General features: G+C 41.4%; 99 protein-coding genes (1 of these 99 running past the window's edge). 52 read left to right on the top strand and 47 right to left on the bottom strand.

What is annotated here, in order from left to right; genetic code table 11:
- Positions 1 to 364 carry the final stretch of a shikimate dehydrogenase gene (gene aroE / locus FLL46_RS06535; protein WP_142892690.1) on the top strand. 491 nt of this gene lie to the left of the window's left edge, so the window shows 364 of its 855 coding nt (coding positions 492-855); the start codon falls outside the window, past its left edge; the stop codon is at positions 362 to 364.
- An 86-nt stretch (positions 365 to 450) separates the two neighbouring features.
- A complete protein-coding gene (locus tag FLL46_RS06530) occupies positions 451 to 717 on the top strand; it encodes a nicotinamide mononucleotide transporter (protein ID WP_142892689.1) in 267 nt (88 codons plus the stop codon).
- 73 nt (positions 718 to 790) lie between these two features.
- Here the strand turns inward: FLL46_RS06530 and FLL46_RS06525 are convergent, their stop codons facing one another.
- The 4 genes from FLL46_RS06525 to gorA all read right to left on the bottom strand — a co-directional run bounded on the left by FLL46_RS06525 (position 791) and on the right by gorA (position 5704).
- Positions 791 to 1960: a methyl-accepting chemotaxis protein gene (locus FLL46_RS06525; protein ID WP_142892688.1), complete on the bottom strand. Its 1170-nt coding sequence runs from the start codon at positions 1958 to 1960 to the stop codon at positions 791 to 793.
- 250 nt (positions 1961 to 2210) lie between these two features.
- Positions 2211 to 3443, bottom strand: coding sequence for a LamG-like jellyroll fold domain-containing protein (locus FLL46_RS06520; protein WP_142892687.1), 1233 nt, complete (start codon positions 3441 to 3443; stop codon positions 2211 to 2213).
- 190 nt (positions 3444 to 3633) lie between these two features.
- Positions 3634 to 4164 (bottom strand): gamma carbonic anhydrase family protein, encoded by a 531-nt coding sequence (locus FLL46_RS06515; protein WP_142892686.1) that lies wholly within the window; start codon positions 4162 to 4164, stop codon positions 3634 to 3636.
- A gap of 190 nt (positions 4165 to 4354) precedes the next feature.
- Positions 4355 to 5704, bottom strand: coding sequence for a glutathione-disulfide reductase (gorA, locus tag FLL46_RS06510; RefSeq protein WP_142892685.1), 1350 nt, complete (start codon positions 5702 to 5704; stop codon positions 4355 to 4357).
- Between the two features lie 208 nt (positions 5705 to 5912).
- On the opposite strand from gorA, the gene FLL46_RS06505 reads away from it, so the two are divergent.
- The 3 genes from FLL46_RS06505 to FLL46_RS06495 are packed head-to-tail and all read left to right on the top strand — an operon-like array spanning position 5913 to position 9139.
- Positions 5913 to 7958: a M3 family metallopeptidase gene (locus FLL46_RS06505; RefSeq protein WP_142892684.1), complete on the top strand. Its 2046-nt coding sequence runs from the start codon at positions 5913 to 5915 to the stop codon at positions 7956 to 7958.
- Positions 7959 to 8732 (top strand): class I SAM-dependent methyltransferase, encoded by a 774-nt coding sequence (locus FLL46_RS06500; protein WP_142892683.1) that lies wholly within the window; start codon positions 7959 to 7961, stop codon positions 8730 to 8732.
- A gap of 35 nt (positions 8733 to 8767) precedes the next feature.
- The gene (locus tag FLL46_RS06495; RefSeq protein WP_142892682.1) at positions 8768 to 9139 is read left to right on the top strand and encodes a VOC family protein; all 372 of its coding nucleotides are present in this window, start codon (positions 8768 to 8770) and stop codon (positions 9137 to 9139) included.
- Between the two features lie 114 nt (positions 9140 to 9253).
- Here FLL46_RS06495 and FLL46_RS06490 read toward each other — a convergent pair whose 3' ends face one another.
- The 3 genes from FLL46_RS06490 to FLL46_RS06480 form a co-directional block, all read right to left on the bottom strand.
- Positions 9254 to 10927: a trypsin-like serine protease gene (locus tag FLL46_RS06490; RefSeq protein WP_142892681.1), complete on the bottom strand. Its 1674-nt coding sequence runs from the start codon at positions 10925 to 10927 to the stop codon at positions 9254 to 9256.
- Between the two features lie 677 nt (positions 10928 to 11604).
- Positions 11605 to 13563, bottom strand: coding sequence for a 2Fe-2S iron-sulfur cluster-binding protein (locus FLL46_RS06485; protein WP_142892680.1), 1959 nt, complete (start codon positions 13561 to 13563; stop codon positions 11605 to 11607).
- A 176-nt stretch (positions 13564 to 13739) separates the two neighbouring features.
- A complete protein-coding gene (locus tag FLL46_RS06480; RefSeq protein ID WP_142892679.1) occupies positions 13740 to 14114 on the bottom strand; it encodes a DsrE family protein in 375 nt (124 codons plus the stop codon).
- 146 nt (positions 14115 to 14260) lie between these two features.
- Here FLL46_RS06480 and FLL46_RS06475 point away from each other — a divergent pair, with 146 nt between their 5' ends.
- The 7 genes from FLL46_RS06475 (at position 14261) to FLL46_RS06445 (ending at position 18442) form a co-directional block, all read left to right on the top strand.
- Positions 14261 to 15169 carry a LysR family transcriptional regulator gene (locus FLL46_RS06475; RefSeq protein WP_142892678.1) on the top strand — a complete coding sequence of 303 codons (909 nt, stop codon included), beginning with the start codon at positions 14261 to 14263 and terminating at the stop codon, positions 15167 to 15169.
- A gap of 46 nt (positions 15170 to 15215) precedes the next feature.
- A complete protein-coding gene (locus FLL46_RS06470; RefSeq protein WP_142892677.1) occupies positions 15216 to 15653 on the top strand; it encodes a hypothetical protein in 438 nt (145 codons plus the stop codon).
- Between the two features lie 118 nt (positions 15654 to 15771).
- The gene (locus FLL46_RS06465; RefSeq protein ID WP_142892676.1) at positions 15772 to 16233 is read left to right on the top strand and encodes a PaaI family thioesterase; all 462 of its coding nucleotides are present in this window, start codon (positions 15772 to 15774) and stop codon (positions 16231 to 16233) included.
- Between the two features lie 182 nt (positions 16234 to 16415).
- A complete protein-coding gene (locus FLL46_RS06460) occupies positions 16416 to 16871 on the top strand; it encodes a YaiI/YqxD family protein (protein ID WP_142892675.1) in 456 nt (151 codons plus the stop codon).
- A gap of 72 nt (positions 16872 to 16943) precedes the next feature.
- Positions 16944 to 17303, top strand: a complete 360-nt coding sequence (locus tag FLL46_RS06455) for a VOC family protein (RefSeq protein WP_142892674.1) — start codon at positions 16944 to 16946, stop codon at positions 17301 to 17303.
- A gap of 119 nt (positions 17304 to 17422) precedes the next feature.
- A complete protein-coding gene (locus tag FLL46_RS06450; RefSeq protein ID WP_142892673.1) occupies positions 17423 to 17899 on the top strand; it encodes an OsmC family protein in 477 nt (158 codons plus the stop codon).
- Between the two features lie 81 nt (positions 17900 to 17980).
- Positions 17981 to 18442 (top strand): GNAT family N-acetyltransferase, encoded by a 462-nt coding sequence (locus FLL46_RS06445; protein ID WP_142892672.1) that lies wholly within the window; start codon positions 17981 to 17983, stop codon positions 18440 to 18442.
- 7 nt (positions 18443 to 18449) lie between these two features.
- Here FLL46_RS06445 and FLL46_RS06440 read toward each other — a convergent pair whose 3' ends face one another.
- Positions 18450 to 19478 (bottom strand): DMT family transporter, encoded by a 1029-nt coding sequence (locus FLL46_RS06440; protein ID WP_142892671.1) that lies wholly within the window; start codon positions 19476 to 19478, stop codon positions 18450 to 18452.
- 97 nt (positions 19479 to 19575) lie between these two features.
- Between FLL46_RS06440 and FLL46_RS06435 the strand changes: the two genes are divergently transcribed.
- Positions 19576 to 20493 (top strand): LysR substrate-binding domain-containing protein, encoded by a 918-nt coding sequence (locus FLL46_RS06435; RefSeq protein WP_142892670.1) that lies wholly within the window; start codon positions 19576 to 19578, stop codon positions 20491 to 20493.
- A 38-nt stretch (positions 20494 to 20531) separates the two neighbouring features.
- Here FLL46_RS06435 and FLL46_RS06430 read toward each other — a convergent pair whose 3' ends face one another.
- Positions 20532 to 21776 carry an MDR family MFS transporter gene (locus tag FLL46_RS06430; protein WP_142892669.1) on the bottom strand — a complete coding sequence of 415 codons (1245 nt, stop codon included), beginning with the start codon at positions 21774 to 21776 and terminating at the stop codon, positions 20532 to 20534.
- A 286-nt stretch (positions 21777 to 22062) separates the two neighbouring features.
- Here FLL46_RS06430 and FLL46_RS06425 point away from each other — a divergent pair, with 286 nt between their 5' ends.
- The 3 genes from FLL46_RS06425 to FLL46_RS06415 are packed head-to-tail and all read left to right on the top strand — an operon-like array spanning position 22063 to position 24120.
- Complete coding sequence (locus FLL46_RS06425; protein ID WP_142892668.1) at positions 22063 to 22842, top strand: glutathione S-transferase family protein; 780 nt, start codon at positions 22063 to 22065, stop codon at positions 22840 to 22842.
- A 34-nt stretch (positions 22843 to 22876) separates the two neighbouring features.
- Positions 22877 to 23290 carry an LIC_13387 family protein gene (locus FLL46_RS27315; RefSeq protein WP_210418612.1) on the top strand — a complete coding sequence of 138 codons (414 nt, stop codon included), beginning with the start codon at positions 22877 to 22879 and terminating at the stop codon, positions 23288 to 23290.
- Positions 23287 to 24120 carry an alpha/beta fold hydrolase gene (locus tag FLL46_RS06415; protein WP_168204074.1) on the top strand — a complete coding sequence of 278 codons (834 nt, stop codon included), beginning with the start codon at positions 23287 to 23289 and terminating at the stop codon, positions 24118 to 24120. The genes FLL46_RS27315 and FLL46_RS06415 overlap by 4 nt, the downstream gene beginning before the upstream one ends.
- A 25-nt stretch (positions 24121 to 24145) precedes the next feature.
- Here FLL46_RS06415 and FLL46_RS06410 read toward each other — a convergent pair whose 3' ends face one another.
- On the bottom strand, positions 24146 to 25360 hold the full coding sequence (locus FLL46_RS06410; RefSeq protein ID WP_142892666.1) for an RNA polymerase sigma factor: 1215 nt from the start codon (positions 25358 to 25360) through the stop codon (positions 24146 to 24148).
- A gap of 229 nt (positions 25361 to 25589) precedes the next feature.
- Positions 25590 to 25946: a YciI family protein gene (locus FLL46_RS06405; protein WP_142892665.1), complete on the bottom strand. Its 357-nt coding sequence runs from the start codon at positions 25944 to 25946 to the stop codon at positions 25590 to 25592.
- 298 nt (positions 25947 to 26244) lie between these two features.
- On the opposite strand from FLL46_RS06405, the gene FLL46_RS06400 reads away from it, so the two are divergent.
- Positions 26245 to 26775, top strand: a complete 531-nt coding sequence (locus FLL46_RS06400; protein WP_142892664.1) for a hypothetical protein — start codon at positions 26245 to 26247, stop codon at positions 26773 to 26775.
- Positions 26776 to 26834: 59 nt separating this feature from the next.
- Here FLL46_RS06400 and rsmD read toward each other — a convergent pair whose 3' ends face one another.
- Complete coding sequence (rsmD, locus tag FLL46_RS06395; RefSeq protein ID WP_142892663.1) at positions 26835 to 27434, bottom strand: 16S rRNA (guanine(966)-N(2))-methyltransferase RsmD; 600 nt, start codon at positions 27432 to 27434, stop codon at positions 26835 to 26837.
- Positions 27435 to 27637: 203 nt separating this feature from the next.
- On the opposite strand from rsmD, the gene ggt reads away from it, so the two are divergent.
- On the top strand, positions 27638 to 29290 hold the full coding sequence (gene ggt, locus FLL46_RS06390) for a gamma-glutamyltransferase (protein WP_142892662.1): 1653 nt from the start codon (positions 27638 to 27640) through the stop codon (positions 29288 to 29290).
- A gap of 126 nt (positions 29291 to 29416) precedes the next feature.
- Positions 29417 to 35635, top strand: a complete 6219-nt coding sequence (locus tag FLL46_RS06385; RefSeq protein WP_142892661.1) for a GAF domain-containing protein — start codon at positions 29417 to 29419, stop codon at positions 35633 to 35635.
- Between the two features lie 46 nt (positions 35636 to 35681).
- Here FLL46_RS06385 and FLL46_RS06380 read toward each other — a convergent pair whose 3' ends face one another.
- Positions 35682 to 36593 carry a hypothetical protein gene (locus tag FLL46_RS06380; RefSeq protein WP_142892660.1) on the bottom strand — a complete coding sequence of 304 codons (912 nt, stop codon included), beginning with the start codon at positions 36591 to 36593 and terminating at the stop codon, positions 35682 to 35684.
- 158 nt (positions 36594 to 36751) lie between these two features.
- On the opposite strand from FLL46_RS06380, the gene FLL46_RS27810 reads away from it, so the two are divergent.
- Positions 36752 to 36919 (top strand): DNA-3-methyladenine glycosylase I, encoded by a 168-nt coding sequence (locus FLL46_RS27810; RefSeq protein ID WP_142892659.1) that lies wholly within the window; start codon positions 36752 to 36754, stop codon positions 36917 to 36919.
- Here the strand turns inward: FLL46_RS27810 and FLL46_RS06370 are convergent.
- Positions 36899 to 37444 carry a thioredoxin family protein gene (locus tag FLL46_RS06370; protein WP_142892658.1) on the bottom strand — a complete coding sequence of 182 codons (546 nt, stop codon included), beginning with the start codon at positions 37442 to 37444 and terminating at the stop codon, positions 36899 to 36901. The two genes, FLL46_RS27810 and FLL46_RS06370, sit on opposite strands and share 21 nt — an antisense overlap.
- A 152-nt stretch (positions 37445 to 37596) precedes the next feature.
- Positions 37597 to 38970 carry an SPFH domain-containing protein gene (locus FLL46_RS06365; RefSeq protein ID WP_142892657.1) on the bottom strand — a complete coding sequence of 458 codons (1374 nt, stop codon included), beginning with the start codon at positions 38968 to 38970 and terminating at the stop codon, positions 37597 to 37599.
- 471 nt (positions 38971 to 39441) lie between these two features.
- Between FLL46_RS06365 and fdhD the strand changes: the two genes are divergently transcribed.
- The 7 genes from fdhD (at position 39442) to FLL46_RS06330 (ending at position 47826) form a co-directional block, all read left to right on the top strand.
- Positions 39442 to 40296, top strand: a complete 855-nt coding sequence (gene fdhD, locus FLL46_RS06360; protein WP_142892656.1) for a formate dehydrogenase accessory sulfurtransferase FdhD — start codon at positions 39442 to 39444, stop codon at positions 40294 to 40296.
- Positions 40297 to 40442: 146 nt separating this feature from the next.
- A complete protein-coding gene (locus FLL46_RS06355) occupies positions 40443 to 42104 on the top strand; it encodes an NADH-ubiquinone oxidoreductase-F iron-sulfur binding region domain-containing protein (protein ID WP_142892655.1) in 1662 nt (553 codons plus the stop codon).
- 2 nt (positions 42105 to 42106) lie between these two features.
- Positions 42107 to 44818 (top strand): formate dehydrogenase subunit alpha, encoded by a 2712-nt coding sequence (gene fdhF, locus FLL46_RS06350; protein ID WP_142892654.1) that lies wholly within the window; start codon positions 42107 to 42109, stop codon positions 44816 to 44818.
- Between the two features lie 108 nt (positions 44819 to 44926).
- Positions 44927 to 45349 (top strand): YybH family protein, encoded by a 423-nt coding sequence (locus FLL46_RS06345; protein WP_142892653.1) that lies wholly within the window; start codon positions 44927 to 44929, stop codon positions 45347 to 45349.
- 32 nt (positions 45350 to 45381) lie between these two features.
- Positions 45382 to 46551 carry an AAA family ATPase gene (locus tag FLL46_RS06340; protein ID WP_142892652.1) on the top strand — a complete coding sequence of 390 codons (1170 nt, stop codon included), beginning with the start codon at positions 45382 to 45384 and terminating at the stop codon, positions 46549 to 46551.
- A gap of 253 nt (positions 46552 to 46804) precedes the next feature.
- Positions 46805 to 47371, top strand: a complete 567-nt coding sequence (locus FLL46_RS06335; protein WP_142892651.1) for a heme-binding beta-barrel domain-containing protein — start codon at positions 46805 to 46807, stop codon at positions 47369 to 47371.
- A gap of 14 nt (positions 47372 to 47385) precedes the next feature.
- On the top strand, positions 47386 to 47826 hold the full coding sequence (locus FLL46_RS06330) for an FAD-binding oxidoreductase (protein ID WP_246119278.1): 441 nt from the start codon (positions 47386 to 47388) through the stop codon (positions 47824 to 47826).
- Between the two features lie 488 nt (positions 47827 to 48314).
- Here FLL46_RS06330 and FLL46_RS06325 read toward each other — a convergent pair whose 3' ends face one another.
- Together FLL46_RS06325 and FLL46_RS06320 are read right to left on the bottom strand one after the other, a co-directional pair.
- Complete coding sequence (locus FLL46_RS06325; protein ID WP_142892649.1) at positions 48315 to 49091, bottom strand: ferredoxin--NADP reductase; 777 nt, start codon at positions 49089 to 49091, stop codon at positions 48315 to 48317.
- A 120-nt stretch (positions 49092 to 49211) separates the two neighbouring features.
- Complete coding sequence (locus FLL46_RS06320; RefSeq protein WP_142892648.1) at positions 49212 to 50558, bottom strand: sensor domain-containing diguanylate cyclase; 1347 nt, start codon at positions 50556 to 50558, stop codon at positions 49212 to 49214.
- A 475-nt stretch (positions 50559 to 51033) separates the two neighbouring features.
- On the opposite strand from FLL46_RS06320, the gene FLL46_RS06315 reads away from it, so the two are divergent.
- From FLL46_RS06315 to FLL46_RS06290, 6 genes are all read left to right on the top strand, one after another.
- On the top strand, positions 51034 to 51744 hold the full coding sequence (locus FLL46_RS06315; protein ID WP_142892647.1) for an ABC transporter ATP-binding protein: 711 nt from the start codon (positions 51034 to 51036) through the stop codon (positions 51742 to 51744).
- Positions 51745 to 51756: 12 nt separating this feature from the next.
- Positions 51757 to 54189 (top strand): ADOP family duplicated permease, encoded by a 2433-nt coding sequence (locus FLL46_RS06310; protein ID WP_142892646.1) that lies wholly within the window; start codon positions 51757 to 51759, stop codon positions 54187 to 54189.
- Positions 54190 to 54319: 130 nt separating this feature from the next.
- On the top strand, positions 54320 to 55741 hold the full coding sequence (locus tag FLL46_RS06305; RefSeq protein WP_142892645.1) for a sigma-54-dependent transcriptional regulator: 1422 nt from the start codon (positions 54320 to 54322) through the stop codon (positions 55739 to 55741).
- Between the two features lie 142 nt (positions 55742 to 55883).
- Complete coding sequence (locus FLL46_RS06300; RefSeq protein WP_142892644.1) at positions 55884 to 57212, top strand: sensor histidine kinase; 1329 nt, start codon at positions 55884 to 55886, stop codon at positions 57210 to 57212.
- A gap of 270 nt (positions 57213 to 57482) precedes the next feature.
- Positions 57483 to 60233 (top strand): bifunctional diguanylate cyclase/phosphodiesterase, encoded by a 2751-nt coding sequence (locus FLL46_RS06295; protein WP_142892643.1) that lies wholly within the window; start codon positions 57483 to 57485, stop codon positions 60231 to 60233.
- A 187-nt stretch (positions 60234 to 60420) separates the two neighbouring features.
- Positions 60421 to 61209, top strand: a complete 789-nt coding sequence (locus FLL46_RS06290; RefSeq protein WP_168204073.1) for an ROK family protein — start codon at positions 60421 to 60423, stop codon at positions 61207 to 61209.
- Positions 61210 to 61282: 73 nt separating this feature from the next.
- Here FLL46_RS06290 and FLL46_RS06285 read toward each other — a convergent pair whose 3' ends face one another.
- The 11 genes from FLL46_RS06285 to FLL46_RS06235 all read right to left on the bottom strand — a co-directional run bounded on the left by FLL46_RS06285 (position 61283) and on the right by FLL46_RS06235 (position 73104).
- Positions 61283 to 62017 (bottom strand): helix-turn-helix domain-containing protein, encoded by a 735-nt coding sequence (locus tag FLL46_RS06285; protein ID WP_142892641.1) that lies wholly within the window; start codon positions 62015 to 62017, stop codon positions 61283 to 61285.
- An 85-nt stretch (positions 62018 to 62102) separates the two neighbouring features.
- Positions 62103 to 62951 (bottom strand): MTAP family purine nucleoside phosphorylase, encoded by an 849-nt coding sequence (locus FLL46_RS06280; RefSeq protein WP_142892640.1) that lies wholly within the window; start codon positions 62949 to 62951, stop codon positions 62103 to 62105.
- Between the two features lie 16 nt (positions 62952 to 62967).
- On the bottom strand, positions 62968 to 63390 hold the full coding sequence (locus tag FLL46_RS06275) for an arsenate reductase ArsC (protein ID WP_142892639.1): 423 nt from the start codon (positions 63388 to 63390) through the stop codon (positions 62968 to 62970).
- A 53-nt stretch (positions 63391 to 63443) separates the two neighbouring features.
- Positions 63444 to 64358 (bottom strand): radical SAM protein, encoded by a 915-nt coding sequence (locus tag FLL46_RS06270; protein WP_142892638.1) that lies wholly within the window; start codon positions 64356 to 64358, stop codon positions 63444 to 63446.
- Positions 64358 to 65431 (bottom strand): methyltransferase domain-containing protein, encoded by a 1074-nt coding sequence (locus FLL46_RS06265; RefSeq protein WP_142892637.1) that lies wholly within the window; start codon positions 65429 to 65431, stop codon positions 64358 to 64360. Before FLL46_RS06265 ends, FLL46_RS06270 begins: the two co-directional genes overlap by 1 nt.
- Positions 65421 to 66131, bottom strand: a complete 711-nt coding sequence (locus tag FLL46_RS06260) for a DUF2064 domain-containing protein (RefSeq protein WP_142892636.1) — start codon at positions 66129 to 66131, stop codon at positions 65421 to 65423. Before FLL46_RS06260 ends, FLL46_RS06265 begins: the two co-directional genes overlap by 11 nt.
- A gap of 1 nt (position 66132) precedes the next feature.
- Positions 66133 to 66879, bottom strand: a complete 747-nt coding sequence (locus tag FLL46_RS06255; RefSeq protein ID WP_142892635.1) for a glycosyltransferase family 2 protein — start codon at positions 66877 to 66879, stop codon at positions 66133 to 66135.
- Between the two features lie 43 nt (positions 66880 to 66922).
- Positions 66923 to 69265: an NAD(P)-binding domain-containing protein gene (locus tag FLL46_RS06250; protein ID WP_142892634.1), complete on the bottom strand. Its 2343-nt coding sequence runs from the start codon at positions 69263 to 69265 to the stop codon at positions 66923 to 66925.
- A complete protein-coding gene (locus FLL46_RS06245; RefSeq protein WP_142892633.1) occupies positions 69265 to 70683 on the bottom strand; it encodes an MptA/MptB family glycosyltransferase in 1419 nt (472 codons plus the stop codon). The genes FLL46_RS06250 and FLL46_RS06245 overlap by 1 nt, the downstream gene beginning before the upstream one ends.
- Position 70684: 1 nt before the next feature.
- Positions 70685 to 72205, bottom strand: a complete 1521-nt coding sequence (locus FLL46_RS06240; protein WP_142892632.1) for a glycosyltransferase — start codon at positions 72203 to 72205, stop codon at positions 70685 to 70687.
- A 17-nt stretch (positions 72206 to 72222) separates the two neighbouring features.
- Positions 72223 to 73104 (bottom strand): hypothetical protein, encoded by an 882-nt coding sequence (locus tag FLL46_RS06235; protein ID WP_142892631.1) that lies wholly within the window; start codon positions 73102 to 73104, stop codon positions 72223 to 72225.
- Positions 73105 to 73612: 508 nt separating this feature from the next.
- Between FLL46_RS06235 and FLL46_RS06230 the strand changes: the two genes are divergently transcribed.
- From FLL46_RS06230 to FLL46_RS06215, 4 genes are all read left to right on the top strand, one after another.
- Positions 73613 to 74509 (top strand): diacylglycerol/lipid kinase family protein, encoded by an 897-nt coding sequence (locus tag FLL46_RS06230; protein WP_142892630.1) that lies wholly within the window; start codon positions 73613 to 73615, stop codon positions 74507 to 74509.
- A gap of 379 nt (positions 74510 to 74888) precedes the next feature.
- Complete coding sequence (locus FLL46_RS06225) at positions 74889 to 76433, top strand: Re/Si-specific NAD(P)(+) transhydrogenase subunit alpha (RefSeq protein WP_142892629.1); 1545 nt, start codon at positions 74889 to 74891, stop codon at positions 76431 to 76433.
- Positions 76434 to 77810 (top strand): Re/Si-specific NAD(P)(+) transhydrogenase subunit beta, encoded by a 1377-nt coding sequence (pntB, locus tag FLL46_RS06220; RefSeq protein ID WP_425456717.1) that lies wholly within the window; start codon positions 76434 to 76436, stop codon positions 77808 to 77810. It begins immediately after the preceding gene.
- Positions 77811 to 77956: 146 nt separating this feature from the next.
- Positions 77957 to 78694 carry a hypothetical protein gene (locus FLL46_RS06215; RefSeq protein ID WP_142892627.1) on the top strand — a complete coding sequence of 246 codons (738 nt, stop codon included), beginning with the start codon at positions 77957 to 77959 and terminating at the stop codon, positions 78692 to 78694.
- Positions 78695 to 78766: 72 nt separating this feature from the next.
- Here FLL46_RS06215 and FLL46_RS06210 read toward each other — a convergent pair whose 3' ends face one another.
- Positions 78767 to 79336, bottom strand: a complete 570-nt coding sequence (locus FLL46_RS06210) for a MarR family winged helix-turn-helix transcriptional regulator (RefSeq protein ID WP_142892626.1) — start codon at positions 79334 to 79336, stop codon at positions 78767 to 78769.
- Between the two features lie 106 nt (positions 79337 to 79442).
- Between FLL46_RS06210 and FLL46_RS06205 the strand changes: the two genes are divergently transcribed.
- The 5 genes from FLL46_RS06205 (at position 79443) to FLL46_RS06185 (ending at position 83953) form a co-directional block, all read left to right on the top strand.
- Complete coding sequence (locus tag FLL46_RS06205) at positions 79443 to 79679, top strand: thioredoxin family protein (RefSeq protein WP_142892625.1); 237 nt, start codon at positions 79443 to 79445, stop codon at positions 79677 to 79679.
- A gap of 5 nt (positions 79680 to 79684) precedes the next feature.
- A complete protein-coding gene (locus FLL46_RS06200; RefSeq protein WP_142892624.1) occupies positions 79685 to 80428 on the top strand; it encodes a hypothetical protein in 744 nt (247 codons plus the stop codon).
- 257 nt (positions 80429 to 80685) lie between these two features.
- The gene (locus tag FLL46_RS06195) at positions 80686 to 82431 is read left to right on the top strand and encodes an OPT family oligopeptide transporter (RefSeq protein WP_142892623.1); all 1746 of its coding nucleotides are present in this window, start codon (positions 80686 to 80688) and stop codon (positions 82429 to 82431) included.
- A 10-nt stretch (positions 82432 to 82441) separates the two neighbouring features.
- Positions 82442 to 82978, top strand: a complete 537-nt coding sequence (locus tag FLL46_RS06190) for a hypothetical protein (RefSeq protein WP_142892622.1) — start codon at positions 82442 to 82444, stop codon at positions 82976 to 82978.
- A gap of 114 nt (positions 82979 to 83092) precedes the next feature.
- A complete protein-coding gene (locus FLL46_RS06185; protein WP_142892621.1) occupies positions 83093 to 83953 on the top strand; it encodes an alpha/beta hydrolase in 861 nt (286 codons plus the stop codon).
- A 68-nt stretch (positions 83954 to 84021) separates the two neighbouring features.
- Here FLL46_RS06185 and FLL46_RS06180 read toward each other — a convergent pair whose 3' ends face one another.
- Both FLL46_RS06180 and FLL46_RS06175 read right to left on the bottom strand, forming a co-directional pair.
- Positions 84022 to 84765, bottom strand: a complete 744-nt coding sequence (locus FLL46_RS06180) for an SDR family NAD(P)-dependent oxidoreductase (RefSeq protein WP_210418611.1) — start codon at positions 84763 to 84765, stop codon at positions 84022 to 84024.
- Complete coding sequence (locus FLL46_RS06175) at positions 84740 to 85465, bottom strand: helix-turn-helix transcriptional regulator (RefSeq protein ID WP_142892620.1); 726 nt, start codon at positions 85463 to 85465, stop codon at positions 84740 to 84742. Before FLL46_RS06175 ends, FLL46_RS06180 begins: the two co-directional genes overlap by 26 nt.
- Positions 85466 to 85729: 264 nt before the next feature.
- On the opposite strand from FLL46_RS06175, the gene FLL46_RS06170 reads away from it, so the two are divergent.
- Positions 85730 to 86344, top strand: a complete 615-nt coding sequence (locus tag FLL46_RS06170; protein ID WP_142892619.1) for a fused MFS/spermidine synthase — start codon at positions 85730 to 85732, stop codon at positions 86342 to 86344.
- Positions 86341 to 87222, top strand: a complete 882-nt coding sequence (locus tag FLL46_RS06165) for a spermidine synthase (RefSeq protein WP_142892618.1) — start codon at positions 86341 to 86343, stop codon at positions 87220 to 87222. Before FLL46_RS06170 ends, FLL46_RS06165 begins: the two co-directional genes overlap by 4 nt.
- 30 nt (positions 87223 to 87252) lie before the next feature.
- Here the strand turns inward: FLL46_RS06165 and FLL46_RS06160 are convergent, their stop codons facing one another.
- From FLL46_RS06160 to FLL46_RS06145, 4 genes are all read right to left on the bottom strand, one after another.
- Positions 87253 to 87867 (bottom strand): arylesterase, encoded by a 615-nt coding sequence (locus FLL46_RS06160; protein WP_142892617.1) that lies wholly within the window; start codon positions 87865 to 87867, stop codon positions 87253 to 87255.
- Between the two features lie 158 nt (positions 87868 to 88025).
- Positions 88026 to 88451 carry a GFA family protein gene (locus tag FLL46_RS06155; protein ID WP_142892616.1) on the bottom strand — a complete coding sequence of 142 codons (426 nt, stop codon included), beginning with the start codon at positions 88449 to 88451 and terminating at the stop codon, positions 88026 to 88028.
- A 54-nt stretch (positions 88452 to 88505) separates the two neighbouring features.
- A complete protein-coding gene (locus tag FLL46_RS06150; protein ID WP_142892615.1) occupies positions 88506 to 88871 on the bottom strand; it encodes an antibiotic biosynthesis monooxygenase family protein in 366 nt (121 codons plus the stop codon).
- A 92-nt stretch (positions 88872 to 88963) separates the two neighbouring features.
- Positions 88964 to 89335, bottom strand: coding sequence for a VOC family protein (locus tag FLL46_RS06145; RefSeq protein WP_142892614.1), 372 nt, complete (start codon positions 89333 to 89335; stop codon positions 88964 to 88966).
- Between the two features lie 403 nt (positions 89336 to 89738).
- Here FLL46_RS06145 and FLL46_RS06140 point away from each other — a divergent pair, with 403 nt between their 5' ends.
- The gene (locus FLL46_RS06140; protein ID WP_142892613.1) at positions 89739 to 90338 is read left to right on the top strand and encodes a hypothetical protein; all 600 of its coding nucleotides are present in this window, start codon (positions 89739 to 89741) and stop codon (positions 90336 to 90338) included.
- Between the two features lie 189 nt (positions 90339 to 90527).
- Here FLL46_RS06140 and FLL46_RS06135 read toward each other — a convergent pair whose 3' ends face one another.
- Positions 90528 to 90758, bottom strand: coding sequence for a hypothetical protein (locus tag FLL46_RS06135; RefSeq protein WP_142892612.1), 231 nt, complete (start codon positions 90756 to 90758; stop codon positions 90528 to 90530).
- Between the two features lie 192 nt (positions 90759 to 90950).
- On the opposite strand from FLL46_RS06135, the gene FLL46_RS06130 reads away from it, so the two are divergent.
- Both FLL46_RS06130 and FLL46_RS06125 read left to right on the top strand, forming a co-directional pair.
- Positions 90951 to 91190: a TIGR02647 family protein gene (locus FLL46_RS06130; protein WP_142892611.1), complete on the top strand. Its 240-nt coding sequence runs from the start codon at positions 90951 to 90953 to the stop codon at positions 91188 to 91190.
- 171 nt (positions 91191 to 91361) lie between these two features.
- The gene (locus FLL46_RS06125; protein ID WP_142892610.1) at positions 91362 to 92117 is read left to right on the top strand and encodes a DUF4197 domain-containing protein; all 756 of its coding nucleotides are present in this window, start codon (positions 91362 to 91364) and stop codon (positions 92115 to 92117) included.
- A gap of 52 nt (positions 92118 to 92169) precedes the next feature.
- Here FLL46_RS06125 and tesB read toward each other — a convergent pair whose 3' ends face one another.
- From tesB to FLL46_RS06095, 6 genes are all read right to left on the bottom strand, one after another.
- Complete coding sequence (tesB, locus tag FLL46_RS06120; protein WP_142892609.1) at positions 92170 to 93030, bottom strand: acyl-CoA thioesterase II; 861 nt, start codon at positions 93028 to 93030, stop codon at positions 92170 to 92172.
- Between the two features lie 196 nt (positions 93031 to 93226).
- The gene (locus FLL46_RS06115; RefSeq protein ID WP_142892608.1) at positions 93227 to 94207 is read right to left on the bottom strand and encodes an endonuclease/exonuclease/phosphatase family protein; all 981 of its coding nucleotides are present in this window, start codon (positions 94205 to 94207) and stop codon (positions 93227 to 93229) included.
- A gap of 147 nt (positions 94208 to 94354) precedes the next feature.
- Positions 94355 to 98512 (bottom strand): EAL domain-containing protein, encoded by a 4158-nt coding sequence (locus tag FLL46_RS06110; protein ID WP_142892607.1) that lies wholly within the window; start codon positions 98510 to 98512, stop codon positions 94355 to 94357.
- 192 nt (positions 98513 to 98704) lie between these two features.
- Positions 98705 to 100012: an MATE family efflux transporter gene (locus FLL46_RS06105; RefSeq protein ID WP_142892606.1), complete on the bottom strand. Its 1308-nt coding sequence runs from the start codon at positions 100010 to 100012 to the stop codon at positions 98705 to 98707.
- Positions 100013 to 100074: 62 nt separating this feature from the next.
- The gene (locus tag FLL46_RS27805; RefSeq protein ID WP_281281945.1) at positions 100075 to 100698 is read right to left on the bottom strand and encodes an acyltransferase; all 624 of its coding nucleotides are present in this window, start codon (positions 100696 to 100698) and stop codon (positions 100075 to 100077) included.
- Complete coding sequence (locus tag FLL46_RS06095) at positions 100685 to 101584, bottom strand: glycosyltransferase (RefSeq protein WP_210418610.1); 900 nt, start codon at positions 101582 to 101584, stop codon at positions 100685 to 100687. Before FLL46_RS06095 ends, FLL46_RS27805 begins: the two co-directional genes overlap by 14 nt.
- A 798-nt stretch (positions 101585 to 102382) precedes the next feature.
- On the opposite strand from FLL46_RS06095, the gene FLL46_RS06090 reads away from it, so the two are divergent.
- The 5 genes from FLL46_RS06090 to FLL46_RS06070 all read left to right on the top strand — a co-directional run bounded on the left by FLL46_RS06090 (position 102383) and on the right by FLL46_RS06070 (position 108830).
- Positions 102383 to 105520: a choice-of-anchor I family protein gene (locus FLL46_RS06090; protein ID WP_168204072.1), complete on the top strand. Its 3138-nt coding sequence runs from the start codon at positions 102383 to 102385 to the stop codon at positions 105518 to 105520.
- A gap of 177 nt (positions 105521 to 105697) precedes the next feature.
- Positions 105698 to 106639, top strand: coding sequence for an aldo/keto reductase (locus FLL46_RS06085; RefSeq protein WP_142892604.1), 942 nt, complete (start codon positions 105698 to 105700; stop codon positions 106637 to 106639).
- 600 nt (positions 106640 to 107239) lie between these two features.
- Positions 107240 to 107857: a GNAT family N-acetyltransferase gene (locus FLL46_RS06080; protein WP_142892603.1), complete on the top strand. Its 618-nt coding sequence runs from the start codon at positions 107240 to 107242 to the stop codon at positions 107855 to 107857.
- Between the two features lie 65 nt (positions 107858 to 107922).
- A complete protein-coding gene (locus FLL46_RS06075) occupies positions 107923 to 108372 on the top strand; it encodes a nuclear transport factor 2 family protein (RefSeq protein WP_142892602.1) in 450 nt (149 codons plus the stop codon).
- Between the two features lie 41 nt (positions 108373 to 108413).
- Positions 108414 to 108830 carry a DUF1801 domain-containing protein gene (locus FLL46_RS06070; RefSeq protein WP_142892601.1) on the top strand — a complete coding sequence of 139 codons (417 nt, stop codon included), beginning with the start codon at positions 108414 to 108416 and terminating at the stop codon, positions 108828 to 108830.
- 92 nt (positions 108831 to 108922) lie between these two features.
- On the opposite strand, the gene FLL46_RS06065 is transcribed toward FLL46_RS06070, so the two are convergent.
- The 5 genes from FLL46_RS06065 to FLL46_RS06045 form a co-directional block, all read right to left on the bottom strand.
- Positions 108923 to 109717 carry a DUF3750 domain-containing protein gene (locus FLL46_RS06065; protein ID WP_142892600.1) on the bottom strand — a complete coding sequence of 265 codons (795 nt, stop codon included), beginning with the start codon at positions 109715 to 109717 and terminating at the stop codon, positions 108923 to 108925.
- Positions 109718 to 110176: 459 nt separating this feature from the next.
- Entirely contained in the window at positions 110177 to 111307 is a 1131-nt protein-coding gene (locus FLL46_RS06060; RefSeq protein ID WP_142892599.1) for an SDR family oxidoreductase, read from the bottom strand.
- Positions 111300 to 112649: an NTP/NDP exchange transporter gene (locus tag FLL46_RS06055; protein ID WP_142892598.1), complete on the bottom strand. Its 1350-nt coding sequence runs from the start codon at positions 112647 to 112649 to the stop codon at positions 111300 to 111302. Before FLL46_RS06055 ends, FLL46_RS06060 begins: the two co-directional genes overlap by 8 nt.
- Before the next feature lie 167 nt (positions 112650 to 112816).
- Entirely contained in the window at positions 112817 to 114124 is a 1308-nt protein-coding gene (fahA, locus tag FLL46_RS06050; protein WP_142892597.1) for a fumarylacetoacetase, read from the bottom strand.
- Positions 114125 to 114334: 210 nt separating this feature from the next.
- Positions 114335 to 115171 (bottom strand): formyl transferase, encoded by an 837-nt coding sequence (locus tag FLL46_RS06045; RefSeq protein WP_168204071.1) that lies wholly within the window; start codon positions 115169 to 115171, stop codon positions 114335 to 114337.
- Positions 115172 to 115343: the final 172 nt, after the last annotated feature.

The raw sequence follows: 115343 nt of genomic DNA, 5'->3' as shown, positions 1-115343 counted from the left end.
AATTCAACTACTGAATCGAACACAAGATAAGGCAGAAATCTTAGTGGAAAGATTTTCTCACCTGGGCAAAATTGCGACTTTTTCTGCGTCGGCTTTTGGAGGCTCGCTGAAGTTGGATGGAGTTATTAGTTCGATTAGCGAGTTTAATGGCCCCTTGATGAGTTCGATTACAAGTTGTATCGATAGTCAGACTTATTTTTATGACTTGAATTATGGCGAAAGGGCTGAGTCTTTTCGTCAATTTGCACTGGCAAATCAATGTGAACGATTTGCTGATGGTTTAGGCATGTTAATAGGGCAGGCTGCGTTTTCTTATCAAATTTGGACGGGCAGTTTACCTGATGTCAACAGCGTGAAACTATAAACACAACATCAGAGTGGTTGTTCTCTTCTCCTTGTAACGAATGATCAATCTTCAATTAATTTAATACACCAAGACACTCAATAAATATGGATCAATTTTTTGCACATTATGGCGTCGACTGGGTCGCTATTGGATCGAGCTTGCTTGCCGTTTATATGCTCGGTAATAAAAACCGTTACGGTTTTATCGTCTTTGCAATTTCAAACCTGGTTTGGATTTTTTTAGGTTTAGTATGGATGAACAGTGTTGGAATGGCGGCTGGTAATTTTATTTTTTTGATAATGAATATCAGAGGCTTTATCAACTGGAGTAAAGAAGATAGTGAATCAGAAATAATTCAGGCCGAAAACTAATTTTTATGAATTCTTGTTTGCAACTATAGCACTTCTGAATTGTTTAATCTGATTCAACTTGAAAAGCCAGGCGTTAAAATAAATCTACACCGCCGGAATCGGTATCTTGTTGCGAAACTGAGCTATGAAGTTCATCCAAGTTTTTAATTTTCTGAGTGATTAGCTCGTTAAGCTGTTTTACGCGGTTATCATTCAGTCCTTTAGAAATCATCGCTTTTGCTTGCAACGTAAAACTATTAAGAATGGTTAATCGATTTTTTAGATGCCCCATCAACTGTTGTACAATATCTTCGAACTGTAATGAAACTACGCCACTTTGAGCTTGTTGACCAATTGATTCTGCTAGTTGAGTGATATCCCCGCTGTCACTACTGGCTTGCTCGACAACACTTTGCATACTACTCCACATATCGTTGATCTGTTCTCTCATTTCAAGACTTTGCGACAAATCTATTTGTGAGAGTTTACTGATGGTTGACGAGACGCCGTCAACGGCTGTTCGAATATTTTTTACTTGCTCAGCGATTTCAAAGTTGAAGCTCTGGGATCTTTGTGAAAGCGTTCTTACTTCGTCGGCTACCACTGCAAAACCTCGACCGACATCACCTGCTCTCGCTGCTTCGATTGCCGCGTTGAGCGCTAACAGGTTGGTTTGATCGGTAATACTATTAAGATCGTCAAGCGTTTTGTTAATCGACTCAATCTGGTCAGATACGCTAGTAAATTCAACTTCGAGATCATTACAGGAACTTTTAATTGTTTCCAACGAATCGGCCATTCGTTGATATATCTGTTGGCTTCGCCTGGAAAAATCATTTGTTTTACTCGACATGTCTTCTTCGTTATGAACCAGTGCATCAAGTTTTTTAACCAGCTCCCGAACAAATTCTTTTTGGCTAATTGATTGTTGTTGTAATCCGGTGAAATTTCCGGCCAGCGTTCGCCCGGCATTAGAAACAAGCTCGGTAATTTTTTCTAGTTCGTTATTTGCCAGAATAAACTCTGCTTCCACCAACGAAATAACCTGAGAAATAATTTCAGTTTCTTTGCATGTTTCATCATTATTTGCATCTTGTGTTTCGAGCGGGGGCTTTCTGCTCTCGGTAAAAATCTGGTAGCCGCTTGTTAAAATCACGATAGTGAGAAACGTGTAAGCGAGAAAATCTTGAGATTGCCAAAACAGAATAATTGCAAGAGAAATGGAAACAAGAATAATAATTGGAGGTAAATATGGGTTGTGCATAGGCCTGCTAGAAATTTTTGTTTTAATAATAGTAGACTACAATTGAAATAATTTCTGGATTAGTAAAGAGCCTAAACACAAGTGAATATTTTTTATTGGAAAATAGTAAAGCCCACATAAAGTGTATGGAAATATTTGAAAAAACCTTAATAAGTGTGTGGTTTTTTGATTGAACAAAGCCGAATTTATTGAAAAATATTATTGTTACTTTATTTTTAACTTGAGCTTCGGTTATTCGTGGAGAAAAATATTATTGTGCACGACAGCTACGTGAAATACCTGTTGCGTAATGTTGAGTAATCTCACTTTTTTTCAGGACTCTATTGTAAATCCTTACTTCTCCGATATTCCCTGGAAATAATGAAGATATTGAAGAAGAGCGACTGCCTATTCTCAGTGGCGCTGAACTCAGCAATGAGCCTTGTCGCATTGTGGGATCTTTGCTTTCAAAATATTGCCCATCAATAAAAAACTTTAATCCTTGCGTGTCATCTCTGTCTAATGTCACCGATACCAGGTGCCATTTGTTATCGGCGACAAATGCCTTAGTGTTCCAGTTTGAACAGGCTGATTTCTTCGAATGATTTGAACAATGCCAATCTCCCTCGCCGTTTGCGAGCTGAAAACCAACAGAACCATCAACTAAATATAAGCTAAATCCCTTGACGTTACCTTTGATATTTTCGTGTCTCTTGTCAACGATAGTAACCAGTGATTTTGATTTTGTTTTAACCCAGGCGCTAATTGACAGATCGCCGGTATCGATATCTATTTGATTATTCAACTCAATAAAATCATCGACGCCGTCCAGGCAGAATGCTTTGTTCTCCTGGCTAGGTGTGAGGGTGACTTGATAGTCGTACTGATGGGATGAATCTTTTTGTGCCATTTGAATTTCATCTTTCTTTTCTTGACTGTTTTCAGGTAAAGAGCTCAAGCCAGGGAATATGTTGTTAATCAATTGAAACTGAGTAGAGAGTAATATGATAACGGCAAGAATAAGCAGGGAAAGTACTTGTTTTATTGGCAGTCTAAACCACATACTTGTAACTTGATTGTTTTCTGCATCATTGAATAGGGTCGCCAGATTATGATTTATTTGATTTTTCTGAGGAAGTAATTCTGCATTGTCCTGATTTTCTTCACGTATAGTCGCGTTCAGCAAATATCCTTTTTTAGGTATTGTTTTAATGTAACTTTGCTGCGGTGATTTTTGATCGATTATTTTTCTTAATCTTGCGATGTTTCGACTTAATGAACTATCACTAACTGTCCTGTGTTCCCAGACTTTTTCGATAATGTGTTTTCGAGATACAACTTTACCCGGCTGATCGGCCAAAACGCACAGCACATCCATGATACGAGGCTCTACCGTGTAAGTCTTTTCGCCTAGTGAAATTCGATTGCACGCAGGTTCAATAAGAAACTCTTCGAGAAAGTAATTCTTTTGTTGGTCGTCGGTTTCGTTATGATTTAAAGACAAGTGGGACACTCCTCTTTTGTGTTCAACGAATGAATAGACTAAAACAACTTGAGTTGCACACAATAAAATTTAATTTTGTTTAAGTCTCAGAAGGCGCTCAGCCACTGAGCATGGGTGACTCTGCGGATGCATTTTGGCAGTCTGCTTCAAATTCAAGCGTGACGAAGTATTAGTCTGGTTGGTGATTAAGCTAGCCAGCCAGGTATCGATCTTTCAGTTTTACGTAATTTTCAGCCGAGTATTTAAAGAATTGAATTTCTTCATCATTGAGTGCGCGTATTTTTCGTGCAGGAGAACCCACCCATAAAAAGCCACCTTCGAGTTCTCGTCCGGGAGGTACCAAACTATTAGCACCAAGAACCACGTTCGAACGAATAATAGCATTGTCCATTACGACCGAGCCCATACCAATCAAGCAGTTGCTCTCGATGGTACAACCGTGAATCATGGCTTTATGGCCGATAGTAACATCGTGACCGATAATCAGGTCGTGGCCTTCTGGATCATAAGGGCCGGCATGGGTTACGTGTAAAACACAGCCGTCTTGAATACTGGTTCTTTCACCGATTTTGATTGAGTGAACATCACCACGAATAGTCGCCATTGGCCAAACTGAGCTATCGTTGCCAATTTCAACATCTCCAACCACCAAAGCTGTTGGATCAATAAAAACCTTATCGCCTAACCTTGGGTGCATATTTTCAAATGATCGAACGCTCATGAATGACCTTTAAATAATAATAAATAAAACGTACGCAATGGTGACTGCCAACCAGTGGCTATTTTAGCCTAAGTTTTTCGATAGTCGATAGCAAATCTTCACACATTATCCAGAAGTTTGGCGAGAATTTCCCGCCAATTTTATCATTTCTAATCTTTGTTGCTTTATGTCGCAGTTTTCAGATTAAAAATTATCTCATAGTCACCAATTCTTCTGCCGAAGTTGGATGAATAGCGACAGTGTTATCAAAGTCGGCTTTGGTTGCGCCCATTTTGACTGCAACTGCAAACCCTTGCAGCATCTCATCAGCGCCTAGCCCAATAATATGGACACCAACAACTTTTTCGTTTTCGCCGACACAAACCAGTTTCATTTTTGTCGGTTGCCGGTGTTGGGTGATTGCGGTGTACATTGCGGTAAAGCTAGAAGTATACACCTTAACGCTATCGCCATATTGTTCGCGAGCTTGCGATTCGGTCAAGCCTACAGTGCCAATTGCCGGGTGAGAAAAAACAACGGTTGGTATGTCAGTATAATCCAGTTTTTCATCCGGTTTATTGTTGAACAGGCGTTCTGATAATCGACGCCCTGCCGCTACGGCAACAGGCGTTAGCTGGGCACGCCCGGTGTTATCACCGACAGCAAAAATACCGGGAACGCTGGTGTTTTGATATTCGTCAGTAACAATATAACCTTTTGCATCTAGCTCAATACCTGCGTTTTCCAAGCCCAGGTTTGAAGTTAGAGGACTGCGACCGATTGCGTAAATCACGGCATCAACATCAGGTAATTCTTTTCCATCGGTTGAAAGTTTCAGGCTACCATCTTCGTTTTTATCGATTCTGGTAATCTGGGTGCGGTTGTGAAGTTGGATGCCTTCAACCTGCAATTGTTCCGTGAGGGTTGAGGCGATCATTTCATCAAACTCTCGCAGCGGGTGCTCTTTTCGCACAACCAGGTGAGTTTCTGAGCCCACGGCGTTAAATACACCGGCGATTTCCACCGCGATATAACCTGCGCCTACGACCACGACTCGCTTAGGTTGGTGCTCAAGGGCAAAAAAACCATCAGAATCAAGAATATGCTCTTTTCCAGGGATATCTGGAATCATCGGCTGTCCACCGGTTGCCAGTAGGATATTTTCAGCGGTAATGAGCCTGTCGCCTACTTTTACCGTGTTTTTATCAACTAATGTTGCGTAACCCTGGATGACTTCAACATTGTTCTTTCCCAGAACATTGTCGTATGACTGGTGAATTCGGCTGATGTAAGCTTCGCGGTTATCAACCAGTGTTTTCCAATTGAGATTTTTCACTTCAATATCAAAGCCGTAGTCTGGTGCCAGCTTGAATGCATCGGCTATCTGACCGGCAAACCACATTACTTTTTTCGGTACACAACCCACATTGACGCAAGTTCCGCCCAGCGCTTTCGCCTCAACAATAGCGCACTTTTTTCCATACATGGAGGCTCTGTTTGCAGAGGCTATGCCGCCACTTCCACCGCCGATAGCGAGATAATCGAAATCATATTCAGACATTTTGTTAGACACCTTTGTATATCTTAATCAATTGACATTAACGCGATTGGTAAAACGCAGTTGCTAAAAACTCAGCCCATCGGGCTTGTTTATCGATTCTTAACCCTCATTAAAGGATAGTTTACTCAACACAAGAACTTACTTTACTTAATGCTGTAACGAATTAAACTTAAGTTTGCATTTAATTAACCTCGAATACTATTCCAATATGACTATAACTAACCCCTTATTATTACAAAATCCTATTGAAAAAATTGATCAAATAGAGCCAGACTATGTAAAACCGGCGATTTCACAAGTACTCGAGGAAAATAGAGCGGCGATTGAAGCGTTAATTCAACAGCCAGAATTTTCCTGGGAAAACCTGATGCTTCCACTTGAAAAGCTCGAGAATCGATTGGAAAAAGCCTGGTCTCCAGTGTCTCACTTAAATAGTGTATGCAATAGCAATGAATTAAGAGATGCTTATGACGCCGCGTTGGCATTACTGACTGAATATTCAACCGAACTTGGCCAACATAAAGGTCTATTTGAGGCGACCAAGGCGCTATATGATGCCCGAGAAAGTTTACAATTGTCGCCGACTCAATGCCATATATTGAAGCATTCTTTAATCGGGTTTAAGTTATCCGGTTTACACCTCGAAGAGGCAGAACAAAAAGAGTTTGCAAAAATTCAGGCCCGACTGGCTGAACTTAAATCAAAATTTGAACAAAATATTTTAGATGCAACCATGAGTTGGACTAAAAATATTACTGACGAAAAAGAATTATCAGGTTTACCAGAAACCGAGTTAGCGATGTTGGCGGCAGGTGCCGAGGCGAAAGGACTTCAAGGATATCTGGTTACGCTGGAATTTCCCAGTTACCTGGCAATAATGACCTATGCGGACAATCGTGAGTTGCGCGAAGAAGTTTATCGGGCTTTTGTCACGCGAGCTTCAGAATTAGGACCTGATGAAGGCAAATTTGATAATAGTGAAATTATGGCAGAGACGTTAAAACTCAAGTATGCCAAAGCGAAGCTATTAGGCTACGACAATTACGCCGAGCTTTCTCTTGAAACAAAAATGGCAGAAAGTCCTGCACAGGTTGTTGAGTTTTTAGAACAACTGAATGATGCCAGTCACGCTCAGGGCGAGCAGGAATATGAAACCTTAAAAGCATTCGCTCAATCTCAGGACTCATCAAATGAAAAATTCGAGGCATGGGACGCCGTTTATTATAGTGAAAAACTTAAGCAACAAAACTACCAGATATCTCAATCGCAATTACGACCTTATTTTCCGGTCGATAAAGTGATTAAAGGCTTGTTTGAGATCACCGAACATCACTTTAATGTTTCTTTTAAACCAATCAGCGGTTCGGCTCTTTGGCATAAAGAAGTGAAGCATTTTCAAATTATTCGTGATGATAAAGCGGTGGCAGAATTTTATCTCGATCTTTATGCCCGTGGGCATAAGCGCGGTGGAGCTTGGATGGATGCTTACCAGGGACGTTTTAAGCTAGAAAACGGAGACGTTCAAATTCCTGTGGCATATCTTACCTGCAATTTTGCGCCACCGGTAAAAGACAAGCCTGCATTGCTTACCCACGATGAAGTTGTCACCTTGTTCCATGAGTTCGGACATGGCATTCATCACATGCTTACTCAAATTGATGAACTGTCCGCCGCAGGTATTTCTAATGTGCCTTGGGATGCGGTCGAACTCCCCAGTCAATTTATGGAAAACTTTTGTTATCAACCGGAAGTAATCGCCAAACTGAGTGAGCACTATGAAACCGGTGAGCCGCTACCGCAAGAATTACTTGATAAGCTAATTGCCGCAAAAAATTTCCAGTCGGCAATGGGAATGCTCCGTCAACTTGAGTTTGCGCTGTTCGATATGAAGATTCATATGAGTGAGCCTCTAACGATTGAACAAATTCAGCAGGTTCTCAATGAAACTCGTGATCAGGTGGCAGTTATTTTTCCGCCCGAATTTAATCGATTCCAACATGGCTTTTCACATATTTTTGCAGGTGGATATTCTGCCGGTTATTACAGCTATAAATGGGCTGAAGTTTTATCTGCCGACGCTTTTTCGCTATTTGAAGAAAAAGGGGTGATGAATGTCGAAGCGGGAGCCAGGTTCCGAGAAAACATTTTGGAGAAAGGTGGTTCGGCAGAGCCTATGGATTTATTTGTTGCATTTCGTGGGCGCAAACCCGAAGTCGCGCCTTTGCTTCGCCATTCAGGAATTCAACCTGCATAGATGATTGTTGAATTTAAAGTTCGCTGTCATACCCAGAGCAACGAATTGGTTCGTCAAAAGTCTTATGATTTTGCGAACCAATTGTCGCTTGAAGTCGTCGATGAGTTTTTCGAACTCAATGAGCAGCAAGCGACGTTTGAATTTATTTCTGACAAGCTGTGCCTGAATCTGATGCTCGACCGAAAAAGTACGCAATTAGCCTTTGATCTGAATGACGGCGAAGTGGCTTTTCGAGCCGCCAGAGCCAATAAATCAAATGAAGTTGTCGCTAAAGCAATTGGATGTAAGCCACATTATCGTCCCAAAGTTTTAGATGCGACGGCAGGGATGGGAAGAGACGCATTAATCATGGCTATGTTAGGTTGTGAAGTTATGATGCATGAGCGAAACTTTGCAATTTTTCAATTATTGAGTAATGCACTGGAGCGATTAAAAAAAGAAGCAAAGTTTTCTGAGGTTGCCTACAGGCTAAAAATAAATCAAATAGATAGCGTGAACAAAACAGGTGAATTAGATAATGTAGAAGTCATCTATCTTGACCCGATGTTTCCCGAAAGAAAAAAGTCGGCATTGGTAAAAAAAGAAATGCGCCTTTTTAAATTGCTGGCGGGTGATGATCCAGATGCAGATCAATTGTTGTTAAATGCGTTAGACAGTTCTGCTAAAAGAGTCGTGGTGAAAAGACCTAAAGGGGCACCTGTTTTAGCGGGGAAAAAACCAAGCCACGAAATTGTCGCGAAGAAATTTCGGTACGATGTTTATCTTAACAATTAGTCGTTTTATTTAGATTACTCATAAAGGAGAAAACTATGAAGTTAGGTGCATTTTCAGTCAGCTTAGCAGTGAAGGATATCGAAAAATCTAAAAATTTTTATGAAAAACTGGGCTTTACTATTTTTGGCGGAGATCAATCACAAAACTGGTTGATAATGAAAAATGGTGATCACGTTATTGGGTTATTTCAAGGTATGTTTGAAAGCAACATATTGACTTTCAACCCGGGGTGGGATCAGGATTGCAATACGATGGAATCGTTTACTGACGTTCGTGAAATTCATGAGAAACTTAAGTCTCAAGGAATAGAAGTTGTTCAAGAATCTATCAATGGTGAATCTGGGCCTTCAAGCTTTGCCGTGGTTGATCCAGATGGAAATTCTATTTTAATTGATCAACATGTTTAGCTGATTAAACTGTGCAATAGATTAGCGCATTATTTAAAAAGAAAAGCCCGAACCAGGTTCGGGCTTCGTTCACACTAGCAATACAAAAATAAACGCTGCAGACTATCAAATATTTTACTGGGTATCATAACTTGCCTTTAAAGTGACATTTGAGTAAGCGGTGTAACCTACGAGGCCCACATGCCAAGTTCCGGCTGTTGGGTTGGCCTCAGTGCAGGTTTCGTTGCCTGACTTAAATGGTCGGCAATTCCAGCTACTATTATCAACTAGTGGTGCCTGGCCTTGACGAACATAGAGGTCGGCATCGCCCGAACCACCGGTTAAAGTAAATGACAGGTTGGTTGCTCCAGCAGGAACCTCAATCGTATAAGTTTGCTGAAAGCTGCTGCGGTTTTGTGAGCCGCTCGCGCTGTGGGTTGAATTATCACACAACACACCACCGTTTGAATTGAGGTTTTCAGTGCAGGTTATGGGGCCTGGTCCTGTTGGTGCAGTGTAGCTGACGGATAACTTAACATTTGAGTAGGCGCTGTAACCAACGATTCCTACGTGCCATGTTCCTGCAGTTGGATTCGCTGTCGGGCAACTCTCGTTTCCGCTGGTGAATGGACGGCAGTCCCAACTACTACTATCGACTAATGGTGCCTGACCTTGACGTACATAAAGATCTGCGTCACCTGTTCCACCGGTTAAAGTGAAAGATAAATTAGTCGCGCCCGCTGGAACTTCGATGGTGTAAGTTTGCTGGAAACTGGTACGGTTTTGCGAGCCACTAATGGTATGATTTGAACCATTACAAAGTGTACCACCATTTGCATTCAGATTTTCTACACAGTTACCGGGTCCGGGGCCAGGATCTTCTCCTATTTGATTGTTCACCCAATCAACAAAGCTCAGGGTTCTAGTATATACACCATACTTGTTAGGTTGTGCACAACCGTGGCCCCAGCTGACGACACCAACGCTGTAATAATCACCGCCGAAATTGCCGACCAATGGACCGCCGCTATCGCCCTGACAAGAATCCTGGCCACCTTGTGCTAAACCAGCGCAAAGCATGCTGTTAATGATTTGCCCGTTGTACGAAGCGGGTTGATTACAAGTGGCATTTGAGACAACCGGCACGTCTACTTCATTCAATACGTCGGGACCGCTACCACCCTGAGTTAAATCTCCCCAACCTGAAACTGTCACCACATTGCCAGGCGAACCGATTGAATTCATGACCTGTTGGGTGGGAAGTCTCAATGGTGTCAAACTAGCTGGTGCTTCAGTGGCCAGCCTTAACAAAGTGATGTCATTACCGGATCCTGTACCTTGCACTGGATTGTAGTTGGGATGATGAATCGTTTGTGCAATATTAATCACTTGACCTTCATTACTACTCAGTGTTCTTACTCCAACTCTAACAGTAAAGTTTGCATTGTCAGGTGAACCAGAAAGCGTGAAAAAACAATGAGAAGCCGTGAGCACCCACTCGGTATTTAAAAGTGCTCCACCACACCAATGACGACCATTACGACGAATTTGAACTTGATACGGTCTCGCACCAATTTGTGATTCAACACCGCCCACAATTTTTGGACTGATTTTATCGTCGTAAAGATCAACTGGCTCGACAGGTCGAGGAACTCCTAAAGTCTTCATGCTTTGATCAAGCGTCAAAGTAGCCGACTGCATTCCATAAAAGTTTTCATCGTTGTTGTCGTTTGCCCCGGCAATACCGTGAAATGCGACAGTTGAAATAAAACAACTGAGCAATATTTTTTTCATATTTTTTATATACACTATAGACCTCCGTAAAATAAATTTTGAGCTGATCTTTGAATAGATCAAAAGTATTTATTTTTTTTCCGGAAAAAATAATTTCAGATATAATAAAGTTTTTATACCCGACCTTTTCAGTATCTTCCAAAAAAACTTATTCAGTAAAGTGGCTTATTACCAAAAAAATAATTGATAATTACCAAATAAAATCAAAATAAATTTTAAAATCGCGATTATAAAAATATTGTTTGGTAAGAAGGAAAAACAAGAATGCAGCAGTGCTTAAAAAGCATTGTTCGGCAAATAGAAAAGTTAGTGAGTAAGTGTGTGTGAACTTTTTTATTTAAAAAAAGATTAGCTGAATTAAATGATGTGTTCTCTAATAATGTTTAATGAATTTTGTTATTCAAATTTAAAAAAAATAGATGAAGTGGTAGTGAGAACTTTAACATTGTTGTTCTTTGCGAAAATGTGATGAGGTTTTCATTATTGCAATTAATGATCAAGTTGATTGTGTGAATATTGACGATTTTGAAATCTATTGAGAAAAATAAAAGTAGGCTGCTCGATATTTATAAATTAATAGTCCGGTGTTAATGATTAAATATTAGTGTTAAGTCAGATATTTTATTATTAAAGAGTGTTTGAACTATTGTTTTAGCTAATAAAGTGATTTGGGTCGGGTGAAATAGCATAAGTTAAAGATCTAGTGTTAATTGGCTTCCTTTTGCTCTTGATACACAAACACAAATTTGTTGCGCGCGTTCATCCTGGTTTAGATAAATATCTCTGTGCTCTGGTTGTCCAGAAATAATTTTCGTTGCACACATTCCGCATTCTCCACGTTTGCAATCGAAAGGGATTGGTACATTCGATTTGATGAGTGCGTCGAGGATTGTTTCTGTGGGTTTAACTTTTATTACTCTGGCTGACTTTTTCAGTGTAACGTCTATCGCTTTATCGTCAGCCGAATTTGTTGCACCAAAGCTTTCAAAATGCAAGCGACTATGTGACCAATTCAGACCTTCAGTTAATGTTCGCGCCGAGTTTATCATTCTGGCCGGACCGCAGATAAATAAATGTGAATGGCCAGGGGCAGACTCCATGATCTTTTGCAGCGGTAGCCTTTTGGGACTTGGACCTGATGAGTGGTAAAAGCTTGCCTTATCTCCGGCGAGTGAGTTTATTGTTTTAAAAAAGATGAACTCTGAAGGGTTACGTGCAGCGTAATGAATTTCAAATGAGCGTTTTTCTTCGGATAATTTTCTTAACATCGACAAGATGGGAGTAATGCCGATGCCACCAGCGATTAAAATTGTATGACCACTGATCGGTGACAGGGGAAAATTATTTTGAGGCTGACCGGATGTAATTGTACTACCAACTGTTATCTGTTGATGAATGAACATCGAACCGCCACGTCCCTGTGCTTCGAGTTGTACGGCTATTTCATAAAAACGGTTATCATGACTAGAAGAAAGTAAAGAATAATGTCGCTTAACTTTTTCTCCTGTTGAAAGGTTAATTTCGATTGGCAGGTGAGCTCCCGGTTCAAACGCAGGCAAAAGTTCCCCTTTTTGTGAAACTAATCGAAATAATTTGACTCGTTTACTTTTCTGCTCAATTTTTTCGACTTTCAATTCGAGCCGTCTGATTGTTTGCTGTGTGTTTTTAGTCTCTCTTGGATTATGGGGTGAGTAATCTAAAAGTTTCCAATTAACCGCGTCGGGTAAAGTGGTTTCTTGCCAATCGTCTACCGCGAGAGTCCAAAATCTTCGTGTGCCAGCAGTCTTATCCGTTGGGTCGTGTTGGTCCCAGAGGATTTTTGCGCGGCCGCTCAGCTGCAGTATTTTCAAATTTTCGAAGTCGATAAATACTATGCTGGCAAAAGGAAAATTCTCAATATTTCCTAGCGTATTAAACATGCTGTTACCTCGATAATCTGGAATACGTAACGTTTTTCCGTCAATGACTTCGACAAATCCAGGAAAGCCCCCTCTGTGTGATGCGTCGCAACTTAATAGTTCGATCTGGTTTTGAGAACGTTCAACTTTTTTATTATCAGAATTACTAAAGGAAGTGTTGGCGCTACCAACAAAAAAAGAATCTGCGTTCTGTATCAATTCGATATGTTTGTTTGTTAAATAATGTCCTGTCAATACTGGTGGTAAATCTGCGCTTGACTTTGGTGACGAAATATCGAGACTTCGTCGCTGAATGTATTTAGGGCAATTAGGAAAAGCTTGCTCGACGTTGATCTTAAAACGCGTTTGGTTTAACTGACTTATTGTGCCGTTAACCCTGAGCCGACGTCTTGTGCTTAGTTCGATGGCCAGTAGACCAATTTGAGCGTTGACTTTAATGTTTCGCCAAAAAATATCACTCTGTTGCGTCAATAACTTAGTAGTATCAATTACGATTGACTCAGGGTCAGGTGCGCTAACAAACCCAGCATCTCCAATTAATATCGATACCCACACTTTTTTTCGGTGATCCACACTGGTTACTACCAGCATATTTTGTTGAGCAATAAAGGGAATCGCGCCGGGAATGATTAAATGGCTAATTGCTGTGCCGTTGCGTTGCGCAATTGAGGCTTCTTTTGCACGTTGCTGAACTTTTAGTTCTCCTGAATGAAAAGGTGTTGGATTATTCATAACAGTTAACTCCCTATCTTTCGGCTGCGACTTTGTTGGCAACAATGGGCTTGGTACTGAAACTAGATTTGATTACATCCGGCTATCGAATCTGGAGTTACTCGCCGAAAATTCGGCGAGTTTTACTTCCGTAAAAAAGCCCGTTATCACTAGTTTGTGTTATCAGGACTGTGGGATTAAAAAGTGAAAACGGTATATCCGTCGGCAGCTAGCCGATGCAGACTAGGTAGGCCGCGTGTGCCTGGTATCGCGTTTTCGGTTAGATAATCAAATCCTGATTTTTCTACAGCGTCAGCGGCGCCAAATACATCAGCACACCCGCAAGACACGCCGGCTATTTTGTCTTTGACCGCTTCAAATAATCCGTTGGCGGGATGCTCTGGATCGCTTAGCGTTGCAATCCAACGAGTGCCAGTACCGTTGAACATGATCTGAACGTCACTGCCATTTTCTTTAAAATCAAATGCGGTTGCTAGCGCGTTAAAAAGGCGGCCCAGCGCTTCTTCTTTGCCGTCATTTGGGTCGGATAAGACTAAAATTGCTGCTTTCATGTGATTTCTCCTGAAATGAGGTTAAATAAAAATCAATTGATGATGATTCGAAATCATTATGAATCTTTCCTAATTCGCAATAAATGCTCTAAAATGAACTTAACTATTTCAAAAAATGAAAGAATTGGTGACGAGCGGTTTCAACAATGAACAAACTCAATGCAATGGCGACTTTTGTGCAAATTGTTGATAGTGGTAGTTTGACTGGCGCTGCAGAAGTGCTGGATACCTCTTTGCCGACGGTTGTCAGGACACTTGCGAGCCTGGAAGAACATCTAAATACAAGGCTTTTAAACCGAACAACTCGTAAGTTTACGTTAACCGAAGAAGGGCGCGGATACCTCACTCGCTGCCGAAACATTTTGTTCGAAATTGATAATGCTGAGTTAGAACTGAGTGCCAAACACCGTAGACCGAGTGGAAAGCTATCAGTCACTGCGTCAGTGATGTTTGGTTCAATGCGGGTAGCGCCTTTGATCAATCGCTTTTTACAGCAAAACAGCCAGATTAATATTAATCTTAATTTATCGGATACGAATGTTAACTTGATAGAAGAAGCCGTTGACGTTGCGATTCGTATTGGCCCATTGTCAGATTCTTCAATGATCGCTAAAAATGTCGGCCATGTCCGGCGTAGTGTTTGCGCTTCGCCTAAGCTTTTAAATACCGTTGGTGCGATTACTCATCCGAAAGATCTGCAAAACTTTCCTTGCATTCGTTTTTCGGGTCTTAGTCATGGCGCTCATTGGCAATTTCATGACAAAGAGAAAACAATGTCAATTGCTGTAAACGGTCCTTTGGCGTGTAACCAAATACAAGTTTCCCTGGATGCAGTGCTTAACGGAATGGGGTTTGGTCTATTTTTATCGTACCAGGTGGAACAGCAAATAAAGTCGGGTGAATTGCAAGTAGTGTTAGCAGAATATGAACCACCACTTTTACCTGTTAGCGTGGTCTATTCCCATGCTAAGTTAATGTCAGCGAGGGTCCGGGTTTTTGTCGACTGGATTACTCACGAGTTGCGAAAAGATTTAAGTTATGGAATTGATTCATGATGGAGGTGCTGTGATAGACAATATTTTTTTTAAAGTAAGCTAAGACATGGTCGCTAAGATAATCGGCTACCTGATTGGTGGCTTGTTTGTTCTGGGCCTCTTGGCGCCTATCCCCATTTCACTGTGGATGATTTGGGATCGGGTTACTGTACTCAGTTCAACAGAAGTTGAGCCTGCGCTGATCGAAAGCTGCCACCACCGATACCGCACATCGGGTTCCAGGTCCAAAGGTTCTTGGGGACCGGTAGCAGTAACAGAAAGAGGTCTTAAGGTTAAAGGCGACTTTACCTGGTCGAAAAAAAGTTGGTGTGAGTCTGATATTGGTGATGAGGTGAATGTGTTTGTTCATCCAACCGATAAAAGTAAGAATCGTATTAACACGTTTTTTCAATTCTGGTTTTTACCAATAATATCGACAAGTTTTTGCCTGTTTTTTTATCCACTGTCTTATCGTTTAAAGAAGAAAAAGAAAAAAGATAAATAGGAAGGGTTATATTAATTAACTTACTTCAGTAAAGTATCGTTTTTATATGTCCATGTGCTAAGTGTTTATGAGTTAAATAATTCATATCGGTAAGTCGTTACATTTTGAGAAAATTACTATGACAGAAGCAATATTTCAACCGGCTAATAAAGCTTTTCGACAACAAGTGATTGAAAGCTTTAGCCGACAACAAGTCATGAAAACGATCAACGTAAAACTTCTCAGCGTAACGCCGGGGAAAGTTGAATTAGAATTTCCTTATCAGACTGAACTCACTCAGCAGCACGGATTTATTCATGCCGGTATTGTTTCAACCGTGGTTGATAGTGCCTGTGGTTATGCCGCATTTTCGCTAATGCCAGAGAATGCTGCAGTATTAACGATTGAATTTAAAGTTAATCTATTGGCTCCTGCCAGGGGAGAGCATTTTGTGGCTGTTGGCCAGGTAAAAAAGCAGGGGCGAAATATAACGGTGACTGAAGGAGAATTATTTGCCTGCACTGATAATGAAAGAAAATCTGTTGCCTCCATGGTTGGTACTATTATGGCTGTCTATGATCGCGAAGGGGTGAGGAACTAATCACACTCTTTTTAAAGTACTTTATTAATGGATTTCATTTTGAATTCACCTGCAATAAAAATTGAAATCGATTAAAATAGCGAACTCACAATAAAAAATCATTGAGAGTATGATGGTTAGTGCTCTCAAATGTATAAAAATATTTCGTTTACAAAGGCAATCGGATTGATAAAGGAAAATATATGAAAATTTGGGTAGACGCAGACGCATGCCCCGTTGTCATTAAGGAAATATTATTTCGGGCGGCTGATCGTACCGAAGTTCAGCTGACATTGATTGCTAATCAATTTATCAAAGTTCCACCATCGCGTTTTATTCGCTCATTTCAAGTAACACAGGGTTTCGATGTGGCCGATAATGAAATTGTTAAGCGGGCAGGTGAAGGGGATTTAGTGATTACCAGTGATATTCCACTTGCAGCAGAAGTTATCGAAAAAGGTGCGAGAGCATTGAGTCCTCGCGGAGAATTATTTTCTGCGGACAATATAAAATCTCGTTTAAATATACGTGATTTTATGGATACTATGCGGGCCAGCGGTATCGATACCGGTGGTCCACCACCACTGAGCCAAAGTGATCGCAAAAACTTTGCCGATCATCTCGATAAATTTTTAGCAGAATATGTCAAAAAGAGGTAATCTGTCTCATTCAAGCTACGTCATCGCAGTTAGTTGTTTGGAATACTCATTTGAGCAAAATGGAGCTATAGAATGAAACCGACATTCAAAGCGGGCAAAAATATTGCCATGAAAGTGCCTTCTCACGAATATGAGAAAACTGTTGCTTTTTATCGAGATATTTTAGGATTCAAAATTAGCGACGCATCGTCACCGGACAGCTTTGAGTCTATCGCGTTTGAATTTGGCGATAAAAATCTGTGGATAGATAAGATTAACGGAATCAGTCAGGCGGAAACCTGGCTTGAAATTGAAGCGGACAACATCGAACAAGCAAAAAAATATTTTGACGAATTGGGCGTCACCCGGCGAGATGAAATAGAACCGCTACCGAAAGAATTTAATGGGTTCTGGATTGCAAACCCGGCTAATATTATCCACTTGGTGATATAAACATTTGAATTAGCAGCGGAGGTTTATTCATGTTAATTCGAAATTAATAGCTAGTACCCAAACTTACCCGATTTAACAAGTTTCAGTTTGAACTTCTACATCATATAGAGGACTGGTATATGTCTGAATATACGGCGAAAATCACCTGGCTAAGAAATCAACAAGAAAAGTTTTCTGATAACCAATACAGCCGTGGCCATCGTTGGCAATTTGACGGCGGAGCAGAAGTGGCTGCTTCATCTTCTCCACATGTTGTTCCATTACCTTATTCCGTTGAAGCGAATGTTGATCCTGAAGAAGCCTTCATCGCGTCTTTGTCCAGTTGTCATATGCTGTTTTTTCTTTCCATTGCTGCCAACAGAAAGTATGTGATTGATGAGTATGTCGATAGTGCGATTGGTATCATGGAAAAAGACAACGACAATAAAGTTTCAATGACAAAAGTCACTTTGCGGCCGCAAGTTAAATTTTCCGGGGACAGGCGACCAACTTTGGAGCAATTGGAAAAAATGCACCATCAGTCTCATGAACAGTGTTTTATTGCTAATTCAGTAAAAACAGAAGTGGTAACAGAAATTATTTATTTGAACGATTAGTGAACAAAATTCTCAAAGATTCCTGGTTCAGGAAATTCTTGAGGCGAATTATTTATTACAGCGAATAACAGGAGATTTCATTTGGAGTTAAATTTTCGCAGTGCAATTGAAACCGATCTTCCCCATTTGGTGAGTATGTTAGCTAATGATGATTTGGGTGGTCAGAGAGAGGATACCTCTGACCCCATCAATCATGCCTATGTTTCGGCGTTTAATTCTATTAGCAAAGATCCGAATAATAAATTGGTAATTGCTGAAAATGGAAAGCAACTGGTTGGTATGCTACAGCTGACCTTTATTCCAAATTTAACGCATACCGGATCATGGCGTTGTCTCATTGAAGGCGTACGCATTCATCAGGATTTTCGTGGGCAGGGGCTAGGGACAAAATTGTTTGAATGGGCCATTAACCGAGCCAAAATAAAAGGCTGCAATATTATCCAGTTGACCTCCGATAAACAGAGACCTGATGCCATTCGGTTTTATGAAGAGTTGGGTTTCGTGGCGTCTCACGAAGGTTTAAAAATGAAATTGGTGCGCTGATAAAATATTAGGGCGTGTTGCTCTTTCGTTCTTTGAGATTGCCGAGGTCATTCTTATTTCGGTCAATGCGACTTACTCCAATAATAACCAAAGTCATGCCGATAGCCATAAGCGTCGAAATTTTTTCGTCAAGCAGCCACCAGGCTAATAATAAGGTAATGATTGGACCGAGTGTACCGATGTTAGCGGTGTTGGTTGCGCCAATTTTGGCGATCGCTGCGGTCATTAACAGGCTTGGTAAAAGTGTGCACAAAATGGCCATCAATGCTGTGTATAACCAAACACGATCAGACAGCTCCGCAAGTACCGAAAAGGGATTTGTAAAAGCGAAGTGAGCGAATGTCATTATGGCTGCCGCAATGCCTGCTAAACCAGTCAGGCGTCGTATACCTAATCGTTTTATTGAAGCACTTGCACCCAGGTAATACAGTGCAAAAGAAAAGCCGCTTAGAAATACCCAGCCGACGCCTCGCCACACATTTGAAACGGTCTGTTGTTGATGCAAATCGTGCCCAAATGCGGCGACTAGTCCAAGGTAGCAAATAACAACACCGAAGATTGTTTTACGGCTTGGACATCTTCGATTCCAGATAATATCGATAAAAAGGACAATGGTTGGATAGGTAAACAGTACCAGTCGCTCTAGTCCCGCTGAAATATAAGTGAGGCCGACAAAGTCAGTCCAGCTGGCGAAATAATAGCCGCAGAAGCCTAGCCAGATGACCATTAACAGATTTCTAATGCTGTCTTTGAAATTATCATCAGTGATACCGGTTGGTGAGCGGTCGCGTTTTCGTCTTAAAGGAATCGCCAACCAGATAAAAAATGGCAGTGCGATTAGCAATCGAAGAGTTTGGAGAGTGATAGCATCAATTTCAGCTTCAGCGTACACCAGTTTGACTATTACAGCTTTGGCAGAGGCGGTTAATGCAGCAAGTATCGCCAGTAAATAACCGTTATTTCGCACCCAGACGAAAAGTGAATTGAGTTGGATTGGCCATATACTGATTTCGCTATTAGCGAAGCTACGTTTCATTTAATCTGGCTCTTGATTGAGTTAATTGCCATATGCTGCTATTTTAGCGGTAAGTTTTTAACTTATCCTTACCTCATTCATTAATAAGCCTTCGCCTATGACGAAACCTCCTGGGTTTGAATTATTTGACTTGAGACTATATGTCGCAATTGTGGAAACAGGCAGTTTGAGTAAAGCGGCTGAGCGATTGCCACTGGCACTGTCGGCAGCCAGCGCCCGTTTGAAAACCTTGGAGTCACGTCTTGGCTTACAGTTATTAAAACGCGGCTCACAGGGAATGAAAGCAACCAATGCCGGTGTGTTGTTTTACGACCATGCGTTGCGATTACTCCAGGCAGCCAATGACGCGCAAAAAGGCATGGAAGCCTTATCAGGTAAAGGCAGAATACGATTAAAATTATTTTGCAATACCACCGGATTAAGCACTGATTTAACCTCACAGTTGGGAGAATTCTTACGTCTTAATCCAGGCGTTGATGTGCAGTTTGAGCAACATGCCAGCCGAGATGTGCTTAAAGCCGTTTCCTCAGGAAAAGCGGATATTGGTGTTGTAGATGGCGATTATAATAAACGAGACCTCTTGTATTTGTTGTTTCAGCGTAACAAGCTGGTTGTAATAGCACACCATTCAAGCCCACTGGCAAACGCCGAAAGTTGTCGATTTAACGAATGGCTTGCGCAACCCCTGATTGGGTATTATTCCGATAGTTCGTTGCAAAAATTTTTGGAAAAAATGGCGACACTTGCCCATTTACCAGCAAAGTTCCGAGTGACCGCACCTAACTTTAATGCCGTTGCCCAGTTGGTGGCGCAAGATATTGGCGCTGCCATTGTGCCGCGCCCATTAGCTCTCAATTATGCCAGTTCATTACCAATTTCGGTTATCGAGCTAAATGAACCCTGGGCAACGCGCGAATTGCATATTTGCGTGCGACCGCAGGTTGATACAACGATGCCGGCAATACGACTGGCCCGCTATTTGGCCGGACTCAGCGAAAATGATGTTCGCTTTTAGGCGTGCTGATAGCGTGGCTCAGGTCTTTGTTTTTGCTCTCATTCAGCGACTTGCTTAACCGGCTCACCAGAAAATGAAGGCCGCTTGAGGTTTTTAGAAACAAGGTACAAAAAGACCGTCAAAATGATCAGAACGCTAGTTAACTGGTAGAGTACCTGACCGCTGTAATAGTCAATTAACAGACCTCCTGCCAGGGGCGCTGCGGCATAACCCAGTGAGTAAAATGATGTCGCGCCGAAATAACTGCCCCTCAGGTGTGAAGGCGCTAATTGATCAATTTGAATGTTCATGGTTGGAAATAAAATCGCTTCACCGAGACTCAGCACAAACATAGCCGCTATCCAGCTCCAATAACCATCAGTTGGGCTCAACGCGAACATAACCTGAGAAGCAAATAACAAACTAAGCCCGACGTAAATTCGATTGTTAATCGCCATATGTTGCATCAGGTGTAATAACGGAAACTGAAACAAAACAATAGTGACTGAATTAGTCACCACCAGAACGGTTATTAAAGTGACCAGCCCTGGGGTATTGGCCTGGGTCAAATATTGAATTAACGAAGAATCCGCGTGTGCATAGACAAACATGACAATCAAATTGGCGACGATCAAAACCAGGAACAGATGATCCTGTGACAACAATTTGATCGTTTGCTTCATATTATGCTCACTGATTTTTTGCCGTTTTAACAAATGCGCATTCTGGTTAAACCCCCAATACATTCCTGCTGTAAGCAAAAAATAGGCGACTGCTGTAATAAGAAATGTTTCCTGCTGTGTAGTCAGACCCAGACTGATGCCGATCAGGGGACCAATAGCCCCACCTGCGTTGGTTAGAAAATAGGCAGCCTGCAAAGCCAGTTCTCGATCTTTTGCATCAGGTAACAAGTCTCCGATTAATGCTTTGCTGGTAGGCTCCCATAACGCTCTACTGGCTGAGCTAAGTGCAATTGCTACTACGTAAATCCACACTGAATTAGCCACCGACAAAGTGACAAAAGCAATTAAGCCGAGCAAGCCGCCTGATAACATAATCAGTCGACGGCCAAATCGATCAGATAAATTACCGACATAAAAACCGATTCCTGCTGAAGCAATGGCCGAGATGCTTAAAATAAGGCCGATATCAGTCGCCGATAATGAGAATTGACGGTAAAGGAGCACCGCTAGAAACGGCCAGACCATAAAATAGCTTCCACGGGTGATAAAAGTCCCGATCAGATACAACCAGATTAAACTTGGGAACCGTTTAAGTCTTTGAAACGATAGCGTGTTTTCCATATGCTCTCCTTTTCCGATCATTATTATTAATTGCTAACAATTTAGATGAGTTTTTATATAAAGTAAATTGTTTATATATTTAACTATAAACTGGATAGAGGGACGCTATCAAATAAAAATTACGGGCTCAAATAACTGAATTTTCTGAAAATAATCATAACTTTCAGGTTGTTGACAATGATCGGGTTGTCCGGTTGTTGTTGCCAGATAATTTAAAAATATTACCGCCCTGGAAAGAGTGACGTAGAATACGTTTTAACTAAAGTTATAGGTTTTCTGATTGGCGATGCTTAGCTTATATTCTAATTTTAATGCCGTTTGTGGACAGAAAGTGTTGATGTTGCTGCACGATAAGTCGCTAAAGTTTGACTATCACAGCGTTAACTTAAGGCAAGGAGAACAGCACAAGTCGGAATTTGTTAAGTTAAACCCTAAAGCGCAAGTTCCAGTGCTTGTGCATGACGGGAAAGTTGTGGTTGAGTCTTCGGAAATTTGTTTGTACCTGGAAAAGATGTTTCCTCAACCCAGTTATTTACCAGTTTCTTTAAGTGAGAGATCGGCGATGAGAAAGTGGATGAGATATATCGATGAAATCATTCATCCTGCTTGTAGCGTGCTGACCTGGAGTGTTGCCATTCGGCCTAAAATGCTGGAAAAAACGCCGCAGCAACTAGATGCTCACTTTCAGTCGGTGCCCGATGAAAATAGAAAATTACGGCAGCGCCGAGCGATGAAGCTGGGCCTCGAATTACCGGAACTCAAACAGTCGATTGAAAACCACAGGCTCCTGTTGAATAAAATGGAACAACAGTTGTTGCAAACCGATTTTTTAGTGGGTAGCCAATTGAGCCTAGCTGATTTTTGCGTTTTGCCATATATTGTTCGGCTGGAAATGTTGAGTTGGGAATTTTTGTGGCAAGATTGCAAAGGCGTTTCCGGGTGGCTGTTAAAAATGCAAAGCAGAAAGTCGTATTTAAAATCGTATCATCACCTGTACCCAGAAGGCTTTATTCAGCAGTGGCAAGCTCATGGAAAGCAAGCGGCCCAAGCACTCACTCTGGAATGAGAGTTTCGAAGAAAAATATAAAAGGTAAAGTGAAATGGAACTGATTTTGATGGTTATCGGCGCCTCAATATTTGGTATTTTAGGTACCTTACACTTGTTGCTAACTTGTTTTAGCAATCAATTTGAAGCCTATGATCCGTCCGTCACTTCGGCCATGAAAAATACCTCTCCCAAACTGACCAGAGAAACTACATTGTGGGATGCCTGGGTTGGTTTTAATGTAAGCCACAGTCTTGGTGCAATGTTGTTGGCAGCATTTTATATCCCTTTAGCGATTTGGCATGCTGAGGTTATCAGGGGATCGTTCTGGTTCTCGGCTTTGCCTGTATTGGTTGGGCTGTCATATCTTTATCTGGCTAAGAAATATTGGTTCAAAACTCCTTTTATTGGAATTTTAATATCGACTTTATGCTTTATCGGTGCTTTTGTGCTGGTGATTCAAAGATGAGTCAATTAATGTCAAGTTGCTTAAATTTAAATTCTCTCTCCATTAATTTTCAACCGGGTGAAAGCAACAAGCGACCTTTTGTGTTTGTTCATGGCAATACGCAAAACGATACCTGTGGTAAAGCCATCATCGAATTTTTCAGGCTTCGTGGCCATACAACTTTATCCTATGATTTACCGGGGCATGGTGATTCGAAGTTGGATAAGGTGGATTATCGATTTGCTGACTTAATCGATCTCAACTATCGAGTTTTAACACTATACCAGTTGCACAACCCGATACTGTGTGGCCATTCGCTTGGTGGGATGATACAGGCAGGTACTATTGCTCAGTTTAAGTTAAGTGCTGCCAGTTTGATTCTGTGTGGTAGTTTTGATGGTAACCCGATACTCGAAGAAAAAAGGCTTCAAGGTGATCAAGGTTCAACTATTGAGCAGTCTTTGAATGACTATGTTGCCGAGAGCAAACAGCTGTTTGAAGCGCAATTTAAATATGATTATTTTGCAAACCGGCAATTATCTGACGATCTGGTCGAAGTCATTAATCGGCGCTATACCCAACCTGACGCAAATGCAGCCAACCTGAAAACACTAGGGAGTTTTAGTGCGAGAGCTGAGCTAGTTGATATGGCTATTCCAATTTTGATATTACATGGCGTTGAGGAAACCGTTATTCCCAAGTCTTTGATCGATACAATGGCAGCACACTATAAAAAAATCCGACTCGCCTGGTACGAAGGTTATGGACATAATGCATTCTACCAGGCACCCGAGTTGACTAATGATTACTTAGCTCAATATTACGATTTTATTAATCTTCTGAATTCGTGATAAGTAGACTTGACTAGTTCTGACCCTAAGACAGGCGGTTGCAATCTGATAGGCGAGACTGAATAAAGTTTTTTTCATTGTCACTTTGAGTTAAAGTCAGCGCTCGTTCATAGGCTTGTTTTGCTAACTCAAACTGTTTGTCTTCAAAGTAGAGACCGGCTAACGATGTGTAAAAGTGGCGGTAATTCTTTAGCGGTTTTTGCAGGTAAATAACTTCTTCGATCGCACGGCTCATATTGCCGGATTTAGCTAGCGCGATGGCTGCATTCAATTTGATCACTGGATTGTCCTCCAGCGAAATTAACACGCGATACAGTTCATAGATTTGTCGCCAGTCGGTATCAGCTTCGCTCGCGGCATTATTATGGAGTGTTGCGATGGCTGCTTGAATAGCGTAAGGAGTGCCTTTGCCGATTCTGAGCGCTTTTTCAACCAGTATATTAGCTTCCTGAATGTTGGCCTGTTTCCATAACCGGCGATTTTGATCGGAAAGTAAAATCATTCGGCCTTGTGCATCTGTTCTAGCAGGAGAGCGAGCATCTTGTTGTAAAACGAGTGCAAGTAAGCCTATGACTTCAGCGTCATTCTTAATGCAGCCATGAAGTAAGCGCGCTAGTCGGATAGCTTCTCTGCAGAGGTCGTGACAAATTAAGGTATTATTCTCTGTGGTGAAATAGCCCTCGTTAAAGAGCAAGTAAATGGTTTTTAGCACTGCCGATAGTCGCTGTGGCCAATGTTTTTGTGCGGGGATCTGGTAACTGATATTGTTCGCGCTAATTTTCTTTTTAGCGCGTAATAGCCGCTGTTCTAATGTAGTTTTATTGATCACCAGCGCGTTGGCAATCTGATTAACGCTAAGTCCTAAAACGTGTTTTAATGCCAGCGATATTTGTGTCTGTTGATTGAGTGCTGGGTGACAACAGGTAAAAATAAGGCGTAGTAAATCATCGTTGTAGGAAAGCAATAGTGCTTCTTCGCTAAGATCGGGCAATACATGCGGCTCATCGAGCATTTCGAGTTGAAGCTGTTTTTGGTTGCGTCTGTAGAAATCAATGTACCGATTTTGCGCGACTTTCACTAGCCAGGCAACCGGGTTTTCAGGTTGTTTTGCCGGCCAGTTTAACAGAGCTTGCTCAACAGCCGTTTGTAAAAACTCTTCCGCGTAGTGAATGTCCTTGATGATGCCGATCAGTTTTGCCAGTGCCTGCGGATAAGAAGACTGGATAATGTTATTAATCATTGAGTTGGTTGATTAGCAAAATAAAAAATGATCGCTCCAGAAAGTAGAGTTTCCTAAAATAACAGTTTGAAACATGATTGTTAAGGCATTGAGTTATTTTCCGTGAAATGACACAGCATAACCTGTTTGTCTGCCGTCCTTTATCAATGATTGATATCAGTGGTAGCAGAAACAAACAGGTTGTTGACACAGTGATTACTGGTTGTCAGAGATTACTGCTTATTAGAGACTATTGGTTATCAAAAACCATAATCGGTCTTACTTCGATGCTGCCGTACTCCGAACTTGGAATTTTAGCGGCAAGTTCTATTGCTTCGTCCAGAGATTCACACTCAAGCAAGTAGTATCCACCTAATTGTTCTTTGGTTTCTGCAAAGGGGCCATCAGTAATGACTGTTTCGCCATTTCTAACTCGAACCGTCGTCGCAGTATTAGTTGGCTGGAGCGCATCGCCTGTCACTAATTTTCCTGCTTCTTTTACATTTTCGGTAAAACTCATATAACCTTGAAAAATTTTGCCGTTTTCTTCGTCGCTACGAGTTGTCATTAAAGATTCTGTTTCGTAAATTAAGCATAAGAATTGCATGTTGGCTCTCCAAAAGTATTGTTAATTAAATTGTTTTGCTGATTAGAGCATAGAACATATCGAGCAAACTCTAAATTAAGCAAGTGTTAAATTAAAGATAACCAGATCGGTTTTTTGTTCTGGTATGTTTATAGGACGAACGGCAATCGATGAAATCGACAATTAATTTAAAATTATTTTGAGCACTTCTCATTTTGTTATTTTTGCTATGGGATGCAACAAAAGCAACGATCAATAAACTTGCATGTTAACGCTTGTGTAGATATAACAAGAGCATAATGCCAGTGAGTAAATAGTGATGTTTAAAGAAAAAATCAAAGAACCTGAAGTGATCATGAGTATCTGTGCCATTTTTCTCAGTTTATTGGCTGTTGGAGTGGCTTTGTTTGAAGCAAATATTGCGAGAAGCCAACAGAAGTCTTCGGTTTGGCCTTATCTTGAGGTGTTGGGCTCAAATATTAATGGCACAAGTTGGCGTGTTTCGAACAAAGGCATAGGTCCAGCAAAAATCAAAGATGTGAAAGTGACTGTAAACGGAGCACCTATTAGAAGTTGGAAGCAATGGTTAGTATCTTTGGATTCTGATTTCGCCTGGCCATTTACGCAATCGACACTCAATGGCAGAGTGGTGTCACCGGGAGAATCAATCGGCTTCATTAAGCTGAACCCGAAAGCGATAGAAAAGTTAAAAGAGCTGATTAAAGGTGGCGTCCAGATAAAGTATCAAATTTGTTATTGTTCGGTTTATCAGGATTGTTGGGTTACTCAGAGTATAGACTCTCAACCCGTTAATTCGTGTAAAAAGAGCGAGACCTCCTTCCAGCACTAAAAGTGTTGCCATGGATTAACAGGCATAAATCGGTTAAAAGTAGAGTTGAGTTGCCACGCCTAATTGGTTAAACGGTAAAGGGCATAAGAAAAACTACCGGTTTTTTTGTATTTTATCGATTCCCACTCTTTCTCAGGTGTATATTCAGACGCCTGACTTTCCTGTTCGACATAAACTAACCCATCATGATTTAGATGAGGTTTTAAATCTCGAAGCGTATCTTTTAACAGCCCTTTGCCAAAAGGTGGATCAAGAAACACCAGATCAAATTTTTGCTGATTGGTTTTTAAAAAGCGATGGCTATCAAGTTGGATCACCTTGATGTTACTAGTGTTGAGTAATTCGCTATTACTTTTTAAGTCGCGCACTACCTTGGCACTCCGCTCGACCATGGTAACCTGTTTGGCGCCTCTGGATATCGCTTCAAACCCAAGCGCACCACTACCCGCGAAAAGATCAAGACAGTTAGCGCCATAGATGTCTTTGGCCAACCAGTTAAATAGCGTCTCACGGATTCTGTCCAGAGTAGGTCTTAAACCTTCCACGGTTGCAAACCTGAGTTTTCGGCCGCGCATTTCACCACCGATAATTCTTACGATACCATTGCTTTGGTTGCTTTTTCTTTGCTCTGGCGGTTTTTTAGGCTTGGATTGCTGCATCAATAATCTAGGTTAAGTGTTGTCTGTAAATGTCGTATTTTGCGCGAGTTCGGTCTGATTGCTTTATATCAGTGCTAATCGGGCTTGAGTAAACCATCACCCTGTTATTGTAATGCTTGCAGTCCCATCGATAAACCGCTAATTTGTTTATCTCACCGTGACATTTAAATCGAGATCCTTAATTCGATTCTTGGGGAAGGCCTATGAAACTATTTATTTCGAGCATTATTTTCTTCATTCTTGCGTCTCCGATAAATGCTAAACAACAAGCTGCTGTGGCAATGCCAGATCGCTTTAGCGCTGAAATAGCAGAGCAAGTGTTGAAGGAAGGTGGTAATGCCGTTGACGCTGCCATTGCAACCGCTTTTAGTCTGGCGGTGACATTACCCGAGGCTGGGAATATCGGTGGTGGTGGATTTATGTTGATCTATAAGGATAAAAAGGCTCAGTTTCTGGACTATCGCGAAGTTGCACCTTTGACCGCACATCGTGACATGTATCTCGACAAAAACGGTGAGGTGATCGAAAACCTTTCGTTGATCGGCGTGAAATCTTCTGGTGTTCCCGGAACTGTTGCAGGAATGTGGCAAGCCCATAAAAAATACGCCAATTTATCCTGGAAGAAGCTTTTGGCGCCAGCGATTGAGTTAGCCTCGCAGGGATTTATTGTGCCAAAACATCTGGCCGATGAAAAAGAGCGAGTAAGCAAAATTTTTGCCGGTAAAAAAGGGATTAACTTTGAAAAATATTTTTCACAATTAAAAACGGGCGCACTGTTTAAGCAGCCAGAGCTAGCTGAAACTTTAAGGCGTATTGCAGAGCATGGTCCTGATGGTTTTTATCGCGGTAAGACGGCGCAATTAATCGTAGAGCAAATGAAAAAGAGTGGGGGGCTAATTAGCAAACAAGACCTCGATGAATATCGTGCGGTTTGGCGTGAGCCGGTGAGTAGTGATTGGAAACATTATCAAATTATCTCTTCACCACCGCCAAGCTCGGGAGGGACTGCAGTTGTTCAACTACTAAAAATGAAGCAATTATTGGAAAAACAGTTTTCCGGCGTTCCACATAACTCGCCGCAATACATTCATTTGCTTGCGGAAATTGAAAAACGAGTTTATGCAGATCGAGCGAAATATATGGGGGATCCTGGATTTCTTGAGGTGCCTGTCTCTAAAATGGTTGACTCGGATTATCTAAAACGCCGCGCTGACGAAGTGAATCCTGATCGAATTTCAATTTCTGAAAAAGTTAAACCAGGTCTTAAGGAAAGCACTCAAACGACTCATTATTCGATTATCGATCAGTGGGGAAATGCGGTCTCTAATACTTATACTATTAATCTTTCCTTTGGTAGCGGTTTGGTCGTCGAAGGTGCGGGTTTTTTACTTAACAACGAAATGGACGATTTCAGCGCCAAACCCGGCGTACCGAATGCATTTGGTGTGGTGGGCGGAAAAGCGAACGAAATTGCTCCGCGTAAACGTATGCTATCTTCAATGTCACCGACTATTTTATTGGAAGGGGAGCGGGTAAAAGTTGTGGTGGGCTCTCCTGGTGGTTCGACTATAATCACCTCAGTATTCCAGACCCTTGTAAACCTGATTGATTTTAAAATGTCACCGCAAAATTCGGTCGACGTCAGCCGCGTGCATCACCAGTTATTGCCTGAAAATGTCATCTATTTTAATCCTGAGCTACCGACTAAAACGACACAAAAGCTGCAGGATATGGGCTATCAATTGGAAGAGAATTATCTCGGCGATGTTCAATTGGTTGTCAGGCAAAAAAATGGGCTAAGTGCAGCAGCCGATGCGCGCGGAAGAGGCGAGTCTCGAGTGATTAATTGGGACTAATTATTTTAAGTAACTTTATGTTTTATAATGGTTTTTTTATTTATACTACAGTTTGGCGGTGGAATTTAGGCGACTTTTGAACCATACTTTAAATTCGTCGTATGGTTTAAAACAGCAAATAAATCTATGCCACATTCTGGGTCCGGCAAAGAACAACTTCCCTCAAAAAATTCGGAACAACCAGAACCGAAGGAAAGTCACACCTCAAAGGATTTTGAGTTAGTCGATGAATTAAATAAAAAAGAGCAAGATATTCAAGCGCTTAAGTCAAGTCTTATCGCGCAAATAGAAGAAAGTAGTCATGCGGAGAGGCTGCAGCAAGCTGTTTTCAAAATTTCTGAATTAGCTTCGGGCGCCGAAGACATTGACGAGTTTTATCGCTCGTTGCATCAAGTCATTTCCCAGCTGTTATACGCAGAAAATTTTTATATTGCGCTTGTTGATAAAAAGCACACGATGCTTGAGCTTGTTTATTTTGTAGACTCTGTTGATGCAGATCAGATATTGGATGGAGAATATTATCGAATTCCCTTATCCAGTAATAGTTTGTCCGTATATGTTTTTAATCAAGATGAAACAGTTTTATTGGGTCGCGAGGATATTGAACAATTAGAAGCCAAGAATGAAATTGTTCGATTGGGGCCACCTGCACATAGTTGGTTAGGTGCTCCGTTGATCACTGACAACATTGCCTTCGGAATGATCGCGGTTCAAAGCTATAGTGAAGATTTTGTTTACCGAGAGTGGCACAAAGAACTTTTTGACTATGTTTCGAACATTATTGCGACTACCCTGGAGCGTAAACGAAGTCATATCAGGCTTGAACTGAAAGTTGTTGAACGAACCAAAAGGTTGCAGTGGGAAGTTGAGCTTAGAAAACAACGTCAGCTTACAGAAAATGCGTTGCTTCGAATTGCCGAATTGGCGAACTCCAAAATAAAGCTCGATGATTTCTACCAGCAACTTCACCAGATTATCTCCGAACTGATTTATGCCGAAAATTTCTATATTGCATTGAAATGCGAACATTCAAACTCGATCAGATTTGTTTATTTTGTCGATACTATTGATGAGATGACCGTTGAAGACTTTGGCGAAACGCCACTTGAGACAATTGGCAAAAGTCTTACGGCCTATATTTTTCGATCGGGCCAATCCTTATTAACAAATAACGAGCATGTTAAGTCGATTGTTAAGAAAGGTGAGATCGAAGTGCAAGGGCCAAAAATGAAGTCGTGGTTGGGAATACCATTAGATATTGATGGCGAGATTATTGGTGTAATGACACTTCAGTCTTACATTAATGACAAAACCTTTTCTAAAAACGAACAAATATTGATGGAGTATATTGCCAAGCCGGTCGCCACTGCAATTCAACGAAAAACCTCTCAGGAAGAATTGGAAGCGCTAGTTGAGTTGAGGACTGCCGAATTGGAACATACCAACCTCGAATTATTGAAGCAGGTTGAAGAAAAAACCAAAGCGGAAAAGCTGAAGAGTACCTTATACGAAATTGCCGAGTTAGCATCTGGCGCAGAAGATATGGATACGTTTTATCAGAGTATTCATCGGCTTTTAGGTAATCTATTTTACGCGGAAAATTTTTACATTGCCCTTCTTGATGAGTCAAAAAAGTATTTAGATTTTAAATACTTTGTTGACCAAAAAGATGAAGTTCCCCTTTCTGGTGTGCATACCCCAATTAATACAAACTCGATGTCCACTACCGTTATCAGGATGAATAAACCTTTGCTGATAAATGCGGGGGAGTATGAAGCATTTTGTAAGCAGGAAAACCTGACTGTTTATGGGACGCCCGCGGTTTCGTGGTTGGGCATTCCTTTAAAAGATCAAGGAAGAACTTTCGGGCTGATTGTAGTACAGAGTTACCGAGAAGATGTAGTTTATGAAGCTTGGCACCGCGATCTTTTAGAATATGTTTCTCAACATATTGCTACAACATTGCACCGCAAGCAGGCTAAGTTTTATTTGGAACAAATGGTATTTCAACGGACCAATGAATTGCGAAAAGAAGTTGAACACCGCAAGAAAAGTGAAACCACTCAATCAGTACTTTACCAAATTGCGAACCTGGCCAATACCGATATGGAGCTCAACTCATTCTATGAAGAGCTGCATAATATTATTGGTAGCCTGGTTTATAGTGAGAACTTCTACATTGCTCTGAAAGATGATTCGACACAGTCGATAAAAATGGTTTATTACGTTGATACTGTGGATGACTATGATTTACAAACGATTGCCGCCTTACCGCTTAAAAGTCTCGAAGGTAGTTTGACTGGCTATATGATGACACAAGGAAAGCCATTGCTCGCGACGGGAGAAGAAATAAAAAGAATTTCTATCGAAAATAAGTTTTCTGTTATCGGGGAAGAAACCGTTTCCTGGTTGGGCATTCCGTTAATCATTGAAGATAGTATTATTGGAGTGATGACACTTCAAAGTTATCAGCCGGAATTTCAATTTACTGACAATGATAAAGAGCTGATGATATTTGTCGGGCAACATGTTGCCACGGCTTTACAGCGTAAGCGCAGCAAAGATTATTTAAAATTTCTCGTTGAACAAAGAACAGAAGCTTTAAATCACTCTAATAAAATGCTTAAGCAGCAGATCGAAAAAACGGAGCGTTCAAAAAGATTACAAACGGCGTTATATGAGATAACCGATCTAGCCTCCAGTACAAGAAATATGGAAGAGCTTTATACTTCTCTACATAAAATTATTTCCCACCTGATTTACGCTAAGAACCTTTATATTGCTCTTTATGATGAGGAAAACCAATATCTTGAATTTGTTTATTATGTTGATAGTGAGGAGCCAAATAAGGAAAAAACTTCGGCGGGAATTTTTGTTGAGGGTATTCGAAAGACTTCCATAGGACAAGTTTTAAATACAGGGCAGTCGATACTCAGAACGCCGGATAATAGAGAGGATTTTAGCTTTGAAAATACGCAGTTGACTGGGAAAGAGTCGTTATACTGGTTAGGTGTCCCGCTAAAGGTGGAAAATTCCATTATCGGCGTACTTGCAGTTCAGAGTTACGATGAAAAAATTAAGCTCGGAAAGTGGGAGCAAGAATTGTTGGAATTTGTTTCTCACCATATCGCTTTGACTTTAGAGCGAATTAACGCGCAAAAAGAACTTGAAACCCGGGTGGAAGAGAGAACTGCCAAGTTAGCTGAAGCTAATGCAACGTTAGAGCAACAAATCGTAGTGCGAAAAAGGAGCGAAGCGACTCAAAGTATTCTTTACTATATTGCAAACTTAGCCAACAGAGACATTCCATTACACACATTGTTCGAAAAAATTCATAAGGCCATCGCAAAAATTATTTATTCAGAAAATTTTTACATCGCTTTATGGAACAAGGAAACTGATGAGATGGACTGGGTCTATTTTGTCGATTCTGATGATGCATATGATTACGCATTTTTAGAAGAGCTACCCAAAAAAACACGTAATAAAAGTTTAGGTAAATATGTTCTGACTTCTGGTCACCCAATATTAGTTGATAAAGCGCAGATTTATGAAATGGAAAAGCAGGACAAAATACTGCTGATTGGTCCGCCCTCAGAATATTATCTAGGTGTTCCACTTATCGGAACTAGCGGCCCAATTGGAGTGATGGCTGTGCAGTCTTATGAAACGGATATTCGCTTTACAGATTCTGATCAGGAACTCCTCAATTTTGTCGGACAATCGATAGTATCAACCATCGAAAGAAGGGAATATAATCTGCAGCTTGAAGAAAGGGTGACTCGACGAACCCAGGAACTCACCGTTAGTAATGAGCTACTTCAAAAGGAAATTTCTCAACGGAAAGAGTCTGAAGAGTTGCAAACTGCGCTTTTTAAAATTTCAGAAACCCCTCAACAGTGCGCCACCGAAAAAGAACTTTATTTGCGTTTACATGAGATTATTTCAAAGTTCATGTATACCAAAAGTTTTTATATCGCTCTTGTCGATGAGAAAAATGTTTGCTTTCATTTTGATTATGTTGTTGATGATGTTGACAAGGATATTCCTGACTCTCTTCCGATAGGAAAAAGTTTAACCAGTTATGTTTATCGACAAAGAAAAACAGTTCATTTAAGCCGCGAAGATATTAGCAAACTGGAAGCATCCGGTGAAATTGAACACCTGGGAAGCTATGCCGTAGACTGGGTTGGTGTACCTTTGATATCAGGTGCCTCTATATTGGGTATTATGGTTTTGCAAAGTTACGAGGAAAATTACGTATATTATGAGCGAGAAATTGATATTCTTAACTTTGTTTCTACTCACATTGCGGATGCGCTGCAAAGAAAAAGTGCAGAAAAAGAACTGAAAAAAGCTTACTCAGAACTGGCAATAAAGACGAAAAATGCTGAAGCAGCAAATGAAGCTAAGTCCGCTTTTCTGGCAACTGTCAGTCATGAAATTAGAACGCCGATGAATGGCATTATGGGGATGCTGTCTTTACTCTCAGATACGCGATTAAATACCAGGCAATTGGATTATGTTAACAAGATTTCAACCTCGGCAAATTCTCTTCTAGGCATTATTAATGATATTCTGGACTTTTCAAAAATAGAGCAAGGAAAGCTAGAGCTTGAATTGATAGAGTTTGATTTGTTGGAGTTGCTGGATAATGTTGTTGATTTATTTTCCACACCCCTAAACGAGAAAAAACTAACTTTTAATATCGATTTAGAGCCTGATGTAAAATTACGCAGGGTTGGAGATGCTCTGAGGCTCTCGCAGATTCTGATTAATCTTGTCGGTAACGCGATTAAATTTACCGATGAAGGTTATGTGTTGTTGACGGTGAAAGAGCCGAAAGATAATCGTCTCTTGTTTTCCGTTGAGGATTCGGGGATTGGCGTAGAACCCAGTAAAAGAGAGTTAATTTTTGGGTCGTTTACCCAGGCTGACGACACGACGACTAGAAAGTTTGGCGGATCAGGATTAGGTTTAAGTATTTGCCAACAATTAGTTTCGTTGATGGGCGGCTGGATAGATGTTTCGGGTGATCCCGGTAGAGGGAGTTGTTTCTCTTTTGAGGTGAATGTTGATAGAGTTGTTGACCATCACCATAGTAACGATAATCTTGTTGGAACAAATATCTTACTGGTTTCTGAGAATGCCGATCAGATAAGAGGCTGGACTCACTTTGCACAAAAGTTTGATTTGACCTTTAATGCCATGAGCGCGAAAGATATTATTCGCTCTGACCAAGAATTTAAAGAGTTGTCGTTAAAGCTGTCGCATATTTTCGTCGATGATAATGTTAAGACTTGTACCGAACTAGCTGAGGATGATTCTGAACTCGACATTATCAGTCGTATTCGCAACTCTTTAAAATCGAAAACTCCGTGCTTTCTATTAACACGTCCCAGCGCAGATAATTCCGATCTATCTTTTAGTGAAGAAGATATACAGCTTATTCCGAAGCCGGTCAAAATGGGAATAATTTTAAATTTAGTTAAAAATGATTACGATATTCTCACTGTGATTAAACCTGAGGAAAATAACACTCATGGTGTGAGAAGGAAACTAGTTGGTCGCCGAATATTATTAGCTGAAGATAACCAAATTAATCAACAGGTTGCTAAGGAAATTCTACAGAAAGCGGGAGCAATTGTTGAGATTGTTGAGAATGGTCAAGGAGCGGTTGACGCCTGTTTAAAGTCTCGTTACGACCTTGTGTTAATGGACATGCAAATGCCGATTATGGATGGCTACGAAGCATCAGAAAAAATTCGCCAATATTTCACGTCGCAGGAACTACCTATTATTGCGATGACGGCTAATGTGATGAAAGGTGATCGTGAAAAATGCCTGAAATATGGTATGAATAACTATATTGGTAAGCCGATTATTCGCAACAAGTTTTTTAAGATGCTCGAGTTTTATTTGGGTGATAATCCGAATTATTCTAAAAAAGATAGGGCCTCTCAAAAATCAGAAAATGACGAATATCATAGTGTCGCGATAAAAAGTACCGATAAGCTGGTCGATGTTAGAGCATTAGCCGAAAAGTTTGAAAGTAACGAACTCGCTAAAAAGCTACTTGAGATGTTTAGCGTTAATCACAGCGATGATGCTAATCAAATTAAAGGCTTACTCGCACAAGGAAAGTTATCGGCGGCTGAGCGAAAAGTGCATAAGCTTAAGGGATCTGCAGGTGAGTTAGATTTTTCTTATCTCTATCGGGCAAGCATGGAAATTGATAATTTGCTCAAACGTAATGAAATGCCTGAAAATAGTGCACTGTTAGAATTTTATTCTTTGTTGGAAAAATATCTGAAAGCCTGTGAGAAACTCCTGGTGAAAAACTAGTAAAGCTAATGGTAAATTGCCAATTGAGCTAGTTTGAACCGGACTTTTAGTCAAGGTTGTTCAGATACTCTGTTAGCTCAGATAAGGTTGCTTTGTCTGCTTCAGTTAAATCATCTTTCTCCAATTTATTACGCAGCTTATTGACGTAGTCGTTAACTTCCCAACGAGCTAACTTTTCTTCCAATTGAAGATCGACATAGGCATCTTGTAATTTAGCCTGGCGATCTACCTCAGCTTGTTTTGCTTGTATTTCCGAATCTTTGAGCTGTTGCTCAGCCTGCTTTTCCAAAAGCTCTTTTTCAGCGATGCGCCGCTTTTTTTCCTCAAGAATTGTTAATCTTTTCTCTTTGATTTTGACGTTTTCCAGCATCACTTTTTTAGCTTCGGCTTCCGCTCTTCGGGTTTCTAATTCTGCCGCTTTTAGCTTGTCATCGTCTTGTTTGGTCGAGAGCTTTTCTTTCTCAATCGCTTTATAGTCTTTCAGGGCTTGTTGCAGTGTCTGGTACAATTGAGTCACCTTTTCTTGAATGGTTTCAATCTTGTATCTTTGATGAAAATCAGTTGATTGACTGATAAATTTTAATTCATTTAATGCCGACTGAAGCGCTTTTACGTTAAATACTTTGTCCTCTACCAGCGATTTCTCGAAATTTTTGAGGTAGCTGTCGGCGGTTTGATACCATTCGGCCTGACCTGAATCTTCCTCTGGTAAAACAAAGCTGCTAAAGGTTGTGTGAACTTGCAGCAAAGTAAATGTTTCTTCTTCACTAGCAGCCAAAAGATCATTGATTGCGGCTTTAAGGTCGTCAATTTGGTGGTGAGATTTTAACCAATGGGTAACGCCTTCCATCCCTGAGCGCGAAACAGACTCTGAAAGGTAATTGAGTTTTTTTTGTAACGTCTGCCCGGTTTCAGCCGCTTTCTTTTTAAATTCGTCGAAGTCGAACGATTTAGTCACTGTGTTTGAATCTTTTATATCGTTTTTAAGTGAGAATAACTGACTAAGTATATACCAAAAAAGCGCTATTGCTCTAGGGGCAGTTTATCTTTCATGGTAATATTTTTGGCTTAAATATCAAAGGGATCAATAATCTCTTTGTCAAAAGGTGGTTAATTGTGAAACGATGTGGTTGGGTTGGGAAAGATTCAATTTATATTGATTATCATGATAACGAGTGGGGAGTACCGGTTTATGATAGTGAGTTGCTTTCTACTTTCGCTATTCTCAGACCAGCCAATAGCGAAAATAATCAGGTCGATTCATTAGTGAAAAATTTGACCTAATATATCCTTTGCAATAGTTAACTTGGGCTTTTCAACCACACTAGCGAGTATTTGATTGTTCTGCAGGATAAAAATAGTGGGTGTATGAGTGACCGTAAATTGTGCCTGATATTCGTCTGGTAATTCCTTTTCAGTGTTAAGTGCAATCAGCTTAATTGATTTAAAAGGGGAACCCGAGGCTTCGATTAATTTAATTAAGCGCGGAACTTCTCGCTGACTGTCATGACACCATAATCCAAAAAATACGATAACCTCCATATCTTTCAGTTTGGCAAAATGACGACTTTCATCTGCGTCGACTTCATATTGTTGATAGCTTTTTGAAAATTTTGTGTACTGTGTTATCAGTTCTTGAGCAGATATTTCGCCGACTCTCGTTTTGCTGTCATCTTCTGAAGTGGCGTGAGCCAAGTTCTGCTGTTCTTTTGAGGTTTCAGCATCTGAACTCGCGTCAGATGAACTTTGTTGTGAATTGCAAGCGATGAGAGTGAATGTGAATAGCAGTATTATCGATGTTCTCATCATTGGATGAATTCCCGTTGCAGATAGGTCGGCCAAGTTGAAAGAAAGGGCATTATAGCCCTTTTTTTGAAATGTTGAATATTTGATGAGTGAGAAGTTGTAGTAAGCCACTATGGAAATTTCTGTGAGCACTCACTCATCAAGGGAGCGCCTACCTATTTACCGCTACTTTTATTGATATCACGGTCATAGTTGAGCCGTTTGGCGGCATCAAGAGTCAGCATTTGCATAAAGGCTTTTACTTCAGCGTCACTGCCAACCGGTGCGCCAGATTGGCCGCTACCAAAAACAGTACTCGGTACTTTTCTTTTAGAAAATGCATCAGCCCATAACTTTTGAATTTCTATTTCGGCATCTAATTTTTGGGCTAACGCGTTATCAGCTTCAAGAATAACACGTTTTTGATAGGCCTCGGCTTCAGCGAGAGTGCGTTTGGTTTCGGCTTCAATTTTTGCTTTTTCCAGGTTGATTTGTGCAGTTTCCTTGGCAATTGTTGCTTGCTCTCTGAACTTTTCGCCAGCAGTTATAGCCAGCTGTTTGTCGGTTTCTGCTTCGGTAGTTTTCTGAATTTGCTCTACTTTTGCTTTCGCCTGACGTTCTGCTACTTCGCGTTCACCGCGAGCAATGGCAAGTAAACGCTGCTCTTCTTCCTGCACTCGTTGTTCTCGAGCGATGGCTCTGTCTGCCGAGGCTTTTTGTTTGAGTTGCATACGCTCAACAAATTTTTGATTGGGTCGCATATCTGTGACCAGAGCTGAAACAACAGTAATGCCGTAGTTGATAAAACGCTGAGTTTTACGCTTTGGTAAACCATCATCGTCCAAGACTTTCTGAACCACAAAAACTGTTTTTGAATCTTCACCATACTGCTCTTGCTGGGTACCCAATGAGGCATTTGCCGATGATTTGGCTTGTTTCGCTGATCTCACCTGAACTTCTTCGCGTTTTACCAGGAAAATGCCGTTACTCATCTGGTTTTCAAATTCAGAGTTAAATTGAGTGCGGCCACCAGAATAATATTCTTCGGCGCTCATTAAAGATGCGTTGGCCTGTAGTGTTTCTTTGAAAGCAGGCATTAAAGCAGTGCGAAGTAAATTTTCCGGGGAACGATATTCATGAGCGAGTTTAAGGAATGATTCAGAATCAGATGGAATGGCAAATCGCACGGTTGCTTCGGCATGAGCATCCACCTGGTCAAGAAACATGATACTCATCGGAGGCAGGCTGGCAGAAGTATTGTCTGAGTCTTTTTCAGCGCGAATCGCATTACCACTGGATCCTTGAAGTGCCTGAACTGTCATAGCTCTTTTCCAGGAATTGTAACGCCCAAAAGGATAAAACTTATAGCCGACTTCGGTGACTACTTCTTCTTTTCCAAACAAAGTTCGAACATGATAGATATAGCCAGGTTCTGCATAAAAGAATGAATTGAAAAGTCCGATTATCAACGCAAGGATAAAAACAATCGCGACGATAATTTTGACCAAAGCGCCACTGCTAGGTTTGATACTGCTAGTTAGTTCTGACATGCATAGCCCCTATTTGATTTTGATAGTACAGTTTTCATAAAAAAACGATTTAATGGCAATCGATGCTGAAGTTGGAATGCCCAAGTAATTATTCAGGATAACTTAATCTAATGAGTTTGCTCTAGAAAAATTTTTCAAGATCATACCTGTTTAATGTGAAAATAGCGGTAATTCGGAGCAAATCGCTTCATATTTAGTGAATTCGAGCTTTTTTAGTTTGCTATGGAAATCCCGTTGTAAGTTGATGAGAGTAACGACTCATTGCGCTATTTATTCCTGGCTTTTGTTAATTGCTTGAAGTGGAATAACAATGAGAAATTCGCTCATGCCTTCAAATTCAACTAAGCCGTCTATTCAGTGGAAATGAAAATAAAGTGATCGACCCGGTTATCTTAGATTGAATAGCGGGCGAAAACAGTCAATTGTTGATATATTCTCTTTAAATCAAATTTCTATTCTCGAATTCTTAAGATGTCGAAAAGCCAGGTTGAAGTTAACCGATTCAAGGTTAAAGCCCAATTAATGCAGTTAGAGTCTGATCCTATTGCCGTGGAAGAACCGCTGCAAATTAGTCTAGTGCAGAATAATAAAAGTGAGATATTTAGCTTAACCATGCGTACTCCAGGCCATGATAAAGAGCTGGTTTATGGTTTGTTATTTAGCGAAGGAATAATAGAAAATTCTGATGATGTTGAACGGTTGGAGTCACAACTCCATGAAGGTGAACGCCAGATTAACCAGCAAGAGGTGATTTTAGCAGAGGATATTTCGATCGAGTGGTCTCGGTTTGGCCGAAGTTATGCGAGTTATTCCGGCTGTGGTTTATGTGGCAAAACAAGTCTGCAGGCGTTAGAATTAAAGCAATCCAGAGCATTGAAGCCGATCAAATCAAAAATCGATAACGGTTTGATTCGAAGGCTAAAGGCGCTACTTGCTGAACAACCTTTGTTCTCGCAAACAGGCGGTGTTCATGCGGCAGGGTTAGTCTATGAGAAGCAAGGCGAGTTAATCTTGTCTAAGACGCCTTTTTTCGAAGATGTTGGTCGACATAACGCCTTAGACAAACTGATAGGCCACGAATTGTTGGCTAATGACCTCAATCAGGCTGGGTTATTGTTGCTATCAGGCAGAATCGGTTTTGAATTGGTGCAAAAGGCAATAATGGCTGGCTATTCGACGATTGTAGCGTTGGGGGCTCCCAGCAATTTGGCGATACAAGCTGCCAATCAATTTAATGTCGCACTGATTGGATTTGCCAAAGACCAGAGTTTTAACTTGTATACTGCAGATAAAAACAAGGTTGTTTGCCGCGAGCCATTGGATTGAGTGTCTTTCACAGGCCATCTTTCAAAGGCTTTACCGATTGCTGATAAAGATAGTAAACAATATCAATCAGCAGAAAAATAAAAACAATAATTGAGTGATAACTCATGTAAACCGTGAGGTTTTTCCTCACCATCAGGATGCACGTAATGTCAGAAAACCTGTCAAGTTTATCTCGCCGAAAAGGCCTAAAAGACAATTTGTTTGAAACCCTGGTTCAAGCAAAGGGCGATCCGGTACATCTTAAAAAAATAGCCAGAGACTTTAAAATAGGCGAATCTAGTGTTTATGGTGCATCTACCGCTTACGATTTTATTCTGGGCGAGAATGCTGACAAGAAAGCTTATTTATGCAATGGATCTTCTTGCTTGTGCGCAGAGACTCAAGATAAGGTCAAACACAGACTGTTAGCCCATTTTGACAGTGATGAAATCGGGCATGTGACTTGTTTAGGTCGTTGTCACGAAAACGCGTCTTTTCAAATTAATGGTAACAATTATTCAGGTGAAGATATTCATCGCCTCGATAACATTTTGGAAGGGGCGCAAGATAGCGGCGAAAATTATCTCGTTGAGTGTGCTTTAGAAAAGCCATTGTTGACCGAAGAAATTAATGATTACAGCGGCTATTACCACTTATTCTCAAGATTAACTTCAGAAAAAAATCAGTCGCAAATTTTACAGGAAATTATTGATTCTGGATTGCGAGGCCGGGGCGGTGCCGGCTTTCCTACGGGAATAAAATGGCAATCGTGTGCTAATGAAAATTCCGATCAAAAATATATTGTTTGCAATGCCGATGAAGGCGATCCCGGCGCATTTAGTGATCGCTATTTATTAGAACAAAGACCCCATGCTGTACTTTTTGGGATGCTGGTTGCCGGATATTTAGCAGGCGCACAATGGGGCGTATTATATATCCGCGATGAATATCCTTTATCAGTTTCTGAAACTCAGAAGGCGATTGAAGAATTTGAATCCCTCGATTTGCTTGCGGAAATTGATTTTGACTTTCAGTTTAAAATTATCCGGGGCGCAGGCGCCTACATTTGTGGTGAAGAAACTGCTTTGTTGCGTTCTATCGAAGGTAATCGACCGGTGGTTTCAGTAAGGCCGCCTTTTCCAACAGTTAAAGGTTTGTTTGGTAAACCGACTATTTTAAATAATGTTGAAACTTTTGCGGCGATACACTGGATTTTAGAAAATTCGGCACAAGCATTTGCTGCATTGGGCAATGGCCGCTCAACTGGTTCAAAACTGTTGTCACTTGATAGTTGTTTTAATCGTCCTGGAATTTACGAAGTGGCAATGAGTGAAAAGCTGTCGACTATTATCGATTTGGCCGGCGGGTTTAGTAAACCGGTTAAAGCACTTCATATTGGCGGGCCTTTGGGTGGGTTAGTTCCAGTGGAAAAAATCAATGAACTCACCATTGATTTTGAATCTTTTCAGGAACAAGGCTTTTTATTAGGACATGCGAGTATTATCGGTATTCCTGAGTCTCAAAATATTGCGGAATACATTTATCACTTGTTTGATTTTACTGCGGCAGAATCCTGTGGCAAATGTTTCCCTTGTCGGCTAGGTGCTACAAGAGGCAAAGAAATGTTTCGAGATGCCCTTAAAGGCGAAATTCAATTAGATAAGCAATTGCTAGATGATTTATTGGAAACTATGGAGAAAGGTTCACTTTGTGCATTAGGTGGTGGTGTTCCGTTGCCGGTGAAAAACGCACTACAGTATTTCTTGCCCGAAATGGAAACTTTATTTGAACCACAGTCACTGAACAGAATTGATGTGGTGGAGGCGTAGCCATGACAAAGAATCCGACATTAAACAAAATTGCATTTATTAATGGTCAGCCATTTAAAATACAGAAGGGCGAGTCGATACTTCAGTTTGCTAAACGCAATCATTTTTCGATACCTACCTTATGTGATGATTCTCGAATGGAATCCTACGGTGCATGCCGAGTGTGTTCTGTCGATGTCGCGTTAAAAGCAGATGGTCCGACTAAAACCATGGCGTCCTGCCATACTCCCATTAGCGAAGGCATGCACATTCAAACGCAATCACCATCTATTCAGAAACTACGAAAAAATATAATAGAACTCGTATTAACCGATCACCCGCTTGATTGTTTGACTTGCGAGTCTAACGGAAATTGTGAGCTACAAGATGTGGCGGCTGAAGTTGGTATCAGAGAAGTGCGCTACAAAAACGCGGCTGATCATAGCCATTATGACAAAGACGAATCTCACCCATACATGCGCAGTGATTTATCAAAATGTATTAATTGTTACCGTTGTGTTCGAGCTTGTGATGAAATTCAGGGAGAGTTTGTTCTAGGCGTTCAGGGTCGAGGTTTTGACAGTAAAATAATTAAGGGAGCTGATTTATCTTTTGATGACTCTGCCTGTGTTTCCTGTGGCGCTTGCGCACAAACTTGCCCGACTGCTGCGATTAGTGACGTATTTCAAAGTAAGTCGGTTCAGGCACAAGAAAAGATTCGAACGATTTGTTCTTATTGCGGTGTCGGCTGCAACTTAGAAGTGTCTGTTAAAAATAATGAAATTCTTTCTATTCGTGCGCCGAATGACGCGAAAGTTAACGCGGGCCATACCTGTTTGAAAGGCCGTTATGCATGGCGGTTTTACAATCATCCTGACCGTTTAACATCGCCGCTTGTTCGCAAAAACGGGCAATTGGTCGAAGTATCCTGGCAAGAAGCCTATCAAGTGATTGCTGACCGCTTTAATTTGACGAAAAGCGAGTATGGTCCTGATGCCATTGCAGGAATTTCTTCAGCACGGTGTACCAATGAAGAAAACTATCTGATGCAAAAATTTATGCGGGTTGTGATTGGTACGAATAATATTGATAGCTGTGCTCGAGTTTGTCACTCACCGACCGCGTATGGTATGCAACAGGCTTTCGGTACCGGGGCAGCGACCAATTCTGTTGAAGACTTAGACTACACCAAATTAATTATGGTTATTGGCGCAAATCCGATCGCTGCGCATCCGGTGACTGGCGCGAAAATAAAGCAGAAGCTAATGAAAGGCGTTACCTCGATTGTCATTGATCCGGTAGAAACAGAAATCGCCAGATACGCCACCTATCATTTGCAATTAAGGCCGGGAACGAATGTCGCTGTTTTAAACATGATGGCGTACTTCATTATTGAAGCGGGGTTAGTTGATCAGTCGTTTATCGAAAATAGAAGCGAAGGCTGGAGCGATTATGTTGCGGCAATTAAAGCACTTGATATTGCTCACCTGGAACAGGTATCCGGGGTTGATCGAGAACTCGTTAAACAGGCTGCAGAAGCTTACGCCAGATCAGAAGCTGCAATGAGCTTTCATGGTTTAGGCGTCACTGAACACTCACAAGGATCTCACACGGTAATGAGTATCGCTGATTTGGCGATGATGACCGGTAATATTGGCAGACGCGGCGTCGGGGTGAACCCTTTGCGCGGACAAAATAACGTGCAAGGTGCCGCTGATATGGGATGCCAACCACATCAGGGGGCTGGCTATTTTCCCGTGAATGTGCAAGCCAACCAGGACTATTATCGCGAAAAATATGGTGTAGAGGTACCTACTGAGATTGGTTACAAAATTCCGCAAATGTATCAGGCGGCCCAAGAAGGAAAACTAAAAGCATTGTGGATTATGGGCGAAGATATCGCGCAATCGGATCCAAATCATCATTATGTTATCGACAGTTTAAGTAAACTGGATTTTCTCGTGGTTCAGGAAATTTTCTTAAGCGAAACAGCCAAGCTTGCCGATGTCGTTTTGCCGGGTGCTTCTTTCCTGGAAAAATCAGGCACTTTCACTAATGGCGAACGACGTATCCAGGCAGTAAGGCAAGTTGTTTCTCCGGTTGGAGGCGCTAAATCTGATGGTCAGATTGTTGTCGATATAATGCGAGCAATGGGTTACCAACAAGCAGATTATGATCCCGCGGTCATGTTGCAGGAAATTTCTCAAATAGTTCCTTTCTTTGCCGGAGTAAAATGGGATGAGCTGGGAGATTCTGGTAAACAGTGGCCGGTTTTACCTGACGGGACTGATACGCAAATACTTCACTCAGAGTCATTTAAACGAGGCCTGGGGAAATTCCATTATTTTGACTGGCGAGAAACTAACGAAGTTAAATCTCACGCTGAAGAATATCCATTTATATTGACCACTTCACGTAATCTAGAGCATTACAATGCCGGAACCATGACTCGGCGAACCGGAAACCGAGACATTGTAGGCGAAGATATTTTGTTAATTAACCCCAAAGATGCCCAACAAAAAAATCTTAAAAGCGAGCAACACGTTCGCTTATTTTCGGCGCGTGGCGAAGTGAAGCTGAAAGCACAAATCAGCAAAAAGGTTAAGCCAGGAATTTTATATACAACATTCCACTTTCCCGAGTTTATGGTCAATAACATCACCAGTAGTGAATGCGATAGTGAGACTTTGTGCCCTGAGTATAAAGTTGTCGCAGTTGATGTCGAGGCGGCATAATTTTTCAAATGGGCGTTGTTTTTTCGCGCCCGTGGAAGTTCCCTTTTGGTCTGATTTTGATCTCGCCGGCCTGACAAACATCGTTCAAAAAAAATCAAAGGATAATCGATGAGAAAAATACTGTTAGTTTTGTCTGTGCTGCTTTCATTTAATGTTGTAGCAACTAATGCAGATGAAAAAATAATTATCCAGGATATTATGCGGCAACAAGAGAGTGCATGGAATGAGGGAAATCTGGAGAGTTTTATGCAGGCTTATTGGCAGTCTGAGCAATTAAAATTTGTCGGAAAAAATGGTATTAAATATGGTTGGCAAGCAACCCTGGATAATTATAAAAAAACTTACCATGACAAAGCCGCAATGGGAGAATTAAAATTTGATATTCTCAGTGTTGAAGTTCAATCAGATAGTGCATTTGTTTTAGGGAAATGGTCGTTGAAGCGTAAAACCGATAACCCGAGTGGATTCTACACGCTTTTGTGGAAGAAAATTGACGGCAAATGGAAAATTGTGATTGACCATTCGAGCTAGTTATTCAATCAACAACAAAGAATTAATACGGAATGTTAACCGCACTTGCTATCCAAAATTACCGTTCTATCCTTGACCTGGTTATCCCCCTCGGTCGATTAAACGTCATAACCGGTGCCAATGGCAGCGGTAAGTCTAACTTGTACAAAGCACTACGACTATTAGCTGATACGGCACAGGGCGGAGTTATCCAATCACTGGCGAGAGAAGGTGGACTGGATTCCACATACTGGGCCGGGCCTGAAACCATTTCGAAAAGGATGAAATCGGGTGAAGTTGCCGTTGAGGGTGGTCCTCTAAAATATGCCAAGCGGTTAAAGATGGGGTTTTCGAGTGAAGATTTTGGATATTCAATTTCAATGGGGTTACCCACGCCTTCCTCTTCTTCGTTTTCTTTCGATCCAGAAATAAAAAGAGAATATATTTGGGCTGGCAATTTTTATCGACCAGCAGGCGGTTTAGTCGAAAGAAACGAAGCCATTATTAAAGTCAGAGAACAAAGAAGCTGGCAAGTTGTGGAAAAGTATTTGCCCAGTTATTTTAGTCTTTTCGATCAGATGATTGATCCAGCGCGTTCGCCTGAAGTTTTACAAATGCGAGATATGATTCGAAGTTGGCGATTTTACGATCACTTTCGCACCGATAAAGATGCCCCTGCGCGACAACCACAGTTGGGAACCCGAACACCAGTATTGAGTAACGATGGAAGTGATCTGGCCGCGGCGTTGCAAACCATACGAGAAATCGGTGATGCAGAGGCGTTGGATGAAACCATTAGTGATGCGTTTCCCGGGGCGAAGCTGAATATTATCAGACATGATGATGGCAGGTTTTCACTGGAGTTTCGGCAGCATGGATTGCTGCGGCCATTAACTGGTGGTGAATTGTCTGATGGAACTTTGCGGTTTATTTTGTGGATAGCGGCTTTGTTAACACCGAGAGCGCCGTCTTTAATGGTACTAAACGAACCTGAAACCAGTTTGCACCCAGATCTTTTGCCCGCTCTTGCCAGGCTAATTTTACGATGCGCTGATAACACGCAGGTGTGGGTGATTTCCCACGCCAATCGTTTGATTCAGGCACTGGAGCAGTCTGACGATTGTAACTCCGTGGTTCTTGGAAAAGAACTTGGCCAAACAATCGTTCCGGGGCAAGGAATATTGGATAAACCGCCTTGGCACTGGCCCGATAAGGCCGATTAATATCTTGTGTTCTTTTTTAAATGATCGATTTCGGTTTAAAGCCAATCTTGGGGGGATGGGAAAATTGGCCTCAAATGAAACCATTAAATCTATTGCCCGGATAGCAGAATTCTATCTGTATTAGTGGGCGTTTGGGGATTGATAATCCGATGCTATACTTTGGTCATATACCCATTTTTAGGATTAACGACGCTTTGTGTTTGGTCTTGTTATCAAACTAGAACACAAAGTGCTTTTTGACGAGTAACAATCTATGAATAGTAATGCAAATCTGAAAGACATTGACTATGGCCCACTGAAACAACTAATTGGTGTTTGGGAAGGTGGTAAAGGTGTGGACGTTGCACCTGAAGATGATGGAGAAGAAACCAACTTCTATCAAGAGACTTTAACTTTCGAGCCAGCACGTGATCTTGATAATGCTGAGGAACAATGTTTGGTAGTGTTAAAGTATCATCAGGTGGTTATACGTAAATCTGATGGCAAGATGATTCACAATGAAACAGGGTATTACTCATGGGATAGCGAAGGCCAAACCTTGATTAAATCCTTTGCTATTCCTCGGGGAATTGCGGTTGTTGCCGGCGGTACTGTCACTCAGGAAAACGATGCCAGCCAGTTTGCAGTAAAAGCTGGTAATGGGAATGCTGATTGGGGAATTGTCGAGTCGCCCTTTATGCAAAAGAATGCATCGACTAAAGGTTATCAATTTTCCATGTCCGTGAATGGGAATGAATTGAGCTACTCTCAGGTGGCGGCAGTTGAAGTCTATGGACGATCATTTGAACACACTGACCAAAATGTTCTGACTCGCAATTAAAGGTCAGGTAATTGATGAAAAGGTTGCTTCTGCCTTTTATGATATTAAGTTTGTTTTCGCTAGTAGCGCTTGCGAACTCGAAAGATGAATTAAAGCCATTTACCAGTGATGGTTGCTCTTCATTTCCCGATGGCACCTTGAAGCAAAAGCAGTTGTGGTTATCTTGCTGCGTTGCTCACGATAAAGCTTATTGGATGGGAGGAACTTATGAAGAGCGATTGCAAGCAGATAAGGCATTGAAGGTTTGTGTTGAACAAGTGGGAGAGAAAACCATTGCCAAGCTGATGCTAGCAGGCGTTCGAGTGGGAGGCTCTCCCTATTGGCCTACTGATTTTCGTTGGGGTTATGGTTGGGACTATACGCGCGGCTATCAGAAGTTGACTCAAAAAGAATTGGAGAAGGCTAAGAAGTTATTGGCGGATTATGATAGTTCTGAGAGAGAAAAATCGAAATAGATGTTCTTAACTGAAAGTCCCATTTTATTCATCTTCGCGTTTGGAATATTATTCTCATTAGTCGGAAGTATTTGGACAATTTCAATTGCTTTTGGTGATGAGCCTTTTAGAGGATAGTTATGCCTCTTTCTTGGACCTATTGGCATGACTATATACGTCGCTGATAATTGGAATAAAATTAAAATTCCTTTTCTTTATTTAATTGTCGGACAAGTATTTTAGGTGCTTGGATGATATTAGAACAGATGATGACTAATAATGAACTGTGTTCAAACTAATCGTCTTGAAAATTAACTTTAACGAGTTTTGATGCTTCTCCAGGCGGCAGCTCACTATCATCGATAGTAATTCGGTCCCCTCTCCTGGAAGGAGAGGGCTAGGGAGAGGTTGATATGTGTCAGTGCAAAACCAAGCCGAGCCAAAATTATCTACAGGGTCTTAATTTCTTAAATATTATTCGGTCCAACTTTTATTTTTTAGAGATCAGACTAACTTTCAACAAATGCTCGCTCAATCACATAGTCACCCTGAACACCCATATGAGCACTAATATTAAATCCTAACTCATTCAGCACTTCCTGGGTTTCTTCTAACATCGCCGGGCTGCCGCATAACATTGCTCGGTCTGTTTCTGGATTGATAGGCGGTAAGCCGATGTCAGCAGCGAGCTTCCCACTTCTTATCAAGTCTGTCACTCGGCCTTGATTAACAAATGGTTCCTGAGTAACCGATGGATAATAAATGAGTTTATCGCGTACGAGTTCGCCGATATAAGGATTATCCTTTAGCTGCTCTTCCAAGAGTTCGCGATAAGCAAGATCAGAGACCTTTCTGACTCCGTGAAACACGACTATCTTTTCGAACTTGTCATAAATGTCCAGATCAAAAATAATACTCATAAATGGCGCTAAACCAGTCCCGGTGGCGAGTAGGTATAAGTGCTTACCGGGTTTGAGATCGTCGGCAACGAGAGTGCCTGTAGGCTTTCGGCTCACGTAAATTTCGTCGCCTGGCTGAATGTGTTGCAAACGGGAAGTGAGTTTTCCGTTGGGAACTTTAATGCTGAAAAACTCAAGATGCTCTTCGTAATTAGGGCTGGCAATGCTGTAGGCCCTGAGGATAGGCTTTTTCTCACCAGGAAGACCAACCATCACAAATTCGCCGTTGCGAAATCTTAAAGCTTGGTCGCGGGTTGTTCTGAAACTGAAGAGTTTGTCATTCCAGTGGTGAACACTGAGTACGTTTTCTAGGGCAATGTTGGCCATGGTTTTAAATCGCTCGTTCAAGAATGAGAAGAATTCTCATTTGAAAATGAGTAAAAGTCAAGTAAAAATTAGTGCATATGCAATATTATTATACCGCAATCGGGCGGATTATATCATGAACTAGGATTTTGCTGTTGCATTTGATGTTTTATTTGACGTTTGATTAAGTTGATCAAAAAAGCAGATCCCTCGAGCGGTTTGTTTGGCTTTATACATGGCTAGATCAGCTAACTCCAGAATGTCGGGCTCATTATCAAATTGTTGATTCTTCGGATTGAGTGCAACGAGATCATCTGGGTAGATACTCACTCCAATGCTTGCTGAAATTGTCACTGTTTTACTTTCAGTGATATAAATAGGTGGTTTAAAGGACTCTTGAATACGCTCAGCAGTTTGCCTGATATCTTTTTCATTGCTGATTTTGGGCATCAAGATCACGAATTCATCACCGCCGATGCGAGCCGCCGTATCCTCTTTACGAACAATATCTGATAAACGGTGCCCGACTTCAATTAACAGATTGTCACCAGCCTTGTGACCATACTGGTCGTTAATAGGTTTAAATTTATCCAGATCGATAAATAGTAAGCCGACTTTATCCCCGCGACGTTTTGCCATTTCCATTGCCTGCGTGAGGTTGGCTTCAAAATAGTAACGATTTGGTAATTCAGTAAGCGCATCGTAATTTGCTAACTCGCCAAGGGTCTTTTGACGCCGACGCATTTCGGTCATGTCGGCTAAAATACTCACGTAGTTGGTTACGTCATCGGCTGCATTGGTCACCGCTGATATGGTTTCCCAAACATAAAACAAAGAACCATTTTTGTGTCGATAACATATTTCGCCTTGCCAGATTCCTTCGAGTTCAAGTGTCTTCCAGATTTGATTATAAAAAGAATTATCGTGCTCTCCCGAGCGTAGTAGAAAAGGTTTTCTACCAATAATGTCACTTTTACAAAAGCCGGAAATTTTAGTAAATGCGGTGTTAGTTCGGATAATTGTATGTTGCGCGTCAGTGATTAAAATGCCATCGCCGCTGTGCCTGAACGCGACTTCTGCCAGCCTGTTTTCTTCTTCCAGTTTTTTTTGTGCACTGATGTCTTGAATAATGGAAACAATATAGTGTGTGTCTTTTTGTGACTCTTTCCGCGGTTGTGGTTTTTTCACTAAAGTTGAAGAAAGTACAATCCATTTTATCTCGCCACTTTTGCTGATGTATCTTTTTTCCATTATCGCATTACGCGACTTTCCTGCTTTGAGTGAGTTGATGTGCTGATTCACTTGTTCGATATCATCGGCGACAGTAATATCGCTAAAGTTCATTCCGACCAACTCGTCTTCGAGATACCCGGTAATGTCACAAAATGCTTGATTGACGTCCAGATACTGGCCTTCCACACTCAAAGTGGCAATGCCAGCAACATTGTTGATAATGGCCATCAATTCCTTAGCGCTAATATTTTTCATATAGATTCCTTTAACAAAACAAAGTCGCTCGAATCTTCGCCTTGCCTTGTTAACTTGATATCTCAAATTTCAATGTTAATCGGCATAAAAATCATTACCGATATTGGAATAATTTCAATTTTATCAATTTGCAACATTTTGAAATTCTATATATTTCTCAATCCTGACAATTAGTTAAATATTTTCCCGTTTTCGGGAAGGCGGAAATTTCCTATTTTCCCATGTTTGAGATATTTAAATGAGGAGAACCTTGCAAAAATAAAAATTGTTATTTAAAAACAGCTGCTTATGAATTTGGCATGGTATCTGCTTCGCTCTAGTAAAACCGAAGTAATTCGTTCGCCAATTAACCATAGCGCGTTAAGAGCAGTGACGATGGTTATCAAACTGTATTTTGGATTGAGCTTTTAAGGATGAGTGACCACTTTTAAGAGGAAAGTAAGGATAAATTTATATTAACCGAGGGTAATAACCAATGGGAACTATTTTAATTAAGCTAGAGGATATTCAGAAAGTTTTTTATACAGAAGAAATTGAAACGCACGCGTTAAGCAATATCTCTCTGGCCATTGAAAAAGGAGAATATGTTTCTATTTCAGGGCCGTCTGGATGTGGTAAATCAACACTGCTTTCGTTGCTAGGTTTGCTCGATACTGCGTCTGGTGGAAGCTATCAATTATCGGGCCATAATGTTTCAAATATTTCTAAAAAAGAGCGCGCAAAAATTCGCAATAAAGAAATCGGTTTTATCTTTCAATCCTTCAATTTGATCAGTGATCTGGATGTCGAAGAAAACGTGGAACTGCCATTGACCTATCGAGAGGACTTGAATAAAAGTCAACGCCAAAAAATGGTCAGGAAAGCATTGGAAAGGGTTGATATGGCGCATCGTCTCAAACATTTTCCATCACAACTTTCCGGTGGACAACAACAGCGTGTTGCTGTTGCCCGCGCCATTGCCGGTGATCCTTCGATTATTCTAGCTGACGAACCAACCGGAAATCTGGATTCTAAAAATGCCGAAGCAGTGATGCAGTTGTTAGAGCAGTTACATGCTGAAGGAGCAACTATCTGCATGGTGACTCATGATCCGAGATCGGCGCAAAGAGCTGATCGAAATATTGATATTCTGGATGGCCAAATTGTTTCTGATAAACCTTCGTCCTCCCAGATCGTCGCAGCTTAGGATTAATTGATTATGATGACTATTCAAGATTTAAAATATGCGTTAAGGCTACTTTCGAAAAGACCTGGATTTACAGCTTTGACTACTTTGGTCATGGCTGTGGGAATTGGCTTAAGTGTTTATCTTTTCTCATTTCTTAACACGATGGCGTACAAGCCGTTGCCTTTCGAAGATAGCGAATCTTTAGTTGTCATTGATCAGGTCAGAAATGGTCTTTTACTTAACGGCGGCAACCTGGATCCGCACGATTATTATGAAATTAAAAATAACGTAAAATCATTTAGCGAAATTGCGGCATATGCCGAAACTAGCATCAATGTTTCCGGGCACGACGGTGCGAGACGATATAACGCGACTAAAATTGAACCGAATGTGTTTCACATGACACGCACCAAACCTATTTTAGGTCGAGAATTTACTCAGGCTGAAAACCATACCGGTGCAGAAAATGTCGTCATTATCGGTTATGACATCTGGAAAAATATGTATGGTGGTGATCCAGAAGTGCTTGATCAAATTGTTCGAGTTAATGGTAAAAGTGCGCGTATTATTGGTGTAATGCCAGAGGGATATTTCTTTCCAAGAAACTCAGAACTGTGGGTGCCTTTACAGGAAGACCCAACAAAAGTAGCGCGCGGTGACGGTGAAAGTTGTTCTGTATTGGCGCATCTGGGCGATGGTATCGATCTTGATCAGGTTAATCGTGAAATTGACGTAGTAATGAAACGGATTGAGGAAAAATTTCCTAAGACCAATAATGGTATCGGTGCATTTGCGACGACTTTTCCAATGTCTACCATGGGGAATGGCGGTAGCGTATTCCTTTTCTCAATGTATGTTGTGACTATTTTACTCTTGTTACTGGCGTCGATTAATGTGAGCAATTTATTACTTTCAAGGGCCGTAGAAAGAAATAAGGAAACTGCGATAAGAGTTGCCCTTGGAGCGCCAAGAGCGCGATTAATCGGCCAGATGCTATGGGAAAGTACTATTATTTGTACGGTTGGTGGAGTTATCGGATTATTGGTGGCTGCCTGGGGACTTGAAGTGACCGAATCGATTACCAACACTTTTACCGGCGACAAACCATTTTTCTGGTGGAAATTTGGCGTCGATAGTTTCACCTTGAAGATCTTTTTCGCATTTGTTGTAAGCACTATTTTAATGACCGGCGTATTTCCCGCATGGAAGAATACGGGCACCGACTTTAACGCTGTATTGCGCGATGGTACGCGTGGCGCTGCGGGGAAAAAAGCAGGTCGACTTAATCGACTGTTAGTTATTAGCGAAGTTTTTCTGACAATGACGGTTTTGATTGCAGCGTCGGTGATGGTGGTTGGAACCTACATTGCGGCTAATGCCGACTATGGCGCCAAAGTGGATAATATTTTGGCGGCTGAAATCAGGTTACCACAGGCAACTTATAATACTCATGAAAAGCGTGTTCAATTTGTTAAGTCATTACAATCGCGTCTTGAAAATAATGTTGGTGTCGGTAATGTTGCAATCACTAGCTCGCTTCCTGGCGATTACACCTGGAGTCCGACTGTTGCTATCGAGGGAAAAGAATATGCCGACGAGTCGAGCTATCCACGGGCTAACTACATCGCGATAATGCCTGGGACGCTAGCGAAACTTGGCGTTGAGTTAAGAAGCGGGCGTTATTTTGAAAACCTTGATGAAGGCTCAGAAAAGCGCACGGTTATCGTAACGGAAAGTTTTGTGAAGAAGCATTTCGGCGAAGAATCTCCGCTTGGAAAAAGAGTTCGAATTGCCGAAATTGACGGCGACAAACCTCGCTGGTTAACTATTGTTGGGGTGGTTGAACATACCATTCAAGGTCAGTCATTTTCTCCAAATGCGGGTACGCCGAGTATTTTCCGACCGCTTATGCAGTCGTCACGAAGAGGTCTTACCGTCGCGATGGAGATGAAAGCTGCACCGGCCGTGACCACAGGAACATTGCGTAACACGTTAGAATCAATCGACCCAGATGTACCTGCGTTTTTAATCAAGACATACCAGGAAATAATTGATAGAAATACTGCTGGGATTGGCTTTGCGAGTAAAATATTTTTGATTTTTGCAATCGTGGCGGTGGTATTGGCGTCTAGTGGAATTTATGGTGTTATGTCTAATACTGTTGTTCAAAGAACGCAGGAGATTGGCGTTAAGCGAGCACTCGGCGCAGATGAAAAGCGAGTGATAATGGATTTTCTAAATAGCGGCATCAAGCAGCTGTTGTGGGGCGGGATCCCAGGCTTGCTAGCTGGCGGATCGTTAGGCTTTGCCCTTTCTCGACTGCTGGCAACCGGTAACAGTTCTGTGGTTGCAATTGCGGCTGTCATGATCGCAATTATCGGTAGTGTTGTGATTATCTCAACCTACTTACCAACCAGAAGAACTCTGGCTTTAGAACCAAGTGATGCACTAAGATACGAATGATCTGATACTTTTAGTATTGTTTTCAATTATGCTGCAGTTAGTATTGTAAACGGTAAATTCGCTCTCTAAAATGATACACAGGCAGCCGCATCAATCGCGTGGCCGCCTGACTTATCAGGAACCTTATTTAATGTCTCAAAATATTTTAATTGTCGATGATGATTCCGGCGTGCTTTCCGCGTTAGAAATGCTATTAAAAGCGGAAGGTTTTTCCGTGGTTAGCGCTGAAACGCCAACCTCGGCGCTGGCGGCGATTAATCGTCAGGATTTTGATCTTATCTTAATGGATTTAAATTATTCGCGAGATACTACTTCTGGCGACGAAGGCATTAAAATGATTGAGGCAATTCGTAAACTTGATGAATTGATTCCAATTGTTGTGATGACGGGGTGGGGAACAATTGAAGTTGCGGTAAGCACAATGCAAATGGGCGCCAATGATTTTGTTCAAAAGCCGTGGGAAAATGATCGGTTATTGGCCATTATCAGTAACCAGATTAAGCTGGTTAACAGTCAGAAACGCTCGCAGAAATTAACCCAGCAAAACCTGTTGTTACGTGAGCAAGTTGAAAAATCAGGTGAAGTTATCGCTGAGTCGAAGCGCATGCGTGATGTGATGACACTAGTTAACCAGGTTGCGAAAAGCGACGTGAGTGTTTTGTTGACTGGAGAAAATGGAACAGGCAAAAGTTTATTTGCTCGGTACATTCATAGTCAATCAATGCGTAAAAGCGAATCATTGGTTTCGGTTAATATGGGAGCGGTAACCGAATCTTTGTTCGAGAGTGAAATGTTTGGTCATCTTAAAGGCGCTTTCACTGATGCTAAGTCGACTCGCATCGGCCGTTTCGAATTGGCTGACCGGGGAACATTATTCCTCGATGAAATTGCCAATACCCCTTATTCGCAGCAGGGAAAATTATTGCGAGTGTTAGAAGAGAGTCAATTTGAAAAAGTGGGCTCCAGTAAAACTCAAACAGTCAACATTCGATTAGTGACTGCGACTAATGCGACACTTGACGAGATGGTTAATAATGGCGAGTTTCGAAAAGATCTACTTTATCGAATAAACACCATTGAAATTGAGATACCGCCGCTGAGGGAAAGAATCGAAGATATTCTTCCATTAGCGAATGATTTTTTGCGACAAGTTGCCGACAAATACGCACAGCCGGTATTAATTATTAGCAATGAGGCCGCAAAAGTTCTTCAGTCATACTCATGGCCAGGCAATGTTAGAGAATTAGGGCATGTGATGGAAAGAGCACAGATTTTGTGTCAAGGTGATTCCATTGGGGTTAGTGAGTTGGGGATTGCTGTACAACAAACTCACACTGAGAAACACAACTCATTTGAGTCCGGCACGTTAGAATCTAATTCATCCGAACTGAGAACCCTGGCTTCCATTGAGTTGGAAGTCGTGCAACAGCGGCTAGCTTACTTTGATGGAAACGCTTTAAGTGCTGCTGATTCTTTAGGATTGAGTCGGAGTGCATTTTACCGACGTTTGGAAAAACTCAAAGAAGAAGAGTGTCAATCAATTAATAAATAACAAAGTGGGCCAACGCCGGCCAAAGTGAATGGTTAACAACAAATTCGTGGTTTTCGTTTATTGACTAAAATTATAAAACTATTGATGATTGCCAGTTAAGCGTTCGCATATTCTTATTTCCTGCTCATAGGCCTCTGGTTTTATGCAAAAAAGAAAATCTTTCGAATATCAACTAACCCGCCTGTCCCTTTGCGCTTCTGTTCCTCTGTTGTTACTTTTGCTGTGGGTGATGATTTATGCCGAAATATCGATTTATCTGATCCTGTTAGTAGCGCCGATTGGCGGTTTTGTCGTTGCTTATACCAATGCACAAATCCATCAAAAATCAGCTTATCAATTTCGCAGTTTAAGTAATTTGCTCGACGCAATGATCCAGGGCGATTATACCCTGAGAGCCAGAGCTGGTGAGAACCACGGGGCTCTGGATGAACTGGTTTACTCGATTAATGGCTTGGCAGAGCGACTGAGTCAACAGCGTTTAGAGGCGACGGAAAGTCAGTTGTTAGTTCGTACTATTGTTGAACATATCGATGTCGCCATTTTAGCTCTCAACGAGCAAAATATTCCAGGGCTGATCAATCCTGCAGCGAAAAAGTTATTCCGGTTAGATGGTGAAGAAACTCATCCAGAAATTATGCAACAGCTAGAATGGGTGCAACAATTTTCTAGCGGGCATAATCAAGTAGTAACGCTCTCTTTCGGTCCACAACGAGGCAAGTTTAATGTCCATGTGGAGGAGTTTCGAGAGTCCGGTAAACAACACAAGTTACTTTTCATTACTGATGTCAGGACATTATTGCGGAAAGAGGAAAGAAAGGCCTGGCAAAGTCTGGTGAGGGTCATCAGCCACGAAATAAACAACTCGCTAACACCGATCGCGTCCATTAGCCAGACACTCGGGCGATTAATTAGCCGCGAAGGTTGTAGTGAACTAACCCAACCTGATTTAACTGACGGGTTGAAGATAATCTCACAGCGCGCCAATGGTTTGAGTCAATTCGTGCATTCCTATAAACAGTTGGCGAAATTACCAGAGCCGGATATTCAACAAACCTCGGTGTTAAAATTGATCGAAAAAGTAGCATCACTTTTTGGCGAGCAAAATATTCATATCGAATCCATTGATGATGTTCAGTTAATGATCGATCCACTTCAATTTGAACAAGTGTTTATCAACCTGATCAAAAATGCAGTAGAGGCCATGACACCGTTGAATTCTGATGGTGTTATCAGCATCAACTGGAATGTTGAAAATTCATTTTTTAAACTCTCAATTTGTGATCAGGGTGCAGGTATAAGCAATCTTGATAACCTGTTCGTTCCTTTCTATACAACCAAAAAACAGGGATCGGGTATTGGTCTTGTGTTGTGCCGTCAAATCGTTGAAGCCCACAGAGGTCAGTTAAGCCTCACTAACCGCACAGACGTTACAGGTTGCTGTGCAGTTATTGAATTTCCGTTAACGCGCTGATATAGTCCACAACAAGATCAGGGGAGTTGGCAGTTTGATTTGTCACAGCTGCTAATTCAAGTGTTCCCGATTATTGGTGATTTTTTAACAGGAGTTGATGATTGATCAAATAGCGTTAATTTGGCTAACTGGTCAGGGGTTCGGAGCACTTATGCCGTTATTGGTCTATATTTAAGTGGGGTATGCGAATCTTTGGTGTGTAACCACTCGCCTGAAGACTCGCAGATCCTGAACATCTTGCTATTAAATTGCCAATGCGTTGTCGGTTGCATGCAGAAATCAGAATCAACACCAGCGGATAATAAATTCGAATCAGTTCAATTTGAGACCATTCTCAAAAAAATGCTGTACGCAACCAAGGGTAGACTTGGGGATGATTTCCTCGATGGCTTGGTGCAAGCTATGTGCGAGCATTTGGGCGTTGATTTTGCTTTTATTGGTCGTAGAGAAAATGAACTGCTGGGTCAAGAGCAAGACACTACTCATCTTCAATTTCTGGCAGTATCCGCAAAAGGGGAGAGTCATACCGGTTCTCTTTACGAGTTAGAAGGTTCTCCTTGTCAGCCTCTTTTAGAGCAAGGGCTTTTATGTGTGCCGGAGAAGGCACAAGAGCGCTATCCAAATGATAAGCTTATACAGGATTTCAATGCCGAGGGATTTCTTGGTGTCACTCTGATTGATTCGAACAATGCCACTGTTGGCGTCTTGGCCATATTGACTCACGAACCACTTCACAGCACTTCATTGCTGACCAATATTTTACAGATTTTCTCTTATCGTGTTTCGTCAGAGTTGGAAAGGCAACTCATTACCAAAAATCTGCAAGATGAAGTTCTGGTTAACCAGGCACAATTAGATTCTGTTCCTGCATTGATGTTTATGCTTAGCCAAAAAGGAGAATTTCTCCGTTGGAATCAATATTTCCGATCCAAATTTGGCTACAGTCACGAAGAAATGTTTACCAAAAATGTGATCGATGCGGTTCATGAAACAGACCGCAAACGAGTTGAGCTGGAAATGAAGAATGTTTTAGATGTCGGCAAAGGTAGCATTTATCTTAACGGCATCACCAAAAGCGGCGAAGTTGTTCCTTTGCTTGCAACCACTCAAACGGCGATCTATGAAAATGAACCGGTGATTGTCGGGGTCGCACTGGACATGACCGAGCAACAAAATGTTGAACATAGTTTGCTTCGCTCTCAAGGTCGCCTGGCGAGAAAAAATTCTCAATTAAGTGTGATAAATACCTTGGTTGAAAGGCTTCACGCCAGCCACAGCGTTAAGCATATTGCCGAAGAAGTCGTTTCGTTGTTGCAGAGCATTCACGAAGACACCTTGCTTATTTTTACTACTGTTAGTTCATCGGGCGAAAACATGCAGATTTCTGCGAGCAGCGGTGTTAGCCAACCGGTGATTGAGGCAAGAAGTATTTTTCCATTTGGGCAGATGGGATCGCCGACCGGCATTGCTATGTTATCGCGAAAACTGGAAGTTTTTCCGATGATAGAAGAAGATAAGAGAATCGATCCGCTTATTAAAGAAATGGTGAAATTTGAAAAAGTGAAAGGCGGTATTGTTATTCCGCTAATTTATCAAAATGAAGCACTAGGTGCAGTTACCATTGGTTTTAAATATGACTCTAAGTTCCCTTCAGATGAATTAGAGTTTTACCGAACAATCGGATCAAGTATTTCGTTAGCGCTTGCTAATGCCCGCCAATATGAATTAATGGAAAGCCTGGCTACCCATGATAACCTAACGGGATTACCTAATCGAAACGCGCTCAATCAAGATAGCCGTGTCGCACTGAAAGCACTCAGCAGAAATGAAAAATTATTGGGGCTTATTCTTGTTGATCTGGATCGCTTCAAAGAGATAAACGATACGCTTGATCACCAAATCGGTGACAAGCTGTTAAAACTTGTCGGCCCTCGCATTAGCGATGCAATTAATGATACCGATACGCGAGTTTATCGCCTGGGAGGCGATGAATTTTGTGTGTTAGTGTGTAATAAAAGCGATCTGGACTCTATCTCAGCAATTGCAGAATTAATAAAAATTTCGATTGCTCGTGCGTTTGTTGTGGACGGATTAAACCTGGAGATAAGTTCCAGCATTGGCGTGATGATAACTCGAGGCGAACAATATAGTTTTAGTGAGATGCTACGATGCGCCGAGCTAGCAATGTATCACGCAAAAAACGAAGGCAGGTCTATTTGCGAGTACACGCCTTCACTTGATGCTGATACTAATCAACGCTTTGTTATCATGTCAGAAATGGCAGAAGCCATTCGAAATGATGAACTGGTTCTCCACTATCAACCTAAATACGAACTTAAGACAGGCAAGATTATCGGCTGTGAAGCGCTGGTTCGTTGGCAACATAAACAATATGGCCTGCTTCCTCCGGCTAAATTTATTCCGTTAGTGGAACTTACCCAGCTCATTCGGCCTCTGACCTATTGGGTAATGAAAACTGCGATGGCGCAAATGCAGCAATGGAAACGAGAAGGGATCTTGATCAATGTTGCTATCAATTTATCGACTCGAAATTTGACTGACGAAGATTTTATCGGCCAGGTCGATTCCTTAATGCAGGAATTTGAAATCGAAGCGTCTGAAATAGAATTTGAGGTAACGGAAACAGCGTTAATGAGCAATCTGGATCAAGCGATGCAACAGCTCAATGAATTTAACTTACGTGGTATTCACTGCTCATTAGACGATTACGGTACTGGTTATTCTTCTCTATCTTATATTAAAAAATTACCGCTGGATGTTCTGAAAATTGACCGTTCCTTTATCTCTCAAATGTTAGAAGATAAAGAAGATCGAATTATTGCACAGTCAACCATCGATCTGGCGCACAGCTTAGGAATGAAAGTGATTGCTGAAGGCGTTGAAGATGAAAATACGCTGCGGGAGCTAGCGGCGCAAGGTTGTGATTATATTCAAGGTTATCATATCAGTGAACCTGTGGATGCCGAGAGTTTAGCGAAGCTATACTGGGAGCATCGCTAAGTAAAAATTAATTGAATAAATGGCGTGCAAGGACTACTTTTACAAGGAACTTTTTATTTGCGTTAACTTTCAGGTCAACAAAGCCTGAGCGTTGGCGATTGACTAATTTATATTCCTGATTAAGAACATGGCAATTGTCAGATAATAAGAAATACTGTTCGAATTGTTTAAACTTAAGGAGGCGGTGGTGATTACTATCGATCTTGGCGGCACCAAATTACTCATTCGAGTGTGTATAGAAAATAACGTCAATGATGAAATTTATGACCGAGTTTATCAAACAGGGATTGATTTTAAACCAGAACAACTGATTCAAATCATTGCAGATCTCGAAACCGAATTTAATCTTACGGATCACTCAATCGCTGTCGCATTTCCAGGCCTGCTGCAAGGCAATCGATGTTACGTCAGTAATGTTGTACCTCAGTTTAATGGCTTTAACCTGAAGCGACTGTCATCGAAAGGTAAGTTAGAAGTTGTCCTGAATGATGTAGAGGCAGGAACCTATGGCATTATCAAAAATAAAAACCAGGTAGAAATTCTTATTATGTCCGGTACCGGTATCGGGATGGGAATTGCCATTAATGGTAAAGTATTTCGCGGAGAAAACGGTTTTAGCGGAGAACTCGGAAGTTGTAAAGTACTGTGTGAAGGGCGTTATTTACGCTTAGCTCAAACGGCTAGCGGCACCGCTCTCAAAGAGAATTCTGCACTGACTTTAGCTTCTGCCGGGCAAGATTTAGGGATGGCTGTTTCCTGGGTTGTTAATTGCTTTAATCCTGGAAGAATCGTATTTGCCGGTGGCATGTTTAACGAGGAAGCTTACCGAAGAAGCTGCTTTGATGCGATTCGAGAATTAAGTTTAGCCCAGTCAGTTGAGCATTGTTTGTTAGAAGTTGAACCAGAAATTCATTCGATTGTCGTGCGAGGTTTGCGAGTTGCATTGCAGCAAAAATTGGCCTCGTCGACCATCTAAATATTCTGAGTTAGGGCTAAAGAATCCGCTTATTAAATCTAATTTATAATTTGGGCCAGCCAATCTGACGGTGTTATTTTTTCCGATATTGAGCAAATAAACTAAATTCCCAAGGCCGAATAGCGCCGACTATGCTGCAACCACGCCGTTCTTCATAAGGTAGTGATGCGTCTTGAATCGCTAGTTCATTGAATTCGCCCACCAGCTTTTCAATTTTCTGATGCATGAGAAGTATCGTTGACCTTGACACCATTGCCGATCCAAACTTCATACATTCATCGGACTTTGAAAATCGAGATTGAAAAAATTCTTTTCGAATATGTTCGTTGAAAAGCTTTTCTATCGCGCCATTTTTTCGCCAGCGAAAGTTGCGCGAAGTTAGTAGTTTGACCCGGTTGCCCGGTAGTAGGTCGATGAACTTAATTCTATCGAGGTGAGCTAAAAGCTGAATGCCTTCATGCTCGTCAATGTTGTAGTGAGTCTTTATTGATTCAAAATCCATATCGTTTAATAACATGTAGGCGACAAAAAGTAGCTTAGGCTGTTTCACAAACTCCGCTTCTTGTTCTTCGGTGAGTTCCTGTATTTCGTGCTGCTTTTGTTCGGCTATTTTAGCAAGGTCGCAAAGCTCCATGCTCATAAGCTGGCAAATTTGATCGAGTCGTTGCAACGAAATATTTTCTTCAGAAAAAATACGTTTAACACTGGCTTCGCTAAGTTTTAAATGCCTGGCAACGTCAGCGTAAGTTAAACTTTTATTTTTTAGGCAGGTTTTCACCGCCTGGAGAAATAAACTGGTTTGCGCCATGAAAATTACCGATGAATTAATTTTTCATAAGCATACCATGTGTCATCTTGAGATTGTAGCCGGTTTAATGTATGAGTGAAGAAGGCTACTTTTCGAGTAGCTCCAGCAGTCGACTTTGCTCTTCATTCAATAAATCTCTTGGAGACAATATTGCACTCGCTAAGCTCGAACGGCATCCGTCAACACAATCGGTTGTATTGGTTAGTAAATATGCCATCAGAACCTTTTGTGCCTTGGCAAGACTTTCGCCAAAGCGTTGGATAACTTTTTCGACAGTGACGTGATCTGCTGGGTCATCTTTCCAACAATCGTAGTCGGTCGCGATAGTGATAGTGCAGTAACTTATTTGTGCTTCTCGAGCGAGGAAAACCTCGGGAACATTTGTCATTCCTACTAGGTCACATTGACATGATTCACGTAAAAACTGACTTTCTACTCTTGTGCCCAACCTGGGACCATCTACACCTGCATAAGATTGCCCTTGATGTATTGGAATATCGATAGTATTTGCGGCTTTGACGATATCATCGGCCATCGAATGGCAAATTGGATTGGCTGTTGAGACGTGTGCGACTAGTCCATTGCCAAAAAAACTCTTTTCCCTGTTGCCTTTTACGAAGTCAAAATATTGAGAGGGAATACTCAAGTCGCCTGGTCGAATTTCCTCTCGCAAACTGCCGACAGCGGACACGCCAATTATTTGGGTCGCACCCAGACTTTTTAATGCCCAAATATTGGCTTTATAGTTAATTTCCGATGGTAGTAATTGATGTGCATTACCGTGGCGAGGTAAAAAAAGTACGTCTCTGCCTTTGTAGTTGCCTTTAACGGCATTTGCTGAAGGCATGCCGAATGGGGTTGAGACTTCGATGCTATCTTTGATATCTAGTTCATCAATTTTATAAAGACCGGTGCCGCCAATTATTGCTAACATTTAATTCTCCTCTTGATTAAAGCCTTAGTTCATGTGGAAGTTGATTGACCCAATTTTTAATTTCATCTCTCACTTGGCGAAAGTGGACAAGAACTTCTGATTCGTCTTTGGCATATTTCGCCAGCGCCGGTGGATCATCGAACCGCCGATGAATAATATTTGATTGAGGAAAGTCAGGGCAGCTACGCTCAGCGTTGTCGCAGACCGTGACAATGTAATCAAACTCTATATCTTCTATTTCTTCCAATGTCTTCGAACTTTGCTGAGTAATATCGATTCCGCTTTCACGCATGACTTTGATGGCATACGGGTTTAAACCGTGAGCTTTAATTCCTGCGGAATACCCGTTGAATTTATCTGATTGCAAACTACGGCAGAAACCTTCCGCCATTTGACTGCGACATGAATTGCCTGTGCACAGGAAGAGAATATTTTTCATTCGATTACTCCAGTCATATTGTTTAATAAGATTTTATTTACTGATAATCTGACCTAACATTTTTCACTGCAACTTGCTCCATAAGCAAAGCAACTGTAGCAACGATGATGTTTGAGACTGATTCTATTTTGCAGGCTTTGCTTAAGTGAATGCCCTAGACAATATTCCTCATCGTCATCGACCAGGGTGCAGGCATAAACTTGCATACGCCCATTTTTTTTAACGATCATTTTTGATGTGGCGCACATGTAATTTTCTCTTTGCTCTTTCGATTGGTACCGGGTCATACAGTCGGTGGTTATATGAGGAACTTCGGGAATAGAGCCGGGTCGAAGAAAGTCAGGAAAAGCGACAATATTTAGCGAATCAGGCAAACCGATAAGGCTGAAAAGTTGCTTAAACTGCCTGTTAACTTCCTCTGAATTCTCGTTTGCATCCTGATGACGGGCGACCGATACCGAAAAGCCCTTATCATAAAGCCGCTTTAGCCCAGTAATTGCTTGCTCGAAGGTTCCTTCGCCACGTCCCATGTTGTGTCGTTTTGAGTCTGGATAATCAATGCTGACTCGAAATGAAATCGGAAAATGCTCATCGCTAATATCAAGGAGTGCATCCAATCGTTTTAAAGGTGAATCCGTTCCATTTGTTAAAATCAGACAGGGGTTAAAGCGAGAAGCGTATTCAACAATCTTGATGAAATCTTTTATCAGAAAAGGTTCTCCACCGGTAAAGGAAAATTGTTTTGCGCCAAGCTCAAGGGCTTCATCAATGAAAGGTTTAACTTCTTCAAACCGAGGTGCTTGAAGTCGCTTATCTGAAGGACTGGCTCCCTCCAGACAAAAATCGCAGGCAAGATTACAGCGTGTTCCAGTATGAAACCAAACTTCATTTAGCGCGTGAGGTTGAATATATCCTCTGGGCTCTCCAGTTGATGTTATTTGCCAGTTTTTGCTTCTTAAGCTTATCATCAACAACACCCGCCATTTTGTTCAGAAACTTCAATTTTCTCATTGTTAAAACTGGTATGGTTTGATGAAAAAGGAATTTGGGTGCCGCAATCTTGATAGATCCCGAAGTGAGTGTCGAAGTTTCCAATAAAGCTGAAGTATCGAGCAAAGCGGCTCTGATGCAACATTCTCCAGGTGTTTCCGCAAACGCTCGTCGCTTTTCCTTTAATAAAATGGTGATGTTCATCCAGCGCGAACTGTTCTTGATGGTGCTCTATCCCGCCTTGATAAATTACTGCCTGGCCATAATCTTCACAATGACTTTCTAGTTTGGGTAACTTAAATAGTCGGTAGGTTGCAGAGTAAAAATTGATTCCAGCAACTCGCTCGATGATTTGTGGATTGCCGATGGAAATTTTCCGACTATTTACCAGTCGAGGATCCAGAAAACCACTTGATTTTGATAATCTAATAAAATCGTTCCAGTAGAGTGCGCCGCTGAGACACTCACCATAAAGAACAGGATCGCTTACAAGATGTTTGGGGATTCTCCTATCAGCATAAACATCTGAAAAATAAAGCTCGCCACCAGGCTTTAATAATCGATATGCCTGCTTCAGAACGGCTGCTTTATCTGTCGATAGATTGATAACGCAGTTTGACACTATGATGTCGAAACTTTCGTCGGCCAGGTCGAGTTCGTCTAATCGCTCAATATAACCTTTTTTAAAATGCACATTAGACCGTTGGTAGCCAAATTTATCGCGATGGTATTCCTGGTATTTGTTCGCAACTGATAATTGCTCATCGGTCATATCGACCCCGGTTACACTTCCTTGCTCACCGACCATCTGTGCTAGCGCGTAACAATCTCTACCAGAACCGCTGCCCAAATCGAGAATATGACAGTTGGATAATTCTTCTGGGACTACCAGTCCGCAACCGTAGTATCGAGTCATCACTTCGTTATGTATTTTAGAGAGAGCTGTTTTCACAAATGGTGGAATTGACTCATCTGTACAACAGGCATTAGTTTGGAGGTCTTGAGACTTTTCTAAGACTTTTCCATAGTAGTTTTTTACATTATCCAGCATTGATTAATTCCTGATTAGTTTCTAAATAGTTAACGAGCCACTGACGTAAAGCTATTCTTGAACGGCGTGAGTCAGAATCTATCGCGACGAAGAGCTTTTCCAGATCCTTTTCAACGTCAATATCAAAACCTGGCTTAATTCGGGTCACGCTCAACCTCTGTTTTGCGCAAATTCTGGAGAGCTTTTTTGATAATTTTTCTGTACTCCAGGGCAAAAATGTTAAGTCTGGCCAGGCTTTTCTATTACCCATAATAATCACTCCACCATCACTCGCGTCACTGATAACAATATCTGATGAAGTGATAGCTTCTTTTGCTTGTTGATAATAAAGTGGGTTGAGAACGGGGGCGTCTGTGCCGATAAATAGAAGGTTGTTTTTGCCTCTTTCTCTCAAATTTTGATCAATGTGATTAATTCGTTGCCCCAGATTTCCCTTAGACTGAACCTGTATCGATATTTTTTGATTATCAGAAATTTGTTTTTGAATTGCTTGACTGGCTTGTTCAAAATCGGAGGCATCTGAAATGGCGAGCACAACCTCACCGTCCCAATCTTTGGCGTCCTCCAATGCACAATCAACCAATAGTGAAGCCAGTCGAAATGCGTTGGACGCGCCAATCGTTTTTGCCAATCGCTGCTTTCCTTGATTCAATCGAGGCCATTTGCAGAAGATAATGAGCACGTAGTCTTGAGATTTCATGTTAGGAATCTTCCAGTGCAAATTTTGCAAGGGTTTTCCGTTGCATCAAACGCAATTTAGCTATCATTGTTAAAATACTAAAGCCTGCTTTGATAGAACCCTTTATTGTTCCACTTATTTTTGATTGGCCGATTCTAACTTTTGAATCCACCGGATATTCGCTTATCTTAAAGCCTAATTGAATGGCTTTTATTTGCATTTCCACCGTCCACCCGAAAGTTTGATCTTGCATATCGAGTTTTTTTAATGTCGAAGTTTTAATCGCGCGAAAAGGTCCCAGATCAGTAATGTCGTAATGCCAGAGTCGGCGAATGAGAAATGCCGCAAGAGCGTTGCCAAACTTTTGAATTGAAGTTAATGCACCTTTTTCTACATTCCCCTTAACTCGTGAACCAATAGCCAGGTTATCGCCGTTAACAATGCCTGCCAGCAACGAAGTTGTTTGTTCTATGAAGCAGGAGTCATCACCATCAACAAACAAAATTATCTCGCAAGGTTTGACAATGCTTAAAGCGGTAAGACAGGCAATACCATAACCGGGCGTTGCTTGTTGGATAACTCTTGCGCCACTTTGTTCGGCTACTTGCGCCGTGTTATCGTTTGAGCCGTTGTCGCAAACAATTACATCATCAATAATTTTTAATCCGTTAGCATTCTTCAAAGAATTCAATTGCTGGACCACTTTTCCAATGGCCAATTGTTCGTTAAGTGCAGGTATTACTGCTGAAACTCTTCGTCCTCGATACATATAATTAAGTTCTCTCTTTTAACTTCGTTTCGTCATGCATTTCTTACTCAACGACTTTGATTGAAATTGCCTTTAATCGACTCAGCTTTAAGGGGGTTCCGTTTGCTTTATTAATTTCGCCAAACTCTAGTACGTTGGTGGGGCAACTTTCTATACAAGCTGAGCAACGAACGCACTGAGGATCGGCCATTGGCAAACCTTTGTTCGCGAAACTCATAATATCGATGCCCTGATGACATACGCTGGTGCACACATTACAGCTAATACATTTATCTTTATTTGCGAAAATTCTAAATCGGCTAAAGCGAGCATAGATATTCATTAGCGCTGCTAAAGGACAGGCAAAGCGACACCACACTCGTCCTGAATATTTGAAATACAAACCGACCCCGAGGATTCCACCGAGTAGCACATCGACGGTCCATTTCCAGCTTAATGGGTTAACCAGTTTATAATCGCTATTTTCACCTTTTAGTAGAAAGTCAAATGAGTGGTGTGCCCAGCTTTCCGGGAAAAACCAGCCATACACTCTGACTAACAATAATAAAACCGCGACTAACAATAGAACCTGGCCAATTAAGTTGAGTTTATTCCAGAAGGGACCGTGGGGCATTTTGTGACGCTGTTTGTCGCCCATAGTTTCGGCTAAGGCGCCACATGAACATATCCAGCCACAGTAAACACCTTTTCCATACTTGTAGATCATTAGTGGCAACAGAATGAAAGTCTGTATAAAGCTAATGATTAACCATCCAGTCATTGGATTCGGGGTAAAAACATTGTAGACATTGAGCGGCCAGGCAAGAATAAACCCATAGGCGTGCCAATATGCTCGGGGATGTCCCCATTCAGGCCATTGTTGTGATGCTAGTGCTTCCGCAGAGATGTAACTGGGAAACAGGTTGTTCGCAACATCTTTCGCGATGCCTGTGTCAAAAAATCCCGAATATCCTAACCAGGGTAAAATGACTTCGGGTAATAAAAATAACGGAATAAACTGAATGAAGAAAAGGCAATAGGTTTGCACCGTGACATATTTTGTTTTTCTGCGCTTAATACGTTGCCAACCAAATATTCCGATGCAGCTTGTATATAATAGCGTGTAGTAAAAGGAGCGGCTTTTCATTGAAATTGCGATAGTGCCAACTAAAGTTGAACGATCATTAATTTGAGACTGCCACCAGTCGCCTAATCCGGCGATAAGGGCAGGCATTTGATCAGGAAACTGGGTTAATCCCCATAAACTATTGAGAAAACCGTAATTTTTCCAGTCATATAAGCCAATCGTGAAAATAAAAAATAAAATGAAAAACAACCAGCCTGAAAGCTTGGATTCACCTTTAATATCAATCCCGCTTTTTCTGAAAAATGCGAGAGGCGCTTCTCTCCCTATCAATGTGAGCACTGCATCGTTTTGTAATGTCGATACTTCACCGCTTTCTGTTTTGACTGAAACACTTTCATCATCTATTTTTTCGATGGTAGAAGAACGCAGAATCTTAATTCTACCTTCTGCCTCGAGTGCGAGTAACGAATTGACATTTTCTTCTTTAGCTCGGTTAAAATCCTCATTACGATGAACGAGTGTTAATTGCGGAGTCGTTGGTTGATAGCTGTTTTCGTTTTGTGTGTTGGCGATAGCGATAGCACCTTCAAGAGCACTATCTCCACCGCCCACAATGAGTGTTTTCTTGTCAGCGTACTTTTTCGGGTCGTGTAGTCGATTAACAACTTTCTCTTTATCTTCACCTGTTACAGCAAGTCGGCGATAGTTGCCTGAACGGCCAATTGCGATGATGACTTTATGGGCTGGAATTGCTTTATCCGAGCTAGTGTAAACGTTAATAATTTTGCCGCGAGGTTTTACATGGGTGACATTTTCACTGGTCAGCTTTATGTCTAGCTTTTCTACAGTTTGTTTCAGGTTGTTCAGTAGTTTTTCTTTGGTGTTGTCCTTGTCCCCGAACTGTAATTCCCCTCTGGGTTTCATCTCTATAGGATAAGTAAATATCGGTTTTTTCTCGGGAAAGTTTTTGATAGTTGAGAAAGCATCAGATGCTTCCAGTAAAAGAAAGTTGAGTTTTCTTTTACTGGCTTCTATTGCTGCTGCGTAACCGCTGACACCCGCTCCAATAATAATTAAGTCGTAAACCGATGGTTGTTGTTTACGATTAATAAATTTGTCATCGGCAGTCAGGTGTTCGACAGCTCGAGTTCCTGAATCTGCGGAAAACTTTAACAGTGGTATTCCAGTTAAATCACCAGTGATGTAAACACCTGGTATATTGGTTGTTCCATCATTGTTCACTAACGGAAGCTTTTCGACACTACCTGACGGCCATTGACCGTGAAGCCAGTTTGAGTATTTGCGTATCAGACTTAACATCAATATTTTTCTCTCGTCATTGCATTTCCAGAGCGTCTGTTTATGGAGGCTTGGCTTCTGAAGAGCATTTTATTAATCGCTTGCCAATCTAGCTTTCGGCGGCTTTCAAAATAAATGGAGATGAGTAAAGTGATTGAAATTAAGACTAATGGCCAGTTGGCAGGTGACCAACTACCTGCACTCACAAAGCCACCAAGTACTTCGTATGTCAGTGGTAACACACTAACCCAGGCTAACATAAAGGGGCGAGGTGATAGTGCAGCAAAAGGAACTAAAACCATCAAGTACCAAGGGAATACGACAGGACTAACTAGTAAGACAACTGCCAGACTCCAGGGCAGTAAGGGGCTAAGTACATCGATTCTTTTTTCCAGTTTTAGTGTACGGTAAAAAATAAAGCTACAACCTGCAGAAAGGGCAAAAAAAGTAATCAAAAGTAGTTCTTTTCCTTCGGCAATATTTTCGAACAAATTAAACAGGGGAGAGCCAAATCGCCATTTTTCAAAGAGCGTACCGATACTTCCGACGGGGATTAACCCGAAGGTAATAGTTATCATGTAGCCTGCAAAAATAGTGAGTACAGTGGCGATCGACAACCGAAAAGAATCAGCTATTTTTTTTAAACCAAATACCAGGGGAAGCAATAGCATAAGCGGCAATATTTTGGTCAATGTTCCGAGTCCAATAAAAAAGCCCGAAGTTGCGATTTTATTTTTGGAAAAGCTATAAAGCGCCAATGATACGAGGAGCGTCGAAATGCTGTCGATGTGAACGCCGATTCCGCTTTCCAATATTAATAGAGGAGAAAATGCGACCAATGATAAGTGTCGCAGCCGCCCGAGATTTTTAAGTAGTATCGCTAAAATTAGCAGCGTAGAAATTCCGGCGAATGTCGTTACCAATTTCCATAGGTGGGGGGCATGGTCTGCTCCAGATGCTGCGACCAAAGTGAATAACCCAAGGGAAAGCGGTGGATATAAGGTTGGATACTTGGCGTGTTCTTCCGGTGGAGCCCACTGTTTTTTTAATTCGCTTAAAGCTGGCTCGTTGTGGTTTACTCGATAAGGGTCAAAACCTGAAAGTGCGATCTTACCGTCGAAAAGATAACGATCTGTATCTGTTGAGGTATAAGGTTCAACTGGAATTAGCAATAGCCGAGCGATAATTGCAACGATCAATAATAAGTAAACGTCTTTCAAGCGCTTTGCGTTTGGCGCGCTTCTCCAGGCCACTAACATAAAAAACGTCATCAAAATAAACTGACAAACGGTTAACCAACCTAAGTTCTCTGCACCCATCCAGGTCTGGTGCAAGTGAGCATCGCTAATAAAGTAGCTTAAGAGCGCGACCAGAATTATCATGGCTAAACTAAATCTGTGGAGTACTTTGCGTTTACTTTCTGTAGAAAAAGAACCCATGTTACCCTCTGCTCAATTTATGCTGAGTTTTTAATGTGCTGATCGCAGTACTAAAAAAGCCGACAATTAGTAACAGCAAAAAGGGCAGCATAAACCAGAGTTCATGCTTGATTCCCCAAAAGAATACAAAGGAATAAATCACACCCAGTAAGCCTTCAATACCACCTCCTCGCGGGGAAACTGCTTTATAGAGACCTTGGCTCAACTTAGCGTTGACTGAAGCGGTAAAAGAAAGATCTTGACTTATATTTTGTTCAACGCTTTGAACTTCATTGGCACCGCTTTTAGGTGTTCTTACGAATTCGCTTTGCTGACCTCTTAGCGCTTCTAATGCCGCTTTCGCGTTATTGAATGCGAGTTGAATTCCGAGTAATAGAACTCTCGGCATATTCTTAATAGCGCGCCACTTAGAATGCCCTAATGCGATTTGACCAAAAAAGAAATAAACCAGGTGACCGCCGGAGGAGAGAAATAATAAGGGCAAGTCAATCCATAAAACCTGTTCCAGCTGGTATTGCTCTCGAATGATCAAACTTGGAATAAGAAGAAATATTGTATCAACCAGCATCACAAAGTAAGCCAGGTTATTTGATAAATGAAAGGTCGACTCAAGTTTGTGACGTAAGCTGAGAGGGGAGCGCCAAACCTTTAATAACATTTTTTTCATCACCTGAATTCCACCTTTAGCCCATCGATGCTGCTGGCTTTTAAAGGCGTTCATATCGGCTGGCAATTCGCCGGGACAAACGACATCATTCAGATAAACTAACTCCCAACCTTTGAGTTGAGCACGATAGCTGAGATCCAGATCTTCGGTTAAAGTATCGGCACTCCAATGACCAGCATCAATAATTGCTTTTGTTCGCCAGATTCCAGCTGTCCCATTGAAGTTAAATAAAACGTCACTGGCATAGCGGACCTGCTGTTCCAGTGAGAAATGGGAATCCAGCATCATTGCCTGAGTTTCTGTTAGCCGACTATCATGGCGATTGAGATGCTCCCATCTAAATTGAATCATTGCGAGCTTTTCGTTGTTGAAATGGTCGATGGTGTCTTTAATAATCGAAGGAGAGGGAATGAAGTCAGCATCAAAGATAGCGATAAAGTCGCCGGTCGCTGACTTCATCGCATCTTTTAACGCGCCGGCTTTAAATCCCTTTCGATTCACACGATGTACGTGGTTAATATCGAGTCCTTGTTTAGCGTATTTTTCTACTGCAGTAGCAACCAATTGCGAGGTTTCATCTGTAGAGTCATCAACAATTTGAATCTGCAGTTTGTCATGTGGGTAATCAATTTGGGCAACTGCGTCGACAATTCGTTGTGCGACTAATCTTTCGTTGTAAAGCGGAATTTGAACCGTCACCCTGGGTAAAGTGGAAAAGGCCTTGGGTTTAATTGCGGTCATCTTTCGATAAAAGATCCAGCGAACTACCATCGACAAGCGATGAATACCGAACAAACACAAAATCGCCAGCATCAGAAAGTGAAGTGACAGGAGAACATAACTTAGCGTCATCATGTTATCTTACTCTCTGATTAAAAAACTCTAGTTAATCCAATTTCAAAACCATCACCTTCCAGCGTGTTTTCACCATCAAGATCTTGACGATAGGTAATTTCAACGCCCCATTTTTCTTTGCTTGATTTGGCATCACCGAGAGTCCAGCCTGCTGTGAGTTCCAATTTAGTTAAATCAAACTCTGGTGTGATGGAAAGATTTGAATTATTGCTCACTGTATCTGCGTTATTAGCGCTTATGGTCGTGTCAACTTTTGTGCGTAAATAGAAATTATCACTGACTGAAAATCCATACTCGAATAAATAACGGTATTCGTCGGAAGGGGCACCGGTTCTTAATCTGTATCCTGCTTCAAATCCGAGATAACCATATTCATTTAAGCTGCGGCCAAACAGTATTCTTAGCTCATAGTCTTCCTGACCATTTCCTCTGGGCAATGCATCATTTTCGTCATACAGAAAAGGAAGTTTTACTAAAAAAGAGGTGGAAACAACAAATGGCTGTGCTTGCCACTGGTATCTAATGCCAATTTCTGTATCACCGAAACCACTTGACTCGCTCGCTACACCAGCGTTGTTAATTTGTTCTAAATCTTGATATAACAAAGTACCGTAAATCGCGAAGTCTTTGGTAAAGCCATATTCTCCATAGTAGGAATAGTTTTGACCTGAAAAGTCCACTGATGTGGCGTTATCGCCAAAGAAGTCATCAGCTTTGTAATCTGAAAATGCAAATTTGCTGTAGCCCGATCCAACCTCAGGAACCCAGGCTCCGGACCAGGCCGTGCTGCTAAACAATAATATTCCAGCGGAAATTAACAAGCTGCCTGGTTTTGCCAATGTCTTGTCTTTTTTAAAAGTGGCTATTTTATTCAAGTAAGACTGAGCCCAAATGGTCATAATCATTGCTCCAACTAATTTTTGTTTTGCCGACAGAGCAACCTGTCGACATTTTTAGGTCTTTTTTCAGGCTAATTTAGTGAGAAAAGAACTTCAATAGCCATTTAAAAGCGTGATTAAGATGTTATGATTTCGTGATATTTAGGCTGATGTGAGCCACAAAAGCATCATGATTGAGCTGATTGTTGGGTTGTTGTGTCAAGAACTGTCTGATTAACCAGTAGAGATGGTCTATTTTTATTGCTGAAAATGATCAACTTGCATTCCTGTGAGGCAAAATTCGGTATCAGAAAATCCCCTGTTGAAGTAATTGAAGTTCAAGCAGGAGCTTATTTAGTGGCGAGAGATGTCGATTGAGTTCATGATTAACATCAATGAGAGCAATTAAAATTTTCTTATCGATTAAATAGAGTAAGGCATTTAGCGAGTAATTTGTTTTTTTGACAGCATGCTCTCAACTGATTAGAGTGGTGCACTATTTTCAAGTTGTAAGTCGTAGAAGTCATCGATGAAGTTATTAGTTATCTACAACCCGCAGGCTGGTAATGGTCGCGCTAAAATATTGCTTCCACAAGTTAGACAATATCTGAATGAAAAAGGATTAGATGCGGAACTGCTACTCACCGATCGGCCGGCACATGCGGTTGAGTTGGTTGCTGAGTCCGATCTAAGTCGTTATGACGGTCTTATCGCTTCCGGTGGCGATGGCACTTTGTTTGAAGTGGTTAACGGCTATTACCAATGCAATAGTGAGAAAAAGCCGCCGATTGGTCTCATTCCAAATGGTACTGGAAATGCTTTTATGAAAGAGCTCCAGTTGCAAAAATCAGATTGGCGTAAAGCTATCGATATTATTGCTTCAAACCATTCCAGACCACTCGATGTTGGTCGTTTTGTTTCTCAAAATCAAACCCATCACTTTTTAAATATTGTAGGCATGGGATTTGTTACCGATGTTGCGCAAGCGGCTATTCCATTAAAATGGATGGGAAATGCCGCGTATACTGTTGCTACGCTGCAAAAGCTGATTAACCTTAAAGCACAAAAAATGGTGTTAGAAATTGACGGTAAAACCATTGAGCGAGACGGTGTTTTTGTAGAAGTTGCTAACTCGCGTTATACCGGAACCACCTTCCTGATGGCACCTAAAGCCGAACTTGACGATGGCTTGTTAGATGTGGTGTTGTTAAATAATGTTTCACGATTAAAATTATTACGCTTGTTTACGAGTATTTATGATGGGTCGCATATTAAATACCCTGAGATCGAATATCTTCAAGTAAAAAAAGTAAAAGTGATTGAAGAAAATCCAGGCATGCTCATTCCTGATGGTGAGGTTATGGGGAGAACCCCGGTTGAATTTGAATGTTTACACAAAGACATTGAGTTTTTCTGGGCGAAATAACTTGAAAACATCAGTCGTCAAATCATCGAGCTATTGTTAATAACTAATTAGTCGATAGGAACAGTCAGTTACTCCACTTCTATATTTGATTTTTCAAACTTTTAGTCGTACATTGAATACGTAACGCTTTTCTCGCTGAGTGCAAGCAGGCTACTTTACAGAAGTATATTGCAGCCTCAATTATTGGAATATTTTTCGCAATTGAGATGAAGTTATAAAAAATTGAAAACACGGCTAAAACTTTCTTAATACTAACATTAAAATTATCGATATTTTCTGGACCTATCATAGGTTTTGCAGTTTTTAGGTCATTACCTGGTCACTGAATAGCGGTGAATCAAAACCGTTACAAAGCAGGGCAAAATGTAGGGTTAAAAATATGCAAATAGGTATTGTTAAAGAATCAGTATCCAATGAATTTCGCGTGGCGGCTTCGCCTTCCAGTATTACCCAGCTAATTAAATTAAATTTTTCCATTGTTGTCGAATCCAATGCAGGAACGGCTGCCAGTTTTTCTGACGCAATGTATGAAGAAGCTGGTGCAAAAATACAACCGGCTGATGAAGTGTGGCAGTCGGATATTTTATTAAAAGTAAATCCACCTGACGAATCTGAGCTGGACAAAATTAAACCCGGTGCAACAGTTATCGGTTTTTTCTGGCCTGCGCAAAACGAAGCCTTGATGAAACAACTGGCTGATAAACAGATTAATGTTTTGGCAATGGATTCGGTGCCCAGAATTTCTCGTGCACAGTCAATGGATGCACTGAGTTCGATGGCAAATATCGCGGGCTATCGAGCGGTCGTTGAAGCTTCTCATGAATTCGGTAGCTTTTTTACCGGGCAAATAACCGCTGCGGGTAAAGTGCCGCCCGCGAAGGTCATGATTATTGGTGCCGGAGTCGCGGGGTTGGCGGCTTTGGGAACCGCTGGCAGTCTGGGCGCGATTGTTCGAGCATTTGATACGCGACCTGAAGTTAAAGAGCAAATTGAAAGTATGGGCGCTGAGTTTTTAGAGTTGGACTTCGAAGAAGACGAGGAAGCGGGCAGTGGAGACGGTTATGCCAAGGTAATGAGCGAAGCATTTATCAAAGCTGAAATGGCACTCTTCGCGGAGCAGGCGAAAGAAGTTGATATCATTATTACTACAGCAATGATTCCAGGTAAGCCTGCGCCAAAATTGATAACCGAAGAAATGGTCCGTTCAATGAAACGAGGCAGTGTCATTGTTGATCTGGCCGCGTTAGGCGGAGGAAACTGTGAGTTAACTCAAGTTGACAAAGCGGTTGACGTTGATGGCGTGACGATTATTGGTTACAGCGATATGCCGTCGAGATTGCCGACTCAGGCAAGTCAATTATATGCCAATAATATTCTTAATTTGATCAAACTATTGTGCCCTCAAAAAGATGGGCAAATTGAACTTAATTTTGATGACGAAATTATTCGCAATGTGACTGTGACTAAATCAGGTGAAGTTACCTGGCCGCCACCGCCGGTGAAAGTTAGCGCAGCGCCAGCTGCGAAACCAGCGATAAAGCAGCCGGAAATTGTGAAAGCGCCGGAGAAGAAATCATCTGGCATGGGTAAAAATCTGATGTTGCTAATTGGCGGTCTTTTTTATGGCTGGCTTTCAATGGTTGCTCCGGCAGATTTTATGCAACATTTCACCATATTTATTCTTGCCTGTATTATCGGTTACTACGTCGTCTGGAATGTTTCTCATTCACTACATACACCGCTAATGAGTGTGACTAATGCAATTAGCGGCATCATCGTCGTAGGCGCATTGCTTCAGATATCAAGCGCTAATACCTTGGTCATGTGGATATCGGTATTCGCCGTTTTAATTGCCTTTATTAATGTTGTCGGTGGGTTCGTGGTGACCAAACGGATGTTAAAAATGTTCAGGAAGGAGGACTAAGTGATGAATGAAGCAATACTTAATGGTGCATACTTTGTCGCAGCCATCCTGTTTATTTTCAGTCTCGCCGGATTAAGCAAACAAGAATCTGCGGAGCACGGTAATTGGTATGGCATTATCGGAATGGTAATCGCTCTGGTGGCGACTATTTTGAGCCCATCGGTTACCAACATAGAATATATTCTTATCGCAATGGTTGTCGGCGGCGCGATTGGTGCCAGGCTAGCGTTAAAAGTTGAGATGACACAAATGCCAGAGCTGGTTGCAATGTTGCACAGCTTTGTTGGATTGGCTGCAGTCGCAGTTGGATATAACAGCTTTCTGGAACATGCAGAAGTGACCGGCGTGATGCTCAATATCCACCTGGTTGAAGTATTCCTTGGCGTATTTATCGGCGCCGTTACCTTTACCGGATCAGTTGTCGCTTTCGGTAAGTTGCGCGGTATTTTTAGTAGCAAGTCTTTGATGTTGCCACACAGACACAAAATGAACCTGATGGCGGGTATCGTTAGTTTTGTTTTGATGATTTATTTTGTTCAACAACAGGGCCATATGATTTCACTGATGGTGATGACCGTGATAGCCCTGGTTTTTGGCTGGCACCTGGTTGCGTCAATTGGCGGCGCTGATATGCCGGTAGTGGTTTCGATGCTGAATTCCTATTCCGGCTGGGCAGCAGCGGCAGCGGGTTTTTTGTTGGGCAACGACCTTTTAATTGTCACTGGCGCACTAGTCGGGTCTTCGGGCGCAATCCTTAGCTATATTATGTGTCGAGCGATGAATCGATCTTTTATCAGCGTCATTGCCGGTGGTTTTGGTACTGATGTGACGGTTACCGCCGATCAAGATTATGGTGAATATGTTGAAACCAACGCTGAAGATGTTGCGGATATGCTTCGTAATGCCAAGTCTGTCATCATCACACCTGGATATGGCATGGCGGTGGCTCAAGCACAAAATCCGGTATACGAAATTACCAAAATGCTACGTGACAAAGGCGTCAATGTTCGCTTTGGTATTCATCCGGTTGCAGGGCGACTACCTGGCCATATGAATGTGTTATTAGCTGAGGCCAGAGTGCCTTATGACATTGTATTAGAAATGGATGAAATCAACGAAGATTTTTCAGACACTGATGTGGTGTTAGTGATCGGTGCCAACGACACGGTTAATCCTTCGGCGGCAGAAGATCCAAATAGTCCAATTGCCGGAATGCCTGTTCTGGAAGTGTGGAATGCTAAGCAAGTTATTGCGTTTAAGCGGTCGATGAACCCTGGTTATGCGGGCGTTCAGAATCCTTTATTTTTTAAGGAAAATACCCATATGCTGTTTGGCGATGCCAGAGATAGTGTGGAGAATATTGCCAAGGCGATTTGATGGTGTCGACCGCTTCAATTGGGTGGTTTACCAAAGAGCAACAGTTTGTCTACCCGAACAAAGCAGGTATTTTTACCTGCTTTGTTGCTCTTTATTTTTAATTTTCTTATTTTTAATTTTCGAGCCGCTGGTCAGATAAATAAAAAATGCCTCATTACTTTTCTAGAAAACGAAATGATATTGATACCCTTAAGACGAGAATTAACTACCTGGGTGATCACTGTCTGTTAACTTTTAACCTGCCTGGCAATGCCAGCCAGTCGCAAATTGATCTCGCCTATGAGATCGGTGATCTCGACAAGCGAGCTCATCGACAACTCGGTGCGCGGACTGCTGAGTGGGAGGCGGTTGTGATGTTGCTTGTCAATGCTATATCGATTGGCATACAGGGTAACGCAGAAGATAAAGGAAGGAACTTATGCTCACAAGCAAGGGATTTACTCGAACATTATGTGGCAGTTTTTAATCGAGTTAATTATTTGATTGGTATGAGCATAGGAGTGCTTATATCAATTTTAGTGATGGTTATTCTGTTTCAATTTGAAGAGTTTTTAGCGCCTTATTTTTCCGTAAAACTCGTCGTGATGATTTGCTTATTTGCCGGTATGGGGAGTATCGCCAGTGTGGTTACCCGAGTACTCAAAATGGAAACGCTTAAACAAGAAATGGCCGCGACTGGGGTGATGATATCAGCGGCGGGAAAGCCTGTGGTGGCGATGTTTTTTGCAATAGTGGTTTACCTGATTCTTGAACAGGGAATCGTGACTATTGATATTGGTTCATCGGAAAATTCGGATAAATTTTATCTGGTGGTCGGTTTTTTATGCGGTTTCAGTGAACGCTTTGCCCAAGATATCATCGAGCGAATTTCCGGCAGCCAATAAATTGTTGAACAACAACCACTGGCCATCTAATTGAATTTCGATGACCAGAACTTCGATGTAGGTTTTCAGGTATTACGCTATTTCACCTTCATGCTCTCTGCAAATCAATTCTGTCTCGTCAACAGACAAGGGCTGTTTTAACAAATCGCAAAAGTAGTCTCCATTCTCTTTTCTGCTGTTAAATCGACAAGAATGGCATACGCCAAAAGATTTCATACCGTTCGTTTTAAGTAATGTTGCTAGTAACTGATTAAGAGCACTTACGATCTTTGCCTGATCTTTTTTATCCAGAGACTCACAAGCTTTATTAAACATTGGCGTTGGAACAAGTTGTTGAAGCAGCTGCTTGCCCTTGGCTGTGATCTTCAAGTGAGAGAGCCGCTTATCATTTTCGTCAGGCTGCTTCGTTAAAAGCGATTTTCGTTCAAGCACTTTCAGGGTTTGGGAAACCGTCCCTTTCGTTTGACCGAGATATTCTGTCACTGCCATAGGTGTATCTGAGTAACGATTACAAATTGACAGATAGTGCAGCGCCTCAAGTTGCACTGGTTGAAGTCCGTGGAGGGCACCGGCCTGGCGCGAGTCTACCCTGAGCAGTTCGCTCAGTCGTTCAACATAATTATAAATCGGATTCGAATTCATCGTTATATAGTATCGCCTCGACACTTGTTTGACAAGCAGCGATTGTGGGAGTAATATTTCATATTGTATCGAGTCGATACTATTTATTAATAATGAGGAACGAAAAATGAAAAAAGCAATTTTTTACCATGCAGGATGTCCTGTTTGCGTCAATGCTGAACAACAAGTGCTTGAAGCCATTGACACCCAACGGTTTGAAATAGAAGTCGTGCATTTGGGGCTTGATAAAAGCCGCATTGCAGTTGCTGAGCAGGCCGGTATTAAATCTGTTCCAGCGCTACAGCTGGATGGAGAAATTTTTCATATCAACTACGGTGCTTCGATCGATGAAGTGAAAGGGTGACGATAATGTTCAGGTTTCTAACTTTCATACTATTGCTAATAGCAAATTCTTCGTGGCCTGTTTATGCTCACTCGGGCCACACCGGTGGTATACAGGCGTCAAAAGGTAACGCGAGGATTGCGCCGTTTGACATCATCCACACTAAAATCACGACTGATGGTAATGTGGCAGTTTTTCATATGTCGGTTTCAGGTAAAGCAGGAGAAAGCAAACCAACCCCAACTGGGAAATTAGCCGGCAGTCAGGTATTTTCTTATGTGTGGCCGACTTCGATTGATAGTTATGAGGTTGGTTTTGAGAGAAAAGCGGGGATTTTGGCATTGGCAGTGACGTCTCACCCTGATTTTGATGATACGCCGCTTTATGATGAAAATGGTGATGGCAGTACTCAAAACGATGGCGATGTTTGGCATAGTCATTGGGTCGTGTTAAAGCCGGACGAGCGGTGTGGCAAAGGCGCGCTGGGTGTCGTTGATATTCCGAAAAATACCAAACCTCGATTACCTAAAACCTGGCCAGGGTTGCCTATTTTACTGGATAGCCCCGGATGGGATCCGACCTTTAATTCTGAGACGGTTGAAGTTCGTGTGCCTTTTGACGATATCGGAGTTGTAACAAAGACGACCTTTGACGGAGTAACCGCGGGGTTGAGAGTTAACCAAAGTGTCCATGCGCCCTTATTGTGCGTAGTGAACGTGATTGACGTTGCCTCTGGGGATTTGAGTTTACCAGGAAAGGTCAATCAATAAATGGGGAAGTGATGAACAGGGAAGTTATTTTTAAGTCAGCGGATCTTCGGGGAATATTGCCTTTTTACCCTTTCTTCACCTTTATCTCGGGAATTTTTGGTAAGCTTTGTGGACTAAACCAAAATTGAATAAAAAATAAAAGTCGTTTCAGGCCAATAAACATCATGGCTCAATTCCAAAGAATGACCGTTTAGATTTTAAAAAAAGCGACTTATAAAATTAGCGACTTAATAAAATAACAACAATGGAGGTATCATTTGTCCAGTTCTAGCACCGCTTCAAACAGCACTTCGGCCGGAGTTTTGCGCTACGGTCCCTATCCTGAACTTTCCTATCCGGCGGTTTTTGTCGGTTATCTGTTAGGTTCCATTTTGGCGTTAAGCATTGGTTACGCTTCGCTTAAGCTAGGTTTCTCAATTGAAGGTTCTGAGCTGGCGGCCATATTAGGTTTCGGTATTTTACGCGGCATCATGCGACGTAATTCGATCATAGAAAACAACGTTACTCAAACTGTTGCCAGCGCGGTTAACGGCGCATCTAGCGGAATGATGTTCTCGGTGCCGGCATTGTTTATTCTGGGACAGCCTGAGTTTGATCCCTATTTGATGGTATTTGGTTGTGTTGCCGGTGCTTTTCTTGGCATCGCATTTATCATTCCGTTGCGTAAGCAAATGATTGATTATGAACGATTAACTTATCCTGGCGGTGTTGCTGTGGCTACCATATTAAAGTCGCCGGGAGCGGGGATCCGCAAAGCACAATTGTTAATTGGCGCGGCATTGGTGAGTGGGCTAATTCATTTTGTGGTTAAAGCTTATCTATCTGATGACAACTATAACTTTGGCGCAGCCCTGAGCATGCCTGAGTACACCAACGGTATTATTTATCTTTCCTTGCTAACGGTAGGGGTTGGATATATCGCCGGAAAAGGCGGGGTGGCTTTCATTATTGGTGGGTTTGTCTGCTACTGGTTTCTAGCACCAATGCTTGCGGCGACTGATTTGTTGCCGACTAACCCCGATGGCTCAATAGTGACAGACCCGAATGTTCTCAGGGTCAGCCTGTTTAGACCCACCGGAATCGGAATGCTGATTGGTGGTGCGGTGACCGGCATTATCATGGCGTTACCTTTAATTATCAGTGCCATTCGCTCTATGCAGAGCGCAGCAAAATCAGGCGCTTCGCTGTCACGTGATGAGATGCCGATTAAACTGCTCTACGGCGCGGTTATCGGCGCGGTGATTTTACTGATCGGAATGGCGATCCAGTCGACCGAACAGATGGGTTGGATGAGAGGCTTGACCATGGCTGTTGTCGGCACTCTCTGGATTTGGATTGCCGGGGTGATTTTATCGGAGTGTATCGGGCGAACCAACTGGTCTCCGCTTAGTGGTATGACACTAATTGCTGTGACTATTCTGATCTTTATCGCGAGCGGTCTCGGACGAGCTGATGCCATTATTGCCGCGGTCATGGTCGGTGCTGCGTGCTGTGTTGCCATGTCGCAAGCGACCGACTTAATGCTCGATCTGAAAACCGGTTACCTGGTGGGGGCAACGCCAAAACAGCAGCAAATGGGACAATTTCTAGGTGCCTGGCTCGGGCCTATATTAATCATGGTTTTGATTTTCGTGTTACACGAAGCTTATGGGTTGGGGAGCGATGAGCTACCAGCGCCACAGGGACAAGCGCTAGCCAGTATGGTCGAAGGTATTTTGGGTGGAAATGTCCCTATTGAAAAATATATTGCCGGTGCCGGATTAGGTGCACTATTAAGCGCAACCTCTGGCGGCTTAGGGATCACCGTTGGCCTGGGTTTTTACTTACCGTTTAGTATTGTCATTGCTTACGCAATCGGAACTATATTGCGAGTGACCAGTGACTGGAAAATGCCGGAATCATTTGCACATAATTCTGGTATTCCAATTGCTGCCGGATTTATCGTTGGTGAAGCATTGGTTGGTGTTGGTTTCGCTGTTGTTAAAATTGTCGAAGGCTTATAGGAGAATCAAAATGAAAAAGATTGGATATATCCTGATAATGGTGAGCTTTCTGAGTGGCTCATTTTTAACTGCATTAGATCCGACAAAAATAAACTGGGTTTATTTTGTTCCGGCACTTATCGTTGGTTTCATCGGACTAGCAATGCTAAAAAGCGAAAATAAAAAAGCCGCTCAGGCTGATCATAAACTGGAAGATGATCTCAAGTTAATGGATGATAGCTTGCAAAAAATAGTAGCAAATTTACAACAACTCAATCAGCAACGAGAAGAGTTGCCAACCTACGAGGCGCGTTTTGAAATCGACCGCCGTTTTCGTGAAGATCTTGATCACTTTGCCAATGTCAGGGAGTCAATGAGGCACTTATTCGGCCTGCAAACCTACGCTGATATTATGTCTGCATTTGCGGCTGGAGAGCGTTATGTGAACAGAGTGTGGTCTGCATCAACAGACGGTTATGTGGATGAAGTAAAGATGTATTTAACAAAAGCCTATGATCAATTTGTGGAAGCTCAACAGAAATTTTCAGAGGCCAAAAACAAAGCATGAAAATAGTAAATCTTAAATAGTAATAAGTCGATTGTTGTATTGTTTGGCCGCTTGAATCATTGGTTCAATGCGGTCGAACCTGTGGGTTGTTAGTAGGAGATTAACACATAAAATATGAAAATTATTAAACTGGTATTAATTGTTGCTGCAGTGGTTATTTCCACCAATTTATCAGCACTTGAAAGTATAGTTACTGGAAAATGGTTTGAAATTCATTCGCAGACGATGAATGAAAATCGAAGGTACTCTATTTATCTACCACCCGGTTATCAGCAAAATAAAGATAAAAAATACCCTGTTATGTATGTTTTCGATGGCGATGAAACCCGAATGAAAGGAATTAGCGGGTTAGTAGAGTCGCTCGGTTCAGAAAACCTGGACAGGCAAATTCCGGAGTTTATAATCGTCGCAATTCCGAACACTGATCGAACTCGTGACTTAACACCAACCAAAACTGACTTAATTTTTAAAGGCAATGTTCTTGATAAGTTTGAGGCGAGCGGTGGTGCTGACAAATTTGCTGCTTTTATCGAAAAAGAACTAGTGCCTTCAATTCGTTCCAAATATCGAACCAATGGAACAAAAGTTTTAGTAGGCCATTCTTTTGGTGGGCTTTTTGCGGCCCATGTCATGCTGACTAATCCTGATTTGTTTTCACATTACCTCATTGCAGATGCAACCTTTATCTGGGATAACAACTACCTGAATAAACTTGCCCATAAAAAATTGAGTCAGTTTCCACCTAACAAAATCAAAGTTTTTTTCGCATTGGCAAACAATGACCATCTGGGTGAAATTGGAATAACCAATCGAGCTTGGGGAAATCAGTTTATCACGCAGTTAAAGAAAAGCTCATCAACTAACTTACAAGTCGACTCAAAGTATTTTGTTGATGAAAGGCATGCAACGGTGGAAATGCTAGCCTGGTATTATGGGTTGCGCTATTTATTTAAAGCCAGGCAAACGGAGAGTTGATTCAAACCTGTGAATTGATCTTTAGTAGAGTCACTCAAGGATTCTAATCTCGAGTATATTGCTCGGTGTTAAATTCGATGATACAACCAGTCGGGGAGTATTTTGAGTAGCCAGGCAACCAATCGCCAGCGCTTGGTAATGTATACATGTTTACGTTTCTTCAGAATGGCATTTTTGATTTGGCTGGCGGCTTTTTTTGATGACGAGACCCAGAATAGTCCGTCTCCTTTTGCCATTTTTGTAGCGACAAAGCCGGGCTGGATATCAGTAACGCTAATCGGCAAACCGAGTTTAAAAACTTTTTTGCGTAAACCTTGCATATAGTTTGAAACAAAGGCTTTAGATGCGGCGTAAGCCGGCGCAACATCGCTTCCTCTCAGAGCGTTAATAGAAGAAATACTAACCAGTTGACCGTGTCCCTGCTTAATAAAATAATTGAGCGATGCACTTGCGACAGCGCTAAAGCCACGAACATTGGTATCGATTGTTTGTTGTTCTTTTTGCCAGTCCAGTTCAGGATTAACAAAACCGATTCCAGCGCTGATAACAATGATATCAACGCCTTCCATCTGGTTAATCAAGTGGTCTAACTGAATAATTGCCTGGCCCGTAAGCGTAATATCCATTTGTTTAATAAAAGCTTTGCCCAAAAATTTCTGTTGAAACGCTTTCAGTTTTTCAAGCCGTCTACCTGCAACTCCTACTTTGTGGCCGTCTTTTACAAATTTTTTTGCTAGCGCCAATCCAATACCGGAAGTTGCGCCGACAATGATGATTTTGGCTTTTTCATTGTCCATAATTTTGATTTTCATCCCACTCTTTTTGCTGTTTATAAAGCGCTTTTTGAATCTCGATGTAGTCATCTAACGATTTGCCGTCAGCGTCCCTAAACTTTTCTCCGGTAGTGTTTATCGTCATAATTCGATCAACTCGAAATGCTCGAAATGAATCTCTGAGCTGACACCAGGCAACCAATGTCCAAATTTTCCCCCAATAATACATACCCAGCGGACAAAGATCCCTGGTAGAGAATTCGCCGTTAAGCTTTTGATAATCGACTTTGACAATATTTTTCTTGTTGATCGCCTGGCGTAGTGCTTCAAAGTTATTTTTGTGTCGATTAGGAATACTGAAATTGGGAACAAAAAGTTTACTTGAACTCAAGTGGGTTTTTAATTCCTGGGGTAGCACTGCTTCAATTTTGTCCAACGCAGATTCAGCAGATTGGCCTAGTTCATTACCTGACCAGGCTTTAATCATTTTTACACCAAGTAAAATTGCTTCCAGTTCGTCAGCATCAAACATTATTGGTGGTATATCTAATGAATGACGTAGCATATAGCCCACGCCGGCTTCACTCTCGATAGGTACACCAGATAAACTCAGATCCTGAATGTCGCGATAAATAGTCCTTTCGGACACCTCTAGTCTTTCAGATAGCTGCTTAGCGGTCACCAAACGCTTGTTACGTAGTATCTGAGTTATCTGGAAAAGGCGATCAGCTCGGCGCATTGCGCTAATATCCCTGACGATTAAAATTGGCTTGCTTGAATTCTACAGCGGGTTAAGCTGTTTTGAAAAGTGGTAAATCTCTTGAGTTATCAGGAGCCTCCTGACGCAAAGTCGTTTCGGCGATTGATGATGGATCCGAATAACCCAGATATTCAAGCTTGTTTCTATTGCTCCCTTGGGATAACCGCTGTATCTTATACGCAAGCTAGCGTTAACTATTAGCCCACTTAAAAAATAGCTTTTAGAGAAGAAGATAAAAATAAAATGAAAAAAGCCGCGATCTTACTACTCGCCTTTTGTGCGGGGTTTTCAATTATGTGTTTTGAATTGCTGGGTGGAAGAATGTTGGCCCCCTTTTTCGGCAGTAGTGTTTACGTCTGGGGGAGTATTATTACTGTCTTTATGTTGGCTTTGTCCATTGGTTACCTGGGAGGCGGGCGTTTCTCTTTATATAGCCCCAGTATTAATCGATATGCCGGAATTTTTCTTGTCGCAGCACTGACTCTATTGCCGACAATTTTCTTTTCGGAATCTATTTTTGAGTTTGTTTTTGAGCGAATTGAAGATCCTCGTTATGGTTCTTTGGCAGCTTCGGCGCTGGTATTTTTGGTACCGAGTATTATTATGGGAATGATTGCACCCTATTCAGTCAGAATTTTAACGGTATCGGCCGACTCCTCGGGACAAACTGCGGGATTCCTCTATTTTGTATCTACCCTCGGCAGTGCCATTGGTACCATTATGACTTCCTTTTACCTGGTGCTCTGGTTAGAAGTTAATCAGATTCTCTGGCTAACTTTTGGTATTCTTTTTGCGGCGGGCTGTATTGCCCTGTTGGTAGCAAAAATTGACGGTGAACAAACAGTGAGTGATTCATGAGTAGACTATTAATCGGCATTTTTTTGAGTTTGTTATCGGTTTCTGGAACAGCAAGGGAAATCGATAAAGAACGCTCAATCTATCGCAATGTTGTTATTACCGAAGAAGATAAACTTCGCTGCATGCGTTTTGAAACTCGCCGAAAAAAAATTACCAATCAAGCCTGTATCGATTTACGCGATCCTGAAAGACTCGTTTTTGAGTATGCCCATGGTGTGATGGCCGGTTATGCGATCAATCCGCAACCAAAGCGTATTCTAATTATTGGTCTCGGCGGCGGAGTTTTGTCTAAAGTATTGCATCAGTTGTCTCCCCAGGCAGAAATTGTTTCTGTTGAAATTGACCCTGTGGTTGTCAATCTGGCAAAAAAGCATTTTGGCTATGAAGAAAATGAAAAGGTTAAAACCGTCGTCAAAGATGGCAGGGTTTTCGTTAAGCGAGCTTTGCTGAAAAAAGAGAAATTTGACTGGATTATGTTAGATGCTTTTAACGGTGATTATATTCCAGAACATTTAATGACGAAGGAATTTTTGGCGGAAGTAAAAGGGCTGCTAAGTGATAATGGTGTTTTAACGGCTAACACATTTAGTAATAGTCGGCTGTATGATTTTGAGTCGGTAACCTATCAAAAGGTATTTGGAAAGCTCCATATTTTTCAAGCGCCAACTAAAGGCAATCGAGTCATTTTTGCCTGCAACTGTAGTAGCTTTGAGTCTTTCCCTGATGCGCCAAAAGAATTACAAAGCAAAGTGTCGCGTTACCAGGTAGACCTCAAAAAGGTCTGGGGGTTAATTAGTGACACTGTTGACTGGAATACGGAAAGCGAAATATTAACTGACCAGTACTCACCGGCTAATCTATTAAAGCGGCTTGATTAACTACTGATTAATTAACTGCTGATTGATTAACTATTGAAGGGCGCCATTATCGCGAAGTAACTGATAAATTCCTTCTGCCAATTTTTGGTATCCTGCTGAGTTGAGGTGAATTGGATCAGACTTGTATTCCGAACTGCGTAATAAGTCTGCCAGAATGTCATCATCAAAGGCTAAATTATATTGGTCAGCTAATTCAGCATAAAAGGGCGCGCTGTTGGAAAAAAGCTTTTTTTCTGGAACGCCGATCAGAACCACTTTTGCGCCATATACACTGGCCATCTCAATCATACTGGCAAGATTTTTTTTGGTAATCGTTTTATTGTGGTTTCGTAAAATATCATTGCCGCCTTCGAGCAACACAACGAGTTTGGGTGAATGTTTATTGAGTTCTGCCTGAAAACGTTTGACGCCCTCGCTGGTTGTCTCGCCGGATATACCGGCATTAATAACGGAGAGTCCTGTTAGTAATTCCAGAGCATTCGGGTAAGATTGGTTTTTTTCAGCGCCAACGCCAAAGGTCAGGCTATCGCCAAACGCTAAAATAGTGTCATTAGAATTAAGCGGTTCTAATTTATCAGAACCACAAGACGCGAGAAAAATAACTAACAAATAAATAGTACAAGCTTTCAGACGTCTTATTTTCATTTCTGTTCCTTTACTTTCTAATCGTCCAACGTAGAAAGTCTAACGCTAATTACAAGTCACTCACAAGTCAAGTTTCTGAGTGACTAGTTATCCCGAATTCGGGTTAATTAGCGTCTGAATGCTTTTAGATGTGCGGTTATCACCAAGTATAGAAAAAGTTATTCCGGCGGCGCATATTGTGCAAAAACTTCTTCCTCAGTCATATTTTTAGTGTCATTAGAAAATTCATAGTAGCTCGGTTTTTTATCGATAAAAATCTGGTGATCAAAAACCACATCGTCCACTTCACTAAAAATTCCGACGGGCATAATATGTTGATTATTCTGCTTGAGTCGATAGAAAAGATGGGTACCACATTGTGAGCAAAAGCCACGTTCAGCCCACTCGGATGAGCTGAATCTCTTAATGTTTGACTCTCCCTCAAAGGAAACTTCGCTACCACAATCTAGTGCTTGCAGTGGTCCGCCGCCCCAGTTACGGCACATACTACAGTGGCAGGCGCCTAATTTATGATCGGACGAATGAGCATTGACGGTGACCGCTCCGCACAAACAGCTTCCTTTGCGGCTTTTATTTTGTGACATTTATTTCTCCTATCTGTGTTTATTCATTCAGGATTCTGGTTTTTTATTCTCTCTTTATGTATCCGCCAAACTCTGACTAGTGCCTTTAAGAGATTGAAAATGGTGAAATATGTTAACTTTTTCAAAAGCATCAAGATAGTTGGCGTAGTCTGGAGAATTTTGAATTTTCTGGACACTTTCTGCAGCAATAACTGCATGTTCGAGACTTTTCCATCGTACAAGATCTATCAATAGACCTTGTTGGTTACAGCTTGCTAATGTTTGATAAGAATGAAAACCATCCATCGATTTTACCAATTTTTTAAATTTTGGTAAGCCATGTTGCTGATAATTTTTCAGATGCGCTGGTTTTATCTGGTATATGACGACTTCTAGTATGGGCGGCGGTAATACAGACGACGGCAAGATGGGTGATGACATAGGTTTACCTAAACGTGTTCAAATGGTAAAAATCGCTTCTGCAAAAATATGTTCGCAGAAGCGACAATTTTCAGTACGGAAATATCCCAGCGTTACTTTTCTGAGTAGAGTCCTACGCGGTTTCCTTCGCTATCAATAAATTGCGCAAAATAACCTTGTTCACCGTCGTTAATGGCTGTTTTAGGTACAACAACCTGACTGCCAAGCCGGGTAATTCTGGATAGCGGTTCGCTCAAGTCATCACCTCCATTCAGGTATACAATGGTTCCGTCGGCGGTTGGGTTGTAGCCGTCTCCCGCAACTAAAGCGCCAGTCACTGTGTCTGGCTCAGACTCAAACATTGCATATTCATGGTCGCCCATCGTTTCGTGCTTAAAACCGATGCCGAATACCTCACCATAAAAATTCTTCGCGCGCTCAATATCACTTACTGAAATTTCTGACCAGGTTACAAGATGCTTCATTTTAATTCCTCTTAAAAGTTTAATGGATTGACAGGCTAAATTGGCCTGACATCAGGTTTATTGAATATTACTTCTCAGGGGCGTAGGAAAATCATATAACATAGCTACTGACAACATAGTGTCAGGAGACTGTTTGAGTTCGTTGTTGCGAGCGGGAAAGCAGAATCGACGCTGAACAATTCACAAAGAAACTGAGCAGTTTGAAATTTGATAAATGAGTTGGAAAATCAAGTTTGATAAAACTCAGAGAATTCGATATGCTATTTCTCAGGTATCGAGAATGCCTGCCTTACAAAAGAGTCATGCTCATCTCCGCATAAGATTAACTTATCGACAATTTATCTGTTTGTTCATTAACTCTAAGTTTGCTTAGTAAGGAAAGCAAAAATATATGGAGAGACTAATGAAGACGGTAAATACACCGAAGACAATAGATACGAAAACTCAACCTGAAACACTTCCCTCTCATGTTTTTACCTCAGGCAAAAATATCAATTTTTTTAAAGCCCGGGCGAAAAAACTTTTAAAGATAATTCAAGAAGCTGACCTTGTATTGGATGATCAACTCCGAAATCGGCTTTACCAGGTCGATCACCAGCATTTGCTAAACAAACCCGAAAAGATTAAGAGAAAACATGCGCTACATATTATCGCTTTGGAAAATGGGTTCGAGTGTTGGACTGATCTGAAACAACAAGTTGAACTTGAAAATACGATTGATTTTACGACGTTTTTTGGCAACCCTGCCTTTTGTGGATTTACCAATCACTGGTTTAATAATTATGATGAAGCCAAAAAGCACCAATTGGAAAATGGTGGTGTGTTATTACCTTACCGGCATCATTATTTTGTGACGACTTATTTATTTCTGGAAGCACTTGGATTTGATTGTGGTGATCCAGACTGGGAATCGATGGGATTCGACTGGGTTAACCCGCTGTCACAATCTGCAAAGAAATCGATTCTTCGAAAATTGGTTTCGCGCTTGTGTGAGTTAAATTAATTCATTAAAACTTCATTTTTTCTAAACCGGATAATCAAGCTCAAGCTAGAATATAAAAAGCCCGGCTGGGGAGCCGGGCGACAACATCATAACCATTCTAGGATGGGGTCAACGTTGGTTATGATCACACACATAACGCCAAAGGCAACTAATCGACTTATCGATAACGATAGTAGTTGAGTAACTCGACTAACTATCTAGTTGACGAGGAGAGAGATTAAAAACTCTGACGTTATGTATATCCTGCTTGCAAGTGAGCAATAATAATTCTCTGAACAATTGGTGCACTTCCTGTTTCGAGCGCTTTTCACTGGATTTTCCACTATAAGTCCATGACAAACACAGGGCGTTTTGCTCAAGGTCATAAATTTTTAAAGAAGGCTTTCCATTATCTAGATAAGCTTCTATTTGATAACCCATAGTGACATCCTCTGTTTTCTATATCGTTAAACTATGGAAAGATTCTAGCGGTGTTTTTTCTTTAATGCAAATGATAATTGTTATCAAATGGAGGTAAATAAGAAATTATTGGTAAATTATCTAGTTGCGCTATGCCCCAGGTGTCAAAAGATGCTATTTTTAAGTCAGATTTTTTGAGTTGAGGAACTGTCCATGGCGTTAACACCTGATTTGTTAGCTGAGTTAGAAATTCTTAATCTATTTAATCTTAATACTACCCAGGCGGGGATTAAGATCCACCACACCGCAAGTCCTAATGCTATCAGCGCTGCCCAAAGGTTATATGATAAAGGTATCATTTCTCAGAGTGATGGTGGTTATCTCACTGACAGGGGAGTGGAAACCGCTGAGCACGTGCAACAGTTAGTCAGTTTGTTGCAGGCTAATCGCTAAACGAGTCAATGACAAAAGCTTACTAGTTCGAAAATGTCGGATTTCGGTTTTGCGCAAATTTGATATTGGCTATTAATCTATTTTTTCTTTGTCGTTTTTACAGATATTTAACAACATTAGCGTGGTTGTTTTTTAAACATAAGGTCTAAACATAGGATCAGGTAACTTGTTATGGTCAGATATTTTTTGTTCATCCTGCGTCTGGTAAAGAAGTCATTTTGTCTTAGTACATTATTCGTATTACCAATAGCTTTCGGGCTTACCGGCTGCAAAAATGTTGATTTGCAGCAAGTTGCCGATACCCTGCAGCAATACCAAACTCCCCTTGATGAAAAAACCGTTGTGGCGGGGCTCAAGCAAGCGCTAGAAGTCGGCACTAACAATAGTGTAAGCAAAACAAGTCAGATAGGCGGCTTTAGTAATAATCCACTGATTCGAATTGCAGTACCGAAAGAACTCGATAAAACGGCTTCAACTTTAAGAAAGTTTGGACTGGGACGTTACGTTGATAAATTCGAGTTGCAAATGAATCGCTCTGCAGAGTCAGCATCGAAAGAAGCCAAACAGGTGTTCTTAGAAAGTATTGCTCAAATGACGCTAACTGATGCCTGGAATATTTTGCGTGGTCCGAACGATGCAGCAACTCAGTATTTCCGCCGCACTACTGAGGCGCGTTTAAGTACTAAATTTAAACCAATAATTAGCAGTTCAATGAACAAAGTGGGATTTTATCAAGATTATAAGAGTTTGCTGAATGCCTACGATGCTTTACCGCTAACCACGAAACCTGACCTCAATATTGAAAATTATATTTTGCAAAGTTCACTTGATGGGCTGTTCAAACTGGTGGCGCAAGAGGAAGGCAAAATTCGGCAGGATCCAGCCGCCAGAGTGACTGAGTTGTTACAGCGCGTATTTGCAAAGTAAATAACCTCAGCTGCGCATAAGAAGAGCCAGCCAATACAGCGATTTGAAATACTTACTGGCGAGCTCTCATCACACCTTCTTGCGCGGTACTTGCGACCAGCCGGCCTTTTCTATCAAAAAATTGTCCCCTGACAAATCCCCTGTCATTGCTCGCGGACGGGCTTTCAATAACATGCAATAACCAATCGTCAAAGCGAAAATCTCGATGAAACCACATACTATGATCAATTGTCGCCATTTGAAATTGAGGCAGCATAAAGGAAACGCTATGAGGCTGACCTGCAACGGGTAAGAAAGCGAAATCCGACGCATAGGCGAGTAAATATTTATGAACTCTAAGATCATTGGGCAAGGGACCATTAGCCTTCATCCAGACGTGTCTTTTGGGTTCAGATTTCTCAGGGTTTAATGGGTTAAAGAACTCGACAGGGCGGATTTCTATCGGCTTTTCGCAAGTCACAAGGTTACGAATTTTTTCAGGCAGTCTGTCTGCGTATTTTCGCGCAATCTCTAATTCTGAGATTAAATTATCGGGGCCTGTGACTTCGGGCATGGTAGCTTGATGATCGAAGCCACCATCTGATTGATGAAAGGAGGCAGTGAGAAAAAATATTCGCTTTCCATTTTGGATGGCCTTGACTCGGCGAGTTGAAATACTGCCACCATCACGGATATTTTCGACATCATAAACGATTGGTTTGGTTGCATCGCCAGGTCGCAAAAAATAACTATGGAATGAATGTACAGAACGATCGGCATCAACCGTTCGCTTCGCAGCAGAAAGTGCCTGACCGATAACCTGGCCGCCAAACACATGCCCAAGGGCAATATCTTGACTGTTACCGCGATAAAGATGTTGCTCAATTGCTTCCAGGCTGAGTAAGTCGAGTAATTGTTGCAATACTTGTGACATGATTACTTTGTTTCTAACCTTTGCTTCTGATGTTCCTGATGAGTCTTTATATTGTAGGTTATTTTGAGATATATGGAATAGTATTAATAGTCCGACTCCAGTCAAAGATTATTCAGGCTACTCTGTACCATTGCAAGTCGTATCGTATCATTACAAGTCGCATCGGTTAGCGAAAAAGAACAACAGGCTCCAATAATCAGGAGAGCTGGAAGATCGCTTTGATAATGCCATGATCGCTAGTGTGGGGTGAGTCGTCTTCAAGAAAGTCATTCCAGATCCGGGTTTCAAGGTGTCGCCAGACGCTCTTATTTGAGCTTTCAAAAAACTCTTCAGAAACCAGGATATGATCAAGGGTATCTTTGAGTCGATTAAATTCATGAGTGTAAAAAACATCTCTGAATGAGCGGAGTTGTTGGAGTTTTAAAGCGCTGTAAAGTGCGGTATCTCTTCCGGTTGAACTCGGTGTCAGAGAAGGCTGTTCGGTAATCAATGCGAGCGTATTGCTTCTTGGATCGTCATTCAGATCACCGAGTAATACCGTCGGTTTGTTAGTGTACTTCATGCGATTTGTTAATATCCACCTTAGTGCAGCGGCTTCCGCTGTTCTTCGAATAGTAGAGATTGCACTGCCGATAGTATTGCGGTGTTTTGATGTAACATTTTTGGCTGAGGCAGGCAGTTTTGATTTTAAGTGAGCCGCAAACACATCGATATCGGGGATTTTGTTTGATGTAGGGTTTTCTAACGTTAGATTAATCACCGTTCTGGAAAACTGATCGATTGATAAATTGAACTCATCGTCCTCATCATCATTTTCGTCGAGTTTGACGATCTTTTTGAAAGGAAACTTCTTATAGAGTTTTTTGTATTTTACTTTCCAGGGGGTTCGCACTGCGACAGCCACTGCAATCCCATACCAGGGATTGGTAAAGCTTTGAGTAATATAAACGAGCTGGTAACCGGATAGCGCTTCAACTCTAAATACTTTATCTAGACATTTTCTCGACCAGAGTTCCTGAAAAGCAATGACATCAGCGTCAAGGTCGATCAGCATTTTTCTGGTCCAGGCTATCTTTTTGTCGTAAAGCGCATTTGGAACTACCTTGGAACGAACTTTTTTTCCGGCTTCCTGGAGGTTATATAAGTTAAAAGAAGCGAAGCTGATTTTTTTAGCCATTTTGAAAGTCCATTCAGGTTGGTTGTCATTTATACAGTGTAGACTATCTCAATAAAAATCATTCAAACCTTTGGCAGGGTAAATAAATTTCGAAATGAGATATCCAGGCGGTTGAAGGTATTCGATTGTTCAATTTTCGTCGTACTATTAACGATCTTGTTGCATCAAAAATTCTTGGAACTTAACCGTTTCAAGTGGTTTGCTGAAGTAAAACCCTTGGATTTCATCGCAGCTCGATTCAGTTAAAAAGTTGAGTTGGTGAGAATGTTCAACGCCTTCAGCCACGACTGTAAGTCCAAGTTCATGAGCCATGGAAACGATAGCCTGGCATAATGTAGACGCACGTTTATTATTGACAATTTTGTCGACAAAAATTTTGTCGATTTTTAACTTGTCGATAGGGAGTTGTCCCAAGTAAGCAAATGATGAATACCCGGTCCCGAAATCATCAATCGATAAAAGAATTCCAAGCTCTTTAAGTTCAGTTAATAGTGTTACCATTTCTGACGCATTTTCCATGACAACGCTTTCGGTGATTTCCAGTTCAATTCGGCTGGCAGATAGTTGATATCTTTGAAGGAGTTCTGATAGTCGTTCAGCCAGCGGTTGCCGAGTGAGCTGTCGAACTGAGATGTTAATCGCGATGGATAGTTCAGGATTTAGAATTTTATGCCAGACTGATAACTGCCGGCATGCCGTTTCGAGTATCCAGTCACCAACGGACTCAATAAGTCCGGTATCTTCAAGTATTGGGATAAACTCCGCTGGAGAAACCAGGCCGAGTTCTTTATTTTTCCAACGGAGCAGGACTTCGCAGCTATCACTTTGACCAGTCTTCATCGAAAGTTTTGGTTGATAAACGAGGTAAAATTCCTGGTTACGTAAAGCCTTGTGCAAGCAACTTTCTAGTTTGACTCGCTTGGTTATTTGCGACGCCATTTCAGGTTTAAATATTGAAACCGCATTTCTGCCACTGATTTTGGCGTTGTACATTGCAGTGTCAGCATAGCGGAGTAACGTAAAACTGTTGTTACTATCGCTAGGAGAAAAACTGATGCCTATTGAAAGACTGATGATAACATCTGTGTTATTGACACGTATCGTACGATTAAAATGGTCAAGTAGCGCGCGAGCCGTCTTAATGGCTTCATGCTCATGGTTGATGCCCGTTAAAATGATAGTAAATTCATCTCCGCCCAATCTCGACAGAAAAGCTTGCTTTGGTAAAAACTCTTTCATTTTCGAAGCGACTGCGATTAAGACGTCATCACCGAATTGGTGTCCCAGAGAGTCGTTAATATTTTTGAATCTATCTAAGTCGATAAAGAGCAAAGCCAATAATGACTGGGTGTCATTTGACTGTTGAATTAAGTTTGCCAGTTTTAGACCGAAGTGATGGCGATTCGGCAATTCGGTTAAAGTGTCAAAATTGGCGAGATGTCGCAGCTCCTCTTCAGCAATTTTTCTTTCGGTGATATTTTGTAATGTGCCTGTGACTCTTAATGCTTCGCCTGTTTTTGCGTCTCGCTTAGCAACTTCACCCTTATCTCTAATCCACAGCCACTCTTTAGATGGTGTTTGAATTCGAAATTCACAACTATACTGTTCGCTGGTTCCCTGGCGAATCGATTGAGTGGCCAGATTGAGTTGCTCTCTGTCTTCAGGATGAACCAAGTTTAAGAAAGCTCCCTCTCTTGATGGAAGTTGCTTTCGAGTGAGGCCCAGAAATGAGAGTCCCGCACGATACACCTGACCTGATGGAATATCCCAATCCCAAAGAACATTTTCAGATCCTTTTAAAGCGAGCTTCATTCTTTCTTCACTAAGCTTAATCGCTTTCATATAGGCGGTTTTTTGTTGAAACTTTCGCCATTGAGTAAAGCTGAATATTGCGATAATTAATGCCAATATAAGACTGTAAATCAGATAAGCCAGCGGTGAGTTCCAAGGTGCGGGATGAACTAATACCGGCAGCTTCAACGGTTTTACCAGGGTGTTATCAAGGTTGTTTTTTATTTCTAACAGATAGTTACCTGCAGGTAGGTGCATGTAAGTAATGGTGTTACTAGAGTCTGCATAGTGCCATTGCTGATTATAGCCGGTAAGCCGGTATTGATATTGGTAAAACTCAGGCGACGCATAATTCAAAGTGGCAAAGTTGACCGTCAGGCGTTCGTCATCATGTGCAAGGGTCAGCTGTGTTAGCTTATCGGGTGAGATTACATCTCGCCAATGATTACCTATCCCATAACCAGTAACAACCAGGGGAGATTCGGTTTTATTCAGAAAACTTTTGGTGAAGTTTGGATTGATTTTTGCTAATCCTTTATAACCTCCAAAATAAATATCACCGTCGTGGCTGGTAATCCCTGTGGAAATATTAAAGCTTCCCCGAGGCAGCCCATGACTGTAGTTAAACAGTTGGCTCGTTTCTGTTCTTATGTCAAAACGGATTACACCGCTCGCAGTCGCTAACCATAAGTGATCAGAAGCGTCACTCACTATCGACAAAATATAATCGTCCGCGAGTCCGTTTTTTCGAGTGAAACGCTTAAATTTTATTTTTTTATTTTCATGATCAAGCAGCAGTTTATTTAAGCCTGTGTCAGTAGCAACCCACCAGTTTCCTTGCTGATCTTGGGCGATATCAAAGACGTCAATTCCACTTAAACTCTCAGGATTTTCAGGACTGTAGTTATATTGGGTGGAGTCTCCGGTTTTTTTATTGACTTTCCATAGTCCCTGACTGCGTGTACCAAGCCACAGTTCATCCGATGAAGCATCTTTAATGACTAAAATAATTTTGGCGCCAACCCTTTTGCGCGACGGAGTTACTTTTAAATAATGCTCAAAATCATCGGTTTCCGGCAGGTATCGCATCAACCCTGAGTAGGAACCGATCCACAAATGATTTTCTTGATCTCGATGAAGTGATAGTACAGAGGAAGGCGCATTAGTTTGACCGTGATTGTCGGGATTGTAGAGCTTCGCTTTGTTTGTTCCATTCCAATGAATTAATCCGTCATAAGTGCCGATCCAGATACTATTTTCGTTTTCGATACTATGAGCTCGTGTGTTCATTTCCTGACGAGTATTTTTAATGCCTAATGCTTTTGTCAGAGAAGGTGTTAAGTCATAAAACTGAGACCGATCAGCCGATAATTTTCGAAATCCAGATGCGCAGGCAGATAAAAATAACTCACCGTTTTCCACTTCACTGACGTCACAGTAGTCGTCTCTAGAAGCCCCCGGTTTATCGATTTTAGTTGCTAATAAGCTCTCAAATCCTGAACGACTTAAGCTCGCTCTAAACGCACCGTTATCATAAGAAGCAATCCAGAGTTGCTGTTGACTATCGATTAGCAGGTTTCCCAAAGACATTGACCCAAGGCTATAAGGATCATTGTGATCCGTTGCATATTTCCTAAACCTTTGGGAAGATGTGTCGTAGTTAAATAATCCATTAACGTCTGATGTCAACCATAGTCTATTTTGAACGTCCCACTCCGCACCACGGATACCGGAAAGTTCAAGTGTCTCCGGAATTTTTATTTGAGAGTAGGTATCATCATCTCTGTTCCATCGAAAAATATCTCGCCGCCCCACCAGCCAGGTTTCTTCCCTGATTAAAATTCGGACCACCGACTTTTTATTTGGAGTCTGCCCAATTAAAGCGAGTTCGCCATCAAGATTATCAAGTGATAACCCATATATTTCGCCATCTGACGCGCTGGTCAAAATCATATTTTTTGTTTGGTCTAGAGTAACGGCAAACATCGCTGGATTTTTCGCTAACAAGTATTTTTTGATAAATTTTTGGCGCGAAAGCGAAAAAAGATACAAGCCGCGATCACTGGTTATCCAGATACCATCCTTCTGGTCATAAAGTACTTTGTTCGGTGTTAAAAATTGATTTTCGGAACCCCATTGAATACGAAAGCGTTTAAAGCTGCCGTTATCAAGTAGTTGATTGAGATAGCCATCGGAGGTTGTTGCCCAAAAGTTTTTTCTTGATGCAACAATGTTGTAAATCGTATTCGCTGATAAGCTGTTGAGGTCATCGGGGTCGTGATAGAAATGGACGAAATTTTTACCATCGTACCTTGTCAGACCCCGACTGCCGGCAAACCAGATAAACCCATGCTGATCTTGAGCGACTTCAAAAATTGCATCGCCTAATAGACCTTTGTCTCTGGAGAAATGTTGAAAGGACAACACGCTTTCTGCAGATGATGGTGGCAGTTTAATTATCAAGATGAGCAGTAAACACCATATCCACTGAATTGTCGCGGTGTGAAACTTCATCTTATCTGTTGTTTAGGCTAATCATGGTTTCCTTTGTTAGTTGACGGTGACCTCAATGTCGAATATCTCAAATTGAGTAGGTAAGAATAAGTAAAGCTCAATACGCGAATAATTGCAAAGGTGATTTAACCGTTGAAATTAAGGAATGTTGCATGTTTGTTCATTTCCAACTGAAAAACACACAGCTGTTTATCAAAACATGTGAGAGAGGTTAGTTCTCCACCGATCCGAAAGAAAACGATAGTAGGCAAACAGACTTTTGATAACCTCTTCAACTAAAATTACCAGGAGTAAAGAAGTTCCCGGATATCCCATCTTGCCGAGTAGGTAAGCTGCGGGAATGGCGATGAGCCACTGCGTTAAAAAGTCCAGTTTAAGACAGTAGTTTGCATCGCCTCCACTTCTTATTACACCGCTGATCAGGACAATGTTAAAGCTTTTCAGTATTATTGAGAAAATAGCGATGAGGTAAAAATCGTGAAAAAATTTTCTTGATAGATTTTGTTCACTAAACAATTCAAAAACTGAGTTTTCGAATATTAATAGTGCGGATACGATGCTCACCGTGACCAATGTTGAAAGAAAAAATGATGCTTTAGCAATTTCATAAGTTGAACGACGGTCATTGGCACCAATGCTTTTGCCAATTTCAATGCTTGTTGCAATTGACAACCCAAGGCAAAAACACAAAGCGATACTTTCTATTGGTGATATTATTGCCATCATATACATAGAATTTTCACTTGTACTGCTAATTAACGAATGAAGTATAAACGCGCCAACAGCCCATAACATGCTACCCGCACTTGAAGTCAGAGATTGATATAGAATGATTCGAATCTGCTTAATATTAATGCCTTGCAAACGAAAAAAAGCAGTTTTTCGGTAAACCAGAAATAGCGCAATTAATAGTGTTTCAAGTATGGCAGAGAAAAGTGTTCCATAAGCGGCTCCCATAATTCCCAAGTCATAATCTGTAATTAAATAATAGCTAATAATTAAATTAGTCAGAACGCCTAAGACACTCGCACTTGAAACGAATTTTACATGGCCCAGTATTCTCAGGTAGCCAGAAATAACACTACAGATAGCGAGGCAGAGAAACATGTAGTTAACGACTAAAAGGTAAGACTGCGTTAGTTCGATGATTTCATGTTTTGTGGTTGATAAATAGATCAAATACGCATTAGCGTAGTATATGCCGGCACAAATTAATAAACAAAAAACAAGACTTACGATCAGTAACAAAGTTGTACTTGAATGCAATTTATTTTTTTCATGAGTACACTGAGAGGTGACATAATGCCCTCCCGTTGAAACACCGACTAAAAAAATGCATATCATGGTACAAATTCGATTAGCGATGCCAATTGCCGATACATTATCCGCTCCCAAATCGCTAAGAAGAAAAACATCAATAATTGATTTGGAAGAGAATAACAATGTTTGAATGGCGATCGGAATTGACGCTGCCAATAAGATTTTGAATTGTGTGTTCATTGGTAAAGAGCCGGCCAGAAAGAGGAGGGAAAACCACCCGTCAATGAAAAATCTTGAATATTTTATTGGTTAATGAACTTCACAATTTTGCACGGGTTACCCGACACAATACAATTATCTGGAACGTCGGAAACTACGACACTTCCCGCACCGACAACCGCATTTTTTCCGATAGTCACGCCCTTAAGAATAATGACATTCATTCCAATCCATGCGCCGCTTTTTATTATTACGGGTTTGGCCGTGATCCGCTCAGCTTCGTCGGGCTCTCCTCGTCCGGTGACTGGATGACCACTACTATCCATAATGGTTACTTGTGGCCCGAAGGTAACATTATCTTCGATTTCAACTGATTGATAAGCGATAATAGCAGTTCCCTGAAGTACGACATTATTACCGATCTTTATTTTCCCTGCTGGTCTGTCATTAACTTTAACTGATGTTAGTTTGATTGGGCCATTGTGAAACGCGAGACGGTCGGCAGATTCAAGGTAACAAGAGCGACCGATTGAAATGACCTTTTCAAACATTGAACGCTCAATGCTGACATTTGAAATTTCAGCGTCGCAAACCCGAGTTAATGTGATGTCTGGTTTGCCACAAGGAACGCTGTTTTCGTCAATACTAAAACATCGAAGATCGTAAGGACTGTCCAGATCCAGATAAATATTTCTATATTCTGGCATTTGCATTAAGCCCTTGAGTTTGGTTTGACTGTGATAAGATATTAATCACTTTGTTAAGGGAATATTTCTCATTGTTCAAGTCAACCCCATAAAATGACGTTTGCCACAAATTATATTTCTTGTGAATTTTCTGTGCTGCGGTCTCAGATTCTTTGTTGTGATCTTCCACGTATTTCTTGTGTGGCCAGTGGAGAGAACAGATCGATTTATCGACGATATAACGATTGTTATTCATAAATAATCTGACGCCTAAATCAACATCTTCGCCGCCCCAGGTATTGAAAGATTCGTCAAAGAGACCTACTTTCATTAGTTCTTCTTTTTCTGCGGAAACATGACAAGTCCAGAAAATATCAAAAGGAGCAGGCCATGACGATATATTGAATCCAAATTCATCATACTGTTTTTGCCGAATATCACTTAAGCCACGTTGACTTAACTCTGCGATTGATTGATCAACAGTTTCAGGAGAAATAATCGCTAACATTTCATCAACCTGGTTGTTAGGAATTTCAAATCCGTAAACATAACCAATGCAAACCAACGGTGATGGCGAAAGTTCGTGCTGCCTTAAGTGGTTCTCTAGTGTTTTTGCTGCTAGCAGAACACCAGAGTCAATAAATACAATATATTGACCCTCCGCTGCAGTCACACCAATATTTCTGGCTTTTCCTGCTCTAAAGCCATTGTCAGGTTGCCAGTAATATCGAATGTTTATTTTCTTTGCAAAAGCATCACAAGTTTCACGGCAATTGTCAGTGCCTCCATCATCAACCACAATAACTTCGAACTCAGATTGAGCCAGCGTTTGATTTACGATGGATTGTAAAGTGTAAGAAAGTAGCTCGCTACGATTATAAGTAGGAATTACAACGCTTATTTTCATAATACAGTTCCTATTTAGGTGTTCCCTAAAATATATTTTAAAAGCTGATACTTCTTGCAATAACAACAGCTTTTATTACAAATTTTGAGCGGGAAGATTAGCAATGATTTATTGCAAAATTATTTAATTAAACAGTGTTTTGTTTTCTATTTTACGCGGAAGGTTTTTTACTCAAAATATCAATTTTTTATAACTGAAAAAAATTATTTTTTATATTTGATAGATAGCCGTTTTTTTTTGCGGCTGCTCGACAATTAATAACAATAAATTGACTTAAGAACTTTTTGTAGTAAAGAAATATTCAATGTTTTTGAATAAAAAATACCGAGATTTAGAAATGCTTAAGCAATATTTCTGTAGGTTTATTTTTCTTTGAACGCCAATCTTAATTTACTTTTCTATTCTTCTTTTGTTTAAGTTTGTTTGGCAAAAAAACGAATGAAATATATGCCTGCCTTGCCGTTAATGATTTGATTGATGTTAAAAATGTTCAAGAAATTTATATTTGAATCACACCTTTCGTTAATTTCTATTGCATAGGCACTTACATAATATAGTCGACTCTTTCAAAGGGAGTTGGTGTAAGAGCAAATGGTTAACTTTTAATCTGTGTTGCCCGGTTTCCAGTGGTAAGTGTCAATTTCATTGGTATGCGAATTGTTGACATTATTTTCATTTAGCTAAGTTATTGTCATTAATTGTTAATATTTCTGAAATACTTAAGCAACATCCAGCGGTTATGGTTTCACCGTTTTTTGAGATATGTAACGAAAAAATGTAATGAATTCGGAGAAGAAAGTGAAACCAATAAAAACAGTTGTTTCTCTGGCGGTTGCGTGTTTGCTTACTGCCTGTATTGATGATGGGGATGATGGTGCTAATGGAGTCGATGGTAGCAATGCGCTGGTGAAACAGACTGCACTTTTAGCTGGACATGATAATTGCTTTAACGGTGGTATTCAGATCGATTCGGGGATCGATACCAATGGTAATGCTGCGTTAGATAACAATGAAATTACTGCGACAGAATTTGTTTGTTCTCCTGCCATAAATAGTCATATCGCTAATTTAGTTGGCGAGAAAGTTACCTTTGATATTGATGAAAAATCGAGCACGCTAGCCACTGCGAGTTTTTCTGAAGGTGGTCGAACTGGAAATGATGTTGATTTGTCGATCGGATTTGGATCGGGTGCTTATCATCATCCCGGTGATCCCGCGAACGTATTTTACACGATTAGCGATCGTGGCCCTAACATCAAGTGCGGTGATACAGAGGATGTATTCGGTTTGGCTGCATTTTGCCTTAACGAAGGTAATGAAGTGGATGGAAAGATATTTCCTGTTCCTGAGTTTGCACCGAGTATTTATCAATGGGCATTGGTTGAAAATACAGCCGGTCAAAGACAAGCTCGGATCTTAAAAGTGATCTCACTAAAAGACAAAGACGGTAATGAGATAAGTGGTATTTCAAATCCTTTAACTTTTGAAGATGGTCAATCAAATACAGAAAATGCTTTTGCCAATGATGGTTCTAAACTTGAACTGGATCCCCAGGGATTGGATCCTGAAGCAATTGTTAAGTTGAGCGATGGAAGTTTCTGGATCGCTGAAGAATATGGCGTTTCAATATTACATGTTGCTGCAGACGGTCGAATTCTTAAGCGTATTGTGCCGCAGGGCGTTGAGTCTCAACTGGCTGACGCAAACTATGAAGTTGAAGGCGCATTACCGGCCATTTATTTTAAACGTAAACTCAATCGTGGTATTGAATCTATTGCCATATCGCCGGATGAAAATTTCCTTTATTTCATCATGCAAAGTCCATTACAAAATCCTGACTATCGTCAATCTCGTCACGTTCGAATTATGAAGTATGCACTTTCTGGTGGTGAGCTCGGCAGCGCAATGGGTGAATATGTCTATCAATTAGATCCGGCAGAGTCGTTCGGAGACGGTGAAAAGGGAGATAATGGAAAGGTTCAAAAGGACGTAAAAATTTCCGAAATGGTGGCGATAAACCAGGATGACCTCATCGTTTTAGAACGAATTAGTAAAACCACCAAGCTTTATCGGATTAACCTGGCAAGCGGCGTTAATATCCTTAATTCGCCAATCAGTCAAAATGGCGTGGTGGCAAAGGAAAGTGGTGCAGAAAAGTCACTAGAGGATGTACTTAATCTAGACGCTGTTAACGCTTCTTCGGTTCACAAATCATTGGTGTTCAATAGTCTGTTTGAGGCTGAAGATTTACCGAAGAAAATAGAAGGGATCGCCTGGTTAGATGCCAATCATGTTTTATTAATCAACGATAATGATTTTGGTATTGAGGGCGGGAAAACTGAAATCAACGTGCTTAACATTGGCGAACAGCTCACTCATGAGCAAGGCTATCTAGAACAGAAACCTGAGTTGAGTTTGATCGGTCGCTATCAAGCAAGCACTGATGGTGAAGGTGCAGCCGAAATTGTTCAGTATCATCAGGCCTCTCAGTCTGTATTTACCATTAACGGCGATCTGGGTAACCGAATTGAAGTGATTAGTGTAGCTGGGTTAACAGGTGAGCCTTTAACTGCGCCTTTGACGACTACAAACTTAAACGGTATCAGCTACGATTTACCATCAACGGTTTCGATTAATGGGCAGAATGTTGATATCTCGGATATCAACAGCATCGCTATTCATGAAAATAAACTTGCAGTTGCTGTTGCTCATAAAAACGATATTGAGGAAGCGGGTGTTGTGCTTTTTTACACGCTAAATAGCAATGGCGCTTTAGATGTCAACGATTACGCTTTGGTTCGTGTCGGCGTATTACCAGACAGTCTGGCTTTTACTCCTGATGGCAGCATGATTGTCGTGGCAGATGAAGGGGAAGCTGGAGATATTCCGGCTGATGATCAAAAAGGTTCTATTTCAATCATTGAAGTCATCAAGGGGACACCGGGCGCGACCGCGACCAAGCTGACTTTTGAGCAGTTTAATAATACCGATTTACCCGGCACAAACCAAAACCCGGAGGCAATTGATTTTGCCCACGCGGTAGAGCCGGAATACGTGGCGGTAGCGAGTGACTCCCAGACTGCTTATGTGACCTTGCAAGAGATGAATGCATTGGCGGTGGTTGACCTGAAGAGCAAATCAATAACCGGTGTTAAAGGGCTTGGATACAAAGACCATAGCCTGGCGCGTAATGCATTGGATGCGAGTGATAAAGACAACAAAGTTAATATTACCAGCTATGACAACTTGTACGGCATGTATCAGCCAGACACGATTGTTAGTTATCAGTTTAATGGGAAAACCTATTTATTAACGGCCAATGAAGGTGATGCTGGAGATGGATTCCAAGATGTGGACGAGCGTGTTGAGGATTTAACACTGGATCCAACTGCGTTTCCAAATGCTAGCGACTTACAGACTGATGATGCCCTTGGGCGATTAAAAGTCGTTCCCTATCTGGGCAAAGGAGAAGACGGCGAATATGAGTCTTTATTTGCATTTGGTGGGCGCTCATTTTCAATCTGGGACGAGAGTGGCAAGCTGGTTTTCGATAGTGGCGCTGATTTTGAAAAATTGACCGCTGGGCTTTACGGCGTTGACTTCAATAATGATGAAGATGAAAACGAAGCGGATACCCGTTCCGATGCAAAAGGCCCCGAGCCGGAAGCTCTTGCGGTTGGCAGAGTCGGAGAGCGTACATACGCATTCATTGGTTTTGAAAGAATGGGCGGGATCGCTATGTACGATATAACCAACCCATACGGTGTCCAATATGTGGATTATGTCAATAATCGAGATTTCACCAACATTGATAACGGTGACCTGGCGCCTGAAGGAATGGCTTTTGTTGAGGCAATGGATAGCCCTACTGGTTACCCATTATTAATTGTCGGTAACGAAATCAGCGGAACCGTTGCCGTTTATCAGGTTAATTAGCCTAAGTAACCTGAGATTGGGGTAAGTTGAATCAGATGGTCGATATTTATCGACCATCTGGTCATATTTGCCGCCTGCTGACACGTTTGTTTACAGTCTATTTTCACACCCGGGAATTGCTTAAAAGTTATTAAAAGGTTTATAGTGTGGTTTTTGCGTTATATTTGAGAGTCGGAAATGACCAACCGCCGAGACCTGATAAAACTGCTTGCCGCTGCCCCTTTATTATCCGCGATTCCTCGGGAAGTTATGGCGCTTGGCGAATTATCCGGTGGAGCAAAGCCTGTATCAAAGCCGATATTGCGAAAAATACCAACCTCAGGCGAGATGATCCCTTCTGTTGGGATGGGCTCTTATCAAACATTTAACATTTCAAACAGCTCTCCACAAAAAGAAAATTTATTGAAGGTTTTACAGGCGTTTTTTGAAGCTGGCGGTCAGTTGATCGATTCTTCCCCCATGTATGGGCGGTCTGAGTCTGTTATAGGAGAACTTGTTTCGCAAATTGCGCCGAAACCGGATTTTTTTGCCGCCAGCAAAGTGTGGACTTATGGTAAACAGGCGGGTATTGATGCCATTGGAGAAACCGAGCGTAGAATGCGAGTTACAGCGATGGATCTTATGCAGGTGCATAACCTGAGAGATTGGGAGATTCAGTTAAAAACGCTTTATCAAATGAAAGACGAAGGCAAGTTGCGTTATGCAGGGATCACTACGTCTTTTTTAGGCCAATATCAAGAATTTGAAGACGTGATGAGAGCGGAAAAGCTCGATTTTGTGCAGTTGAATTATAATATTAAGGTGCGAGAAGCGGAAAAAAGATTGCTTCCGTTAGCACAGGATAAGGGGATTGCCGTCATCGTTAATATGCCTTATGAAAAAGGTCGGTTGTTTAAGTTTGTTAAGGGAAAATCTTTGCCTGAGTGGTCGAAAGAGTTTGATTGCGAATCTTGGGGTCAGTTCTTTTTGAAGTTTATTTTATCTCATCCGGCGGTTACTTGTGCGATTCCTGCTACATCTAAAGTGCGGCACATGAAAGATAATATGCAGGCAATGCATGGTCGGCTGCCCGACCAGAAAATGCGCCAAAAAATGCTCACCTATTTTGAAAATATCTGATATCTCAAAAACTAGATGGTGGCTTTGAAAGTAAATGGCTGCTTTGAAAATGTAAATCTCTCTGAAGTTGACGGTTAGTTCAGTTGAATTTAGTTGGCTTCAGGCTCACTATAAAAAGAAGTTATGGGTAAAATTAAGCCAACCTAAAAGAGTTAGTATAAAATTGTTGGCTAGGGCGTGTTTGCCTTTCATTGTTTGGGATTGCCGAAGTCATTTTTTTGTCCAGCAAGGCAAAAGAAGAGTTATGTAGTCATTCTACAGCATCAGCTTTTAACGCGGCTGGGCGAAAAAATGGCTCGGCCCTTCGGGGTGTGGCTAAAATTTCGTCACTCTTCGTTGTTTGTCGCTCATTTAGAATGACTAAACGACGCTTCGCACGCCTTGATTGACAAAATTTTAGCCGCAACAATCTCAAACAATGAAAGGCAAACACGCCCTAATTTTTTCAAAAATACTAAAACTTTGGTTAGTGATACAACCTGCTTTATTGGTTGGCAGAATTAACTTGGAATTTATCCAGAAAGTTTTCAATAACGCTGATAGCGTGTTAACCAGGATCGGCAGATCATTGGTATCGAATAAAATAAAAAAGGGTAAGCAATGAAATATCATCTCGAGTATCCCGAGCTCGCCAACGCGCTTTATTTTGCGCTTAAACAAGATGCGTTTTATCAAACAATGGAAGCGTCAGTGGTTGGGGATAAAGCGGCAAGGAAGTCTGCAATGTTAGGCTACATGGATTTTTCTATTCTTGAAGCTCAGAAATATGGAGAATGCTTCGTTCCAGAAAAACAAAATTATGGCGTCTCTATCTGGGGAAAACCGCTTCAACCCGAGGAATTGGCGACTAAGCATCGACTTAAGAAAAACTTTATCACTCAGCATATGGGAAGTCGCAGTTTTGAAGTTTATCAAAATATATGCCAGTTTATGTCTAGCAAATCTGCGGAACTCATCGCTGATAATGCCTGGTATCTTTCAATCATCGGTATTTTACCGGAGTTTCAAGGGCAGGGGCTGGGGCCGGGTTTGATTGAAAGTGTGTTGAACAAAACTGATGCGTTAGGTGTTTCTACTTACCTGGAAACATTTACTTCAAGAAACAAAGCATTTTATTTCAGACTAGGCTATGAGGTTGTCGGCAATTTTACTGAACCAAACACCGAGGCTGAATATTGGTTATTACAGCGTCAGCCAGTTTCCTTGAGTGAAAGTTAAAACTCATTAAGAAATCTCCTGATCTTCTGAATATTAGAAAAGTAATAGAAACCAGGTGAAGTAAAATGACAAATATTCAATTAGAAAATAAAGCCATTGATACGCTAATTGCCGATTTTTTTAGCGTCTTTGACAATCGTTCCGGTCAGGTTCCTGATTTAAATAAACTTCGAAAGTTGATGATTCCAGAGGCGTTGATCATTAAAAACTGTGATTCAAATACAGAGGTATTTAACATAGACGCTTTTATTAAACCTAGAGAAATACTATTAACTAGCGGTGAGTTAGTTGAGTTTTTCGAAGAAGAAGTTTCTGCAAAAACGGATATTTTCGGTGATATTGCCCAGCGGTTTTGTGTTTATAAAAAATCAGGAGAAACGAAAGGCGAAACGTTTGAAATTTATGGAAAGAAAACTATTCAGTTAATCAAAGTAGGCGAAAAGTGGATGATTACATCGGTTGCCTGGACTGATGAAACCGAAAATTTAAAAATTGAAACGAGTTTTCGAAAGTGAAATCAAATGGTCATGAATCGAGATAGAGCAGATATGGAATTATGGAACTCCCAGTAATTAATCCTGAAGTTAGTTCCGCAGTAAAAAACTTTCCACCGGAAGCAAAAGAAGCATTTTTTGAGCTTCGTGAATTAGTTTATTCTGCCGCCGCAGATAATAAAAAGATAGGCGTTTTACATGAGACACTTAAATGGAGGGAGCCATCTTACCTGACCCAACAAAGTAAAAGCGGCACAACGATCAGAATTGCCTGGAATAAAAAGTACCCAGATTCAATTGGAATTTATTTGAATTGCAAAACGACATTGGTCGAAAATATCAGAACGCTATTTCCTGATGATTTTCAGTTTGAAGGTAATCGAGGTTTGATTTTAAATTTATCACGCCCATTGCCTGTAGATGCTATTTTATGTTGCTTTGAGATGGCGTTAACTTATCATTTGAAAGCGAAGAAATAGATTGCTTTTGTTATCCAAGGTAACGCGAAGCCAAACTAAAATGGTGTTTCCCGATTTTATCCCGAACGAAGGTTACTGATTTTTAGTTCCGATTATTTAGCGATGTCCTCGGTTGAAGAGGGGCTACTTTCTTTTTTACTATCATCATATTCATCAACATCTGAAGCGCCAATTCTGCCAATTCCAGGTAGTTCAATCGCTAAATCCAGCAAGTCAAACTCAAAGTTTAAACCTAGAATATTAAGCTCCAGTCCTTCTTCTGTTCCGAGGGTGATTCCTAATAACCCCCACAGTGAAGCTTGTACCCCTGAGCCACTTGCGGACATGCCGACAACATCTTTAATTTCGCGATAATCTTTGCCGATGGCAGTGGAAGGTAAGTCCAATCCTAGTTCTGGTACCTGGCGACCAATATACGCGGTAAAAGTATTGCTGTTGGGGCCTGGCCAGGCGTGATAATTATCTTTATATGGATAGTCTTCAACAGCTTTGATCACATCAGGAATTAAGCGGGCGGCTTTATCACCACGAATATCTAACAGTAACTCCGGTTGATGACCCCACCAATCTTTATCGGGGCGATTATTTCTTTGACGCAGGGCTGTGCCGCCGCGCCGCAGCCGCCATCCGATAATTTCATAGGAGGTGTATTCGTCGGCGCCTTCTGGCTTGACACTAATCCAGGTATGAACTGAGACAAATTTTTTGGCTCCCCAGGTTCGAGCTGCGTACACCTGAATGACGGCGTCGTTGAATTCATTTCCTTTTGGCGCGAAGGTCCCAACGGTTTTTTTGTCGTTAATGGCACAGCTAACCATCAGGGTTGATAACAAAGAGAGTGCCAGATAGATTTTAATAAATTTAAGTAATTTTTTTAGGTACTTCATTTTCGAATATTTTGTCTTTCGGTTTCTTAAATCTGCATAAAATTAGTAAACGGATTTTATTGCTTGCTTGATGAGCTTATATCTCACCGTTTGTATTTCCTGGACGGCGATTACTCAGTGTTGTTACGTTAGCAGCAAAGCCATTGACGGTTTGGCCACGACTTATCCTACAATTAAATGTCCGTTGTGGCAGAATATTTGCGTTGATTCGAGTTTTTTTCCTGTTAAGTAACCTGAACTCGGGATAAGACCAACCATCCAGCACAAGTCTTTTAGCGGCTCTCTGCGTTGAATTTGCTACTAATAGCTGGCTATTACCACTCAAACTCGCCTTGATATCCGCTAAAAGACTTGCACTGGCCGATTTTCCGCCTCGCCTTTTACTGCCTGTCTTTAACGATATGTTAGTAATGTCTTAAAATCTAAACGTTTTCTGGCTGTTCTTATCCCGAGTTCAGGTTAAGTAGAAATTTTTTCGGCCTTCCATGCTTTGAGCACTTTTGCTTCCTTTTCTGCGCTGAGTCCAGCTCTTAACTGAGTCTGCCGACTTGAAGGCAGAGTAATAAACCAGTTATAACAATCTTTAACCACGGTTTCGATTGGGCGCTGCTTTAAGCCATTAGCATATGCTTTTACAGAACTCATAGAGCCTGCACCAGCGTAATTATCTTTCGCGGGAAGCCACACAGGCATTTCTTGCCAGGGAGCAACTTCGTGCTTTTCCAGAAAAGGCGTAGGAACCCATACAAGTTTGGCTTCTGGATTGAGCGTATTAACGCAAGCTTCAAGTAATTGTCTGATAGTGATATCACCACCGTTGGTTTGAGCATTATAAGTGCCCGTCACTCGGTGTTCCAAACAATGAACCATCCACTCTCCGAGATCTCTGACGTCGATATATTGAATAAAGTCTGAGCCGTCTCCTGGCGCGAGCACTTCACCACCTTTTCTGATCCTGATTGGCCAATAGGTAAAGCGATCGGTTTTATCACCTGGCCCAACGATAAGTCCTGGCCGAATCACAGAGACGTTTCCGGGCATGTGTTTTTCCGCTGCTTTTTCACAAAGCGCTTTTAGCGGACCATAAGTCCTACCCGTTACTTTTTCTGTGGTGGGATCATCAATCGTTCCAACCGGCGTTGATTCGTCCATACCCGGCTTTGGCCAGTTTGCATATACGGAAATAGTTGATACGAATAAATATTGCTTAATATTTTTTTTCAAAACCTCCATCGCCATATTGATTGAGCGAGGATAGTACGCAGACGTATCGATAACCGCATCCCATTTTCGATTCGCGAGCTTTTTGACATCATCGGTATTTCTATCGCCGATAATGGTCTCCAATTGTTTAAATAATCCTGGATTTGTTCGGCCGCGATTAAACAGGGTGACCTTGTGACCTCTTAATAACGCAGCTCTAACGGTGTGCGGTCCCAAAAAACCGGTTCCACCCATTATCAGAATATTCAAACTTTTGCGTGGCGCTTGATTTTTCTCATTGGCGCTCAGCACTGTTGATAGTGGTAATGTCGCAGCAGCGATGCTTGAGAGGGTCGCGTTTTTAATAAAGTCACGTCTATTACTCATCTACTTTTTCCTCGCCAGTAAATTGATTTGAATGGCTTTCATGTTCCGCAATTCGATTCGCCTGTTTTCCCAGATAAATCGCCAGGAGTGACCAAAAGGCTGCGATTGGCACAACTAGAAGCGCAATGCTGCCAATTCCGAGTTGAATAGCTGTCAGCCCTTTTTGAGTGATTGCACCGATAGCATCACCACCGCGATAGACAAAAGTATCAACAAAGCTTTTGGCCTTATATTTTTGTTCCTGCGGTAAAATTGTAAATAGAATTTCCCTCGCCGGTTTGAATAAGCCATAGTTTAATGAGCGCCTGGTCGCTTGAAAAATAATTAGTACAGCGAGAGTCGGTGCAATGCTTAAGGCGACAAAACCACTTAATGTTAACAGGGGCAATCCTAATAAAATAAATCCTATTCCAAATTTCATCAGTAGCTGACGAGAGATAAATAACTGTAAGGCTAAAGTCGCAGCGTTTGACCAAATATCTATGTTGGCAAAAATCTGTGTTCTTTCTGTTGAGCTTTCAGTGGCGGCGGCGACTAGTTGTCCTTGTTGAAAATATAAAAATGTAGAAGTAATTCCATAACAGAAAATGTAACCTGCGATACCTAGAATGTAAGGTGACGAGATTGCAAAGCGAATACCAGATGTCCACTGAGATAATTTTGAAGCGCTATTTTTGTCAATCTTCCATTTTGTTAAACTTTCGCCGAGCCTTGCGGGAGTCTGCGGGTAGCTATCAAACTCCTGATCAATTTTTTTCATCACTCTGGCCGCAACCTCAAAAAGTATCGCCGATACTAGCAAAAGATAAGTTTGCCCTAGTAAGTCGATAAATTGTTGAGCAATGGTACTGCCGAATATGGCACCGATGGTTCCGCCGATAGCAATGCTGGGAAAAAGCCGCTTACTATTTTTAAAAGAAATTCCATCGGACATAAATCCCCAGAAAAGTGAAATAATTAACATGTTCATAACACTTAACCAGACATAAAAAATAACGCCCACATAAAACAGATTTTCTGCTGAAACCACACTTAGCAAAGTAAAAAATAATAACAGGCAAATGATGATAAATCGGTAAACAATGGGAATAAATTCACTTCGCTTATATTTAGAAACAAGGCCGCCGATCACGGGAGCCAATAACAGCATTGTTACCATAGTACCGAGAAATAAATACGGAAGATCATCAGCGCTGCGCGAAATTCCCATGGTTTCTCTAATTGGTCTTAATACGTAGTAAGCGCAAAGCAACAGGAAAAAATAAATCGCAGATAATGAGACAATGCGAAATTCCTGTTTTTCCAGGTCAAAAAGTTGCCGTATTGGTTGTGGCATCTTCATGGCAAGTGGTCTTGGTTATAATTATTAGTTAATTGAGCCTACCAAGTGAGGGGAAATGGCACAAGCTATGGTTGTAAATTGATGTTTCGAATCAAGATATAGCGTTGGGAGTAGTGATATTCTTGTGAAAATCAGGAGCCCAGAGGGCTCCTCACCGAGGGAAATAATTATTCTGCCGGAATAACTGTGGAAGCAACCTCACCGAAGCCAATACGCTTGGCGCCTTCTTTCTGACACCAACCACGCATAATTATCGTATCACCGTCTTCCAGGAAAGTTCTTGTTTCACCGTTGTCCAGGGTTATTGACTCTTTTCCGCCACGGCTCAATTCCAGCAAAGAGCCGGCTTCTTCGTGTTCTGGTCCAGATTGAGTGCCGCTACCGAACATATCACCTGGGCGGAGATTACAGCCATTGACGGAGTGGTGCGCGACCATTTGCGCGACTGTCCAGTAAGAATGGCGGAAGTTTGACAGTGAAAGATGACTGGCAGGCTCGCCCGCTTCTTTCATCTTCGGCGTTTCCAGTTGAACTTCTAACTGTACATCGAAGCCGCCTTTATCCCTGTTATGGGCCGAATCCAGGTATGGAAGCGGTTGAGGATCTGCTTCATCGCGAGTCCAATTGGTTCTAAATGGTGCCAGGGCCTCGGTGGTAACAATCCAGGGGGAAACTGTAGAAGCAAAGTTTTTCGCCAGGAATGGGCCCAGTGGCTGGTATTCCCATGCCTGAATGTCTCGGGCTGACCAATCGTTGAATAAGCACATGCCAAAAACGTGGTCTTCGGCATTATCTAATGAGATAGCTTCGCCGAGCTCGTTACCTTTACCAATGTAAATACCAACTTCCATTTCGTAATCAAGTCGTTTACAGGGCGCTAAACCTGGTTCTGTTGCATCCGGTGCTTTTAACTGACCCTTTGGACGTTTAAAAGTTTGGCCCGATACATCAATCGAGGATGAGCGTCCGTGGTATCCGATCGGAACCCATTTGTAGTTCGGCAATAAAGGGTTATCTGGACGGAATAGCTTACCAACAGCGGTCGCGTGGTAGATTGAAGTATAAAAATCAGTGTAATCGCCGATGTGGCAAGGCAACGAGTATTCCACATCGTCTTGATTGATTAAACATGTAGATAATTTTGCCTGAGACTCTGAGCCAGTTCTTAAAGCTCTTGAGAGGGACAGCCGAAGTGCAGACCAGGCTTCTTTGCCCATGTCCATAAATGCATTCAGTTCGTTCGCATCGCAGGCTTGCAAAGCATCCTGAGCCAGTCCAGAAAAAATACCGGAAGCTTTTACTGCTGATAAATCGAGAACCTCATCGCCAATTGCAACACCGCCTCGAAAGTTTTCATTTGAACCGGCTCGTCGAAAAATGGCGAATGGGAGGTTTTGTATTGGAAAGTCAGTATTTTCCTGGTTGGCCGATTCAACCCAACTGATTAAGCTGGGATCGTGAGTTTCATTTAGCATTGTTTAAAAGACTCCTGATTATTTTTTGCTGAGCTGTTTTGATTGGCAAAACGGGCATCTATGCTGATTGTCTGATTTATTCGTTTAACGGTAATTTCAGTGCAAAATCGTTACGGATTGCGAAATAGTATAGCAGGCCAGTATTATATCAATGATCATCAAAAAGGCTAATTGAGACTTGGTTATCTTAATATATTATTTTGATTGAGTTTATCCTAATAATTGTATTTGATAAGACTTAGCCAGCGCTATGGCTTGTTGTGAGTCAAATAGCTTGAGTCCGGCATTGGTGAAGGTTTTAAGCTGTGTTTCATCCGGGAATGTATAGTAAGACGGAACCCCGGTTTGAGTGCTAGATTTCGGAGCTTTGCCCTTTGCGACCTTGCCGACAGCGTTAACCATTGAGCGACAGCCGGAACGATATAGCTTTAACACATTCTCCAGATAGGTTTCTTCGAGATTGAGCGCCATTGGTGAACGCTCGATTATTGGTCCGGCGTCTATAGCCGCACTGTCAATATAATGAAGCGTGGTTCCGTAATTTCTCTCGCCATTATACATCGCCCAAAACGTCGCCATGACGCCCTGGTATTCGGGTAGTAATCCAGAGTGTAAGTTCAGCACGCCAAATTTTGGAATTGAGATGGCTTGTTCCTTGAGGATTTTCCCAAATCTGATGGATAAAATTAAATCGGGTTCAGTGTCCTTCAATTTTTCCAATCCACTTGGCTCGTTTATATCATTTAGAGTTTCAATTGGATTTCCTGTTGATTCTGCTAACCCATCAAATGTTAAAAGCTGAGCAGGGACAAATTGTTCTGGTGTATTGTACGACGATTGCATGTCGATCGAAGGAAACACAATCTCATTAAAAAGTTGTTGTTCGAAAAATTTTAGATCAATCAGGGCTTGTGGCGTTTCGGTGGAAGCACTTCCGACATTATCAGAAAGAAAAATTCTTAACCGATGAACAGCTAAATCTGAAACCAGGTAGTTGAGCGCAATATTGCTAGCGAGATCTCTGTTGGCAAGAATCGTTATTTTCATCAATATTTTTTTCCAGTTGATTTTGATGAATAAAAATATCATCTCATGAAGAGAATAGAAAGCGCTTTAAAAAAACAGTTAAGAAAAAACAATAAAGTGAATTTTTTTCGGATAATAATTTTTAGTTTGTTAATCTTTTTGTGAGATAGTGGTGGTGAGTTTGCTCACATTT

This window comes from Aliikangiella coralliicola, assembly GCF_007004725.1.
Lineage (GTDB): Bacteria > Pseudomonadota > Gammaproteobacteria > Enterobacterales > Kangiellaceae > Aliikangiella > Aliikangiella coralliicola.
This window is presented reverse-complemented; position numbering and strand designations above follow the sequence as displayed.

Coding starts and splice junctions, on each gene's coding strand:
- FLL46_RS06325 (WP_142892649.1), bottom strand. CDS start 49,091: ATGGCCAACATTGCCCTAGAAAACGTACTCAGTGTTCACCACTGGAAT.
- FLL46_RS06405 (WP_142892665.1), bottom strand. CDS start 25,946: ATGCAATTCTTATGCTTAATTTACGAAACAGAATCTTTAATGACAACT.
- FLL46_RS06205 (WP_142892625.1), top strand. CDS start 79,443: ATGAAAAAAGCAATTTTTTACCATGCAGGATGTCCTGTTTGCGTCAAT.
- FLL46_RS06500 (WP_142892683.1), top strand. CDS start 7,959: ATGATTGTTGAATTTAAAGTTCGCTGTCATACCCAGAGCAACGAATTG.
- FLL46_RS06150 (WP_142892615.1), bottom strand. CDS start 88,871: ATGTCATCACCCATCTTGCCGTCGTCTGTATTACCGCCGCCCATACTA.
- FLL46_RS06300 (WP_142892644.1), top strand. CDS start 55,884: ATGCAAAAAAGAAAATCTTTCGAATATCAACTAACCCGCCTGTCCCTT.
- FLL46_RS06080 (WP_142892603.1), top strand. CDS start 107,240: ATGAAATATCATCTCGAGTATCCCGAGCTCGCCAACGCGCTTTATTTT.
- FLL46_RS06070 (WP_142892601.1), top strand. CDS start 108,414: ATGGAACTCCCAGTAATTAATCCTGAAGTTAGTTCCGCAGTAAAAAAC.
- FLL46_RS27805 (WP_281281945.1), bottom strand. CDS start 100,698: ATGCCAGAATATAGAAATATTTATCTGGATCTGGACAGTCCTTACGAT.
- rsmD (WP_142892663.1), bottom strand. CDS start 27,434: ATGCAGCAATCCAAGCCTAAAAAACCGCCAGAGCAAAGAAAAAGCAAC.
- FLL46_RS06505 (WP_142892684.1), top strand. CDS start 5,913: ATGACTATAACTAACCCCTTATTATTACAAAATCCTATTGAAAAAATT.
- fdhF (WP_142892654.1), top strand. CDS start 42,107: ATGACAAAGAATCCGACATTAAACAAAATTGCATTTATTAATGGTCAG.
- FLL46_RS06110 (WP_142892607.1), bottom strand. CDS start 98,512: ATGAAGTTTCACACCGCGACAATTCAGTGGATATGGTGTTTACTGCTC.
- FLL46_RS06425 (WP_142892668.1), top strand. CDS start 22,063: ATGCTTAGCTTATATTCTAATTTTAATGCCGTTTGTGGACAGAAAGTG.
- FLL46_RS06125 (WP_142892610.1), top strand. CDS start 91,362: ATGGTCAGATATTTTTTGTTCATCCTGCGTCTGGTAAAGAAGTCATTT.
- FLL46_RS06485 (WP_142892680.1), bottom strand. CDS start 13,563: ATGAATAATCCAACACCTTTTCATTCAGGAGAACTAAAAGTTCAGCAA.
- FLL46_RS06260 (WP_142892636.1), bottom strand. CDS start 66,131: ATGAAATCTCAAGACTACGTGCTCATTATCTTCTGCAAATGGCCTCGA.
- FLL46_RS06145 (WP_142892614.1), bottom strand. CDS start 89,335: ATGAAGCATCTTGTAACCTGGTCAGAAATTTCAGTAAGTGATATTGAG.
- FLL46_RS06385 (WP_142892661.1), top strand. CDS start 29,417: ATGCCACATTCTGGGTCCGGCAAAGAACAACTTCCCTCAAAAAATTCG.
- FLL46_RS06480 (WP_142892679.1), bottom strand. CDS start 14,114: ATGAAAGCAGCAATTTTAGTCTTATCCGACCCAAATGACGGCAAAGAA.
- FLL46_RS06130 (WP_142892611.1), top strand. CDS start 90,951: ATGGCGTTAACACCTGATTTGTTAGCTGAGTTAGAAATTCTTAATCTA.
- fahA (WP_142892597.1), bottom strand. CDS start 114,124: ATGCTAAATGAAACTCACGATCCCAGCTTAATCAGTTGGGTTGAATCG.
- FLL46_RS06275 (WP_142892639.1), bottom strand. CDS start 63,390: ATGAAAAATATTCTCTTCCTGTGCACAGGCAATTCATGTCGCAGTCAA.
- FLL46_RS06165 (WP_142892618.1), top strand. CDS start 86,341: ATGAGTAGACTATTAATCGGCATTTTTTTGAGTTTGTTATCGGTTTCT.
- FLL46_RS06240 (WP_142892632.1), bottom strand. CDS start 72,205: ATGATGACGCTAAGTTATGTTCTCCTGTCACTTCACTTTCTGATGCTG.
- FLL46_RS06230 (WP_142892630.1), top strand. CDS start 73,613: ATGAAGTTATTAGTTATCTACAACCCGCAGGCTGGTAATGGTCGCGCT.
- FLL46_RS06155 (WP_142892616.1), bottom strand. CDS start 88,451: ATGTCACAAAATAAAAGCCGCAAAGGAAGCTGTTTGTGCGGAGCGGTC.
- FLL46_RS06435 (WP_142892670.1), top strand. CDS start 19,576: ATGACGAAACCTCCTGGGTTTGAATTATTTGACTTGAGACTATATGTC.
- FLL46_RS06355 (WP_142892655.1), top strand. CDS start 40,443: ATGTCAGAAAACCTGTCAAGTTTATCTCGCCGAAAAGGCCTAAAAGAC.
- FLL46_RS06105 (WP_142892606.1), bottom strand. CDS start 100,012: ATGAACACACAATTCAAAATCTTATTGGCAGCGTCAATTCCGATCGCC.
- FLL46_RS06430 (WP_142892669.1), bottom strand. CDS start 21,776: ATGGAAAACACGCTATCGTTTCAAAGACTTAAACGGTTCCCAAGTTTA.
- FLL46_RS06515 (WP_142892686.1), bottom strand. CDS start 4,164: ATGAGCGTTCGATCATTTGAAAATATGCACCCAAGGTTAGGCGATAAG.
- FLL46_RS06400 (WP_142892664.1), top strand. CDS start 26,245: ATGTTTAAAGAAAAAATCAAAGAACCTGAAGTGATCATGAGTATCTGT.
- FLL46_RS06310 (WP_142892646.1), top strand. CDS start 51,757: ATGATGACTATTCAAGATTTAAAATATGCGTTAAGGCTACTTTCGAAA.
- FLL46_RS06255 (WP_142892635.1), bottom strand. CDS start 66,879: ATGTATCGAGGACGAAGAGTTTCAGCAGTAATACCTGCACTTAACGAA.
- tesB (WP_142892609.1), bottom strand. CDS start 93,030: ATGTCACAAGTATTGCAACAATTACTCGACTTACTCAGCCTGGAAGCA.
- FLL46_RS06160 (WP_142892617.1), bottom strand. CDS start 87,867: ATGAAAATAAGACGTCTGAAAGCTTGTACTATTTATTTGTTAGTTATT.
- FLL46_RS06305 (WP_142892645.1), top strand. CDS start 54,320: ATGTCTCAAAATATTTTAATTGTCGATGATGATTCCGGCGTGCTTTCC.
- FLL46_RS06200 (WP_142892624.1), top strand. CDS start 79,685: ATGTTCAGGTTTCTAACTTTCATACTATTGCTAATAGCAAATTCTTCG.
- FLL46_RS06370 (WP_142892658.1), bottom strand. CDS start 37,444: ATGATGAGAACATCGATAATACTGCTATTCACATTCACTCTCATCGCT.
- FLL46_RS06175 (WP_142892620.1), bottom strand. CDS start 85,465: ATGCGCCGAGCTGATCGCCTTTTCCAGATAACTCAGATACTACGTAAC.
- fdhD (WP_142892656.1), top strand. CDS start 39,442: ATGTCGAAAAGCCAGGTTGAAGTTAACCGATTCAAGGTTAAAGCCCAA.
- FLL46_RS06365 (WP_142892657.1), bottom strand. CDS start 38,970: ATGTCAGAACTAACTAGCAGTATCAAACCTAGCAGTGGCGCTTTGGTC.
- FLL46_RS06180 (WP_210418611.1), bottom strand. CDS start 84,765: ATGAAAATCAAAATTATGGACAATGAAAAAGCCAAAATCATCATTGTC.
- FLL46_RS06115 (WP_142892608.1), bottom strand. CDS start 94,207: ATGGCTAAAAAAATCAGCTTCGCTTCTTTTAACTTATATAACCTCCAG.
- FLL46_RS06280 (WP_142892640.1), bottom strand. CDS start 62,951: ATGTTAGCAATAATTGGCGGCACCGGTCTTTATAAAATTGATGAACTA.
- FLL46_RS06065 (WP_142892600.1), bottom strand. CDS start 109,717: ATGAAGTACCTAAAAAAATTACTTAAATTTATTAAAATCTATCTGGCA.
- FLL46_RS06045 (WP_168204071.1), bottom strand. CDS start 115,171: ATGAAAATAACGATTCTTGCCAACAGAGATCTCGCTAGCAATATTGCG.
- FLL46_RS06235 (WP_142892631.1), bottom strand. CDS start 73,104: ATGACCATTTGGGCTCAGTCTTACTTGAATAAAATAGCCACTTTTAAA.
- FLL46_RS06135 (WP_142892612.1), bottom strand. CDS start 90,758: ATGGGTTATCAAATAGAAGCTTATCTAGATAATGGAAAGCCTTCTTTA.
- FLL46_RS06185 (WP_142892621.1), top strand. CDS start 83,093: ATGAAAATTATTAAACTGGTATTAATTGTTGCTGCAGTGGTTATTTCC.
- FLL46_RS06330 (WP_246119278.1), top strand. CDS start 47,386: ATGAAAAGGTTGCTTCTGCCTTTTATGATATTAAGTTTGTTTTCGCTA.
- FLL46_RS06295 (WP_142892643.1), top strand. CDS start 57,483: ATGCAGAAATCAGAATCAACACCAGCGGATAATAAATTCGAATCAGTT.
- FLL46_RS06440 (WP_142892671.1), bottom strand. CDS start 19,478: ATGAAACGTAGCTTCGCTAATAGCGAAATCAGTATATGGCCAATCCAA.
- FLL46_RS06465 (WP_142892676.1), top strand. CDS start 15,772: ATGACAGAAGCAATATTTCAACCGGCTAATAAAGCTTTTCGACAACAA.
- FLL46_RS06320 (WP_142892648.1), bottom strand. CDS start 50,558: ATGAAAAATATTAGCGCTAAGGAATTGATGGCCATTATCAACAATGTT.
- FLL46_RS06190 (WP_142892622.1), top strand. CDS start 82,442: ATGAAAAAGATTGGATATATCCTGATAATGGTGAGCTTTCTGAGTGGC.
- FLL46_RS06455 (WP_142892674.1), top strand. CDS start 16,944: ATGAAACCGACATTCAAAGCGGGCAAAAATATTGCCATGAAAGTGCCT.
- FLL46_RS06250 (WP_142892634.1), bottom strand. CDS start 69,265: ATGTTAAGTCTGATACGCAAATACTCAAACTGGCTTCACGGTCAATGG.
- FLL46_RS06470 (WP_142892677.1), top strand. CDS start 15,216: ATGGTCGCTAAGATAATCGGCTACCTGATTGGTGGCTTGTTTGTTCTG.
- FLL46_RS06450 (WP_142892673.1), top strand. CDS start 17,423: ATGTCTGAATATACGGCGAAAATCACCTGGCTAAGAAATCAACAAGAA.
- FLL46_RS06055 (WP_142892598.1), bottom strand. CDS start 112,649: ATGAAGATGCCACAACCAATACGGCAACTTTTTGACCTGGAAAAACAG.
- FLL46_RS06460 (WP_142892675.1), top strand. CDS start 16,416: ATGAAAATTTGGGTAGACGCAGACGCATGCCCCGTTGTCATTAAGGAA.
- FLL46_RS06285 (WP_142892641.1), bottom strand. CDS start 62,017: ATGGCGCAAACCAGTTTATTTCTCCAGGCGGTGAAAACCTGCCTAAAA.
- FLL46_RS06410 (WP_142892666.1), bottom strand. CDS start 25,360: ATGATTAATAACATTATCCAGTCTTCTTATCCGCAGGCACTGGCAAAA.
- FLL46_RS06095 (WP_210418610.1), bottom strand. CDS start 101,584: ATGAAAATAAGCGTTGTAATTCCTACTTATAATCGTAGCGAGCTACTT.
- FLL46_RS06245 (WP_142892633.1), bottom strand. CDS start 70,683: ATGGGTTCTTTTTCTACAGAAAGTAAACGCAAAGTACTCCACAGATTT.
- FLL46_RS06340 (WP_142892652.1), top strand. CDS start 45,382: ATGTTAACCGCACTTGCTATCCAAAATTACCGTTCTATCCTTGACCTG.
- FLL46_RS06525 (WP_142892688.1), bottom strand. CDS start 1,960: ATGCACAACCCATATTTACCTCCAATTATTATTCTTGTTTCCATTTCT.
- FLL46_RS06225 (WP_142892629.1), top strand. CDS start 74,889: ATGCAAATAGGTATTGTTAAAGAATCAGTATCCAATGAATTTCGCGTG.
- FLL46_RS06270 (WP_142892638.1), bottom strand. CDS start 64,358: ATGATAAGCTTAAGAAGCAAAAACTGGCAAATAACATCAACTGGAGAG.
- FLL46_RS06265 (WP_142892637.1), bottom strand. CDS start 65,431: ATGCTGGATAATGTAAAAAACTACTATGGAAAAGTCTTAGAAAAGTCT.
- FLL46_RS27315 (WP_210418612.1), top strand. CDS start 22,877: ATGGAACTGATTTTGATGGTTATCGGCGCCTCAATATTTGGTATTTTA.
- FLL46_RS06475 (WP_142892678.1), top strand. CDS start 14,261: ATGAACAAACTCAATGCAATGGCGACTTTTGTGCAAATTGTTGATAGT.
- FLL46_RS06060 (WP_142892599.1), bottom strand. CDS start 111,307: ATGAGTAATAGACGTGACTTTATTAAAAACGCGACCCTCTCAAGCATC.
- FLL46_RS06335 (WP_142892651.1), top strand. CDS start 46,805: ATGAATAGTAATGCAAATCTGAAAGACATTGACTATGGCCCACTGAAA.
- FLL46_RS06495 (WP_142892682.1), top strand. CDS start 8,768: ATGAAGTTAGGTGCATTTTCAGTCAGCTTAGCAGTGAAGGATATCGAA.
- FLL46_RS06530 (WP_142892689.1), top strand. CDS start 451: ATGGATCAATTTTTTGCACATTATGGCGTCGACTGGGTCGCTATTGGA.
- FLL46_RS06210 (WP_142892626.1), bottom strand. CDS start 79,336: ATGAATTCGAATCCGATTTATAATTATGTTGAACGACTGAGCGAACTG.
- FLL46_RS06075 (WP_142892602.1), top strand. CDS start 107,923: ATGACAAATATTCAATTAGAAAATAAAGCCATTGATACGCTAATTGCC.
- FLL46_RS06170 (WP_142892619.1), top strand. CDS start 85,730: ATGAAAAAAGCCGCGATCTTACTACTCGCCTTTTGTGCGGGGTTTTCA.
- FLL46_RS06415 (WP_168204074.1), top strand. CDS start 23,287: ATGAGTCAATTAATGTCAAGTTGCTTAAATTTAAATTCTCTCTCCATT.
- FLL46_RS06315 (WP_142892647.1), top strand. CDS start 51,034: ATGGGAACTATTTTAATTAAGCTAGAGGATATTCAGAAAGTTTTTTAT.
- gorA (WP_142892685.1), bottom strand. CDS start 5,704: ATGTCTGAATATGATTTCGATTATCTCGCTATCGGCGGTGGAAGTGGC.
- ggt (WP_142892662.1), top strand. CDS start 27,638: ATGAAACTATTTATTTCGAGCATTATTTTCTTCATTCTTGCGTCTCCG.
- FLL46_RS06345 (WP_142892653.1), top strand. CDS start 44,927: ATGAGAAAAATACTGTTAGTTTTGTCTGTGCTGCTTTCATTTAATGTT.
- FLL46_RS06215 (WP_142892627.1), top strand. CDS start 77,957: ATGCCTCATTACTTTTCTAGAAAACGAAATGATATTGATACCCTTAAG.
- FLL46_RS06085 (WP_142892604.1), top strand. CDS start 105,698: ATGACCAACCGCCGAGACCTGATAAAACTGCTTGCCGCTGCCCCTTTA.
- FLL46_RS06140 (WP_142892613.1), top strand. CDS start 89,739: ATGAAGACGGTAAATACACCGAAGACAATAGATACGAAAACTCAACCT.